At 67.5% G+C, this 83,671-nt stretch carries 83 protein-coding genes and 2 pseudogenes; 38 read left to right on the top strand and 47 right to left on the bottom strand.

The features are described 5' to 3' along the window. Positions 1 to 115 precede the first annotated feature (115 nt). From AC5Y4S_RS27200 to AC5Y4S_RS27180, 5 genes are all read left to right on the top strand, one after another. Positions 116 to 925: an IclR family transcriptional regulator gene (locus tag AC5Y4S_RS27200; protein ID WP_500035662.1), complete on the top strand. Its 810-nt coding sequence runs from the start codon at positions 116 to 118 to the stop codon at positions 923 to 925. After that, a complete protein-coding gene (lipP1, locus tag AC5Y4S_RS27195) occupies positions 922 to 1,848 on the top strand; it encodes a LipP1 family hormone-sensitive lipase (RefSeq protein ID WP_500035661.1) in 927 nt (308 codons plus the stop codon). The genes AC5Y4S_RS27200 and lipP1 overlap by 4 nt, the downstream gene beginning before the upstream one ends. A gap of 68 nt (positions 1,849 to 1,916) precedes the next feature. Beyond that, positions 1,917 to 2,264 carry a hypothetical protein gene (locus tag AC5Y4S_RS27190; protein ID WP_500035660.1) on the top strand — a complete coding sequence of 116 codons (348 nt, stop codon included), beginning with the start codon at positions 1,917 to 1,919 and terminating at the stop codon, positions 2,262 to 2,264. Further along, positions 2,257 to 2,898: a Dabb family protein gene (locus AC5Y4S_RS27185; RefSeq protein WP_500035659.1), complete on the top strand. Its 642-nt coding sequence runs from the start codon at positions 2,257 to 2,259 to the stop codon at positions 2,896 to 2,898. Before AC5Y4S_RS27190 ends, AC5Y4S_RS27185 begins: the two co-directional genes overlap by 8 nt. Before the next feature lie 8 nt (positions 2,899 to 2,906). Further along, positions 2,907 to 3,344 (top strand): SRPBCC family protein, encoded by a 438-nt coding sequence (locus AC5Y4S_RS27180; protein ID WP_500035658.1) that lies wholly within the window; start codon positions 2,907 to 2,909, stop codon positions 3,342 to 3,344. A gap of 31 nt (positions 3,345 to 3,375) precedes the next feature. Here AC5Y4S_RS27180 and AC5Y4S_RS27175 read toward each other — a convergent pair whose 3' ends face one another. Both AC5Y4S_RS27175 and AC5Y4S_RS27170 read right to left on the bottom strand, forming a co-directional pair. Then, the gene (locus AC5Y4S_RS27175) at positions 3,376 to 4,263 is read right to left on the bottom strand and encodes an SDR family NAD(P)-dependent oxidoreductase (RefSeq protein WP_500035657.1); all 888 of its coding nucleotides are present in this window, start codon (positions 4,261 to 4,263) and stop codon (positions 3,376 to 3,378) included. Then, positions 4,260 to 6,191: a flavin-containing monooxygenase gene (locus AC5Y4S_RS27170; protein WP_500035656.1), complete on the bottom strand. Its 1,932-nt coding sequence runs from the start codon at positions 6,189 to 6,191 to the stop codon at positions 4,260 to 4,262. The genes AC5Y4S_RS27175 and AC5Y4S_RS27170 overlap by 4 nt, the downstream gene beginning before the upstream one ends. A 102-nt stretch (positions 6,192 to 6,293) precedes the next feature. Between AC5Y4S_RS27170 and AC5Y4S_RS27165 the strand changes: the two genes are divergently transcribed. The 7 genes from AC5Y4S_RS27165 (at position 6,294) to AC5Y4S_RS27135 (ending at position 13,357) form a co-directional block, all read left to right on the top strand. Next, the gene (locus AC5Y4S_RS27165) at positions 6,294 to 7,886 is read left to right on the top strand and encodes an acyl-CoA synthetase (protein ID WP_500035655.1); all 1,593 of its coding nucleotides are present in this window, start codon (positions 6,294 to 6,296) and stop codon (positions 7,884 to 7,886) included. Between the two features lie 100 nt (positions 7,887 to 7,986). After that, complete coding sequence (locus AC5Y4S_RS27160; protein WP_500035654.1) at positions 7,987 to 8,466, top strand: nuclear transport factor 2 family protein; 480 nt, start codon at positions 7,987 to 7,989, stop codon at positions 8,464 to 8,466. Continuing rightward, entirely contained in the window at positions 8,463 to 9,329 is an 867-nt protein-coding gene (locus tag AC5Y4S_RS27155) for an SDR family NAD(P)-dependent oxidoreductase (protein ID WP_500035653.1), read from the top strand. Before AC5Y4S_RS27160 ends, AC5Y4S_RS27155 begins: the two co-directional genes overlap by 4 nt. A gap of 1 nt (position 9,330) precedes the next feature. Further along, the gene (locus AC5Y4S_RS27150) at positions 9,331 to 10,314 is read left to right on the top strand and encodes an alpha/beta hydrolase (protein WP_500035652.1); all 984 of its coding nucleotides are present in this window, start codon (positions 9,331 to 9,333) and stop codon (positions 10,312 to 10,314) included. Positions 10,315 to 10,359: 45 nt separating this feature from the next. Continuing rightward, a complete protein-coding gene (locus AC5Y4S_RS27145) occupies positions 10,360 to 11,436 on the top strand; it encodes a hypothetical protein (protein ID WP_500035651.1) in 1,077 nt (358 codons plus the stop codon). 17 nt (positions 11,437 to 11,453) lie between these two features. Continuing rightward, positions 11,454 to 12,236 carry an SDR family NAD(P)-dependent oxidoreductase gene (locus tag AC5Y4S_RS27140; protein WP_500035650.1) on the top strand — a complete coding sequence of 261 codons (783 nt, stop codon included), beginning with the start codon at positions 11,454 to 11,456 and terminating at the stop codon, positions 12,234 to 12,236. Positions 12,237 to 12,481: 245 nt separating this feature from the next. Next, positions 12,482 to 13,357, top strand: a complete 876-nt coding sequence (locus AC5Y4S_RS27135) for a cyclopropane mycolic acid synthase family methyltransferase (protein ID WP_500035669.1) — start codon at positions 12,482 to 12,484, stop codon at positions 13,355 to 13,357. 8 nt (positions 13,358 to 13,365) lie between these two features. Here AC5Y4S_RS27135 and AC5Y4S_RS27130 read toward each other — a convergent pair whose 3' ends face one another. Both AC5Y4S_RS27130 and AC5Y4S_RS27125 read right to left on the bottom strand, forming a co-directional pair. Beyond that, positions 13,366 to 13,671, bottom strand: a complete 306-nt coding sequence (locus AC5Y4S_RS27130) for a ferredoxin (protein ID WP_500035668.1) — start codon at positions 13,669 to 13,671, stop codon at positions 13,366 to 13,368. Further along, the gene (locus AC5Y4S_RS27125) at positions 13,671 to 14,795 is read right to left on the bottom strand and encodes a 3-ketosteroid-9-alpha-monooxygenase, oxygenase component (protein WP_500035649.1); all 1,125 of its coding nucleotides are present in this window, start codon (positions 14,793 to 14,795) and stop codon (positions 13,671 to 13,673) included. Before AC5Y4S_RS27125 ends, AC5Y4S_RS27130 begins: the two co-directional genes overlap by 1 nt. 100 nt (positions 14,796 to 14,895) lie before the next feature. Between AC5Y4S_RS27125 and AC5Y4S_RS27120 the strand changes: the two genes are divergently transcribed. After that, on the top strand, positions 14,896 to 16,599 hold the full coding sequence (locus AC5Y4S_RS27120) for a 3-ketosteroid-delta-1-dehydrogenase (protein WP_500035667.1): 1,704 nt from the start codon (positions 14,896 to 14,898) through the stop codon (positions 16,597 to 16,599). Here the strand turns inward: AC5Y4S_RS27120 and AC5Y4S_RS27115 are convergent. The 7 genes from AC5Y4S_RS27115 to AC5Y4S_RS27085 form a co-directional block, all read right to left on the bottom strand. After that, positions 16,596 to 17,270: a PadR family transcriptional regulator gene (locus AC5Y4S_RS27115; RefSeq protein ID WP_500035648.1), complete on the bottom strand. Its 675-nt coding sequence runs from the start codon at positions 17,268 to 17,270 to the stop codon at positions 16,596 to 16,598. The genes AC5Y4S_RS27120 and AC5Y4S_RS27115 overlap by 4 nt on opposite strands. A gap of 79 nt (positions 17,271 to 17,349) precedes the next feature. Further along, a complete protein-coding gene (locus tag AC5Y4S_RS27110; RefSeq protein WP_500035647.1) occupies positions 17,350 to 18,219 on the bottom strand; it encodes a DUF2510 domain-containing protein in 870 nt (289 codons plus the stop codon). A gap of 82 nt (positions 18,220 to 18,301) precedes the next feature. Continuing rightward, on the bottom strand, positions 18,302 to 18,682 hold the full coding sequence (locus AC5Y4S_RS27105; protein ID WP_082973249.1) for an NINE protein: 381 nt from the start codon (positions 18,680 to 18,682) through the stop codon (positions 18,302 to 18,304). 96 nt (positions 18,683 to 18,778) lie between these two features. After that, a complete protein-coding gene (locus tag AC5Y4S_RS27100) occupies positions 18,779 to 19,147 on the bottom strand; it encodes an alpha/beta hydrolase fold domain-containing protein (RefSeq protein ID WP_500035646.1) in 369 nt (122 codons plus the stop codon). Next, positions 19,141 to 19,668 carry an alpha/beta hydrolase gene (locus tag AC5Y4S_RS27095; protein WP_500035645.1) on the bottom strand — a complete coding sequence of 176 codons (528 nt, stop codon included), beginning with the start codon at positions 19,666 to 19,668 and terminating at the stop codon, positions 19,141 to 19,143. Before AC5Y4S_RS27095 ends, AC5Y4S_RS27100 begins: the two co-directional genes overlap by 7 nt. Next, complete coding sequence (locus AC5Y4S_RS27090) at positions 19,665 to 20,519, bottom strand: hypothetical protein (RefSeq protein ID WP_500035644.1); 855 nt, start codon at positions 20,517 to 20,519, stop codon at positions 19,665 to 19,667. Before AC5Y4S_RS27090 ends, AC5Y4S_RS27095 begins: the two co-directional genes overlap by 4 nt. 78 nt (positions 20,520 to 20,597) lie before the next feature. Beyond that, a complete protein-coding gene (locus AC5Y4S_RS27085; protein WP_500035643.1) occupies positions 20,598 to 21,044 on the bottom strand; it encodes a DUF1003 domain-containing protein in 447 nt (148 codons plus the stop codon). Positions 21,045 to 21,258: 214 nt separating this feature from the next. On the opposite strand from AC5Y4S_RS27085, the gene AC5Y4S_RS27080 reads away from it, so the two are divergent. Beyond that, complete coding sequence (locus AC5Y4S_RS27080) at positions 21,259 to 22,395, top strand: NAD(P)/FAD-dependent oxidoreductase (protein ID WP_500035642.1); 1,137 nt, start codon at positions 21,259 to 21,261, stop codon at positions 22,393 to 22,395. On the opposite strand, the gene AC5Y4S_RS27075 is transcribed toward AC5Y4S_RS27080, so the two are convergent. The 5 genes from AC5Y4S_RS27075 to AC5Y4S_RS27055 form a co-directional block, all read right to left on the bottom strand. Continuing rightward, positions 22,385 to 23,143: a DUF4190 domain-containing protein gene (locus tag AC5Y4S_RS27075; protein ID WP_500035641.1), complete on the bottom strand. Its 759-nt coding sequence runs from the start codon at positions 23,141 to 23,143 to the stop codon at positions 22,385 to 22,387. The two genes, AC5Y4S_RS27080 and AC5Y4S_RS27075, sit on opposite strands and share 11 nt — an antisense overlap. 120 nt (positions 23,144 to 23,263) lie before the next feature. Further along, positions 23,264 to 25,156 carry a serine/threonine-protein kinase gene (locus AC5Y4S_RS27070; protein ID WP_500035640.1) on the bottom strand — a complete coding sequence of 631 codons (1,893 nt, stop codon included), beginning with the start codon at positions 25,154 to 25,156 and terminating at the stop codon, positions 23,264 to 23,266. An 87-nt stretch (positions 25,157 to 25,243) separates the two neighbouring features. Next, positions 25,244 to 27,079 carry a serine/threonine-protein kinase gene (locus AC5Y4S_RS27065; RefSeq protein ID WP_500035639.1) on the bottom strand — a complete coding sequence of 612 codons (1,836 nt, stop codon included), beginning with the start codon at positions 27,077 to 27,079 and terminating at the stop codon, positions 25,244 to 25,246. Between the two features lie 29 nt (positions 27,080 to 27,108). Beyond that, positions 27,109 to 28,584 carry a multicopper oxidase family protein gene (locus AC5Y4S_RS27060; protein WP_500035638.1) on the bottom strand — a complete coding sequence of 492 codons (1,476 nt, stop codon included), beginning with the start codon at positions 28,582 to 28,584 and terminating at the stop codon, positions 27,109 to 27,111. Continuing rightward, entirely contained in the window at positions 28,581 to 29,327 is a 747-nt protein-coding gene (locus AC5Y4S_RS27055) for an arsenate reductase/protein-tyrosine-phosphatase family protein (protein WP_500035637.1), read from the bottom strand. The genes AC5Y4S_RS27060 and AC5Y4S_RS27055 overlap by 4 nt, the downstream gene beginning before the upstream one ends. Positions 29,328 to 29,368: 41 nt before the next feature. Between AC5Y4S_RS27055 and AC5Y4S_RS27050 the strand changes: the two genes are divergently transcribed. From AC5Y4S_RS27050 to AC5Y4S_RS27040, 3 genes are read left to right on the top strand one after another with little or no spacing between them, the layout of a single operon-like run. Then, on the top strand, positions 29,369 to 30,607 hold the full coding sequence (locus tag AC5Y4S_RS27050) for an APC family permease (protein ID WP_500035636.1): 1,239 nt from the start codon (positions 29,369 to 29,371) through the stop codon (positions 30,605 to 30,607). Between the two features lie 4 nt (positions 30,608 to 30,611). Next, positions 30,612 to 31,109 (top strand): flavin reductase family protein, encoded by a 498-nt coding sequence (locus tag AC5Y4S_RS27045; protein ID WP_500035635.1) that lies wholly within the window; start codon positions 30,612 to 30,614, stop codon positions 31,107 to 31,109. Position 31,110: 1 nt separating this feature from the next. Next, positions 31,111 to 31,782 carry a pyrimidine reductase family protein gene (locus tag AC5Y4S_RS27040; protein ID WP_500035634.1) on the top strand — a complete coding sequence of 224 codons (672 nt, stop codon included), beginning with the start codon at positions 31,111 to 31,113 and terminating at the stop codon, positions 31,780 to 31,782. Between the two features lie 7 nt (positions 31,783 to 31,789). On the opposite strand, the gene AC5Y4S_RS27035 is transcribed toward AC5Y4S_RS27040, so the two are convergent. Continuing rightward, entirely contained in the window at positions 31,790 to 32,278 is a 489-nt protein-coding gene (locus AC5Y4S_RS27035; protein WP_500035633.1) for an SRPBCC family protein, read from the bottom strand. 282 nt (positions 32,279 to 32,560) lie between these two features. On the opposite strand from AC5Y4S_RS27035, the gene AC5Y4S_RS27030 reads away from it, so the two are divergent. Together AC5Y4S_RS27030 and AC5Y4S_RS27025 are read left to right on the top strand one after the other, a co-directional pair. Then, positions 32,561 to 32,857, top strand: coding sequence for a hypothetical protein (locus tag AC5Y4S_RS27030; protein WP_500035666.1), 297 nt, complete (start codon positions 32,561 to 32,563; stop codon positions 32,855 to 32,857). A gap of 161 nt (positions 32,858 to 33,018) precedes the next feature. Further along, positions 33,019 to 34,836, top strand: a complete 1,818-nt coding sequence (locus AC5Y4S_RS27025; RefSeq protein ID WP_500035632.1) for a serine/threonine protein kinase PknE — start codon at positions 33,019 to 33,021, stop codon at positions 34,834 to 34,836. A 6-nt stretch (positions 34,837 to 34,842) separates the two neighbouring features. Here AC5Y4S_RS27025 and AC5Y4S_RS27020 read toward each other — a convergent pair whose 3' ends face one another. The 7 genes from AC5Y4S_RS27020 to AC5Y4S_RS26990 form a co-directional block, all read right to left on the bottom strand. Beyond that, positions 34,843 to 35,166 (bottom strand): hypothetical protein, encoded by a 324-nt coding sequence (locus tag AC5Y4S_RS27020; protein WP_500035631.1) that lies wholly within the window; start codon positions 35,164 to 35,166, stop codon positions 34,843 to 34,845. 141 nt (positions 35,167 to 35,307) lie between these two features. Beyond that, positions 35,308 to 37,236 carry a serine/threonine-protein kinase gene (locus tag AC5Y4S_RS27015; RefSeq protein WP_500035630.1) on the bottom strand — a complete coding sequence of 643 codons (1,929 nt, stop codon included), beginning with the start codon at positions 37,234 to 37,236 and terminating at the stop codon, positions 35,308 to 35,310. A 216-nt stretch (positions 37,237 to 37,452) separates the two neighbouring features. After that, positions 37,453 to 39,630: a glutamine synthetase III family protein gene (locus AC5Y4S_RS27010; RefSeq protein WP_500035629.1), complete on the bottom strand. Its 2,178-nt coding sequence runs from the start codon at positions 39,628 to 39,630 to the stop codon at positions 37,453 to 37,455. Positions 39,631 to 39,781: 151 nt separating this feature from the next. Then, the gene (locus tag AC5Y4S_RS27005; protein ID WP_500035665.1) at positions 39,782 to 40,222 is read right to left on the bottom strand and encodes a hypothetical protein; all 441 of its coding nucleotides are present in this window, start codon (positions 40,220 to 40,222) and stop codon (positions 39,782 to 39,784) included. Positions 40,223 to 40,416: 194 nt separating this feature from the next. Next, a complete protein-coding gene (locus tag AC5Y4S_RS27000) occupies positions 40,417 to 41,901 on the bottom strand; it encodes an MFS transporter (protein WP_500035628.1) in 1,485 nt (494 codons plus the stop codon). Between the two features lie 53 nt (positions 41,902 to 41,954). After that, positions 41,955 to 43,772, bottom strand: coding sequence for an N-acetylglutaminylglutamine synthetase (ngg, locus tag AC5Y4S_RS26995; RefSeq protein WP_500035627.1), 1,818 nt, complete (start codon positions 43,770 to 43,772; stop codon positions 41,955 to 41,957). Further along, positions 43,769 to 45,574 carry an N-acetylglutaminylglutamine amidotransferase gene (locus AC5Y4S_RS26990; RefSeq protein WP_500035626.1) on the bottom strand — a complete coding sequence of 602 codons (1,806 nt, stop codon included), beginning with the start codon at positions 45,572 to 45,574 and terminating at the stop codon, positions 43,769 to 43,771. The genes ngg and AC5Y4S_RS26990 overlap by 4 nt, the downstream gene beginning before the upstream one ends. Before the next feature lie 165 nt (positions 45,575 to 45,739). Between AC5Y4S_RS26990 and AC5Y4S_RS26985 the strand changes: the two genes are divergently transcribed. Beyond that, positions 45,740 to 46,645, top strand: coding sequence for a phosphatidate cytidylyltransferase (locus tag AC5Y4S_RS26985; protein ID WP_500035625.1), 906 nt, complete (start codon positions 45,740 to 45,742; stop codon positions 46,643 to 46,645). A 6-nt stretch (positions 46,646 to 46,651) separates the two neighbouring features. On the opposite strand, the gene AC5Y4S_RS26980 is transcribed toward AC5Y4S_RS26985, so the two are convergent. Further along, positions 46,652 to 47,290 (bottom strand): lysophospholipid acyltransferase family protein, encoded by a 639-nt coding sequence (locus tag AC5Y4S_RS26980; protein WP_500035624.1) that lies wholly within the window; start codon positions 47,288 to 47,290, stop codon positions 46,652 to 46,654. Beyond that, the gene (locus AC5Y4S_RS26975) at positions 47,287 to 48,153 is read right to left on the bottom strand and encodes a CDP-alcohol phosphatidyltransferase family protein (RefSeq protein ID WP_500035623.1); all 867 of its coding nucleotides are present in this window, start codon (positions 48,151 to 48,153) and stop codon (positions 47,287 to 47,289) included. Before AC5Y4S_RS26975 ends, AC5Y4S_RS26980 begins: the two co-directional genes overlap by 4 nt. A gap of 339 nt (positions 48,154 to 48,492) precedes the next feature. Here AC5Y4S_RS26975 and AC5Y4S_RS26970 point away from each other — a divergent pair, with 339 nt between their 5' ends. Further along, on the top strand, positions 48,493 to 48,867 hold the full coding sequence (locus tag AC5Y4S_RS26970) for a DUF732 domain-containing protein (RefSeq protein WP_068183702.1): 375 nt from the start codon (positions 48,493 to 48,495) through the stop codon (positions 48,865 to 48,867). A gap of 79 nt (positions 48,868 to 48,946) precedes the next feature. Continuing rightward, positions 48,947 to 49,267 carry a DUF732 domain-containing protein gene (locus AC5Y4S_RS26965; RefSeq protein WP_500035622.1) on the top strand — a complete coding sequence of 107 codons (321 nt, stop codon included), beginning with the start codon at positions 48,947 to 48,949 and terminating at the stop codon, positions 49,265 to 49,267. A gap of 13 nt (positions 49,268 to 49,280) precedes the next feature. Here AC5Y4S_RS26965 and AC5Y4S_RS26960 read toward each other — a convergent pair whose 3' ends face one another. The 5 genes from AC5Y4S_RS26960 to AC5Y4S_RS26940 form a co-directional block, all read right to left on the bottom strand. Beyond that, entirely contained in the window at positions 49,281 to 50,342 is a 1,062-nt protein-coding gene (locus AC5Y4S_RS26960; RefSeq protein WP_500035621.1) for a sulfate/molybdate ABC transporter ATP-binding protein, read from the bottom strand. Between the two features lie 16 nt (positions 50,343 to 50,358). Continuing rightward, positions 50,359 to 51,168, bottom strand: coding sequence for a sulfate ABC transporter permease subunit CysW (gene cysW / locus AC5Y4S_RS26955; RefSeq protein ID WP_500035620.1), 810 nt, complete (start codon positions 51,166 to 51,168; stop codon positions 50,359 to 50,361). Next, positions 51,165 to 52,055 carry a sulfate ABC transporter permease subunit CysT gene (gene cysT / locus AC5Y4S_RS26950; protein ID WP_500035619.1) on the bottom strand — a complete coding sequence of 297 codons (891 nt, stop codon included), beginning with the start codon at positions 52,053 to 52,055 and terminating at the stop codon, positions 51,165 to 51,167. The genes cysW and cysT overlap by 4 nt, the downstream gene beginning before the upstream one ends. Next, positions 52,052 to 53,098: a sulfate ABC transporter substrate-binding protein gene (locus AC5Y4S_RS26945; protein WP_500035618.1), complete on the bottom strand. Its 1,047-nt coding sequence runs from the start codon at positions 53,096 to 53,098 to the stop codon at positions 52,052 to 52,054. The genes cysT and AC5Y4S_RS26945 overlap by 4 nt, the downstream gene beginning before the upstream one ends. Before the next feature lie 578 nt (positions 53,099 to 53,676). Next, complete coding sequence (locus AC5Y4S_RS26940; RefSeq protein WP_500035617.1) at positions 53,677 to 54,708, bottom strand: epoxyqueuosine reductase; 1,032 nt, start codon at positions 54,706 to 54,708, stop codon at positions 53,677 to 53,679. A gap of 102 nt (positions 54,709 to 54,810) precedes the next feature. Here AC5Y4S_RS26940 and AC5Y4S_RS26935 point away from each other — a divergent pair, with 102 nt between their 5' ends. Further along, positions 54,811 to 55,062: a three-helix bundle dimerization domain-containing protein gene (locus tag AC5Y4S_RS26935; RefSeq protein WP_500035616.1), complete on the top strand. Its 252-nt coding sequence runs from the start codon at positions 54,811 to 54,813 to the stop codon at positions 55,060 to 55,062. Here AC5Y4S_RS26935 and AC5Y4S_RS26930 read toward each other — a convergent pair. Next, positions 55,063 to 55,287: pseudogene (locus AC5Y4S_RS26930) on the bottom strand (hypothetical protein); the annotation flags it as partial. 423 nt (positions 55,288 to 55,710) lie between these two features. Here AC5Y4S_RS26930 and AC5Y4S_RS26925 point away from each other — a divergent pair. The 8 genes from AC5Y4S_RS26925 to AC5Y4S_RS26890 all read left to right on the top strand — a co-directional run bounded on the left by AC5Y4S_RS26925 (position 55,711) and on the right by AC5Y4S_RS26890 (position 62,633). Continuing rightward, positions 55,711 to 56,634, top strand: coding sequence for an NmrA family NAD(P)-binding protein (locus tag AC5Y4S_RS26925; RefSeq protein WP_500035615.1), 924 nt, complete (start codon positions 55,711 to 55,713; stop codon positions 56,632 to 56,634). Next, a complete protein-coding gene (locus AC5Y4S_RS26920; RefSeq protein ID WP_500035614.1) occupies positions 56,627 to 57,496 on the top strand; it encodes an NmrA family NAD(P)-binding protein in 870 nt (289 codons plus the stop codon). Before AC5Y4S_RS26925 ends, AC5Y4S_RS26920 begins: the two co-directional genes overlap by 8 nt. A gap of 5 nt (positions 57,497 to 57,501) precedes the next feature. Continuing rightward, complete coding sequence (locus AC5Y4S_RS26915) at positions 57,502 to 57,807, top strand: hypothetical protein (protein ID WP_500035613.1); 306 nt, start codon at positions 57,502 to 57,504, stop codon at positions 57,805 to 57,807. A 49-nt stretch (positions 57,808 to 57,856) separates the two neighbouring features. Next, positions 57,857 to 58,597: a DUF899 domain-containing protein gene (locus AC5Y4S_RS26910; protein ID WP_500035612.1), complete on the top strand. Its 741-nt coding sequence runs from the start codon at positions 57,857 to 57,859 to the stop codon at positions 58,595 to 58,597. Beyond that, a complete protein-coding gene (locus tag AC5Y4S_RS26905; protein WP_500035611.1) occupies positions 58,581 to 59,549 on the top strand; it encodes an RNA polymerase subunit sigma-70 in 969 nt (322 codons plus the stop codon). Before AC5Y4S_RS26910 ends, AC5Y4S_RS26905 begins: the two co-directional genes overlap by 17 nt. An 11-nt stretch (positions 59,550 to 59,560) precedes the next feature. Further along, on the top strand, positions 59,561 to 59,980 hold the full coding sequence (locus AC5Y4S_RS26900; protein ID WP_500035610.1) for a DUF6632 domain-containing protein: 420 nt from the start codon (positions 59,561 to 59,563) through the stop codon (positions 59,978 to 59,980). Positions 59,981 to 60,208: 228 nt separating this feature from the next. After that, positions 60,209 to 61,846 carry an L-lactate permease gene (locus AC5Y4S_RS26895; RefSeq protein ID WP_500035609.1) on the top strand — a complete coding sequence of 546 codons (1,638 nt, stop codon included), beginning with the start codon at positions 60,209 to 60,211 and terminating at the stop codon, positions 61,844 to 61,846. Between the two features lie 52 nt (positions 61,847 to 61,898). Next, the gene (locus tag AC5Y4S_RS26890; RefSeq protein ID WP_500035608.1) at positions 61,899 to 62,633 is read left to right on the top strand and encodes a VldE C-terminal domain-containing protein; all 735 of its coding nucleotides are present in this window, start codon (positions 61,899 to 61,901) and stop codon (positions 62,631 to 62,633) included. A 57-nt stretch (positions 62,634 to 62,690) separates the two neighbouring features. Here the strand turns inward: AC5Y4S_RS26890 and AC5Y4S_RS26885 are convergent, their stop codons facing one another. The 8 genes and pseudogenes from AC5Y4S_RS26885 to AC5Y4S_RS26850 all read right to left on the bottom strand — a co-directional run bounded on the left by AC5Y4S_RS26885 (position 62,691) and on the right by AC5Y4S_RS26850 (position 70,862). Next, complete coding sequence (locus tag AC5Y4S_RS26885; protein ID WP_500035607.1) at positions 62,691 to 63,716, bottom strand: PE family protein; 1,026 nt, start codon at positions 63,714 to 63,716, stop codon at positions 62,691 to 62,693. A 214-nt stretch (positions 63,717 to 63,930) separates the two neighbouring features. Next, positions 63,931 to 64,712 (bottom strand): annotated as a pseudogene (locus tag AC5Y4S_RS26880) (3-hydroxybutyrate dehydrogenase). 4 nt (positions 64,713 to 64,716) lie between these two features. Further along, on the bottom strand, positions 64,717 to 65,043 hold the full coding sequence (locus AC5Y4S_RS26875) for an STAS domain-containing protein (RefSeq protein ID WP_500035664.1): 327 nt from the start codon (positions 65,041 to 65,043) through the stop codon (positions 64,717 to 64,719). After that, entirely contained in the window at positions 65,043 to 67,574 is a 2,532-nt protein-coding gene (locus tag AC5Y4S_RS26870; RefSeq protein ID WP_500035606.1) for a SpoIIE family protein phosphatase, read from the bottom strand. The genes AC5Y4S_RS26875 and AC5Y4S_RS26870 overlap by 1 nt, the downstream gene beginning before the upstream one ends. Positions 67,575 to 67,584: 10 nt before the next feature. Beyond that, on the bottom strand, positions 67,585 to 68,511 hold the full coding sequence (locus AC5Y4S_RS26865; protein ID WP_500035605.1) for a pyridoxamine 5'-phosphate oxidase family protein: 927 nt from the start codon (positions 68,509 to 68,511) through the stop codon (positions 67,585 to 67,587). Then, positions 68,508 to 69,449 carry an aldo/keto reductase gene (locus tag AC5Y4S_RS26860; protein WP_500035604.1) on the bottom strand — a complete coding sequence of 314 codons (942 nt, stop codon included), beginning with the start codon at positions 69,447 to 69,449 and terminating at the stop codon, positions 68,508 to 68,510. The genes AC5Y4S_RS26865 and AC5Y4S_RS26860 overlap by 4 nt, the downstream gene beginning before the upstream one ends. Further along, positions 69,446 to 70,186 carry a cysteine hydrolase family protein gene (locus AC5Y4S_RS26855; protein ID WP_500035603.1) on the bottom strand — a complete coding sequence of 247 codons (741 nt, stop codon included), beginning with the start codon at positions 70,184 to 70,186 and terminating at the stop codon, positions 69,446 to 69,448. Before AC5Y4S_RS26855 ends, AC5Y4S_RS26860 begins: the two co-directional genes overlap by 4 nt. Before the next feature lie 103 nt (positions 70,187 to 70,289). Beyond that, positions 70,290 to 70,862, bottom strand: a complete 573-nt coding sequence (locus AC5Y4S_RS26850; RefSeq protein WP_500035602.1) for a TetR/AcrR family transcriptional regulator — start codon at positions 70,860 to 70,862, stop codon at positions 70,290 to 70,292. A gap of 114 nt (positions 70,863 to 70,976) precedes the next feature. Between AC5Y4S_RS26850 and AC5Y4S_RS26845 the strand changes: the two genes are divergently transcribed. From AC5Y4S_RS26845 to AC5Y4S_RS26835, 3 genes are all read left to right on the top strand, one after another. Next, positions 70,977 to 71,405 carry a hypothetical protein gene (locus tag AC5Y4S_RS26845; RefSeq protein WP_500035601.1) on the top strand — a complete coding sequence of 143 codons (429 nt, stop codon included), beginning with the start codon at positions 70,977 to 70,979 and terminating at the stop codon, positions 71,403 to 71,405. Positions 71,406 to 71,594: 189 nt separating this feature from the next. Then, positions 71,595 to 72,038, top strand: a complete 444-nt coding sequence (locus AC5Y4S_RS26840; protein WP_085191326.1) for an MmpS family transport accessory protein — start codon at positions 71,595 to 71,597, stop codon at positions 72,036 to 72,038. Next, positions 72,035 to 74,878 carry an MMPL/RND family transporter gene (locus AC5Y4S_RS26835; RefSeq protein WP_500035600.1) on the top strand — a complete coding sequence of 948 codons (2,844 nt, stop codon included), beginning with the start codon at positions 72,035 to 72,037 and terminating at the stop codon, positions 74,876 to 74,878. The genes AC5Y4S_RS26840 and AC5Y4S_RS26835 overlap by 4 nt, the downstream gene beginning before the upstream one ends. An 87-nt stretch (positions 74,879 to 74,965) precedes the next feature. Here AC5Y4S_RS26835 and AC5Y4S_RS26830 read toward each other — a convergent pair whose 3' ends face one another. Next, a complete protein-coding gene (locus AC5Y4S_RS26830; protein ID WP_500035599.1) occupies positions 74,966 to 75,127 on the bottom strand; it encodes a helix-turn-helix transcriptional regulator in 162 nt (53 codons plus the stop codon). A gap of 156 nt (positions 75,128 to 75,283) precedes the next feature. Then, positions 75,284 to 76,717 carry an FAD-binding oxidoreductase gene (locus AC5Y4S_RS26825; RefSeq protein ID WP_500035598.1) on the bottom strand — a complete coding sequence of 478 codons (1,434 nt, stop codon included), beginning with the start codon at positions 76,715 to 76,717 and terminating at the stop codon, positions 75,284 to 75,286. A 167-nt stretch (positions 76,718 to 76,884) separates the two neighbouring features. On the opposite strand from AC5Y4S_RS26825, the gene AC5Y4S_RS26820 reads away from it, so the two are divergent. From AC5Y4S_RS26820 to AC5Y4S_RS26810, 3 genes are all read left to right on the top strand, one after another. Then, positions 76,885 to 78,441 (top strand): succinic semialdehyde dehydrogenase, encoded by a 1,557-nt coding sequence (locus tag AC5Y4S_RS26820; RefSeq protein ID WP_500035597.1) that lies wholly within the window; start codon positions 76,885 to 76,887, stop codon positions 78,439 to 78,441. Between the two features lie 115 nt (positions 78,442 to 78,556). Further along, a complete protein-coding gene (locus tag AC5Y4S_RS26815; RefSeq protein ID WP_500035596.1) occupies positions 78,557 to 78,991 on the top strand; it encodes a DUF4383 domain-containing protein in 435 nt (144 codons plus the stop codon). A gap of 82 nt (positions 78,992 to 79,073) precedes the next feature. Then, complete coding sequence (locus AC5Y4S_RS26810; RefSeq protein WP_500035595.1) at positions 79,074 to 79,454, top strand: DUF4189 domain-containing protein; 381 nt, start codon at positions 79,074 to 79,076, stop codon at positions 79,452 to 79,454. Here AC5Y4S_RS26810 and AC5Y4S_RS26805 read toward each other — a convergent pair. The 5 genes from AC5Y4S_RS26805 to AC5Y4S_RS26785 all read right to left on the bottom strand — a co-directional run bounded on the left by AC5Y4S_RS26805 (position 79,439) and on the right by AC5Y4S_RS26785 (position 83,050). After that, positions 79,439 to 80,221: a Stf0 family sulfotransferase gene (locus tag AC5Y4S_RS26805; protein ID WP_500035594.1), complete on the bottom strand. Its 783-nt coding sequence runs from the start codon at positions 80,219 to 80,221 to the stop codon at positions 79,439 to 79,441. The genes AC5Y4S_RS26810 and AC5Y4S_RS26805 overlap by 16 nt on opposite strands. 37 nt (positions 80,222 to 80,258) lie before the next feature. Next, a complete protein-coding gene (locus tag AC5Y4S_RS26800; protein WP_500035593.1) occupies positions 80,259 to 80,999 on the bottom strand; it encodes an SDR family NAD(P)-dependent oxidoreductase in 741 nt (246 codons plus the stop codon). A gap of 49 nt (positions 81,000 to 81,048) precedes the next feature. Beyond that, the gene (locus tag AC5Y4S_RS26795; RefSeq protein WP_500035663.1) at positions 81,049 to 81,285 is read right to left on the bottom strand and encodes a hypothetical protein; all 237 of its coding nucleotides are present in this window, start codon (positions 81,283 to 81,285) and stop codon (positions 81,049 to 81,051) included. 78 nt (positions 81,286 to 81,363) lie between these two features. Then, positions 81,364 to 82,215, bottom strand: a complete 852-nt coding sequence (locus AC5Y4S_RS26790) for a DUF1707 SHOCT-like domain-containing protein (RefSeq protein ID WP_500035592.1) — start codon at positions 82,213 to 82,215, stop codon at positions 81,364 to 81,366. 19 nt (positions 82,216 to 82,234) lie between these two features. Beyond that, on the bottom strand, positions 82,235 to 83,050 hold the full coding sequence (locus AC5Y4S_RS26785; RefSeq protein WP_500035591.1) for a DUF1707 SHOCT-like domain-containing protein: 816 nt from the start codon (positions 83,048 to 83,050) through the stop codon (positions 82,235 to 82,237). 103 nt (positions 83,051 to 83,153) lie between these two features. Here AC5Y4S_RS26785 and AC5Y4S_RS26780 point away from each other — a divergent pair. Next, positions 83,154 to 83,671 (top strand): aldose epimerase family protein (locus AC5Y4S_RS26780; protein WP_500035590.1); only part of this gene is annotated, 518 nt, incomplete at its 3' end.

Raw genomic sequence — 83,671 nt, 5'->3', positions numbered from 1 at the left:
GTGGGTAATTCCGCCGTCCCGTCACGTACGGGGCCGGGTGCGTGACAGCGGCCACATCCATGTGCTAGAACTATATGCCTATTAGTAATATACCTGCCAGATACATGGAGGACCGATGACATCAGCCGTCAAGAGTGTCGAGACCCCGACGGCCGTCATCGACCGCATCTCACTAGTTCTCGATGCATTCGATGGACCGGGCCGGCTGACGCTGGCACAGATCGTGCGCCGAACCGGCCTGCCGCGGTCGTCGGCGCACCGCATGCTGGAGCGCCTGGTGCAGCTGCGGTGGCTTCGCCGCAGCGGCCGCGACTACGAGCTGGGCATGCGTCTGGTGGAACTGGGGTCGCTCGCCGTGCATCAGGATCGTCTGGTGCGGGCGGCCGGCCCCTTGCTCGGCGAATTACACCGCGCCACAGGGCTTGTCGTGCACTTGGCGGTCCTGGACGGCGCGGACGTCGTCTACCTGGACAAGATCGGCGATCAGCGGATACCCACCCGTGTGGGCGGTCGCCAGCCAGCGCACTGTACCGCCGTCGGGAAGGCGATCCTCGCCTACCGGAACGACGATGCCGAGCTCGATCTGCGGGTTCGCAAGACGAAATACTCGATCTCCAGCGGCGCGCAGCTCGCCGTCGAACTGGCCAAGGTACGCGCCCACGGAGTCGCCTTCGAACGGGAGGAGTCGCTGCTCGGATTCGGTTGCGTCGCAGCGCCGATCGGCGGGGCCGGTGAAGCGGTTGCGGCCGTCTCGGTGTGTGGTCCGATGAACCGCATGATGTTCGACCAGCGACTGGCCGCCCCCGTGCGCATGACCGCGATGGGCATCTGGCGGAACGTCGAGGACGGCCCCCAGCGCGTCGCGCCGACGCTGCAGCCGCTGAGGCCGTTGCGCCCGGTTCGTCCGGCGCTCCAGTACGCGTGACGCTCGATCCGCAGATCGCGCCGCTGATCGACATGCTCGACGCCGGCTTCCCGCCGGTGCACACCATGACCGGAGCGGAGGCCCGGGCGCTGATCCGATCCAGGTTCGTCCCACCCGCCAAGCCTCAGCCCGTCGCCGAGGTTCGCGACTGCACGATCGACGGGCCCGGCCGCGACATTCCGGTCCGCGTCTACCGGCCCGAAAGTGGGGACACGAGCCTGCCGATTCTTGTGTACGCCCACGGCGGGGGTTTCGTGTTCTGCGACCTGGACAGCCACGACGCGCTTTGCCGCGACATCGCGAATCGCGTTCCCGCCGTGGTGATCTCGGTAGACTACCGGTTGGCGCCGGAGCACCGCTGGCCGGCAGCGGCCGACGACGTGTACACCGTCGCCCAATGGGCGGCGCGCAACGCGTCCGACCTCGGTGGCGAAGCCGACCGCCTGGCGGTGGGCGGCGATAGCGCCGGTGGCAACCTGGCCGCCGTCACCGCGATGATGGCACGCGACCGAGGCAATCCCCCGCTGGCTGCCCAGTTCCTGATCTACCCGGTTCTGGCGGCAAACTTCCAGAACGAGTCCTATCGGTTATTCGGCCACGGTTTCTACAATCCGAGGCCAGCGCTGCAGTGGTATTGGGATCAGTACGTGCCGTCGCTGGCCGCCCGAGAGCACCCGTATGCAACACCCATGAACGCCGAACTGCGTGGGCTGCCACCCGCCGTGATGGTCATCGCCGGACACGATCCGCTACGCGACGAGGGACTGATGTTCGGCGAGGCGTTACAGGCGGCCGGCGTGCCGACCGTCCAATTGCGTTATGACGGTGGCATTCACGGCTTCATGACGATGCCGATGCTCGATCTCGCACACCGGGCCCGGGAGGAGGCCGCCGCCGCGCTCGCTGACATGTTGCGGCGATAGGTGCCTAACGCATCCCGATGGTCGGGATCCGAACGCGCGCCGTTCGCTGCATGCCATACGGTCGGGTAATGGCAGACGGCCAAATCTTCGTGATCGACCGTGTGATCACCAAGCCGGGCTGTGCGCGCCGGTTCGTCGACACCTACCTCTCGGAGTATGCGCCCGGCGCACGCGATCGCGGAATGACGCTGCGGGACGTCTTGGTCAGCCCGCCCATCTGGTTCGACGACCAAACGAACACGGTGACCGTCACCTGGACGCTGCCGACCGTGCAGGCGTGGTGGGAGATGACCTGGCAGGGTAGACCGGACCCGGCGCTGGGCGAATGGTGGTCGCGCATCGCCGAATTGGTGCAGGATCGATCACGAACATTCGCGGCGGCCGCGGACGACGTGGATGGACTGTGCGATGTATAGCGTGACGAGGCTTCTCGACGTCACCGAGGGAGATCGCGACCGCGTGCTGGCGACACTTCGCGGCGCGGCCGCGCAGGTACGCGCCGAGCGCATTCTGGTGGAACCGACGCTCCAGGGTGCGCGCAACGGCGGCGATATCCTCATGCACCTGCGGTTCACTGATGCGACCGAATGGGAGTCTGTTGCAGCGCTCTTCGACGACGCCCTCGGCGACCCCGCGGTCCGTCGCGTCAACGGGGCCACCTACTCCGGTTGCCCGGCCAGCACGGGTCGGTCGGCGAAACCCGGGACCGTCTATCGCACCTTGCTGCTGGCCGTGATGCCCGGTACCGACGCGGCAACCGTCGCGCGGTTCGAGGCGGACCTGCGACTCATGCCTCGATACGTACCCTCGATAACCGACTGGCAGCTCAGCCGCGTGGAAGCAGCAATCGGGGCGTCGGTCTGGACCCATGTGTTCGAACAGCACTTCACCGACGCGAACGGGCTGACCGGCCCGTACCTCATGCATCCGATTCACTGGGCCTACGTGGACCGATGGTTCGATCCCGAATGTCCCGACGTCATCGTGCGCGATCGCGTCTGCCACAGTTTCTGCCAGAACGACGCCGCTGTTCTGCGGATGAGCGGTTAACCTGCATAATGCACTACTCCATTCGGTTCGAGCGGGCGTGCGCTGCATCGCCCGAGGCGGTCTATGACCTTCTCATCGACGTCGAACGGTGGCCGGATTGGTTGCCCCGTGCGCGCAGCGCCGTTTGGGAGGAGGCGGGAATTGCCGGCACCCGCGAGGGAGCCATCCGCCGAATCGTCGTCAGCGGCCTGACCATGCGCGAGAAGGTCTTGATTGACGACGGACCGCACCACCACGCGTATCGCATCGTGTCCGGAATCCCGGTGGCCGATCACCGCGCCGATGTTTACATTCATGACGAAGCTGGAGGATCGCTCATCGTCTGGAGTGCGACGTTCCGTTCGCGGATTCGCATTGCCGGGCCGATGATTTGGGTGATGCTGCGGGCGACCATGCCGAGCATGGCGGCCGCGTTGGCGAGAGGAGCCGAGCACCGCGCGACCTGATCGGCCGACTCGCGGCGCGTCGAGGGGCGCGTCAGATCCCTGCCGCGGAGATATTCGGATTGGCCGTCTGCGGCGGTTCGAGCGGTGGGAGCAACTCACTGCCGTCGAGGCTGTGCACCTGCAGCTGCTGTGACCACGGATAGTGCAGGCTGAACGCCACCAGGCCGGTGCGCTCCGCGGCGGGCAGGTGGCACATCGCCAGGACCGTCTCGGCCAGGTACTCCACCGGCTCGGTGGGGAAAGCGTCCGGGATCAATTGCGCCGCACCGGGTGTACGCACGGCCGTGGACGGACCCACGCAGTTGACCGCGATGTTCGCGTCGAGCAGCTCGGCGGCGACCCCCTGCGTAAACCGGTGCAGGGCGGCCTTCATGGACGCGTAGATCACGTCGCCCGAGGTCTTGTTGTATTCCCGATATGGTCGCACCGGAGCCACGCCGGTGACGGAGCCGATGTTGACGATCCAGCCCGCGCCTTGCTTGCGCATTTGCGGCACAGCGGATTTCGTCAGGACGAACGGCACGCGAAGGTAGTGCTCCACGGTGCGGTCGAACGTTTCCAGGCTCATGTCCTCGACCAGCGCGTAGTCGGCGAAACCGGCGTTGTTGACCAGGATGTCGATGCGCCCGGTGCGGTCGAGCACCGCGTCGACCAATCCGTCGCGCTGCTCGGCGTCCTCCAGGTCGGCGGCGACGCCGAACGCCTGGCCACCGGCGGCCCCGATCAGATCAACCGTCTCGGCGATGGTGCCCGGGAACGCGGAGGTCGCTCCGGCACGCACCGACAAGGACGGCGTGTGCGACCGCGCGGTGACCGCCACCGTGGCGCCTTCGGCGGCCAGCCGCTGGGCGATTGCGCGGCCGATTCCCCGGCTGCTGCCGGTCACCAAAGCCGTTTTCCCGCCGAGTAACCGGCTCATCGCAGCGTGAGATCCGCTTCGAGCGGAGCACGATGGTCGCGCCAGAAGTCGAGTAGCCGGTATGGGAAAGCGGTCACGATCCGCCCTCCGCCCGAGCGGTAGTACGTGTGGGCGGAGGGGGTGTGGCACCAGACGGTACCGGCCATGGTCGCATCGATGTCGCCGACATAGCGCTCGTAGGCACTCCGCGTCACCTCGATGGTGGCGGCTTTTCGCAGCGCCATCAACTGCAGGCATTCCATCACGTAGTGCACCATCACCTCGACACCGAAGTTGTGGCCGGCCCCATGCCCTGGGCTGTAGTTGGGCGCCGAGGAAATGAACAAGTTCGGGAAGCCGGGCACCATCCCGCCGCGGTAGGCGCGCGGGATGTCGCCCCACTCTTCAGTGAGTGTCCTACCGTCACGACCCCGGATATCCACGGTGGAAAGGAAATCCAGATAGTAACCGGTCGCGTAGATGATGACGTCGAGGTCGATCTGCCGGCCATCGGGCGTCACGATTCCGGCTTCGTTGACCCGGGCAGGCTCGGTGGCCTCAACGTCCACGTGCTCACGTGCCAGCGCCGCGTAGTAACCGCCGGGATCGCGGATGATCCGCTTGCCGTAAGGCGCGAAGTCGGGAGTCACCTTGCGGGCGAGGTCGCTGCCGGCGCCGAATACCCGATCGATGTAGTCGAGGCACATCTGCAACAACGCGTCGTTGGCCGGCGAGATCGACAGGTGCTCGGCCGCCCATTCCGGGTCATGCAGGATCACCGGGTAGTTGTTGTCCGATGTGCCCCAATACGATTTGAGCCGCACCCAATTCGCGTAATACGGCAGCCGGGTGCCCAGCCAGCGCTGGTATTCGGGCACGTCGTCGGTCGCTCGCCTTCGCGGCGCCACCCAATGGGGCTGACGCTGGAACACCGTCAGGTGCGCGACCTGGTCCACACAGGCATCGACGATCTGCACCGCAGTGCAACCGGCGCCGATGACGGCGACCCTCTTACCCGTCAAATCCAGGTCGGGATCCCACTGCGCGGAGTGGATCGAAACTCCCGAGAACGTCTCGCGGCCAGGCAAATCCGGCCACCGCGGCCGGTTGAGATAACCGGCGGCCGGGATCACCACGTTGGCGTAAGTCACATCCCGGGCACCGTCCGGGCCCACCGAATGGACCTGCCACTGCAGGCGCGTTTCGTCCCACCACAGTGCTTCGACCTCGGTACCGAACCGGGTGCGCTGCCGCAGATTATTCTTGTCGGCCACCGAAACCAGGTAGGACTGATACTCCGCGCCCATCGGATAGTAACTGGACCATTCGCCGTTGATGTCCCGCGATAGCGAGTAGTACGCCGACGGCGTGTCCACGCCGATACCCGGATAGGTGGTGGTGTACCACGTGCCCCCGACTTCGTCGTTTCGGTCGAAGATCTCATAGTCGATGCCGGCATCCGCCAACTCGAGCGCCGCGGTCAGCCCGGCGATGCCCGCGCCGACAATCGCGACCCGAAAGCCATCGGGGAGGTTGGCGGTGCGCGGTAGCACCGGCTGTGACGGCTGGAACCCGCCCTGCTCCAACAGCAGCGGGATGTAATCGGAGCCGACCGCTCCCCCGAGCGCCACCGGTGCGATGCGCGCGAACAGGTGGGGGTCATCTGCGGGTACGGCGGTGTTCGCGCGGGATGACTGCAGCGCCGCGATCACCGCCTCGACGAGCGCTGCGGCCGTCTCGGGATCGGTGACACCGGCCTGCTCCGGCGGGTCGGGCACATGAGAGATCTTCGGTGCGTACCGGTCAACCACAGCCGGGTCGCCGGTCAGTTGCGCCAGCACGGCGACCAGCACGCCAGGGTCCGCCTGGCAAAGGTTGGCCCGCAGTTCGTCCAAATCCAGATCCGCCCGTCCGGCGCATTCGGTCGTGACGGGGACACCAGCGCTCATGTCGACGAGTATCGAGGCCGTCCGCGCAGATGTGCGGGTCCCTGTCTACTCAGCGGGACGCCGACGGCCTGCGACTCTATGTTGGCGCCTACCGTGGCGGGAATGCAGTCCCACGACCTGGACGCGACGATCGCGCGGGCGCGCAGCCACGGGCTCGGAGATATCCCCCGCCGCTCGGCTCGCCGACACCCGGACAAGACCGCGGTCATCGACGGCGAGGTTGTGCTGAGTTTCGCCGAGTTCGACGACATGGTCGAGCGAACCGCGGCGGCGTTGCACGACAACGGCTTTGGGCCCGGCGATCGCGTCGCGCTTTTGTCACACAACTGCTGGCAATACGCCGTGCTGGCGTTCGCCACGGCCCGGGCCGGGGTGGTCCTCGTCCCGGTCAACTTCATGCTGACCGCGGAGGAGATCGGCTACATCCTCGACCACAGTCGGGTCGGCGGATTCATTGTCGAAGCGGATTTGGTGGCGACGGCCGAAGAGGCGATGCGGCGGGGCGGTGTCGTCAGGACCCGGGTGGCTCTAGCGCCCGCCGGGCACGACAGCCCGCCCGGCTGGGACGATTTCACGTCCTGGCTGACCACCAATACCGAAGCGCCCAACCCGCACGTCGACGACGACCAGCTGGTGCGGCTGATGTACACGAGCGGCACCGAGTCCCATCCGAAGGCCGCCATGCACACCAGCCGCAGCCTGATGTGGCAATACGTCAGCACCATCCTCGCCGGCGAGATGGCCCATGACGACATCGAGATCCATTCGCTGCCCCTGTATCACTGCGCGCAGTTGGACAACTTCCTGGCCACCGACATCTACCTCGGCGCCACCAGCATCATCCTGCCGCGACCGGACCCGGAAACGGTGCTGCGCACGATCGAGCGCTACCGGGTCACCAACTACTTCGCGCCTCCCACGGTGTGGATCTCGCTGCTGCGATCGCCGGTGTTTGACGAGGTGGACCTGTCGAGCTTGCGCAAGGGCTACTACGGCGCCTCGGCGATGCCGGTCGAGGTGCTGGCCGAGCTGCGGCGACGCCTGCCCAATCTGAGGCTGTGGAACTTCTACGGCCAGACCGAAATGGCACCGCTGGCCTCCGCGCTGGGACCCGATGAGCAGGAAGCGCATGCCGGTTCGGCCGGCCGCCCCGTCGCCAACGTCGAGACGACGATCCTCGACGAGGACAACGTCCCGGTCGCTACCGGCGTCGTCGGCGAAATCGCGCACCGCAGTCCACATCTGATGCTGGGCTATCTGGACGACCCGGAACGCACCGCCGAGGCGTTCAGGGGCGGCTGGTTCCACTCGGGCGATTTGGGTTTCTACGACGAGCACGGGCTGTTGCACGTCGTCGACCGCAAAAAAGACATGATCAAGACCGGCGGTGAGAACGTCGCCAGCCGCGAGGTCGAGGAGGTCCTCTACCGGCACAGCGGCATTCAAGAGGCTGCGGTATTCGCCCTGGCGCACCCGGTCTGGGTTGAGGCCGTGGTCGCCGCGATCGTGCCCCGCGACGGCGTGACACTGACGGAGGAGGACGTCGTCGTCCACTGTCGAGAGCACCTGGCCGGATTCAAAACACCCAAACGAGTCTTCTTCGTCGACTCGTTGCCGAAAAACCCGAGCGGCAAGCTGCTCAAACGCCTGTTGCGCGAACGCTTCAGCGTCACGCAACATGCTTTCACTTCGTGAGTTCGCAGCGGCCCCGCGGCGCACCGGGCCAGCAGGACGATGTCCCACTGACCGGGCATCGGGCCTGTTACCCGGCGCACAAGCCGAGTTGACTCAAGCTATGGCCAATGACATCACGCTGCCCGAATTACAGGAGTTCGTCGCCGGCTTCTGGTACCACTACGACGAGGCTCACTACGACGAGATGGCGGCCAGTTACGCCGAGAACGTGCGCTATCTGACCCGAAGCGATTCCGGTGCAAGCCCTTTCGAGGAATTGATGTCACCCGAGCTCGATGGCCGCGACGCGGTGATGGAATGGCTGTCGCACCACCGCAAGCAGAGCCCGTACCCATTGCGCCACCACGCCACCAACGTGCACCGCACCAGCACCGACGGCGACGTCACCCGGGCGCGCTTCTACATCTTCGTCAACCAAATCGCCAACTTCGTGCCGTTCGCGGTGTCCAGCGGGGTCGTCAACGTCGGCGTCCGGCGCGGCGCCAACGGCCTTCAGTTCACCGAGATGGACGTCGTCCTCGACGCCACCAACTCGGTACCGCTCTCGGAGCTGGCCGCCGACAGCGCCGCGGGTTCGTGAGCGCCGAGGAAGCATTTTCCGGCGGGGTCGCCGTCATCACCGGGGCCGGCTCCGGCCTCGGCGCAGGCCTGGCGCGCCACGCGAGCCGGCTCGGCATGACCGTGGTGCTGGCCGACATTGACCGCGCGGCGGCCGCGTCGGTCGCCCACGAACTGCGCGCCGCGGGTGGGGCGGCCGTCGACGTCGTCTGCGACGTGCGCGACCCCGACACCGTGCAGGACCTTGCCGAGCGGGTCTACGGAGACGTCGGCCCGGCGCGGTTGCTGGTCAACAACGCCGGCGTCGAACAGTTCGGCTACCTGTGGGACACACCGGTGGCCAATTGGCGGCGCGCCATCGACATCAACGTCAGCGGCGTCTTTTACGGCGTGCGCGCTTTCCTGCCGAAGATGATGGCCACAAACGAGCGGGCATGGGTGTGGAACATCGCGTCCGTGGGCGCGGTGGTGGCGATTCCGTTGCAAGCGCCGTACATCGTCAGCAAGCATGCGGTGCTGGCATTGACCGAGTGCCTGTACTTGGAAGTCGAGTCGACCGGACACGCCAATCACATTCACGTGCAAGCCGTGCTCCCCGGTCCCGTGTCGTCCAACATCTTCGAGTCGGCCGGCGGAATCGACGCCAACGGTGATGTGGTCGCCGCCGAGGCGCAACGCGCGACAATGCTGGATCTCAAGGGCACGGCCATGGACCCGATGGACGCCGCCGAGGCGTTGTTCCGGCAGGCCACAGACGGACGCTTCTACCTACACACCCACCCCGACACGGTGGGCGCCGCGATGGCCGAGCGAGCCGATGTGCTCGCCTCACAGCGGCCCCCGGCGCTGCGCACCGAAAGCCGCTTCGACACGACAAAGCGATGAGATGGTAACGCCCGCACTGGATCCCGACGCCGCGGCGCGCGTCGCATCGTTCGGCCCCGTCGCACCGATGCGACAACGCGGGCTGGCTGCGGTGCGCGCCGGGCTCGAATCCGCCCCGCTGCCCGAAGCGATGCCAGAAATGGCCGACGTCACCGATACCGCGATTCCCGGTCCGGCGGGCGACATCCCGGCCCGGATCTACCGCCCCACCGCCGACGCCGGCGGCCCCGTGCTGGTTTACCTCCACGGGGGCGGGCTGGTGATGGGTTCCAACCACTCGTTCGAACCGCTGGCGCGCGAGCTGGCCGCGGCGTCGGTGGCCACCGTCGTGGCCGTCGATTACCGGTTGGCCCCGGAGTTTCCACCGCCGGCGCAGTTCGACGACGCCTACGCGGCAACCGCATGGGTCTCCCGAAATGCCGCCGAACTGGGTGTCGACGGGGAGCGGCTCGCAGTGGTCGGGGACAGCGCCGGCGGGTCGCTCGCGGCCGGGGTCGCGCTGGCCGCCCGGGACCGCGGCGGACCCGCGATCTGCGCACAGGTGCTGCTCTATCCGGGGCTGGATCGCGACATGTCCGCGCCCTCCGTTGGCGCGCTGGCCGATGCGCCGCTACTCGCGCGCGACGACATCGATTACATGCACGCGCTCGTCGACGGCGACGCAGGTCCGCCCACCGATCCCTATCTGGTCCCGGCGTACGCCGCCGATCTGTCCGGCCTACCGCCTGCGATCGTGGTGACTGGCGGCTGTGATCCCATCCGGGACTGGGGCGAGCGGTACGCGGCCCGGCTACGCGACGCAGACGTGCAGACCACCAGCACCCGCTATCCCGGCGTGTACCACGGCTTTTTGATGCGCTCCGATGCGACCGCGCGGGGCCGGCTGGCGATCGCCGAGGTCGGCGCGCTGCTGCGGGCACAGTTCAGCCACCCCCTTCGTTTCGACGTCCCGATGACCGGACAACGGTCGGCCGCATCGCGCTGACGCTGCGCACAATCGGTCGATCCAGAACTGCAAAGGAGACAGCTGATGCTCACCGAGGAGCGGCGGATGGAGCTTTCCGACGTGCTGCGGCCGGCCAACCCGCCCCGCGAAATCGACAACGTCTACACGGACGACCAGCATGATCGTCTGCTCGACGTGGTCCGCACCGAAGGCCCGTGGAAGCTGATCATCGCCCAGCACTTCGCGTCGGCCGACGAGCTGATGGCGACGATGAGCGGCATGTTTCCCGAAGGATTCACCCCGTCGCTGGATTTGTTTCTGACGCCGACCTTCCGCGGCTACCTAGCGAATTACGGTGCGGTGCTCTACCCGCAACTGCACGACTGCTTCTACAACGAGCGTTTCCTGGATCTGGCCAAGGCCTATTGGAAAGCCGAATACGCCAAGCCACAGCTGATGTTGTTCAACATCAACGGACCGTGCGCCAACCGCGACCCGGGGCATCTGGATTCGCCGAGCTTTCGCGGGGTCCGGCACGAGAATGCGCCCACCTGGCTGACCAGCGTGATGGGCAAGTCCGGCCTTTTCCAGGACTACCTGATCAAGATGGCGCAGGTGATCACCTGGTTCTCGCTCGATGCCGGCAGCGGCTTCACCTACTGGCCCGAAGGGCCGCTCAAGGAACCCAAGCGCATCCTGCCGCCAATCAACAACCGCGGCATCGTGGTCCAGAACGAGATGATGGTGCACCGCGGCGAGGCCAATGGCCCACTGGCCCAACAAGTTCCGGCCGGCCTGGCATTCGACACCATGTTCACCGGCGACCCGAGCGACCGCGACTATTGGTTGCTGAAGAACGGTGACGACGTGATCGCCCGCCACCACACCGACGAACTGCGCTTCCTGGTGCACTGGTCGGCCGAAGTGTTCGCCGACTACGACGAGCTGAAGAAGAACATGGAAGGCTCCGACGACCTTACGGTCGAGAAGGCAATCGACATGATGGTCGACGATCTCATGGGCAGGGGCATCAAGCTGGCCATCCCCAGCGAACCGCTGCACGATCCGGCGTTCGTCGGCGCCCTCAACGCCGCATACGACCTTGGCGGCCCGGCGGTCTATCCCGAAGAAGCCCCGCTCAGCGCCTTCCAGCTCGCATGACCGAAAGGGCTTGGCTGATGGATCGTTTCGCAGACAGACGGGTCATCGTGACTGGAGCGGGCTCCGGAATCGGACAGGCCACCGTGGCCCGGTTGCTCCATGAGGGCGCCACCGTCGTGGCCTACGACATCTCGGCTGACGGGCTGTCGAGCACCGCGGCCACCGCCGACGAGGCGGGCAGCGGTAAGCGACTGACCACCGCGGTCCTCGACGTTTCCGACGAGGGCGCCGTAACAGCCGCGGTGGATGCGGCGGTGAACGAACTCGGTGGGCTCGAAGTGCTCGTCAATGCGGCCGCCATCCAGCGCTGCGCCAACACCCACCAGCACACGCTCGACGACTGGAACGCCACCCTGGCGGTTAACCTGACAGGGACCTTCCTGATGACCCGCCAGGCGCTTCCGGCGCTGTTGGACTCCGGTCGCGGCGTGGTCGTCAACTTCACGTCCACCGCGGCGTCGTTCGCACACCCCTACATGGCGGCCTATGCCGCCAGCAAAGGCGGAGTGCTGTCATTCACGCACTCGTTGGCGCTCGAATATTCCAAGCAGGGCTTGCGCGCAGTCAACATTCAACCCGGCGGAGTCTCCACGGCCCTCGCACTCAGCACCTTGGACAAGATGCCCGAGGGTTACGACCTCGGCCTCTGGGCCAAGCAGACACCGCTGCTGCACGGGAAAGACAACGCCATCCTGGGCGACCCGAGCGCCGTGGCGTCGGTGATCGCCATGGTCGCCTCCGACGACGGCGCATTCATCACCGGCACGGAAATCCGGGTCGACGGCGGCGCGCACGCCTGAACTCGTGCCTTCGGGTCGATTCGGACCTGATCCGGCTGGTCTAATGGCAACAGTCTCGATAATCATGGGCCCAAGAATCAGAAACCAACGCAAACGATCGCGTCGAAATCGCCTGGTTTCGCTACGTCGCAATAACGCCGAATTCGTGTAGCCTCCCTTACCGAATGGTGCGGATTAGTCGCGGGAACCGCGCGCAGGCGTGAAGCCGGCAGGGAGTGCCCGCCCGAGCCGTTGCGAGAGGACGCATGCGAGAAAGCGCTCAGAGCCTGCGGCCCCACTTCGAGGACGTGCAGGCGCATTACGACCTGTCGGATGACTTCTTCGCGCTGTTCTTGGACCCGACCCGGACGTACACCTGCGCCTACTTCGAGCGCGACGACATGACGCTGGAAGAGGCCCAGATCGCCAAGATCGATCTCGCGCTCGGCAAACTCGGGCTGCAGCCGGGCATGACGCTCCTCGATGTGGGCTGCGGTTGGGGTTCGGCGATGCTTCGTGCGCTGGAGAAGTACGACGTCAACGTGGTCGGCCTGACCCTGAGCAGGAATCAGGTGGCCTATGTCGAGAAGTTGTTCGCTGCATCGGGCAGCCCCCGTTCCAAGCGGGTGCTGTTGCAGGGCTGGGAGCAGTTTCACGAGCCGGTGGACCGAATCGTCGCGATCGGTCCGCTCGAGCATTTCGGCTACGACCGCCACGCCCCCTTCTTCAGGTGGGCCTATAACCTGCTGCCGGCCGACGGCACGATGCTGCTCCATACGATCGTGGTGTTAAGCCGCGAGCAGATCCGGCAGCGAAACCTTCCGTTGACGATGTGGCATATCCGCTTCGTGAAATTCCTTCTGGAAGAGATCTTCCCCGGCGGCCGGCTGCCGACGGTGGAAATGGTAGAGGAGAATTCCGCGGCGGTTGGGTTCAGCGTCAGCCGGATCCATCGGCTGCGGCCGCACTACAAGAGGACGCTCGACATGTGGGCGGCGGCCCTGGAGGCCCACAAGAGCGAGGCGATCGCCATCCAGTCGGAAGAGGTCTACGAGCGGTACATGAGGTACCTGACCGGTTGCGCCGAATTGTTTCGCGACGGCTACACCGATTTGTGCCAGTTCACGCTGGAAAAGGAATAGTTTCCGAATTACGGTGTGGCGCGCGCTGTTTCGTCGACGATCGACAACGTCCCGCATCGCACCGCATCGATTATCGACTCGCTCAGCGCCGAGCACGCGAGGAACACCCCGCGGCTACCGGGCGCCGAGATCCGCTCCGCGTCAAGGCGTTCGGCACACCGGGCGGTCGCGTCGGCGGTCCACTGCACACTGGTCTGGTTCCAACTGCTCTTGCGCGCCAGCACCTGTGCGCCGCAGGCGCGGCAGGCCACCGGAATCATCGGCATCTCAGCCAGGCGATTGTCGTCGTCGCTGACGGGCGAATCGAGCGTCATCATGACTGGGCGGCCATGTTCGCCTCGACCTGTTTCATCCACGCTTCGTAGGGCCGGGTGGTGTCGAGCTCGAACTCGAAGCGGTCCACCATGTCCGGCCGCACGTCGGCCACGTCGACATAAAACTGTTCGTACCAACGACGCAGCTGATAGACCGGGCCGTCCTCCTCGACCAGGAGTGGGTTATCGATACGCGCCTTGTGGCGCCAGATCTGCACGTCCTGCTCGAAACCCAGCTTGACGAAGTCACCAAGGCTGATCGCGGTCTGCATCGCGAGGTCTTCCGGCAACGCTTCGGATTTCTTGACGATGATGCCATATTGCAGGACAAAGGAATTCGCATCGATCGGATAGTGACAATTGATGAGCACCGTGTGGTGGTCGGCGTCCGCATAGTGATAGGTCAGGTCGTCGATCATGAAGGACGGGCCCCAGTAGGAGGCCACCGAGGTAGTACCGAGCATTCGCGCACCTTCGGTTCCACCCAGGTCCGGGCGGCCCGCACTGTTCATGTACTGCGTCGCCACGTGTCCTTCGAAGATGTTCTTGAAATGCGTGGGCAACGAGCCGTGGATGTAGAAGAAGTGCGCCATGTCCACGACGTTGTCAATGATTTCGCGGCAATTGGCGTTCACGACGGTGGTGTACCAGTGCCAGTCGGTCCAGTCGTCACTGGTCGCACCCTCGATACGGGGAATGCTGACCTCGGGTGGGGGCGGGTTGCGCTCCGGGTCGTTCCACACGAACAACATGCCGTCCTGCACCAGCGTGTTCCACGCCTGCGTACGGGCCAACCGGGGGGTGCGCCTGCTGTACGGGACCAGCTTGCATCGCCCGTCGCCGCCCCAGCGCCAGTCATGGAACGGGCACGCTATCTCGTTGCCCTTGACCTCGCCCTGAGACAGGTCACCGCCCATGTGCCGGCAGAAGCCGTCGAGGACGTTGATGTCGCCGTCGCCGCTGCGGAACACAACAAGCTTCTGCCCGAAGGCGTTGACCGCGTGCGGCTTGCCGTCACCGAAGTTTCTGGCCAGGCCGAGGCAGTGCCAGCCGCGGGCGAACCGCGCCGGCGTGGCCTGCGCTTCTATGAGCCGGATTTCGTCGGCATCAGACTGCAGAGTCATGTGCGCTATTCAACTCGTGGGCCGCGCGATGGGGCCGGCTTGTTCCACTCATCAGGAGGGCTCTTCCTTCGGCGCGTCAGCCCGGCATACCGTTCTCAACGTGACTCAGCGCAGCACGACGATTCCCGCCGGACTTGCGGTCGCCGATACCGTGGTCGACCTGCTGGTGATCGGCTCGGGCACCGGCATGTCGGCTGCGCTGGCTGCGCATGAGCTGGGACTGTCGGTGCTCATCGTCGAGAAGTCGTCCTATGTGGGCGGCTCGACCGCCAGGTCCGGGGGCGCCCTGTGGCTGCCCGCCGGACCGGTGCTGGCCGATGCCGGCGCCAACGACACCGCCGAGCGTGCCGCGACCTATCTGGGCGCGGTGGTCGCTGGGTCGGCACCAGCGGAGCGTTCCGCCGGCTTTCTGGCTCATGTGTCCGCGACGGTTGAAATGTTGCGCCGCACGACGCCGCTGCGGCTCTTCTGGGCACGCGACTATTCCGACTACCACCCGGAGGAGCCCGGCGGCAGCGCGGCCGGACGGACCTGCGAGTGCCGGCCACTGGACACGTCGATTCTCGGCGAATACCGCACCCGACTCAGACCAGGTGTGCTGGAGGCCGGCGTCTCGATCCCGACGACGGGTGCTGACTACCGCTGGATGAACCTCGTGGTTCGGGTGCCCCGCAAGGGCATTCCGACGTTCGCCAAGCGAGTGGCACAGGGCGTGGGCGGCCGTCTGCTGGGCAGACGCTACGCGGCGGGTGGCCAGGGCCTGACGGCCGGGCTGTTCGCGGGTGTGCTGCGCGCCGGCATCCCGGTGTGGACCAACACCACGCTGCTGCGCCTCGACGGCGACGGCAGCCGCGTGAGCGGCGCGATCGTGGGCCACGACGGACGCGAGGTGAGAATCACGGCACGGCGGGGGGTGGTGCTGGCCACCGGGGGTTTCGATCACAGCATGGAGATGCGGTGGAAATTCCAGTCGGAGTCGCTGGGCGCCGACTTCAGCCTGGGCGCCGAATCCAACACCGGTGACGGCATCCGCGCGGCGCAGGAACTCGGCGCGGACATCGATTTGATGGATCAGGCTTGGTGGTTCCCCGCTGTCGCGCCGTTGCCCGGCAAGGCGCCCGTGGTCATGCTCGCCGAGCGGTCACTTCCCGGCTGCCTGATCGTGGACCAACACGGCCACCGTTTTTGCAACGAGTCGACCGATTACATGACGTTCGGTCAACGGTTGCTCGAACTGGAGCGGTCGGGCAGCCCGATCGAAACGATGTGGATCGTCTTCGATCAGCAGTACCGCAACAGCTATGTGTTTGGCGCGGAACTGTTTCCGCGGATGCCCATTCCGCAGGCGTGGTACGACGCGGGCGTCGCGGCGCGGGCCGACAGCCTCGCCGGCCTGGCCGCGCACATCGGCGTTCCTGTGACGGAGTTCGCCCAGACGATGGCCCGCTTCAACGAAAGCGCCTGCGCCGGAGAGGATCCCGATTTCGGTCGGGGTCGCAGCGCCTATGACCGCTACTACGGCGACCCGACGATAACCCCGAACCCCAACCTGCGTCCGCTGGCCAAGGGCCCGTTCTATGCCGTGAAAATGGTGCTCAGCGATCTGGGCACCTGCGGGGGCCTGAAGGCGGACGAACGGGCGCGGGTGCTGCGCGAGGACGGGCGCGCGATCGCCGGGTTGTACGCGATCGGCAATACCGCTGCCAACGCGTTTGGCACGACGTATCCGGGGGCCGGCGCGACGATCGCGCAGGGGCTGGTCTACGGCTACATCGCGGCGCTCGACGCAGCGAGCACCGGCTAGTCAGCCGCGCGCTTGGCCTCGACCTGCTTCTCGATCTCACGCCAGTACCCCGGCGTGGGCCGTGGTTTACCGTAACCGCTCTTCGCGGCCTTCTGGATGATGGTGTCGGCCTCGTCGATGTCCTTCATCAGTTCGAGCGCGAACTCACGCTCCGCGGCGTAGTACTTGGCCGCCCAGCGCAGCGCAATCACCGAATACGCCCAGGCCGGTTCCGCCTCGGCACCCTCGGCGTCTTCCATCGCCTTCTGGTGCCTGGCTTCCGCGTACGCGACATGCTCCTGCAGCAGTTCCTTCAGCCGAGCCGGATTGCTGAGGTGGCCGAACGTGACTCGCAGCAGCACGCTGTGCTTGAGCACCGGCGGATCTACCGGCGCCTCGTTGGTCCACTCGGTGACGGCCGCCATCCCGGCCGGGGTGATTTTATAGAGCCGCCGGCTGCGGGCGCCCTCGTCGTGCTCGACGCGCGAGGTCACCAGCCCCAGGCCCTCGAGCTTCTTCAGCTCGGTGTAGATCTGGCTGAACGACGGGCTCCAGTAGTAGAGGTCGACGCTCCAGTCGATCCACTTTTTGAGGTCGTATCCCGAGACTTCCTCTTCGTAGGACATCATTCCCAGCAGCGCCCAACTGGTGGCGGCAAGTGCCGACTTCACCCGCTTGTCGCTGTCGTCCATTGCGCCAGATTAACAACACGGGTCACATCGTCGCGGCACGAAGGACCGCTGGCCGGGACACCGAACCGCTTCGTTCTTTCTAGGCCCGGTCGGCCTTCGATCGTTCCATCCACAGCAGGACGACGCCCACGGCGGTGACGATGACCGCCGCCGCGTACACCATCATCCCGAACGCCGGCGTGACGTTGACGAAGCCTTCACCCTCGTTGTTCTTCGTGGCCACGGTGTGGAACCAGACGAATGTCAGGGCGCCCAGCAGGGCGACCGCCACGCTGAGCCCGATGAGCCGCGCGGTCGGCGCTCGGGATCCCGACACGGCAGGCAACGCCAGAAACGCCGCCACGACGGCCAACAGGATGACCACGAACTTCGCCGTTCCGTCGGCGGCGACCCCGTGCGAACTCAGGGTCCGGCCGAACAGCTTCAGGCTGACGGTCGCGAACGGCAGGAAGATCGAGATCACGGTGACGAGAAGTCCCCCCAGCACGATCCACGCGGGGACCGACATCCTGGCCGCCACGCCCTGCACCGCCGCGAGGCCGTCGGAGCGCGCGGTCGGGCCGGGCTGCGCGGGAAAATCGGGCCTCGGGCGCGCGCCGGGTGATGAATAGCCCTGCGGGGGCGGCCGATTGGGCGCCTGAGACGGCGGGAGGGGCGGGCGCGGGGGCGCCGTCGGCGCGGACGCGCGCGCAGGCGGCGGCGGGGGTAGCGGCGCCGCTCGGGTCTGCGCCGCCGAGGGGAGATTGGACCCGGGCGGCCGGGGCGGTAGCGGTGTGACCTGGGTCGGCGCGGCGGAGGGCGCGGGCGGGGGTTGCTGCGGCGGCATGACCGGCGGGCGCGCGGCGGGTTTTCGCTGTTGGTGCGGTGTCCAGGTCCGACCGTCCCAGTAACGCTGGGCGTTGGGGTCGCGTGGGTCGTCGTACCAGCCGGGCTGGTTGGGCGTCGTCATCGGCGGATCCTCCCCTGTGGACTGAACTGCCCCCGCAAACGCGAGAATACGCGCGGCCACGCTTGGGGCCCGGCCGTGCGCATCAGTCGCGCAGCGTGCGTCCCTCCGCGTCGGGCACCTTGCCGACGAGAATCATGATTCCGTCGATCAGCGGCCAGATGGCGCCGATCCCGCAGGTCAGCCAGGACACCGCGATTTGGGCGATGCCGACGTTGGTGTAGCCGAGATAGAAACGGCCGACGCCGAAACTGCCGACGAAGATCTGCAGCAGCCCCGCGAGGAGCTTGCTCTTGTCCGACAGCGGACGCCCGTAGGCGTCGACGCCATACGGCGCGCCACCGTATGGAGCGACGCCCGCGCCCGCGGCGGGCGCGTTGGCGTGCCATTGCTGGCCGTCCCAATACATTTGGCCGGGCTGGCCGCTCGGGTCCGGGTACCACCCGGCGGATGGCTGTTCGGTCATTGTGTTTCCCTCTCTTCTGAAGGCGATGAATGCACCTGCGGCTCAGCCGATCAGGCCCATCATTGCACCGGCGACCCGAATTTGTCCGGTATGGGCTTAGTTCGCCCGCAACCGTTCGATGATGAGCGCTCGCGCGGCGCGGCCTTCAGGCGTCGGGGTGAGCGGGTAGACGTGCACCAGGCCGGGTTGTTCGTGGTAGTCGATCTGAACACCGGCCGCCGCGGCCTTTTCGGCCAGTAGCCGCGCGTCGGGGTTGAGGATGTCGCGGGTGCCGCTGAACACGGTCAGCGGTCCCAGGCCGGACAGATCAGCGTTGAGCGGGCTCACCATCGGGTCGGTCATCGGCAGGTCACCGCACCAGCGCTTGGCGAACTCCAGCAGGCCCGCCCGCGTCAGCCACGGGTCGTCGACCACGTCGATCAACGGGTTGGTCAGCGACACGTCGAGAACGGGCGAGATCAGCACGGTTTCGGGAGCACCAGGCGGTGCTGGTCGCGCAGTAGCAGCGCCGCCGACAGGGCCAGCTGGCCCCCGGCGGAATCCCCGGCCAAGCACACGCTGTGGTCGGGTGTCGCCCTCTTGGCAACCAGCTCGGCGATCCTTGGGACCACCTCGGCCCCGGTCGCGAATGGCGCCAACGGATAGATCGGCACCACCACTCGGACGCACGCGTCGGCGGCGATTTGTACCGCCAATTTCCAATGCTGCGAAGCGATTTCGTTGACCCAGGCGCCGCCGTGCAGGTACACGACCGTGCGCTGCGGCTCGTGCAGCGGCTGCGCTGTCAAGGTGTAGATCGGCCAAGCCGATTCCCGGTCCAAGTGCAGGTTGACGTCCTTGCGCAACCCCGGCGGGGGTCCGTAGAACTGCGGGTGTGCCGCGCGCTGATCGATGTGATCGCGGGCGCTTTGCGCGCTGCGGTATGCGCGGGCCCGCGTCAGATGGATGACGGCGGGCAGGGCCCGACTCCGCCAGCTCAGGCTCATCTGATCTGGACCCCCCGCTTGCGCACCCACACCAGGGCGCCGACGGTTCCCGCGATCCAGACCGCCACGGCGATGGCCAGATGCACGAAGCTTTTCGTGTCGCGCCCGAACACCGGCCAGATCAAGGCGGGAACTTTCGTCCACAGCAGGCGGTGCTCGACGCCGTTCATCGGGTCGGCGACGTAGTACAGGGCGTAGGGCAGCGTCAGCGCCAAGATCCAGGCGCCCGTGCGGCGGCGATCGCCACGCTGTCGCCAGCGCCGGAGCAGCGGCTCGACGCTCACCGGGTGCAGCACCGAGAAGAAGTTTCCGACGCCCAGCCAGGACACGATGGGCACCGCGACGGTGGGGATGGTTACCGCCAGGCGTCCCGGCGTTTGGAACCACAGGGTGAGGACCATCGCCGTCACCAACGTCGGCAGCCCGACGATCGTCAGCAGTGCCAGGTTCTTGACCAAGAGCACTCGCCAGAAGGGCACCCCGTTGGACAACGCCTGTTGGACGCGGTAGTGGTCGGCGCCGAGCAGGTTGGTGGTGGTGACGTCCGCGAGGACCCACGAGGAAAAGTACGTGCCGACCAAAACCGCCCAGTCGTGATGATGGCGGCCCGGCGTCAGCGGCTGCACCAGCAGCCACGCCGCGGCGAAGACGACGTTGGCCATCACCCCCATCAGCCAGTTACGCGGCGGCGTGAACGCCCAGCGGATCTCGGCCGCGACCGCCGGCCCGAGCTTTTGCTGCAAGTCCCTGGCGGCCCGCCTGGCCGCGGCGGGCCGAGGTGCGGTTGCACGCGCCGCGGCGCGCAGCGCGGCGTCAACACGCGGACGCATCGTCGCCTGCAATTCCAACATTTGCTCCCCCACATTAGAGCGGTTGTCCGTGCCGCCACCCGCTCTGGCAAGGCTTTTCGCCGCGTGTCGGAGCCGTTGTCAACTCGGCGGTCCGATATAGCGCCGGTGCAGTTCCTGGGTGAGGAGGTGAATCTCGCGGGTGAGCTCGGTGTTGGTCTTCAGCTCCAAGTCCTCCATCTGGTAGTCATGGTCGGCCCGGGCTTGCTGGAACGCCGCCTGACGGTTCTGACCGATCATCACGAAGGTCGACAGGAAGATCGCTTCGAGCGACACCGCCAGGGTCAGGGTGGGCCATGGACTGCGTTCCAGTACCAGCATCCACACGCCGAACAGGGCCGCGTGCAGCCAGACGAAGTTCATCGACCCGGCAAACGCGGTTATCCGGTCGGCCAGGCGCAGCTGGAGGTCCTGGCCCCGCCTGCGGGCCTCCTCGAGGACGGCCGGGTGGTGCACCTGGCCGCCCCGCAGCAACCGGCGCGGAATCAGTTGCGGACTGTGGTGATGCGCATCGGCCTGTGTCGTCATGTGAGCGGTTCCTTTCGGTGCCGTGGCGGTACCCCGCCGCTGGCTAATGCTAATGGGCCGCGCCCCCCGGGGCCGACGCCAATGGTGCATCGGTAGAACGTGTTACAGTTTGCCCACCACACGCGTTAGGAGGCCCGCATGGACGCCGTCGCACCGGCCTGGCCGACCGAAACCCGCTGCGGCACAAGCGAATCGCGCCGCGCGTGATCCGGACATGAGTCGCAAGCGTGTCGTGGTCGCCGGACTGGGAGATGTCGGTGTCCTGACCGCCATCCGCCTGGCCCGGCACGCCGACGTCGTCGGGATCTCCGCCAAACCCGCGCTGGTGAGCGGCCAGGAACTCGGGGTCCGGCTGTCCCGCCCCGAGGACTGGGCCCGCGACTACTGGATCCCGTTCGACAAGTTCCGCCGCCTGGACGGCGTGCGCACGGTGCAAGCGACGCTGACCGGGCTCGACCTGGCGGCCCGAACGGTGTTGGGCCGGCGCGACGACGGCACTCCCCTGGCCGAGGAGTTCGACGCGCTGGTCATCTCGACGGGCGTCAGCAACGGGTTCTGGCGGCGCCCGAACCTGCAGTCGCCCACCGAGATCGGCGCCGACCTGCGCGCCGCCCATGACCGGCTGGCCGCCGCGGATTCGGTGATCATCGTGGGTGGCGGAGCGGCCGCGGTCAGCAGCGCGGTCAACATCGCGACCACCTGGCCGGGCAAGCGGGTCGACCTCTACTTCCCCGGCGAGCGGGCGCTGGGCGAGTATCACCCGGCGACGTGGCGGCGCATCCGGGACCGATTGGTCGACCTGGGTGTGGGCGTGCACCCAGGCCACCGCGCCCAGATCTCCGACGGCTTCTCGGGTGAGGAGATCACCGGGGAACCGGTTCACTGGAGCACCGGGCAATTTCCGGCTTCCGCCGACGCGGTGCTGTGGGCGATCGGCCGGGTACGCCCCAACACCGATTGGCTGCCACCGGAACTCCTTGACGAGCGCGGCTTCGTTCGCGTGACGCCGCAGTTGCGGGTGCCCGGCCATCGGGGCGTGTTCGCGGTCGGGGACGTCGCGGCCACCGACCCCCTCCGCAGCTCCGCCCGCAATCGTGGGGATGCGTTGGTAGCGAACAACATTCGCGCCGAGTTCGCGGGCCGGGAGCTGCGCTCCTTCCGGACGCCGGGCCGGCGGTGGGGTTCGTTGGTGGGCATCCAGCCCAACGGGCTCGAGGTCTTCTTCCCCACCGGCCATTCGTTGCGATTCCCGTCCTGGTCGGTCGAGCGGGTGGTGATGCCGTGGGTCGTCCGATGGGGCATGTACCGCGGGATCCGCGAAAACCAGCCGCTTCGGCCGCTCAGCTCTTGATGGACCCGGTTCGCTTGGTGGTGAACGTCGCGACGCACACCATGGCGCGGTCGCCACGCTGCCACGATTCGCGGGTGGGCGGCATGATCGCCAGGTCGATGTCGGGATCTAATAACGCGGACGGCGAGTACGACGCCAGGTCGTCCTTGCAGTCCTTGCCGTAGGCACCGAATCCGGACTCGCCGGGGAACGGCCCGTCGGGGATGGTCACGATCCCCGCCACCTCGCCGGCGTGGGGCCGGTCGCAGCTGGTGGTGTCCACCGAGGAGATGCGGTTGCCCCTGGGCAACTCGGCGAAGCAGTCCCCGACCTTGATGTCGCGTGCGCTGACCGTGTGAGTCGGCGACAGGGCGACCACCGCGATGACGACGGCGATGCCGACGGCCCAAGCGCCGGAGAGGACGAGCCCGCCAATGGCCATTCCCCGGCCGCGCTGCCCGCCGGGTTTCGTCTTGCCCAGCGCGATGATGCCGAAGATGACGCTGAGCAGGATTCCCCCGACCGCACCGAAAATCAGTGAGGCGACGGCGAATCCGCTGGTTGTCTGGGCCTGCGGCGGCAGCGCGTAGCCCGGTGGCGGGTACGGGCCGGGCGGGTAGGGCGCGGGATAGGGGCTCGGGGGGTACGACCCCGGATAAGAAGGCGGATAGGGCCCCGGCGGGTACGGACCGGGGTAAGGCGGCGGATATCCACCCTGGGGAGGGGGCGCTTGGTAGGGGGGCTGGCCCGGGTCCATCGGATGCGACATGCCTAACTGTACGACCGGCGGTCACAGCACCGCTTCGCGACCGTAACCTGGCCGCGAATTTTTGACGGAATTTTTCGCAGTGTGGTTACGCTCGCGGATGCCTGCGGGAATCGGGCCCCGCTAATCGCCTGTCCGCGTGTATGTTTCGTCGAAGTCCACGCTCCATTGGCAGTCGGCACGGCCCGAGGACTCGTCCAGATGGTCGTGGCCGATCAGCTGCGCGATCGGATCCTGTGGCGGTTGGGGCAGCGCATACTGGCCGGTGGCTCGCGCGTAGACGGCCCCGCCGCAGCCCGGATCGTTGTCGTCGTGCTCGACGTGCAGTGTCCAGGTGCCGCCCTCGAACACCAGCGGTGTGTCAATCGTTTTGGAGTGGAAATAGCTCATGCACCGGTCCCCAGTGCGCAGGCAGTCGGTGACGACCGCCTGGTCCGTCTGCTGTGGCGCGATCCTCGCCTTGAACTTTCGGACGAGGTGGTAGCGGCCATGCAAGGCTTGGGCCGGCGAGCCCACCCGCGGCGGAAGCGCGTTCGGGTCGGGGAGCTTGTTGATGTCGACGTCCCCGGAGCGGGTGAAGGTCACCGTCCGCTTTTCGTTGCAGGCGTTGGCCGATGCCCCGCGATATTCACCGGTGAAGGTGCCGTCCGGTTGCGGCTGCAGCGTCAACACCTGCCACACCTCGGCCGGGGCGTCTCGGCACTTGTCCGAGCCGATGGTCACGGCCACCCAGCGCCCGTCCACCTCGTCGAAAACCGCGTTCGACGCGAGCCGTAGCTCGCCACTGACGCGTTGCGCCGTCGCCCGGCAACCGCTCGGCCCGCACGCCGAGCGGACGGCGTACGTGTCCGTTTCCGGAGCCGCGCCCTGCCCCGGGACACCCTCCAGCGTGGTGCCCTGGCTGAAGCGCACCCGGTAGACACCGGTGAAGGGGCCGGTGTTCGGGGTCGCGGTGTTCCCCGGCGCGGTGGCGGGATTGGCCGCGGTGTGGCCCGATTCGGGGTGCCGCAACAGCTTCACGGCCGCGAAGACGCCGCCCGTGACGACGAGCAACGCAACGCCCAGCAGGGCGCCGATGAGGGCCCGGGGGCGCCGGCGAGGTCGGATGGCGGGCATCGTCGCGTCGATCCGGGGCTGGGTGTCGGGGAACGGAATGTCGCCCGGCTGGGTCGCGCCCGAGCCCAGCTGCCGGGCCAGCTGGTCGGCGAATTCGCGGCAGCCGGCAAACCGGTGCGATGGCTCCTTGGCCATCGCGGTGGCGAACACGGGATCCAGCGCGGCGAGCTCCGGGCGGCGGGCACCGATCGAGGGCGGGGCGGCGTTGATGTGCTGGCTGATCACCACGGCCGGATTGGAATCGACGTACGGCGCCGACCCGGTCAGCAGGTGAAACGCGGTGCACGCCAACGCATATTGATCGGCGCGCCCGTCGACCCGCTCCCCCTTCAACTGCTCGGGCGCGACATAGGCCACCGTCCCGACCGTCATGTTCGTTGCGGTCAGCCCGGTCGCGTCGTCGATGTGGCGCGCGAGCCCGAAGTCGGCGAGATAAACCCGGCGCGCCTGACCGTCGGGGTCGGTCAACAAGATGTTGGCCGGCTTGACATCCCGGTGCAGCAATCCACGGCCGTGCGCGTAGTCCAACGCCGAGCCGACCGCGGTGATGATCGCCACGACGTCTTCGAGCGGCATCCCGCCCGGGTGGTGTTCGGGCAGCAGCCGGCCGGCATCGGTGCCGGCCACATAATCCATCGAGATCCAGAACTGACCGTCCTCCTCACCGCGGTCGTGGATCGTCACGATGTGCGGATGCGACAACCCGGCCGCCAGCTCCGCCTCCCGCATGAAGCGGCCCCGGAACTCCGGGTCGCCGGTGAGCTCCGCGGGCAGCACCTTCAACGCGTCCTGGCGCGGCAACCGGGGATGCGCCGCCAGGTACACCTGGCCCATCCCGCCCGCGCCCAACACCCGCACGATCGTGTACCCGGCAAACACCTGACCCGCCTCGAGCGACATGGGAAAATCGTAAATGCTCAAGCCGCAGTGGCACCTAAATTCGCGCCGAATGCGAAGCCGCGCCTTCCGGGCAAACCGCGCACCCCGTTAATCGCCGGTGCGGGTGAACGTTTCGTCGAAGTCCGTGTTGAGCTCGCACGGGGCGCTCTGTTCCTGGTGAGCGCGGCCGGTAAGCGTGGCGATCGGATCCTTTGGCGGTTGCGGCAGCGGATACTGTCCGCTGGACTTCATGCGCGCGGTGCCCCCGGAGTGCGGGCAGGTGACGTCGGCGTCGACGTTCCAGGTCCAGCGTCCGTCTCCGAAGACCAGCGGTTGGTCGGCCGACGCCTCGTGGAAGTAGCTCATGCACCGATCGACGGTGCGCAGGCAGTAGGTCGCGACCGCGGTGTTGAGCTGTTGTTGCGGCAAGCCGTTCGCGAAAATCCGGGTCAGGCGGTAACGGCCGCGCAGGCCCTGGGCCGGCGACGCCGCCCGCGGGGGCTGGGCGTCCGGATCGGGAATGGTTTTCACGTCGACGTCGCCGGTGCGGGTGAAGGACACGGTTCGCTTGTTGGCGCAGGCGTTGGCGGCGGTCGCCGTGTATTCGCCGTCGAGGCCGCCGTCCGGACGGGGCCGCAGTACGAAGACCTGCCAGAACTCCGCGGTCGCCTCGCGGCACGCGTCCGGTGCGACGGCGACCGCGACCCAGGCCACGCCGATCTGATCGAACACCATCGTCGGTTGCGCCACGGTCTCCCCACCGAGGCGGGACGCGGTCATCACGCAGCCGGCGGGGCGGCACACCGAGCGCAGGCCGTACGTGCTCGTCAGCGCCGGCGGGGAACCGGGCTCCGGGACGTCATCGAGAGCCATGTTCGGCCCGAAATCGGCCCGATAGGTGCCCGTGAAGGGGCTCGCGGGCGCGGCCGGGCGGTGCGAACCGGTGAGCGTCAGCGTCGCGACGACGCCGCCCGCGACCAGCAACACGACGCCGGCCAGCACCGCGGCGAGGACGCCGGGGCGACGGCCCACCCGCTTCCAGGCGGAGGGTTTCTTCCACTGCGGCGCAAGCAAAGTCGGGTCCGACGAGGGATACGCGTCGGCCCCGTCGAGATGCCGCCCCAATTCGTGGGCGAACTCCCCGCAGCTGTTGAACCTGCCAGAGGGATCCTTGGCCAGCGCGGTGGCGAAGACGGGATCCAGGCCGGTCAGCTCGGGACGGTGGGTGCCGATCGACGGCGGCGGGGCGCTGACGTGTTGACCGATGACCACCGCCATGTTGGGCCCGCCGAACGGGGGCACCCCGGCGAGCAGATGAAAAGCGGTGCACGCCAGGGCGTATTGATCGGCGCGACCGTCGACCGACCCTGCCATCAACTGCTCGGGCGCCGCGTAGGCCACCGTGCCGACCGCCATCTTCGTCGAGGTCAACCCGGCCACGTCGTCGACGCGACGGGCGATGCCGAAGTCGGCCAAAAAGATTCGCCGCGGCTGTCCGTCCGACTCGGTCACCAGGATGTTGGCCGGCTTCACGTCGCGGTGCAGCAGCCCTCGGTGATGCGCGTAATCGAGCGCCGAGGCGACCGCGTCAACGATCGCCATCGCGTCCTCGACGGCCATGCCGCCGCTAAATTGCTCCCGCAACAGCCGGGCCACGTCGGTGCCGGCCACGTATTCCATCGAGATCCAAAACTGGCCCTCGTATTCACCGCGGTCGTGGATCCCCACGATGTGCGGGTGCGAAAGCCCGGCGGCCAGCTCCGCCTCCCGCTCGAATCGCTCGCGGTATTGCGGATCGGCGGTGACTTCGGTCGGCAGCACCTTTAACGCGTCCTGGCGCGGCAACCGCGGGTGCGACGCCAGATACACCTGCCCCATGCCGCCCGAGCCCAGCAGCCGCAGGATCGTGTATCCCGCGAACACCTGACCGATCTCGAGCGCCATGGCCGAATCGTAGATGCCCCGGTGGCGGATCAGCGGCTGTTGAGCAGCAGCATGAGGCCGTAGTCCATGTGGATCTGCTGGTGGCAGTGCAGCAGCGAGAGGCCGGGCTGATCGGCGACGAAGTCGATCTCCATGCTTTGGAATCCGCCCAGCATCGCGACATCCTTGCGCACGCCGGCGGTCGGCGTCCCGGCGATGCGGGTGATTTCGAAGGTGTGGCGGTGCAGGTGCATCGGGTGCAGGTCGTCGGTCGCGTTACGGAAGCGAAGCCGATAGCGTTTGTCGCGCTGCAGATCCAGCACGGGCTGATTGGTCTCCATCGAAAACGCCGTGCCGTTGAACATCCAGATGTTGAAGCCGTTGTCGGCGGCGTTGCGCTTTTCGATCAGCATCTCGATGGTGCGTTCCGGCGGCGGCACCGGGGCGGGGTTGGGCGGCGCGAACAGCCGGTAGTCCCACTTGAACGGCGGGGGCGCCGCCCACTGCGGATCACCGCCGCGCCCGTATTCCACCACCATGCCCATGCCGTGTCCGCGGTCGTCGTCCGACAGGTCCCCCAGCACCCACACGCCGGGATTCGTCATGTTGACGAACGCCGAAATGCGTTCGGCCGCACCGAGCCACAGCACCGGCACCGGCGCCGGATTGGGCACCGGGTTCCCGTCCAGCGCGACGACGTTGAAGGTGTGCCCGGGCAAGGCCAGACTGCGGCTCTCGGTGGCGCTGCCGTTGAGGACGTGCAACACTACCCGCTGCCCGGGTTGGACGCGGATGGGATCGCCGTGGCCGAGCATGCGCCCGTTGATCGCGAATGCCCCGTAGCTGACCTCGTAGCCATGCGGGTCGCCTTTGGCGAGCGACGCCTTCATCGCCGACTCCCCTTTGTCCTTGAGGTCGGCGTCCGGTTCGCCGGCCAGGAATTCGCTGGCCATGTCGCCCCCACGGGTGAAACTGGGCTCGAATTCCTTGAGCGTCAAAAAGATCTCTTGGTCGTAGGCGCCCGGGTTCTGTTCGGGCTCGATGTAGACCGGCCCGACCAGGCCGCTGTACTGACCGCGGGACAGGTCCGCGCGCGGCACGACGTGGGTGTGATAGAAGCGGTAGCCGGCCGGCCCGGGCACGAACGAAATGCGCCGCATGCCGTGCGCCGGGATGTCGGGGGTGCCCTCCTCGGCCGAGCCGTCGACGTCGACGCCGACGTGTTGGCCGTGCCAGTGCAACTGCTCCGGGGCATCGGTGTCGTTGAAGATGTCGACCCACGTCCGTTGCCCCTCCTTGAACCGCAGCAACGGTCCCGGGAATTGACCGTTGTAGGTCAGGGTCGACACGGTGTGGCCCGGCGCCAGCTCCACGGGTCCGGTGCCGATGCGCAGCGTGTAATCGGGCTTGCCGTTGGGCGGGCCGGGCGGCGCGGTCCGTGAGCACGCCGCCGCGACGCCGGCGCCGCCGCCCGCGGTGATCAACGCCAGGCCGCTGAGGAATCGACGGCGGTCGAAGGGCTTCATCGCCGCTCCCGGGGCTGGGCCAGGACGGGCAGGAGAAAATCGATTCGGTCGTTCAGTTCGCTTGCCACGCGCCGGAATTCGGGGTAACTCGCCCTGCCCTCAGCGGCCGAGGGATCCGGCAGGCTCCAATGCATCGCGGTGACAACGCCGTGCTCCCGGGCGTATTCGCGGACCTTGTCACACAGCGTGATCACGCAATCGAAGCGCCCCCGGGCGACCGCGGCCAACGGCTGCGGTCGGCCGCCACCAAGGTCGATGCCGTAGAGGTCGCGCATGACCCGCACTGCGTTCGGGTGCATCTGCGGTTTGGGATGGCTGCCGGCGCTCGCGGCACGGATGCGGCCGCCGCCCTTCTTCCGCAGCAGCGCCTCGGCCATCGGCGAGCGCGCGCTGTTGCCGGAGCACAGGAACAGCACCGACCCGGCCGGCCGGGTCGTGGCAGCGGGCGCGAGCGCCGGATGCAATGCGCTTGCCGCCCCGGCAAATTCGGCCGCGCACCGCGCCAAGTTCAGGTGGTAGTAGGTGTCGCGGGCGTCGAAATTGCTGCGCCGCGCGTCGATGAGCCCCGCCGAGCGCAACAGCCGCAGGTGGTACGACACCAGGTTCTGTGGCTCGTCGACGGCGTCGGCCAGCTCCCTTACCCGGTGGTCGCCTCCGGCGAGCTCGGCCAGTAACGCCCACCGCACCGGGTGCGACGCCATCTGCATCAGCGGTGGAACTTCCGCGCGCTTGGTTGCCGCCACCCTTCGGACAATACATCAAATCAGTTTGATAGGTTTGGCGCGTGAATGAGCTCCGCCGCACCCTGGGGGTGTTCGACGCGGTGGTGATCGGGCTGGGCTCGATGATCGGTGCCGGCATCTTCGCGGCCCTCGGCCCCGCGGCGCGCGCCGCCGGCTCGGGGCTGCTGCTGGGCCTGGCCGTGGCCGCAGTGGTCGCCTACTGCAACGCCACCTCCTCCGCGCGGCTGGCCGCCCGCTACCCCGCCTCCGGCGGCACCTATCTGTACGGCCGCGAGCGGCTGGGCCATTTCTGGGGCTACCTGGCGGGTTGGGGCTTCGTCGTCGGCAAGACCGCCTCGTGCGCGGCGATGGCGCTGACGGTCGGCTCGTATGCGTGGCCGTCGCAGGCGCACGCGGTGGCCGTCGCCGCGGTGGTCGCGCTGACGGCGGTGAACTATGTCGGGGTGCAGAAGTCGGCGTGGCTGACCCGGATCATCGTCGCGGTCGTCCTTGCGGTGCTGGCCGCGGTGGTCGTCGCCGTATTCACCTCTCGCAGCATCGCCGCCGACCACCTGCATCTGTCGGGTGTCACCGCCGGCGGCGTGATCCAGGCGGCGGGCCTGTTGTTTTTCGCCTTCGCCGGGTACGCGCGCATCGCCACGCTGGGCGAGGAGGTGCGCGATCCGGCGCGCACCATCCCCCGGGCCATCCCGCTGGCCCTGGCGATCGCCCTGGCCGTCTACGCGCTGGTGGCCGTCGCGGCGCTTGCCGCGCTGGGGCCGCGACGCCTGGCCGAGGCGTCCGCGCCGCTGTCCGAGGCGGTGCGGGCGGCGGGGATGGGCTGGCTGGCGCCCGTCGTGCAGGTGGGCGCGACGGTCGCGGCGCTGGGCTCGCTGCTGGCCCTGATCCTGGGGGTTTCGCGCACCGCCCTGGCGATGGCGCGCGACCATCACCTCCCGCACGCGCTCGCCGCCGTGCACCCGCGGTTCGGCGTGCCCCACCGCGCCGAGCTGCTGATCGGCGTCGTCGTGGCGGTGTTGGCCGCGACGGCGGACCTACGGGGGGCGATAGGTTTTTCCTCGTTCGCGGTGCTCATCTACTACGCGGTCGCCAACGCCTCGGCGTTGACCCTTCGGCCCGACGAGGGACGGCCGCGCCGCGCCATCCCGGTGATCGGGCTGGTCGGGTGCCTGGTGCTGGCGTGCGCGCTGCCGCTGTCCTCGGTGCTGTCCGGTGCGGCGGTGCTGGGCCTCGGTGTCGCGGCGTACGCGATTCCCCGGCGGCCCGAACGGGAAGACTGAGCGGGTGGCCGAGCCCGAAACAGATGCATTCGAAGAGTTGGTGTCGCTGCTGAACTACCCGATGTTCGTGGTCACCACCCAGGCCGACGGCGTCGACGCCGGCTGCCTGGTCGGTTTCGCCAGCCAAACCAGCATCCACCCACCGCGTTTCCTGGTCGGTTTGTCCACGAAGAACCACACGTTCCGGGTCGCCGCCGGGGCCAGCCACCTCGCCGTGCATGTGTTCGACCACGAACACCTCGGCGTCGCGGAGCTGTTCGGCAGCCAGACCGGCGACGAGATCAACAAGTTCGACCGCTGCTCGTGGCATCGCGGCCCGGCGCAGCTACCCATCCTCGACGACGCGGCCGCCTGGTTCGCCGGCAAGATCCTGGATCGTTTCCCGCTCGGTGACCACGTCGGGCACCTGCTCGAGCCGGTGGACGGCCGCCCGCCGCAAGAGCTCGAGCAGTGGGTGTCGTTCGGCGACGTCCGCCACCTGGAACCGGGTCACGAGGCCTGATGTGACTCCCCGGGTGGGCGCCGTCGGCGGCATCGCCGAACTCGCGTCGTTCTACGCCGATCCCCCGGCGGGCGTGCGGGCCAACATGATCTTCAGCGCCGACGGCGCCGCGGCGTTCGCCGGTCGCGCGGGTCCGCTGTCCTGTCCCACCGACCAGCAGCTGTTGAGGCTGCTGCGGGGCTTCGCGGACGTGGTGCTGGTCGGCGCGGGCACGGCGCGCGCCGAGAACTACGGCCCGGTGCGGCTCGCCGACGCGCAACGGGCCGCGCCGCCCATCGCCGTCATCACGCGCACCGGCGAACTGCCGGCCAGGCTATTCAGCGACCCCGCACAGCCGCCGATCGTGGTGACCTGCGCGCGCTCGGCGGCGCGGCAGGACCCGCGCCGGCAGATCCTGGTGGCCGGCGAGGATTCGGTCGACGTGACGCGCGCCGTCACGCAGCTACGCGGCCAGGGCATGGGCCGCATCCTGTGCGAGGGCGGGCCGACCCTGCTGGACGAGCTGGTCGACGCCGACGCCGTTGTCGAAATCTGCGTGACACTGGCGCCCAAGCTCGCGGGGAGCCAGCCCGTCGGCAGCAGGCGGCCGTCCCGGCTGTCGGTGCCGGTCGGGATGCGCCTCGAGCACGCCCTGGCTTACGACGATTACCTGTTCCTGAAGTACCGCCGCTGAGCCACGGTCAGGCGCGGGGATATCCTCGGCGGACCGTGCGATCGAGGATGCCCAGGGTCGCCCGTAGCGCGCCCTCCGAGAGCACCGGAAAAATCCCGGCGTCGCGCCACTTCGGGTCGATGTTCGACCAGTCGTAGAACGACGTGACCACGGTCGACGCGCCGTCGTCGGCCGGCTCCAGCAGGTATCCGTAGACGTGGCCGATTTGCGGGCGGATCTGGCCGAGAATCGTCCACGAAATTAGCCGGTCCTGCTCGAACTCGTTGATGCTGACGGTGACGTCGTATTTGCCCAGTTGCGGGAAGTCGTTGAGCGCCTCGCGGTCCATGTGGACCACGAAGCTGTCTCCGACGCCCGTTACCGGTTCGCCCTCGGCGTCCTGGAGCATGCCCGAGGAATCGATGGCGACGTGGCCCTGCGGGTCGCAGAGCACCGCGAAGACATCGGCGGCCGGGGCCGGGATGGTGCGACGGATCTCGATGCGTTCTTCGGTCATGGGTCCTCGCAGCCGCCGCAGAAAACCTGATTTGCCTCGCCGGTCACTCTACGTCGCCGCGGCCGGTCGACGTCAGTGCCGTCGCGATTGCTGAACGCCCGCTCGGCATGCAGCGGCGCACCGGGCTTCCTATGATGAAGGCTTGGGGAAAATTTCATCGAATTGCCTGCGCGACACAATCTTCAGTCCAACGTCGTCCGACTTCTTCTCGCGGGCACACAGAGGAGGATTACCGGCGACGTGAGCGATTCGAACGGCGAGGACGAATACCGCAATCTGGCGGTGAACCGCCTGCGGCCCAGCGAGGTTCAGTGGGCGTTGAACAACGATTCCGTGCACGGGATTGCCTACGCGTTCCGCAACCCCGTCGCCGTCGCCGAGTCCATCGACGATCCGCAGGACGACCGCAAGACCTACCTGATCCGGGTCAGGCGTGACGATTTGGCCTCGGCGCTGGGAAAGATCAACGATTGGATCGTCCGGAATCCCGGCCCGGCGGGCATGCAGGCCTACGGCTTCGTCCGGGCGCTGTCGCGGGAGGGGCTCAGCGAAAAGACCGGCGACGAGGAATGCCGGTAATCCTCACCCACCCCGGGAGTTCGTAGCCAGCCGACCGGGAATTAGCTGGCTTTCTGGCAATTCAGCGTGCCCCGCGGTTGCCCAAACCATTAGCCTTATGCCTGGCACGCCGCGCTTCGGTGTGGGTTTTGCGGCGCGCGGCGGCGGGTGAGGAGTCGGCGATGGGTGACACGACCGCGGATTCGCGGGAGGGCTCGCAGTTCGGGCCGTATCGGTTGCGGCGGCTGGTCGGCCGCGGCGGCATGGGCGACGTCTACGAGGCCGAGGACACGGTGCGCGAGCGCATCGTGGCGCTCAAGCTGATGTCGCAGACGCTGTCCAGCGATCCGGTCTTCCGCTCGCGCATGCAACGCGAGGCCCGCACCGCGGGGCGCCTACAAGAACCGCACGTCGTGCCGATCCACGACTTCGGCGAGATCGACGGTCAACTCTACGTGGACATGCGCCTGATCGACGGCAAGAACCTGGCCGCGACGCTGAGCCGGTTCGGGCCGCTGTCCCCGCCGCGGGCGGTGGCGATCGTGCGCCAGATCGGCTCGGCGCTCGACGCCGCGCACGCCGCCGGGGTGATGCATCGCGACGTGAAACCGGAGAACATCCTCGTTAGCGCAGACGATTTCGCGTACCTCGTGGATTTCGGCATCGCCAGCGCCACGTCCGACGAGAAGTTGACGACGTTCGGCACCACGGTGGGCACGGTCAAATACATGGCCCCGGAGCGGTTCAGCGATGGCGAGGTCACCTATCGGGCCGACATCTACGCGCTGGCCTGCGTCTTGTATGAGTGCCTGACGGGCACCCCGCCGTACACGGGCGACACGATCGGGGTGATGGGCGCGCACCTCAACCAGCCGATCCCGCGCCCCAGCGCCGCGCGCCCGAGCATCCCAGTGGCCTTCGACGCCGTGATCGCCCGCGGCATGGCCAAGGATCCCGCGGCGCGCTACGCCACGTGTGGCGACCTGTCGGCGGCCGCGTATGCCGCGCTGGCCACGCCCGATCAGGATCGGGCCACCGACATTTTGGAGCGCAGCCAGGTGGCGAAGCTGCCCGCCGCGTTCGCCGGCCAGCAGCCCAGCGGTTTTGCCGCCATGCCGCCGCCCGTGATGGCGAACCAGGCGCCCCCTCAGGCGCCCCGGTGGACCACCGGATCGGCTCCCGGGGCACCGATGCCGCAGCCGACGGGGTGGCCCGGCACTCCCACGTGGGGCACCGGCGACATGGGCAGCGTCGGCGCGCCGCTCTGGGGGCAGCCGCCCCAGAGCAGCCGCAGGCCGTGGCTGTGGATCGGCGCTGTCGTGGCGGTCGTGGTGGCGGTGGTGGTCGGGTTGGCCATCGTGGCCGCCCATCCGTGGCAGTCGTCGTCCCCGTCGGCCCGGTCCTCCACGCCGACGTCGCCGGCGCCTCCGCCGGACGCGGTTGAGCTCAAGGTGCTCGATGACGGTGTCTCCGTCGGCAGCTCGGCCGCACCGACGACGATCGACATCTTCAACGAGCCGATCTGCCCGCCGTGCGGCAGCTTCATCCGGTCGAACGCCGGTGATATCGACAGCGCGGTGAACAACAAGAAGCTGGCGGTGCGCTACCACCTGCTGAACTTCCTCGACGACAAGTCGCACAGCAAGAATTACTCGTCGCGCGCGGTGGCGGCGACGTATTGTGTTGCGGCGCAGAATGACCCGAAGCTATACATGAACTTCTACTCCGGCCTGTTCGCCAGCAACTTTCAGCCGGCGGAGGACGCCCCCGAGGACCGCACCGACGGCGAACTGGCCCAGCTGGCCAAGACCGTCGGCGTCGACGCCAGCGTGATCGATTGCATCAAGGGCGGCGACGACGTCGGCACCGGCAAGGCCAAGGCCGCCGCCGGGGACGCGACGCTCACCGGACTCAACGCGACCGGCACACCGTTCGTGTGGGACGGCACCAAGTCGGTGAACTATCAGGACCCGACCTGGCTCACCAAGCTGCTCGGCTAGTTCGCGCTAGGGATGCGGCGTGGGCGTTTGTGACGGGCCCATCATGCCGCCGGGGCCCATCATGCCGCCCATTCCGCCCTGGCCCATCATCGGGCAGCTGCCCTCACGGCCGATGTAGTAGCCGCGGTGCCAACCGGCATGGGCGCCGGAGGACCAGCCGAGGAACAACCCCCAGAAGAAGATCGATCCGACGACGAACACCACACCGGCGACGATGACGACCCACGCCGCGGCTTGGCCCAGGCGGCTGGGGCCGCCGAATCGGTTGTCGTAGCGCGGTTGCTCACTCACGGTGGGCGGTTCGACCGTGGATTCAGGTGTGTCTGTCATGCCTCGAAGGATTCCACACATATACCCCTCGGGGGTAGGGACTATTGGCCCTAGGTGGTGGGCGGGCGCCGCGAGCCTAACCTGACTGCGAAAAATCAAGGCGGATTTCGCAGTGTGGTTAGGCTCGCGATTGGGCGGCCGCTAATCGCCAGTGCGCGCGAACTTTGCGTCGACGTCCGTGCTGCCGCAATTGGTCCCGCCGGAATTCGTCACGTCCTCGTGACCGTGCCCGGTGAGCAACGCGATCGGGTCCTGTGCGGGCTGCGGCATCGGGAAATGCGCGACGATCCTGACGTGCGCCGTCCCGCCCTTCGAGCAGCGGCCGTCGAACTCGCGGTCGTAGATCCACTCCCCGCCGCCGAAGACCAACGCCATAGCGGAAGCCGGGGGTGCGTGGAAAAAGCTCATGCACCGGTCGCCGGCGCGCAGGCAGTCGGTGCGGACAACGTAGTCCTGCTGACCTTTGAAACCGGTCGGTGTGACGTCCGATTCGTGGTAGTGGCCGCGCAGCGCCTCGGCCGGCGAAACCACCCGCGGCGGCAGCGTATTCGGGTCGGCCACGCTGCCGAGGTCGACGTCTCCCGTGCGGGTGAACGTCACGCTGCGTTTGTTGGCGCAGCCCTTGCCCATGATCTCGGTCGCCTCCCCCGCGAGCGTGCCGTCGGGACGCGGTTGCAGCGTGAAGGTTTCCCAGACCTCGCCTTCGGCGTTGGCGCATGTGCTCGAGCCGGCGGTCACCGCCCGCCAGCTTCCGTCGACCTGATCGAATACGGTCGTCGGCACCTGCATGGTCTCGCCGGTAAGGCGCGTCGCGGTCGCCACGCAACCGGTGGGACGGCACGCCGAACTGACAGCCCAGGTTTCGCTTGACGGCGCGGCGCCGGGGGGCGGCATGCCTTCGATGCTGGTGATCCGGGCGAAGTCGGCCCGGTAGACGCCCGTGAAGGGACCCGTGTTCGGCGGCGGTGCCTTGGGCCCGGGGCTGGCCGTGGGCGCCGCGGTGTGCGCCGGCTTGCCGGACTGGGTGAGCTTCCCGGAGGCGAAGACACCGCCGGCGATCAGCAGCGCGACGCCCGCCAGGGCGGGGATCAGTACCACCGGGCGCCGGCTCAACCGTTTCCAGCCGGCCGGTTTCGGCCGCAGCGGGACGGTGGGCGCAGCGACGCCGAAAGAAGGCTGGGTGATTTCGTTGTCGGGGCGGGTCGGGACCTCGCCGGCGTACGCGAAGCTCGGCAGCGGCCGGCCGCCGAGGTGGGCGGCGAACTCCCCGCAGCTGGCGAACCGGCCGGACGGCTCCTTGGCCATCGCGGTGGCGAACACCGGATCCAGCTGGGCCAGCTCCGGTCGCTGCGCACCGACCGACGGCGGCGGGGCATTGACGTGCTGGCTGATCACCACGGCAGGATTGGAGTCGACATACGGTTGCGCCCCGGTCAGCAGGTGAAATGCGGTGCAGGCCAAGGCGTATTGGTCGGCACGCCCGTCGATCGACTCGCCCTTGAGCTGTTCGGGCGCTGCGTAGGCCGCGGTGCCGACCGTCATGTTGGTCGCGGTCAGCCCGGTCGCGTCATCGATGCGGCGGGCGATGCCGAAATCGGCCAGGAACACCCGCCGTGCCTGCCCGTCGGGTTCGGCCAACAGGATGTTGGCCGGCTTGACGTCGCGGTGCAGCAAGCCCCGGTGGTGTGCGTAATCCAGTGCCTCGGCGACGGCGGTGATGATCGGCACCACCTCGTCGAGCGGCATTCCGCCGGGGTAGGTTTCGCGCAACAGGCGGCCCGCATCCGTGCCGGGCACGTAGGCCATCGAGATCCAGAAATGGCCGTCCTCCTCGCCGCGGTCGTGAACCCTCACGATGTGCGGATGCGACAGCCCCGCCGCCAGATCCGCCTCGCGCACAAATCGGGCCCGAAACTCCGCGTCGGCGGTCAAATCGGGCGGCAGCACCTTGAGTGCGTCCTCGCGCGGCAGGCGCGGGTGCGCCGCCAAATACACCTGGCCCATGCCGCCCGAACCCAGCAGCCGCAGGATGGTATATCCGGCGAATACCTGGCCGGCTTCGAGCGACATGGCCGAATCGTAAGTCTTGTCTTCGCGGCTGTGCGGCACTTTTCGTCCCTTTCCGGTCTGTTACGGGGCAAGGCCCGTCAGCGGAAAGGTTGCGGCACAGCACTTGGCAGAAGTTGGCGAGTTTCTTGCGAAATTCTTGCGCACGCGGATCGTCGGGCGTGGGGGCCGCGGATCACCGCCGCTGGCGCGGCCGGCCCCCACACCCGACGATGTCTATCACAGGATGTACAGCATCTCCTGGTAGGTGGGAAGCGGCCACAGGTCGTCGGCGACAACGCTTTCCAGCGTGTCGGCGGCCGCGCGGACCGCCGCCATGGCAGGCAGCAGCTCCTTCTGCGCGTGCGTAGCCTCGGCCAGCGCCGTCTCCGCCGAGTGGTCGGACAGCGCCGACTTCAGCGTCGCCAGGCCCTTTTGCAGCTCGGCGATCGGGGTCGAAACCGCTTCCAGCGCAACCGTGCTCGCTTCGACGCCGGCCTTCTTCAGCGTCGCGACGTTCTGGGCGAGCTCGGTCTGGTACCGGATGGCGGCCGGCAGGATCACGGTCGTACCGAGTTCCAGCGCCAGTTTCGCCTCGACCGCGATGGTCAGGGCGTACTGCTCCAACCGGACCTCATAGCGGCTGTGCAGCTCGCGCTCGTTGAACACCCCGTACTTCTCGAAGAGTTCAACCGACTCCGGCTTGATCAGCTCCGGAATGGCGTCGAGCGACGTCTTGAGATTCGGCAGACCGCGCGCGGCCGCCTCGATCTGCCATTTCTCCGAATACCCGTCGCCGTTGTACACGACCGCACCGTGCTCGGTGATGATATCGGTGAGCAGCCGCTGAACGGCATGGTCGAAGTCCTCGCCGTCGGCGACGGCCTTCTCCAGCACCGTCGCCATGTAGTCGAGCGAGTCCGCCATGATCGTGTTGAGGACGATCAGCGGTACGGCCACGGTCTGCCCGGAGCCTGGCGCACGGAACTCGAACCGGTTGCCGGTGAACGCGAACGGGCTGGTCCGGTTGCGGTCGCCCGGATCGGTCGGCAGTGGTGGGAGCGTGTCGACGCCGATGTGCATGACGCCCTTGCCCTTTGACGACGTGGCCGCGCCCTTGGCGATCTGCTCGAACACGTCGGCGAGCTGCTCGCCGAGGAAGATCGAGATGATCGCGGGCGGCGCCTCGTTGGCGCCCAGGCGGTGGTCATTGGTGGCAGATGCCACCGACACCCGCAGCAGCCCGGAGAACTTGTGCACGGCACGGATCACCGCGGCGCAGAACACCAGGAACTGTGCGTTCTCGTGCGGGGTGTCGCCCGGAACCAGCAGCGAGCCCAGCTCGGAGTTGCCCATCGAGAAGTTGACGTGCTTGCCCGACCCGTTGACACCGGCGAACGGCTTCTCGTGGAACAGACACTCCATGCCGTGCTTCTTCGCGATCGTCTTGAAGATCGTCATCAGCAGCTGCTGGTGGTCGGAGGCGATGTTGGCCCGCTCGAACATCGGCGCGATCTCGAACTGGCCGGGGGCCACCTCGTTGTGCCGGGTCTTGGCCGGGATGCCGAGCTTGAACAGCTCCCGCTCGGTGTCCATCATGAAGCCCAACACCCGCTCGGGCACCGCGCCGAAGTAGTGGTCGTCGAACTCCTGGCCCTTGGGCGGCTTGGCGCCGAACAGGGTGCGCCCGGCGTTGACGAGGTCCGGGCGCGCCAGGAAGAAGTGCCGGTCGACCAGGAAGTACTCCTGCTCCGGGCCGCAGAACGAGACGACGTGGTTGAGGTCCTTGTGGCCGAACAGCTTCAGGACACGCTCGGCGTGTTTGCCCATCGCCTGCTGACTGCGCAGCAGCGGCGTCTTGTAGTCCAGGGCTTCGCCGGTCATCGAGACGAACACCGTCGGGATGCACAGCGTGTTGCCGTTCGGGTTCTCCAGGATGTAGGCGGGGCTGGTCACGTCCCAGCCGGTGTAGCCGCGCGCCTCGAACGTGCTGCGCAGGCCGCCCGACGGGAAGCTCGACGCGTCCGGCTCGCCCTGGATCAGGGTCTTGCCGGCGAACTCGGCCAGCGTCTGGCCGTCGGAGATGGGCTCCAGGAAGCTGTCATGCTTCTCGGCGGTGAGCCCGGTCATCGGGTAGAAGACGTGCGCGTAGTGGGTGGCACCTTTTTCCAGCGCCCAGTCCTTCATCGCCACGGCGACCGTATCCGCCACCGCGGGGTCGAGCTTGGTGCCCTTCTCGATGGTCGCGACGATGGACTTGAACACCGACTTGGGCAGGCGGGCCTGCATCTCGGCCTTGGTGAAGACGTTCGAGCCGAAGACCGCGCCGGGCTCTTCGCCAGGTACGAAACTGATGGCTGGGGGGACATACGCCTCGACGTTGTTGATCGCCTGCAGGCGGACCGCGTTTCCGCTCAATTGAGTTCCTATCGCTGAGGGGGGCCCACGATTTCCTGTGCCGGACAGTGGACCGCCCCACAGTAGGAACGTTCGATGGCAAACTTGTTACGCCGATGTCAACGGCGGGTCCGCAATGGTTTCGATCATGAGACGCGGACGGCAGCGCGGGTTAGCGCCGCAGGCGCATCCGAAATGGCCTGCGCGCGCGGCTGAACGGCGGGCCCTGCAGGCGCGCGATCCGCAAGGTGCCGATGATCAGCACCGCCGCCAGCGGCAATTCCACCACCCCGGCGATGAGCGCCGACAGAAAAAGGTCGCCGGCTTCGGCGGTCAACACGTCGAACCAGGCGTCGCACACGAGCAGCACTCCCGTTGCGAACGCGAATAACGTCAGCAGTTGGTGTTGCAGGAAACCGAGCACCGCGGTGGCGACCATGAACGCCAGCAACAAGATGTCGAAGCCGACCCAGGTGGCCTGCCAATGCTGAGCTGTGTAGTCCTGCGGCAAGGTCAGGGCGAGGTAGACGGTCCACGGGATCAGCGTGATCGCCGCGCACAACGCCAGCCATGCGCGGATCCGGCGGATCTGGAGCACGCGCCGCGACCGCATCACCCGGGAATCATCCCGTGGACCGTACCTACGTCGCCATGTGGCGAAAATCTCTGCGCTGAGTGTCGTAGTGAAGTCGGGGTTTTCAGCGTGAAGCTAGGGCGGCATCTTGGCGATTTTCCCGCCGTGGGCTCCCGCGAAGAGCCAACGATTCACACCCAACGCCCGAAGCGTCCGAACGCCAGAAGGCCCGGCTAATGCTGAGGCGCTTCGCCCTCTTCCTCGCGCTCGGCGTCGGCCACCGTCAAGGGCAACGCCAGCTCTTCGAGCGGGCGCCGTTCGGCCGCGACGCCAAGCCACAGCTCGATCAGGCCCGCGATCGCCATCACCGCCGCGCCGATGAGGAACGACCAGACGACCTGCCCGCGCTCTCCCGAGTTGATCAGCTGCCCGAACAGCAGCGGGCCGGTGATGCCGCCGATCGCCGTTCCCACCGCGTAGAAGAACGCGATCGCCAGCGCCCGGGTCTCCATCGGGAAGATCTCGCTCACCGTCAAATACGCGGCGCTCGCGCCCGCCGATGCCAGGAAGAACGCCACCGCCAGGACGGCGATGAATGTCCAGGCGCCGCCCGTCTGCGTGACGAACAAAATCGCGAGGACGACGGCCACCACGGCGGACCCGATGTAGGTCGCCGCGATCATCGGCTTACGGCCGACGGTGTCGAACAGGTGGCCCAACGCAAGCGGTCCGACGAAATTGCTTAGCGCCCATAGGATGAAGAACACCGGCACCTTGCCGGACGGCACCCCGTAGAACCCGCTCAACAGCGTGCCCAAGTTGAACGTGACCCCGTTGTAGAGGAACGCCTGCCCGATGAACAGCGCCAGCCCGAGCACCGCACGACGCGGATACAGCGTGAACGCCACCCTCGCGATCTCCCGGAACGGGATCGCCTCGCGCTGACGAACTTTGAGGGGCCGGCCCGCCGGTTCGGGCAGCGCTTTGTCGCTCCCCCGCCGCACCTCTTCCTCGATTTCGCCGACCACCCGCTCGGCCTCCTGCGCACGCCCGTGGATGAACAACCACCGCGGGCTCTCCGGGACGTTGCGCCGGACCAGCAGGACGAAGATGCCGAAGATGGCACCGAGGCCGAAGGCGAGCCGCCAGCCGATGTTCGGTGCGAAGTTCGACGTGTCGAGCAGGACCAGCGCCCCGGCCGCCCCGGCGGCCGAGCCCAGCCAGTAGGTCCCGTTGATCACCAGGTCCACCCGACCGCGCACCCGAGCGGGGATCAATTCGTCGATCGCGGAATTGATCGCGGCGTATTCGCCGCCGATGCCCGAGCCGGTGAAGAAGCGGGCGATGAAGAAATACCAAGGCGCAAAGGCGAATGCGGTCGCGACGGTGGCGGTCAAATACACCACCAGCGTGAGGATGAACAGGTTCCGCCGGCCGAACCGGTCGGTCAGGTGACCGAAGACCAGTGCGCCCAGGCAGGCCCCGGCGATGTAGAACGCGGCCGCCACGCCGATCTGCGCGGGGGTGAGGCCGATGCCGCTGCCCTTCTCCGTGAGGCGAGACGACACGTTGCCGACCATGGTGACCTCGAGCCCGTCGAGAACCCAGACGCCGCCGAGCCCGATGACGACGCGCCAGTGGAACCGCGACCAGGGCAGCCGGTCCAGCCGGGCCGGGATGTGGGTGGTGATGGTTCCGGTTTGCACGCCCGCGCTCATGTGACTCCTATCTGCGTGAGCAGAGCATTACCCAAACAAGGCCGGTCGCAAGCTCAATCCCGGTCGGCGCGTGACTCCTCGGGAGTCCAGGCCGGCGGCTGACCCGGTTGACCGGGAAACAGGAAGTCGATGAACGCCGCGGCAGTGGGCTGGGGTTCGTGGTTGGCGAGCCCCGGCCGCTCGTTGGCTTCGATGAACGCGTAGTCGGCCCCGGTGACGTCGGGCACCAGCAGGTCGATGCCCGTCACCGGGATCCCGATCGCCTCCGCCGCCGCCACCGCGACGCGACACAGTTCCGGGTTCACCCGGGCGGTGACGTCGTGGATCGTCCCGCCCTGATGCAGGTTGGCGGTGCGGCGGACGCGCAGCCGATTCCCCTGCGGCAGCACGTCGTCCAACTTCCAGCCGGCCTCGGCCACGGTCGCCTCAGTGATGTCGTCGATCGGGATCTTCGACTCGCCCCCGGTGGCCGCGGAACGCCTTCGGCTCTCGGCCGCGATCAGGTCCCGCACGGTGTGGTCGCCGGTGCCGATGATCTCCGGCGGCTTGCGCAGCGCCGCGGCCACGACGCGGCCGTTGATCACCACCAGGCGGAGATCGTCGCCCTCAATGCGCTCCTCGATGAGCACCTCCGGGTAGTGCTGGCGCGCCCGGGCCACCGCCGCGGCGAGCTCGTCGGGCCCCTTCTCGGCCACCACCCCCACGGTGATGCCCTTGCCTTGCTCTCCGCGGGTGGGTTTGACGACGACCTCGCCGACCTCCTGCAGGAACGCGAAGTCACCGTCGTCGAAGGTGGCCAGACGCGCACGCGGGACGGTGATGCCCGCCTCGGAGACCAGACGTCGCGTTAATCGCTTGTCGTCGCAACGGCACATCGCGACCGCCGAGGTGAACTCGGACAGCGATTCCCGGGTGATCACGCTGCGACCGCCGTGCGTGAGCCGCATCTCGCCAGTCTCGGCGTCCAGGACCTCGACCCAGATTCCGCGGCGCATCGCCTCGTCGGCGATGATCCGCGCGTAGGGGTTGAGGTCCTCGACCGTCTCCGGGGGTGGGGTGAACAGCGGCTCGTTGATCGCGTTCTTCCGCTTGATCGCCAACACGGGAACGCGGACAAAGCCGAGCTTCTCGTAAAGGCCGATGGCCGCGGCATTGTCGTGCGCGACCGACAGATCCATGTAGGCCCGGCCCGCGCGCCGGAAGTGGTCGGCCACCGCGCGGGTCAGCGCCTCGCCCACCCCGGGAAGCGCCGCGGCGGGATCGACGGCCAGCGTCCACAGGCTCGACCCCTCCTCGGGATCGGAGAAAAGCAACTGGTGGTCGACGCCGGTCACAGTGCCTACCACCGCGTCGTCGTCGTCACGCACGGCGAGCAGGTACGTCACCGCCTCTTGGTGCAAGTGGTTGTCCCAGATCGTCTCGACCGGCGCCGGCACCATGCCGCAGCGCACGAACACGCGGTTCATGGCGTCGGCGTCGTCGGGGTCGATCAGGGTGCGCACCGTCATGCCGACCGGCGACGGCGCCAGTTTCTCCTCGTCCGGGTGCCCGGTGAAGCGCAGCCGATAGGTGTGGCTGGGGTCGATGAAGAGTTCGGTCGGCGCCCCGGCGACCACGACGTGGGACTCGCGCGCGTAGATGCAGATGTCGCGCCGCCCGGCGACCTCGCGGCGCAGCGTCTCGGCCAAGGTCTCAGCGTCGGCGAAAGTCTGACCGAAAATCAGCCGGCCCCAACCCATTTCGAGCTCGACGTCCTTGGCCATCGCGTCGACGAGCTCGGGCGGGGAGGCGTCGTGCAGGCCCATGGTGATGGCCTCGGTGTGATCCTCGTGCTCGTGCGAGTGATCCTCGGAGGGGTCGACGGCGGTCATGCGGCCGGGCCCGTCACGCCGTGCCGCTGCAACCACAGCTCCAGGAGGGCGATCTGCCAAAGCTCATTGCCGCGCAACGGGGTGAGCTTGCCGTTCGGGTTGGCCAGCAGGGCGTCGACCGCTTCGGAGTTGAACAGCCCGCGCTCCTTGGCCACCGGCGCGTAGAGGGCGTCGCGAACCATGTCCAGGTAGGGCCCTTCGAGGTGGGTCAACGCGGGAACCGGGAAGTACCCCTTGGGCCGGTCGATGACCTCCGATGGGATCACCCGCCGCGCAGCCTGTTTGAGGACGCCCTTGCCGTCGTGGGCGATCTTCAGCTCCGGCGGGCAGGTCGCCGCCAGCTCGACCAGCTCGTGGTCGAGGAACGGAACCCGACCCTCCAACCCCCAGGCCATCGTCATGTTGTCCACCCGCTTCACCGGGTCGTCCACCAGCATCACGGTCGTGTCCAGCCGCAGGGCACGGTCGATGCCGGTTTCGGCGCCCGCCCGCGCGAAGTGCTCGGACACGAAGCGCTGGCTGGGATCGCCCGGCGCGAGATTGCCCGCCCCCAGCAGACCCGCCAGCTCGGCCGAATCGCGATCGAAGAAGGCGCCGCGGTATTCGGCGACCGCCCCCTGTAGCGTCGCCGCCGCCGGGGAACCCATCGGCGGGTACCAGTGGTAGCCGGCGAACACCTCGTCGGCGCCCTGACCCGACTGCACGACCTTCACGTGGCGCGCGACTTCTTGGCTCAGCAGGTAGAACGCGACGCAGTCGTGGCTGACCATCGGCTCGCTCATCGCGCCGATCGCCCCGTCGAGCGCGGGGAGCATCCGGTCGGTCCCGATGCGGATCTGGTGGTGGTCGGTGTCGAAGCGCCGGGCGATGATGTCCGACCACCGGAACTCGTCGCCCTCGACGCCGCCCGCCGATTCGAAGCCGATCGAGAACGTAGACAGCCCGTGCTGGCCCGCCTCGGCGAGCAGACCCACGATCAGGCTGGAGTCCACACCGCCGGACAGCAGGCAGCCGACGGGGACGTCGGCGACCAGCCGGCGCTCGACCGCGACCCGCAGCGTGGACAGCACCGCATCCTCCCAGTCGCGTTCCGACCAATCGGAGCGATCGGCGCGCCTGGTGAAGTCCGGCGTCCAGTAGGTGGTGGTGCTGCGCCGGCCGTCGGGCTCGATGGCGACTACCGACGCGGGAGGGATTTTGCGCACGCCGCGCAGAATCGTCAGCGGCGGCGGCACCACGGAGTGGAACGTCATGTAGTGGTGCAGCGCAACGGGATCGATCCGGGTGTCCACGCCGCCGCCGGCGAGCAGCGCGGGCAGCGTCGACGCGAACCGGACGCGGTGACCGTCTTCGGTGAGGTACAGCGGTTTGATGCCGAGCCGGTCCCGGCCGAGCAACACCCGACCGCTGTCGCGCTCGACGATGACGAAGGCGAACATCCCGTACAGGTGGCTGACGAAATCGTCGCCCCAGCGGTGGTACGCCTTGAGCAGCACCTCGGTGTCGCTGTGCGAGAAAAACCGGTAGCCGTGGTCGCTCAGCTCGCGCCGGAGCTCCTTGTAGTTGTAGATGCAGCCGTTCCAGGCGACCGCCAGGCCCAGCTCCGAATCGACCATCGGCTGGGCGCCCGCTTCGGTCAGATCGATGATCTTGAGGCGCCGATGCCCGAGCGCAACCCGGCCTTGTGACCAGGCTCCCGCCGCGTCCGGCCCCCTGGGCGCCAGGACGGCAGCCATTGCTGACACCGCCGCTACGTCGGGAACCCGGCCATCGAGTCGAACCTCACCGGTGAGTCCACACACTCGTTTCACCCTACCGCGAGCCGATCCGAGGGGGCCAGCGCGGCCGTGTGACAGGTAGCCGACGCCGGTCCCGATGACGCGATTTCATTTCCCGGATCGGCCAGGACCGCTTATCGTTTCCTGGACCACAGTTTGCTGGGAGGCTGATGTGGACGGGCCACGCTGATGCTGGTCGACTACTACCTGCGGATCCTGCATCTGGATCGGCGATTGCCGCTGAACTTCGACGTGGGTCCGCTGCACGTGCACCTGTACGCGCGGTCGGTGTTCTTCCTGTGGGTCACCGTCGTGATCCTGGTGGTCGCCGGCGTCGTGGTGCTCGCGTCGCGCCGGCGTGAGCTGATCCGGCGGTGGACCACGTGGGTGATGATCGCGCCGGTGGTCGGCATCCCCATCTGGATAGGTCGGGGCACCACCGCGACGCTGGCGGCCGCGCTCGCCGTGGTCGCGGTGTTCGAGTACGCGCGCCTGGTGAAACTTGGCAAGGCCGACACGTATCTGCTGCTGGCGCTTGCCGTGCTGTATCCGCTTGCGGCGTGGCTGCATCCGCCGCTGCTGCGCCTCGCGCCGATCATCGTGCTGGCGTGCGCGCTGCCCTCGGTGTTCAGCGGCGACGTCGAAAACGGCGGCAGGCGAACCACTTTCACCGCGTTCGGTTCGGTGTGGATCTGCTGGTCCCTGGCGCACCTGGTGACGTTATGGTCCGACGCGTACCTGGTGTGCTTCGCGGCCGCGGCCACCGACGTCGCGGCCTGGTGCGGCGGAAAGGGGCTGCGCTTCTTCGGGTGGGCGCGAAAGCCGTTGTCCCCGTTGAGCCCCAACAAGACGGTCGGCGGGCTGGTCGGTGCGTTAATCGGGGCGTTTCTGGTGCTGACGTTGCTGGGCACGATGACCCTCGGCCTGCTGGTGGCGGTGGCCTTCGGCGGCGTGCTCGGCGATCTCGTCGAATCGATGGTGAAGCGGCAGGCCCAGGTCAAGGACGCGGGCACCTGGCTGCCGGGCTTCGGCGGCCTGCTCGACCGGATCGACTCGCTGTTGCTGGTCCTCCCGCTGGCCTATCTGCTCGGTTGAGCAGCGTCAGGCGGCGTGCGTGAGCTCGACGAGCTGCGGCTCCGGGGCGTCTCCCCGCAAGGCCATGACCTGCTCACGCAGCTGCGGCGCGGACGTGCCGGCCGGGTCGACGGGTTCGCCGATGCGCACCTGCATCGGTGCGTGGGAGATGAAGCTCGCGCCCTTGGGCAGCACCTCGGCGGTGCCCAGCACCGCGACCGGGACGATCGGCACGCCGCAGTCACGCGCCAACCGGACCGCGCCGGAACGGAATTCGGCAACGTCGCCGTCCGTCGATCGGGTGCCCTCGGGGTAGATGACGACGGTGCGTCCAGCCTCGAGTGCCGGGCGGGCCGCGGCCAGCAGCTGGGCGTAGGTGTCCTTGCCGGACCGCCGCACCGGCAGGATCCCGATCAACGAGGACGCCACGAAGCGGCGCACCGGCACGTCGAACCAGTAGTCGGCCGCCGCGGCGAACACCGGCTGGGCGCCGGCGGGCAGCGCCGCCAGCAGCACCGCGGTGTCGGCGTGCGAGGAGTGGTTGGCCACCACCACGCAGCCACCCCGCACCGGGAAGCGGCCGGTCACGGTCAGCCCGCCGGACACGGCGCACACCGCCCGCCACAGCCGGTGCCGCAGCACGCTGCTGATCCTGGTCGCGGTCATGACGCCAGCACCGCCAATTCCTGCGTGCCCTGCGCGGCCGGGCTGTCCTGACGCTTCGCCGCCAGCTCGCGGTGAGCGGCCCGCAGCCGCAGCACCGTGGTGATCAGCGAGCCGTTCACCAGCTGGGTCGCCACCACCGGCAGGATGACCGGGAAGGCGGTGGCCAAGAAAACGAAGAGGCAGCGCTCGGTCTTGCCGAGCGGGCCCCCGTTGCGCCGGGGCGCGCCGGCGGCGGCTCCGGCCAACGAGGCGAAGGTGGGCAGCGTCGCGGCCAGCGCGGCGACCAGCACCATGATCACCGGCCAGGACAGCCAGTGCAGCCCGGGGCCGCGCTGTCGCGCCGCCCACACCGCGAGCCCCGCGAAGGTCAACAGGTCCGAGGCGCGGTCGCCGATCTCGTTGACGACGAATCCCCACGGCCGGCTGACGCCGCGGGCGCGGGCGACCGCACCGTCGAGGTTGGCTCCGGCCAGCCGCAGCGCCAGGAAGAGCGCCGTCAGGGGCCACCAGCCCAGCGCGACCGTCGCTCCGGCCACGCCCGCCGCCAGCACCCCGGCGACGGTGAAGACGTCGGGCGAGATGTTCCGTCGCAGCGCGACGTTCACGATCGGCGTCAGCCGGCGCGTGTACCACGGCTTGAGCGCGTAGAGGCCCTGCCATTTCCGCGCCGCCTTGGCGGGCAACGGGGTCACGGCGGGGGCGACGGCCTTGATCCGGGGGAGCGTGGACGTCTCAGTCACCGCGAGGGCGCGCGATCCCGACGCGTAGCAGCCGCGGTGGGCGATGCGGGGTTCGCTCACCGGGGTCAGCGTGCTGATGCCGCGCATGCGCTGTGTCGGCGCGTTGTCGAGGTCGGTGCTCACCGGGGTTTCCTCTCTGGTAGGTGGTCTGTAGTTGTGTGCAAGTTGACCCGTCTCGCGCCGCTACCGGTCCCAAGATCGAGGCCGCAGCGACCGTTCGGACGCTCGCATTTCTAAGAGCCACCGCTCCCCCGCGGTCGGACACTTTTCTTGCGAAGTTTCCTTGCGGGCCGGTCGCCGTGACCGGCAACGCATACGTTGCTGGACGGCGCTTGCCGCTTCGTCGCGAAGTTCTTGCGGAATTCTTGCGGCCGCTCGACGAGAGGAATGCCTAGATTTCGGTTACCGTTCAACCAAGTCGTTCTTGACGCGAAGCCGATTCACCCGTTGAGGGGGCAGGCCATGACCCGGACGAATGCGGGTGCAGCGAAGTGGTCGATCGCCTGCGGGGTCCTGTTGTCCGCGGCGGCGCTGCTGGGTGCGGCGCCGGCATCGGCGGAGCCGATTGACGATGCGTTCGTCGCGGCCCTCGCGAAAAACGGGATATCGATGTCCGACCGCGGCACCGCGGTCTCGATGGGACATACGGTGTGCGCCGGATTCGACAAGGGCGAGGCGTCAACCGCGGTGGCGATGGGGATCGTGAAGGACACCCCGCTTTCGCCGAAGCAGGCCGGCTATTTCGTCGGCCTTTCGGTGGCCGCCTACTGCCCGCAGTACCGGGGCAAGACCGACAACTCGATGAACTGGATGGTGCCGTTCCCGCCGATGATGTGAGCGTTGTTCTTGCCTTACCGGTTATTTTTGAACCGAAGCACATTCGCCCGCACTAAGAGGAACAGTGGCCCATAGAAACATGGGTTCTGGAAAGTGGTCGACGTTAGTGGCGGTCCTGCTTTCCGCCGCGGCGCCGTTCTTCGCCGCGCCGGCATCGGCCGACCAAAACGATGACGCGTTCATCGCCGCCCTTGCGAGCCAGGGGATCCCGATTTCCGATAGCAACGTCGCCATCGGGATGGGCAGGAACATGTGTGCGCTACTCGACCAGGGAACGACACGGCCGCTGCTGGTGATGAAGCTGATGAAGGACGCGAATCTCTCGGCCAGGCAGGCCGGCTTCTTCCTGGGGCTGTCGTCGTCCGCGTACTGCCCGCAGTACCGGACGACCACCGGGTAACGAGGCGTGCTCGTCAGGCCGAGCCGACTCCCGCCTGATCCTCCGTCACCTCGCTGGCGATGGGCGGCACGCGGGTGGCGCGCACGTAGACGGTGTCGCCGTCGCGCAGGGCCAGTGCCTCGGCGTCGCCGCGGGTGATCTGCGCGGTGAACGGGCCGCCGGTGGCCTCGGCGGTCAGTTCCACGCGGACCTCGAAGCCGAGTGCGACCACCCGATCGACGGTGGCGCGCACCACCCCGATCGACTCCGCCGTGCCGTCGCCGCCGGCCACCGCCATCTCGGGGTTGCGGCCCACCCGAATGTCGTGCGGGCGCACCAACGCGCCGTTGAGCACGGACACCGCGCCCAGAAACGACATCACGAATGTGTTCGCCGGGGAGTCGTAGACCTCGAGCGGTGACCCGACCTGCTCGATGCGGCCCTTGTTGAGCACCGCGATCCGATCGGCCACGTCCAGCGCCTCCTGCTGATCGTGGGTCACCAACACCGTGGTGACGTGCACCTCGTCGTGCAGGCGGCGCAACCACGCCCGCAAATCCTCACGCACCTTGGCATCCAGCGCCCCGAACGGCTCATCGAGCAACAACACCTGCGGATCGACCGCCAACGCCCGCGCCAACGCCATGCGCTGGCGCTGACCACCGGAGAGCTGATTGGGATAGCGGGTCTGAAAACCGCTGAGCCCCACCACCTCCAGCAGGTTGTCCACCTTCTTTTTGATCTCGGCCTTCGGCCGCTTGCGGATTTTCAGCCCATAGGCCACGTTGTCGCGCACCGTCAGGTGCTTGAACGCCGCGTAATGCTGAAACACAAACCCGATCCCGCGCCGCTGCGGCGGCACCCCCGTGACATCACGGCCGTCGATCGTCACCGTGCCGGAGTCGGGGTGATCCAGCCCGGCAATGGCGCGCAACAGCGTCGACTTGCCCGAACCACTGGTCCCCAACAACGCCGTCAACGACCCCTTCGGCACGACGAAGTCCACATGATCCAACGCCACGAAATCGCCGTAGCGCTTATAGGCGTCGCGCACCGTGATCGCGTAGGCGGTCGGGTCACCCCAGGTTTCGGTCATCGTTGTTGTCTCCTTGTCATGCCTGGGCCCGGGCTCGCGCCCGGCGAATGAGCAGAATGGCCTTGACGATCAGAAACGCGACGGCGACGCCCATCATCAGCGTCGACAGCGCGTAGGCGCCGTATTCGGCCCCGCGGTTGTAGCGATCGTTCACGAGCAGCGTGAGCGTTTGCGATTCCCCCGGCAGGTTGGACGACACCATAATGACCCCGCCGAACTCGCCGAGGGTGCGCGCGGTGGTCAACAGGATGCCGTAGGTCAATCCCCACCGGATGGACGGAAGCGTGATCCGCCAAAACGTCTGCCACCAACCCGAACCCAGCGTCGCGGCCGCCTGCTCCTGCTCGGTCCCCACTTCCTGGAGCACCGGTTGGACCTCGCGCACCACGAACGGCAGGGTGACGAAGATGCTGGCCAGCACGATTCCGGGGGTACTGAATATCACCGGGATGCCGAGGTCCTTTTCGACGAAACCCAGCGCGCCGGCCGAGCCCCAGAGCACGATCAACGCGACCCCCACGATGATCGGCGAGACCGCGAACGGCAGGTCCACGACCGTCTGCAGCACTCCCCGGCCGCGGAATCTGCTGCGCGCCAACAGGAGTGAGACCAAGACGCCGAATACGACGTTGAGCGGCACCACGATGGCCACCACCAGCAGCGACAGGTGCAGAGCCGAGATGGCCGCCGGCGTGCTGATCCACGTGTAGAACTGCGCGAGGCCGGGCCGGAAGGTGCGCCACAAGATGATGGTCACCGGGGCTACCAGCACCACACCGAGGTAGGCCAGCACCACCGAGCGCAGGGCGTAGCGCCCCGAGCTCATGCGGCCTTCTCCTCGCGTTTGGCCCTCCGGCCGCCAACGATGCGCAAGAGCAGCAGTACGGTGAACGAGATCGACAGCAAGACAATGGATATCGCGGCGGCGCCGGTGCGGTCGTCGTTCTCGATCAGGGCGCGGATCCACTGCGACGACACCTCGGTCTTGCCCGGCACCTGCCCGCCGATCGTCACCACCGAGCCGAACTCGCCGATGCAACGCGAAAACGCAAGGCCGGCACCGGATAACAGGGCCGGCGTCAGCGACGGCAACACGACCGAGGTGAAAACCTTGGGACCGGTCGCTCCCAGGGACGCCGCCGCCTCCTCGGCTTCCCGGTCGATTTCCAGCAGTACGGGCTGGATGGCCCGCACCACCATCGGCAGCGTCACGAAGATCAACGCCACCGCCACGCCCGGCGGGGTGTGCTGCAAGTGAATGCCTATCGGGCTGTTCTTGCCGTAGAGGGCGAGCATCACCAGGCTGGTGACGATGGTCGGCAGCGCGAACGGCAGGTCGATGATGGCGTCGAGCACTCCCTTGCCGACGAAGTCGTCGCGCACCAGCACCCAGGCGGTCGCCAGCCCGAACACCAGGTTGATGATGGTGACCACCACCGAAACCGTCAGCGTCACCTTGAACGACTCCAGCGCGGCGTGCGACGTGACCGCCAACCAGAACGCCTGCCAGCCCCCACCCACGGCCTGCCAGGCGATGGCGGCCAGCGGCAGCAGCACGATCAGCGAGAGCCACAGCGTCGCCACCCCGACCTGAAGCGATAAACCGCCCGGCGCGCCGGGCGCACGCGCCGGGCGGGGCTCCGGCCGCTCACCGGCGGGTGGTTCGAGTTCCGGCCGGACCGCTTCCGGGTCGGGGAGAACGGCCGCGGTCATCCGGTCGCCTGCAGGTAGACCTTGGTGATGCTGCCGCCGCTCCTGTCGAACAGCTGCGCGTCCACCTTGCTCCAGCCGCCGAGGTCGGCGATCGTCCACAACTTCACCGGCACCGGGTACTGATCGCGGAACTTGTCGGCCACGGCGGGGTCGACCGGCCGGAAACCGGACTGCGCCCATAACCTCTGCGCCTCGGCGGTGTACTGGAAATTCTTGAACGCGGTCGCGGCATCCAGGTGCGCACTGGTGCTCACCACCGCCAGCGGATTCTCGATCTTGAAGGTCTGCGTGGGGTTGACGTGTTCCACCGATTTTCCTTGCCGCTCAATGGCGATGGCTTCGTTCTCGTAGCTGATCAACACGTCACCGCTGCCCTCGATGAAGACACCCGTGGCCAGACGACCCGAACTCGGACGCAATTTGACGTGCTCGTGCACCAACTTGCTGATGAAATCGACGCCGGCACTGGTGTCCCGGCCGCCGCCGCTCTTGACCGCATAGGGCGCGAGGAGGTTCCACTTGGCCGACCCCGAACTCAGCGGGCTGGGCGTGACGACCTCGATGCCCGGGCGCAGCAGGTCGTCCCAATCGCGGATGTTCTTCGGATTGCCTTTGCGGACAACCAGTGTCACCACCGACCCGAAGGGGATACCGCTGGCGACGCCCTTGTCCCAGTCCGCGGAGACCTTGCCGGCCTTGACCAGTCGGGTGATGTCCGGCTCGACCGAGAAGTTCACGATGTCTGCCGGTTTGCCTTCGACGACGCCCCGGGACTGATCGGCGGAGGCCCCGTAGGACGTGATCACCTGCACGCCCCGCCCCTCCTGCGAGGCGTTGAACGCCGGAATCACTTTGCTCCAGCCCGGTTCCGGGACCGAATAGGCGACCAGGGTGATCTTCGTGTTCGCGTTGGCCGGGCCGGTGCCGCCCGCGATGTCGCTGGCGCCGCCGCCGCATGCCGCGACCACGCCGACCAGAAGGGTCAGCACCGCGATGTGGCGGGCGCGCCGCCCGCGTGGTGCGCTACGGATGTCGCTCGGCAATTGGTGGCCTTCCAGGGTGGGACTTCGGCGTGTCGGTCCCGTGGCTGCGGAAGGCGCTAGAACATCAACCGGTCTTTACCAACTCCCAATCCGCGCACGGGCTTACGAGTCAGCGACAACAAGGCACGAATGGGGAGCAAACAAGGGCTGCCGCGTGCATGGCGGGAAGCCTAACAGCGCACGCCCCTATCTGCGCGCGGACAGCAACGCGGCCCCATCCGCACCGCCGCAGTACGTCACACGCAAAGGCCGCGGTGTAACCCGAAGTTAACGCCGGGATCGCGCGTGATCGGTTTACGCGGTCCCGTTGTCGATCGACATGCCCAGCAACGAATCGGCGCTATGGACCGCAAACGCACAGGTGGATGGGCGCTTCGCCGATTCCGGGATGCGGGCGCCATCCGGCGACAGCCCTGCGGCAGGGGCGCCATTGTCTGCCGCGCCTCCAGGGCTCACCGCCTCTCATAGCGGGGCCCGCGGATAAAAGTCACGGTGAGAGAAACGTCCGGCCCCCGTTGGCGCGGGGCCCGCGAAACATGGTGTGGCCGAGCGCCTTGCGGTTCACCCGGGGGCGATCCCTAGCGCCCCCGGATACCGCTGTCGACGACCTTCACCGGCTTGTGCGGATAGCGGCGTTCGGCGTGCGCCTTCGCCCGCGAATTCGGCAGCACGTACAAGGTCTCCTTCTTGTCCTGAAGCGGCTTCAGCACCAAGTCCATGAAGCCCTTGCGGTTCTCCAGGTAGGGCTCGATGACCTCCTCCCCCGCCGGGCACACTGCCAGGCAGTAGGCGGCCTTGTAGTTCGGCTTGAACGACAGGCTCTGCCACATCGACGCGTTCTCCGAATCGCTGACCCGCGAACGGAAGTCGGCCGCGTCGGCGCTGTCCGCGACCGTCTGCACCCAGTCGGTGAACCCACCCATGAACTCCCGGTAGTTGTGCACCGAGCAGGAGACGAAGTCGAAATCGCCGTCTTTGCCGATCGCGCCGACCGGGCACGCCGCCACGCACAGCTTGCACTCGAGGCACGGGCTGTAATCCAGCGGCTCACCGTAGCTGCTGATCGGGGCGTCCACCAGGATCGTGCCCAGCAGGATGAAATTGCCGAACCGCGGGTGAATCACGTTGCGGTGGATGCCCATAACGCCTAGGCCCGCGGCCACCGCGACGGGCTTGTGCGCCACCACCCAGATGCGGCCGGGGAAGTTGTCCATCTCCATCGGGAACGTCGCCGACGGATTCAGGGCCCGATAACCGGCGTCCTGCAACCGGCGCACGATCCGGTGGGCCGCTTCGTTGAGCACTTCGCCGCTGCGGTGGAACTCCTGGTTCGCGACGCTGCGCGCCGTCGAGCGCACGTTGTCGCGGTTCATCTTGACCACCAGCGAGATGAAGCTCCTGGCTCCCGGCAGCGCCGCCTGGACGTGCTCGACCTCCGAGGCCAGGTCGGGGTTGTCCACGGCGGCGAACGCGACGTCGTCGGCGCCGGCGGCCAGGCACAGCTCGCGCAGCCAGTCGGCGTCCAGCACGCCGGGGCGCCGTTTCTGGCGGGCGCTCACCTTCTTCACGGTGGGGTGTTCCGCCAGCTTCGCCGGGAGTTTTTCCGCCATGCTCGGTATAGTACACAATACTCAGCTAGCCGCACGGCGGGGCTCCCGACACCCCGTTAACGGAGTTTGACTTCGGTGTGAAACGCATGCGAACCTGGCGCGGTGATCGAGTTGAGTGAACAGACGATCATCGCCCGGGTGGCCGATCGGTTGACCAGCAAGTATTCGACCATTCCCGCGCAAACCGTGGCCGCCGTCGTGCAGGGTGTTCATGCCCGGTTCGAGGGCCGCCCGGTGCGTGAGTACGTCCCGCTTCTCGTCGAGCGTTTCGCGGGCCAGGAACTGGCGCTGCTCCTGTTGACCGGCCGCCGCCCGCTCTCCGAGCCCGCGGTCGACGAAGCTATCGCCGTCTGATCAGACCGGCCGGCTCTGCACGCCGAACAGCACCCGGCGACCGATCACCCGCCAGTCGGGTTTCTCGGTGTCCGCCCCACGCTCCCCGCTCTCGCTGAACCCGACCCGGTCATGCAGCCGGGCCAACCATCCGGGCGCCCACCAGTTGGCCCGGCCGAGCACGTGCATGACCGCCGGCACCAGCAGCATCCGGACCAGCGTCGCGTCGACCAGCACCGCGACCGGGATGCCGAAGATCGCGGTGCAGACCATGACGAAAACGGCCACCGCCATGACGCGGCGCGGCGCCGCGATGGCCAGGCGGGCGATTCCGTTCAGCACGACGCTCCTCTTCAGATCAGGTCACATGCGCCACATCAGTACCGACCGGCGGTCATACGATGATCCACGAGTCCGATATCGCATGCGATAGCGCATCCGAGAGTCGCCTACGGGTCGGGCCATGCTGTATCGGCGTTCGCGCCGCTGACGTTCGCTGACCAACAGCGCATAGCTTGCGGCGCAGCGCTTGCCGGATGTCCGCGAAGTTCTTGCGGAATCCTTGCGCCCGTCAGAGATGGCCGCCTCCTTTCCAGCGCCCGATGAGTTTGGGCGGCACGCCGCCTCTGTATAGGCGTTCGGAGCGTTTTCCCACGAAAGGAAACGAAGATGACCCAGGACACACCCACTCGCTACCTGATTGCGGGCGCGGGTGGAAGCCATGGAGCCACGGGCAATTACGCGGCGCGACAGCTGCTCGCGCGCGGGCTGGGAGTTCGCGCGTTCGTTCGCCGGGCCGATGAACGGGCCGACCAACTCAGGGAGCTGGGCGCGGAGATCGCGGTCGGCGATCTCCGCGACTACCGCGACGTGCGCGCGGCGCTGGACGGGATCCAGGGCGCCTACTTCACGTATCCGCTGGCCGAAGGCCTGTTAGAGGCCACCGCGACCTTCGCCGTGGCCGGCGCGGAGGCGGGCCTGCAATCGGTGGTGAACATGTCCCAGATCACGGCGGCCCCGGATCATCGCAGCCCGGCAGCCCGCGCACACTGGTTGGCCGAGCGAGTGCTGGACTGGTCCGGAATCGGTGTCACGCACCTGCGGCCGCCGTTCTTTCTGGAGAATCTCTTCAACGTCGCGGCCCCGACCGTTCGCGCCGAGGGCAAGATCTACCTTCCTTACGGCGACGGGGCCCACGCCCCGATCGGGGGCGAAGACATCGCGCGCGTGGTCGTCGGCATCCTGACCGATCCGGCCGCGCACCGCGGCAAGACGTACGTGCCCACCGGGCCGGCGTCGTTGACGATGACGGAACAGGCCCACGTCTTCAGCCGGGTGTTGGGCCGTCCCGTCGAATACGTCAACATTCCGGGCGAAGCCTGGAGGCAGGCCCTCGCACAGGTCGACGTCATGACGCCGTATTTGATCGAGCACCTGTCGCAGGTGGCCGAGAGCCACCAACGCGGTGTTTTCGACGCCGTGACCGACGTCGTCGAAGCAATTGGCGGCGTGGCGCCCCAGTCGCTGGAAGCCTTCATTCGCCAACACACGACCCCGTTCGGCGCGCCCCAGGAGGCCCACCGAAATGCCTAGCGGAGCCGCGACGGTATTCGACGGCCCGGTCGCCGTCATCGGTGCGACCGGCCAGCAAGGCGGCGCCGTCGTCGACGCTCTTGTCAACCAGGCGGTCCCGGTTAGGGCGGCGACGCGAAACCCGAACGGCGGCAAGGCACTCGCGCTCGCCCAGCGCGGAATCGAGGTGGTGTACGCCGACCCCGAGGACGAGCGGTCGATGAGGGCCGCGTTCGCCGGTGCCGCGGCGGCGTTCGCGATGACCACCCACGACGGGCCCGACGGCCCGGCTCGTGAAGTCGCACAGCGGCGGGTGATCGCGGCGGCGGCCGCGGCCGCGCGGTTGCCGTTTCTGCTCTACAGCTCGGTCGGCGGTGTTGACCGTGGCAGCGGTGTGCCCCATTTCGAGAGCAAGCACCTCATAGAGGGGCTGCTGCGGCAGGCCGTTCCGGTCACCTTCGTTCGGCCGACCTTTTTCATGGAGACGCTGCGACTGATGATCCGACGCGACGGCGACCGCATCGAGCTGGCCATGCCGATGCCCAACGATGTTGCGGTGCAGCTGATTTCGGTGCGCGACGTCGGGCGGGCAACGGCCGCCTTGCTGCTGAACGGGGATGCTTCGGCGGCACCGGCCGAGATCGCCGGTGACGAGCTGACCGGCGAGCAGATCGCGCAGCGAATCTCGCACGCGTCGGGATCGCCCACCAGCTACGTTTCACTGCCGCCGGATGCCCTCGGCGACGACGAGGACCTCAAAGCGATGTTCCGATGGCTGGCCCAATCACCCGCCTATCAAGCCGATTTCGCGCGCACCCGCGAACTCGTCCCCGACGTCGAGGACCTGCCGCGCTGGCTGGCGCGGACGGACGGACGGGGGTGACGGGAATGCACCGGGCCGCCGTGGTGCAGTACCACACCAGCGCCGACTCGGCCGAGCACAATCGGGCATTGATCGAGAACGTGCTGGACGAGCTCACGGCCCGCGATCCCGGTGGGCTGGACTACCAGGTGTTCCAGTTCGAGGACGGAACGGGCTTCCTGCACGTCGCGGTGTTCGACGGCACCAGCGACGCGTTCGCGGACTGCGAAGCCGACCGGAAGTTTCACCGTGAGCTCGAACAGCGGCTGGCAACGCCGCCGATAGTCAGCCGCGCCAGGCTCATTGGCGCCTACTTCGGCCGGAATCGATGAATTTCTGCGTGCCGGGTCCTCAGTATGTGTTGAAAGGACGGAAACCCGAATGAAGATCTCACACATCGCGGACCGGCACGAGTGGCTCGCCGCGCGGCTCGATCTGCTCGCCAAGGAGAAGGCCGCCAGCCGGCAGCTGGCCGCCCTGGCCGAGCAGCGCCGCGCGTTGCCGGCGGTGCCGGTCGACAGGGACTACACCTTCGAGGGCCCGGACGGCAGCGCGCGGCTGATCGACTTGTTCGACGGGCGCAGCCAGCTGATCGTCTACCACTTCATGTGGCTACACGGCATCGACGAGGGATGTCCCAGCTGCTCCTTCGCCGCCGACAACATGCCCAACCCGATCCACCTCAACGAAGGCGCTGACACCACCCTGGCGCTGGTGTCGCGGGCGCCCTATCCGCGGCTGAGCCAATTCAAAGCGCGGATGGGCTGGCACCTGCCCTTCTACTCGTCCTACGGCAGCGACTTCAACTACGACTTCCACGTCACCAGCGACGAGTCGATCGCTCCAATCGAATACAACTACAAGGACAAGGCCACGCTGCTGCGCGATGGGCTGGATTACGTCGCCGCCGACGGCGCCGACGGGCAGGGCATCAGCGTCTTCGTCCAGGACGACGGCAAGGTCTTCCACACCTACTCCGCCTACGGGGTGGGCGCCGACGTCATGCTGAGCACCTACCGGTTCCTGGACCTGACCCCGCTGGGCCGCCAGCGCTACATCAACGAGTGGCCCTGGCACGACACCTACGGAGCAACGGACGGCGGCCATGCCCACCACCACTGACACCAACGAGGACTTCGGGCGGCTCGCCGAGCCGTTCCGGCGGGAGCTGATCGCCTACGGCTACCGAATGCTCGGGTCACTCGACGACGCCGAAGAAATCGTGCAGGACGTCTACCTCGAAGCGTGGCGCGCCTACGACGGCTTCGAGGGACGCTCGTCCCTGCGCACATGGCTGTATCGAATCGCCACCCGTGCCTTCATCAAGGGGATCAAGAGACGCAATCGTCGCCCGCTGCCGTCGGACCTCACCGACCCGGCGATGGATGCCTTTGCCGCGGTGGAGGCCGGCTCGGCGGAGCTGACGTGGTTGCAACCCGCGCCCGATTCCGTGCTGACCGGCGCCCTGGCGGATCCCGCCGCGGTGGTCACCGCCCGGCACACGGCGCGGTTGGCGTTCCTTGCGGCGCTGCAGGTGCTTACGCCCCGCCAGCGGGCAGTGCTGATCCTGCGCGACGTGCTGAGCCTGAATGCGGCCGAGGTCGCCGCGGTGCTGGATCTGAGCGTCGCGGCGGTCAACAGCGCACTGCAGCGGGCCCGTTCGCGTCTGCCGGCCGACCATGACGCTGTTGTGGAACCGCCGGAGACCCGAGAACGCGAGTTGCTGGACCGCTATGTGGCCGCATTCGAAAACGCCGACGTGACCGGCCTGATGGCGGTGTTGACCGAGGACGCGACGTTCGAAATGCCGCCCCTTGTCACCTGGTTTCGGGGCGCGGACGACGTCGGCGGGTTCCTCGGCGCGAAGATGCGCGAGTTGGGCAAGGCATCGGTCCTGCGGACTTCGGCCAATGGGCAGCCGGCGCTGGCCCTCTACACCGGTTCCGAGGACGGGAAGCGGCGGCTGCATTCGCTGCACGTGCTTACCGTTGCGCCAGATGGGATCTCACACATCGTGTCGTTCATGGACGTCGCCGCACTGGGACCGTTCGAGCTGCCGGCGGCCCTGTCATGAGGGCGTTCCAGGTGTTCCTACGCATCTACGGCGTGCTGACGTTGGCGATCTTCGTCTCCCTCTTCGTGGGCTTTCTAACCCAGTCGCCGTTGTTGGCCGAGCATGGCGGCGCGCTGAACTGGACGATATGGAACGACGTGCGCTGCGGCAGCGAGCATCTGCACGTTCCGCCGATGCTGATGGTGATCTACATCGTGTGGGGAGTCTTCCTGCTGCGCGCCGCGGCGGACCCTCCTGGCTACGCCTCGTTCCTGGACTTCACCATGTGGGCCAATCTGGTCCATGGGGCATTGATGGCCGTGCAGGCGGCTACCGAGATCGATCATTATTGGAGCAAGTTCCTCACCGACATACCGTTCGTGGTGATCCTCGCGCTCGGCATATACCTGTGGCGCCGCAAAGAGCAAGCCCGCCACGTTAATTCGAGATGAACGCCGAGGGTCTCAACGGCTAACGGTGCCGCGACAAGCGCGCCGCGCGAAATCAGTACGCCGCGACCGATGTCCGCGGATATAGAGTGCTGCGTAGAGCACTGATACGACAACCACGACGGTCGCCATGGTGGCGTGCCGGAGGCCTGCCACCGACTCTCGTTGCAGCGCAATGAGATTAGCGGCCAGAAACGCCCTCCACACCCATCCGTCCGGAAGGTGCGCAACATGTATCGCCAGATCCTCGATCCCGTCGTCCACTCGCTGGCGTGGAGTTCACTCGTGGCTGCGCTGCCGCTGGCGTCGCTGTTCGTGATGCTCGGTGTGTTGCGGGTCCGGGCCTGGATGGCGTCGGTTGCGTCGCTGGCCGTCGCGCTCGTGATCGCGGTCGCGGTCTACGGGATGCCGATCGGCCAGGCGACGCTGGCGGGCGCGGAGGGCGCCGTCTTCGGGTTCTTCCCGATCCTGTGGATCGTGATCAACGCGATCTGGGTTTACCAGATGACGGTGGAGACAGGCCATTTCGACGTGCTGCGCCGCAGCTTTGCGACGGTCAGCGACGATCACCGGATCCAGGCGATCATCATCGCGTTTTCGTTCGGCGCGTTGCTCGAAGCGCTGGCCGGGTTCGGCACGCCGGTGGCGGTCACCTCGGTGATGCTGCTGGCGCTGGGCTTCAAACCGATCAAGGCGGCGGTGCTGGCACTGGTCGCCAACACCGCGCCGGTGGCATTCGGCGCGATGGCCACGCCCATCATCACGCTCGCCAAGACGTCCGGGTTGCCGACCGACACGCTCGGCGCGATGGTCGGGCGCCAAACCCCGATCCTGGCGGTCTTCGTCCCCCTCGCGCTGGTCGCCATCGTCGACGGCCGGCGCGGCGTGCGCGAAACATGGATCCCCGCGCTTGCGGGCGGCGTGGTTTTCGGCCTGGGCCAGTACGCGACCTCGAACTTCGTGTCGGTGCCACTGGCCGACGTGATCGCGTCGCTGTTGTCCGCGGGTGCCGTGGTCTCGGTGGTTCGCATCAGGCCGTCGCGCCCCGAACACGTCGGCGCCCCGGTCATCGCCGGCGGGGCCGCGGAGGCGCCGGCTCCCGACTTCGCCGAGCAAGTCGCGGATCCCGACCCGCGCGGGCAGGTGCTGCGCGCGTACGCGCCCTACGCGATCGTCATCGCCGTCTTCGTGATTTGCCAGATCTCGTGGGTGAAGAAGCTTCTCGACAAGGCGACCATCGTCGTGCATTGGCCGGGGCTGCACCTCTATACGGCCAAGGGCGCCCCGTCGTCGCTGCCAAACTTCACCTTGAACCTGCTGACCACGCCGGGCACGCAGATGCTGGTGGCCGGGGTCCTCACCATGGTGGCGCTGCGCCTGTCGGTGGGCGGCGCGCTCAGGGCCTACGGGGCGACGCTGCACCAGCTGCGATGGGCCATCGTCACCGTAATGGCAGTGCTGGCACTGGCATTCGTGATGAACGCATCCGGGCAGACCATCACCCTGGGCACGTGGATGGCCGGGGCCGGAGGCGCGTTCGCGCTGCTCTCCCCCATCCTGGGGTGGCTCGGGGTGGCGGTGACAGGGTCCGACACCTCCTCGAACTCGCTCTTCGGCGCGCTGCAGGTGACCGCGGCGACCAAGGCGGGACTGTCCCCGGTGTTGATGGCCGCCGGCAACAGCTCCGGCGGAGTGCTCGGCAAGATGATCTCGCCGCAGAACCTCGCCATCGGGGCGGCGGCGGTCGGCGTGCACGGCAAGGAAGGCGACATCTTCCGCCGAGTGTTCATCTGGAGCCTGGTGTTCCTCGCGTTCATCTGCGCCCTGTCCGGCCTGCAGGCGTCGGTGCTGTCCTGGATGGTGCCCTAATTCTTCGCAAAAGATTGCCACGGCCGTCCCGGACGGCGCTAAGCTGCTGTTCGTGCGCAAAGGCGTATTAGCCATCGGGCGAAGCCGCTGGTTGGCGTTGGCTGCCTCGCTGGTGGTTTCGGCCGCCATCATCTACGCCCAAGGCACCAAGCCAATCAACGCCCAAGGCACACAGCCGTGCTGCTCCGACAAGCCGGCCGCGGGCCAGGTGGCCGGGCCGTCCGTACCGCCGACCGCCGCGGCGGCGCCCGGTCCGACCGCCGCGCCGCCGGCGGGTCCGGCGCCGCAGATCGCCAGTCCCGCGGAGGTGGAGAAGCTGGCGGCGGGTGCTCCCGCGGCCGCCCAGCAATTCCTGTTCCCCTTGTCTCCGGGCGTCGCGAACGAACAGCGGTTGCAGGTCAAGACCATCTGGGCGGCCCGCGCCATCAGCGTGCTGTTCCCGGAGATCACCACCATCGGGGGGTATCGCGAGGATCCCTTGCCTTGGCATCCCAACGGATTGGCGATCGACGTGATGATCCCCAACCACGCCAGCCCGGAAGGCATCCAGCTCGGTAACGAAATCGCCGGGTACGCCCTGGCGAACGCGAAACGGTGGGGAATCAACCACGTGATCTGGCGCCAGAAGATCTATCCGGGCGTCGGCGCGCCGAGCTGGATGTCAAACCTGGGCAACGAAACGCTCAACCACTACGACCACGTTCACATCGCCACCAACGGCGGCGGCTACCCAACCGGTCACGAGACGTACTACATCGGGTCGATGACGCCCGCGCCGCCCGAGTGATCAAAGCCCGAATCCCGTTGCAGCCGGCCGCATTCCGCTCGCCCTTCGGGGTTGCGGTCAGCCGCCGAGGAGGCCGAGCAAGTCGCCGGTGATCGGGGGCACCGTCAATTGCCCGCCGCCGAGGCTTTGAGGCAGCGTCAGGATGCCGCCGGTGACGACCGAGGGGATCCCGACGTCCCCGCCGCCGAGGCTCGAGGGCAGGCTCAGCACGCCGCCGGTGAGGATCGACGGGATGCTCACGTCGCCGCCGCCGGCGATCGGAGGCAGGCTCAGCACCCCACCGGTGAGGACCGACGGGATGCTCAACTGCCCGCCGCCCAGGCTCGGCGGCAGGGTCACCGCGCCACCGTCCAGGATCGGGGTCAGGATGGTGCTGATCGGGGGCACCGTAAACACGCCACCGCCGAGGCTGGAGGGCAGCGTCAGCAGGCCGCCGGTGATGATGGAAGGCAACCCCAGCACGCCACCGCCGAGGCTTGCGGGCAGGTCGAGCACGCCGCCGGTCAGGATCGACGGCACGGTCAAGTCCCCGCCGCCCAGGAACGACGGCAGGGTCACCACGCCGCCGTTGATGATCGGGCTCGCGGCGGTGACGATCGCGGACCCGACGCTCGAGATCGGCGGCACGATCAATTGCGCACCGCCCAAGATCGGTGGCAGATCCAGCACACCCCCGGTGATGAACGACGGCACGCTCAGCACGCCACCGCCCAGGATCGGCGGCAGGGTCACCAGTCCACCGTTCAGGTTCAGGCTCGCGCTGCCGCCCAGGAACGACGACAGGTTCAAGTCCGCGGCGGCCGCGGCCCCGGCGTTGGCCAGTTCGGTGCCGAGATAGGCGCCCGCGCCCGCGTTGATCAGGCCGACGAACTCCTCGTGAAACACGTTGGCCTGGGCGTTGATGGCTTGAAATTCCTGGCCGAAATCGCTGAATAGCGTTGCGACCAAAGCCGATACCTCGTCCTCAGCGGCGGCGGCCACGGCCGTCGTGGGCGCCGCGGCCGACGCGGCGGACCCGGACAGCAATTCGCGGATGCCGGCCAAACCTTCGGCCGCAGACTGCAGCTGCTCTGGAGCCGTCACGAGATATGACAAAACGCGCCTCCCGCCGATCCGCCGCGACAGTCGCCCGATGACTCAGCAATAAGAGCGTACTGGGATATCGCCGAAATGCCTACGAAAACCCCGTTTTTCAGTAATGACACCGGCCAAATGAGCCTCAACTGCGGGCGGCGGCCGGCAACGGAGGTTGATTGCGCTCGCCGCCCAAACTCTCAGGGCCGTCGGGTATTTCGCCTCACTGGGCCGTCCACCCGCCGTCGATCGAATAACTGGCGCCGGTGATGGTGGCCGCGGCATCTCCGGCCAAAAAGACCGCGAGCGCGCCGATGTCCTCCGGCTGGGTGTAGCGGGCCATCGGCTGCTTTTCGGCGACGAATTCCGGCTTGGCCTCATCGAACGACTTGCCTGCCGCATCGGCGCGCGTTTGGATCTGCTGGGCGATCAGCGGCGTCATCACCCAACCGGGGCAGATCGCGTTGCACGTTATGCCGTGGTTGGCGGTTTCGATGGCCACCACCTTTGTCAGTCCGACAACGCCGTGCTTGGCCGCTACATATGCCGCTTTTTCGGCGCTGGCAACGAGGCCGTGCGCCGAGGCGATGTTGATGATCCGGCCCCAGCCACGGCGTTTCATCCCGGGTAGCGCGCAGCGCACGTGTGGAAAACGGCCGACAGATTCGTCGCGATCACGGCGTCCCACTTCTCGACCGGGAACTCCTCCAGCTTCGCCACGTACTGGATGCCGGCGTTGTTCACGAGGACATCGATTGCGCCAAAGGACTTTTCGGCGCCGGCGATCATGTCCGCGACCTCGCCCGGCTTGGTCACGTCGGCGCCCGAATAGGCCGCGCTCACCCCGAACGTCTGCTCGATGTCGTGACGCAGTCCCTCGACGGTCTCCGGGTCACCGAAACCGTTGAGGGTCACGTGCGCGCCCTCGGCGGCGAAGGCGCGCGCAGTGCCGAGGCCGATACCGGACGTGGAACCCGTTACCAGTACGGACTTTCCGCGAAGCATTGTGTCAGCGTTCGGCTGCCGGTTGCGCGGGTTCGACGTCGACGAGCTCCGTGATGCCGCTCACGGTGAGGACGGGCATCACCAGCGGGTGGGCGATGACGTCGATATGGGCGGCACGGGCGAACAAGGCGTTGATGGCGGAGCTGTCCAGGTACTCGACCGCGCTGAGGTCGACGGTGAACGTGCCGGCGTTGCTCGCGGCCTCGGCGATGGCGCTGCTGAGCGCTGCGTTGAACGCGTCGATGTTGCTCAGGTCGATCTCCCCCGTCGCGGTCAGCACGAGCTTCCCGTCGTCGCGGCGCGCGGTGTCAAGCGTGAGCGACGTGGCCATCAGGTGATCCTCGCGCATAGCTGAACCGTAGTTCCCTCGGCCTCTGGGTTGATGGTGACGTCCTGCATGAGCCCCCGCATCAAAGCGATGCCACGGCCGCGATTCGTCTCGGCGGCCGGTTGGGGAGGTTTCCACGAGCCGGTATCGGTGATGGTCAACCGCACCTGGTCGACCAATATGGTGGCGCCCAGGCTGATCGTGCCCCCCGGGCGGTGGCGGTGGCCGTGCTCGATGGCGTTGGCGACGGCCTCCCCGGCGGCGACGAGCACGTTCATCGTCTGGTCTGGGTCCAGCTTGGCCCGGGCCAGCCACCTCCGCAGTGCGGTGCGGGTGGGCGCGAGCTGGCTGACGTCGGCCGGGAACTCCAACTCCAGCGGGGCGGGATGGCGGTAGAGCAGCAGGACGACGTCGTCCTGATAGCCGCCGTCCGGCGCCAAACCGGACATGATCTGGTTGGCCAGATCGTCCAGTGTGGAATCGCGGCCGTCCTGGACGAGCGCGGCCGCGCGCGAAATGCCCTGGCTCAGCAGGCGACGGCGACGTTCGACGAGTCCGTCGGTGTAGAGCAGCAACGTGGCCCGCGGCGGAATGGTCACCCGTGCTTCGGGGCGCGGCCAGTCGGGTCGTACTCCGAGCGCGATGGTGTGGCCGTCGTCGAGCATTCGGGTGGTGCCGTCGGCCTCGACCAGGACGGGCGGCGGGTGTCCGGCGCTCGAGTAGACCAGTTCACCCGTCTCGGGGTCGAGCACCGCGCAGACGGCGGTGGTGCATTGCGCGCCCGGCAGCCGCGCGGCGAAGCGGTCGATGCCCGCCAGGGCGGCGCTGGGGCTGGGGTTCTCGAACAGCAGCGCGCGGCAGGCGCTGCGCACCTGCCCCATCACGGTGGCGGCGGCCAGGCCATGGCCGACGCAATCCCCGACGATCAACGCGATGCGCCCGTCGTCTAGGTCGACGACGTCGTACCAGTCGCCGCCCACCTGCAGGGGCCGGCTGGCTGCCTGGTAGCGCACGGCGAACCCGTGTGGCAGGTCGGCGGGGCCGAGGATCGCGTGCTGCAGCGCGAGGGCCGTTTCGCGCTGCTGGTCGACCTGGTGAACTCGCTGCAGGCCCTGACCGAGACGGCCCGCGAGCACCGTCAGCAGCGTCTGGTCCTCCAGGGTGAACGGCCGCCGCTCGGTCAGGTCGATCCGCACGACCAGCACGCCCTCGGGATGCTGCAGCGCGATTCCCGCGGTGCCGGGCTCGGATGCGTTGGGGGTGAGCAGGTCGCCGTCGCGCAACGAGCTCAGCATCTGCCGGGTTTCGGCGGGCAGGTCGGCCCACTGTACCGCCTCGCCGACCGACTCCACCGACGGGTCACGAGCGGCGGTTTCCGCGACGGAATCGTGGGTCGGGAAGGTGACCGCCAGGACGCGGCGGGCCCGCCACAGCCGGCGCAGTTCCTCGGCCGCGGCCTGCACGGCGTCTTCGACGCTGTCCGCTTCGGCGAGTTCCTGGTTGAGCGCGTGTTCGCGGCCCGCGGCCAGGGCCAACGCGATGGCCGCGTGCCGGGCGAAGTCGCTGACCAGCTCGAGGTAGTCGTTGCCGAACGCCGGCCGCCCCGGGTGGCGCGCGACGGCAATCACCCCGAGCACCCGGCCGTCGGCGATCAGCGGCATCACGATCGCCGAGCGTTCACCGACGTCGGTGAACCCCTCGATCGGGTACTGGAAGGAATCGGTGATCAGCGGCAGGCCGCGACGCGCCACGCCGCCGGTGGTGGAGCCGTCCATCGGCACCTGCCGGCCGATCACCTCCGAGGCGTACCGGCCCGCCGTCGCGGCCACCACCAGGGTGTCGACCTGATCGGAGGGCAGATCGGGCTCCCGCGGCACCAGCAAGATCGCCTGTTCGGCGTCGGCCAACTCCAGTGCCCGGTTCACGATGAGCTGCAACGGGCCCGTCTGTGGGTCACCGGAGAGCAGCGCGGTCGTGATTTCCCGGCTGGCCTTCGTCCATTTCGACGATTCGCGTTCCCGTTCGAACAATCGCGCGTTATCGATGGCGGCCGCGGCCGCCGTGGCTAGCGCCCGCACCGCGGATTCGTGGGAGTCGGTGAACACCCGGCCCGGACGATCGTCGGCGAGGTAGAGGCTGCCGAAGTCGGCCGCGCGCACGCTGATCGGTATGCCGAGCAGCGCCCGCAGCTGCGGGTCGCCCCCCTGCAACGCGGCGGCCGCCGGGTGGGCGCTCACATCGTCGACGCGCAGGCCGTCGGCCACCGGCAGGTCGCCGAGTCGCCGAGCCGTGTCGGCGTCGATGCCCGCCTGAACGAACGAGGCCAGGGTGCCGTCGGGCGCCCGGATGCCCAGCGCCGCGTACCGGGAGTCGGTCAGCTCCATCGCCGCGTTGACGATTCGATGCAACGTCGAATCCAGATCCAGGTCGGCGTTGATCTCGACGATGACCCGGACCAGATGTTCCAACTGGTCGCGAGCAGCCGCCAGCTCGTCCAGCTGGGAACTCACGTCGTCCCGGTCGTTTTGCCCCATAGCTCCAAATCTAATTGTCAAATTCCGGCTCTCCGTTTCGGCCTCGGTGGTTGGCCGGGTAAGGGGCGTGGTCGGTGTCACCGAGGACGGGTATCGCGGTGGAGATTACCCACTCGGGACTGAATTGCACACGGCGTCCGGTGCCGGCGTCGTCCGGGTCGTCCCAGCGGACGCTCGCGCGGCCGGAGAGCTGGAGGGTGATGCCGGCGCCGAAGTCGACGAAAAGCAGCGCCGCGGAGGGGTCGGCGGCGAGGTTTCCGAAGCTGTTGAACATGTTGTTGCCGGGGTAGTCCGGCCACCACAGGCGCCCCTCGGCAACCCGGACGAACCCCGGGGGGCCGCCGCGGTGGGAGGCGTCGCTGCCGGCGGTGGGGTGGGTGGTGCCCAGAAAGAAGGTGTCGGCCGCCTCGATGAGACGAATATCCTCGGCTCGCAACGCTTTTCCGGAGTACAACAGCTTCCGGTCGTCGGCGGGCGTCCCATGGACGTCGACGCGGTGCGGGTGGATGTATTGCGGGCAGTTGCCATAGGTCTGGTCCACGTCGACGGTCAGGGCGCCGCGCTCGGTAGAGCTGAGGAGACCGTTGATGCGGACGCGCCTCCGGGTGAGGAAGTTGATGGCGATGACGCCCACCGGTTGCCCTGACGGCAGGTCGTGGAGCGGGTCCGCCCTCGGCAGCTCCGTTCCGATCTCCAGTGCGGTCGGCGAGGCCGCTCGCAGGAACCCATGTGGGCCCAACAGCGGCGAGGTCCAAAGCCGTCCGGACCGGCCTCGCGCGGCCATGGCCGCGAATGGCGCCTCGGAAAGGAAGGCGGCCATGCCAGCGCGGAGTTGTCCGCGACCAACCATCGCGGCGAGCCGCGCGGCCTCGGCCTCGACACCGGCTTGTCGTTGGACAGCCAACTCACCGGTGTGGAAACCCACGCTAGATGTCATCGCGGCACCTCGGCAAAGCCCGGTTGTCCGGCGTCGACGACGGAATTGAACCGGTATCGAGTTTCCAGACTTTCATTGATCTCTTGGATAGCGCTCTCGGGAAGCGCGGTCACGTCGAAGTTTTCGCCGATGCGTGCGGGTTTAATCGACGAGGTGAGGACGGCCGAACCACGCTGGATGCCCCACGCCAAAAGCACTTGCGCCGGCGTCTTTCCCACGCGCCGAGCGATCGAGACGATGAGCGGGTCGTCGAGCAATCGCGGTTCGAGCGCATGGCCCAGCGAGGCGAAGGCCAACAGGATGATCCCGTGCTCCTTGCACAGTTCGTGGAGTTCCCATTGCGGGTGATACGGGTGCGACTCGACCTCGACGACGGACGGTTTGATTCGGGCGGTTTCGACGATCTTGCGGGCGCCCGCGGCGTCGATGTCGGACAGGCCTATCGCCCGCGAAAGACCTTCGTCCACAAGGGCTTCCATCGCGGCCCAGGTTTCCTCGAGGGTGACCCCGTCGTCGTAGACGACGGCTCCGTGCCGGTCGCGGGGGTCTTGGTCGTCGCCGGGCCGGAACGCGAACGGCGTGTGCACCAGGTACAGATCGACGGCCTCGAGGCCGAGCCTGTCCAGGCTGGCCTGCAGCGCGGGCTTCACCCGTTCGGGCCGATGGTTGTTGTTCCACAGCTTGGTGGTGACGAACAGTTCGTCACGGCGCACGGTCCCGGCGGCGAACAACTCTTTGAGCGCCGCGCCGACGTCCGCTTCGTTGCGGTACCGCTCGGCCGCGTCGAGGTGGCGGAAACCGATCTCGACCGCGGTCCTGACCGCGTTTCGCGTCTCGGTGCGATCGGACAGCGACGTGCCGAAGCCGAGCGCCGGAATCGCGCCGCTGCCGTCGTTCAAGGCGAATCTGTGCTGGTTTAGTTTCTCGTTCGGCGTCATGGCTTTTCGGCCTCCTTGTTGTTGGTGACGACGTGCTTGGTAAGCAGGGCGACGGCCTCGGCCGCGGTCCACACCACGCTGGCGAGGAATCGGAAATTGACCAGGGCGGCGAGGTAGCCATCGCCTTCGGGGAGGCGCGGGCCGGCCGTGGCGTCCTTGACGACCGCGACCTCGAAGCCTTGCTCGATGAGTTCGCGCAGATGGCCCTCGACACACAGGTTGGCGGCCATGCCCGCCAGGATCACTTGGTTGACGCCGCGCTTGCGCAACTGGAGCACCAGGTCGTTCGATTCGGGGCCGACGATCTTATGCGGGGAGGCGATAACGGTTCGCCCGTCGTGGATGTGGTCCCGGTAGGCAGGCAGGAAGTCGGCACCGGATCCGGCGAATCCCTCAGTCGTGTAGGCACCTCGGCGACCGAACATGCCGGCGGCGCCCATGAATTTCTCGAGCGGATCACCGAACAGCCATTGGTTGTCGGTCGGGTAGAAGTAGTGCGGTGACACCGCGACGGTGATGCCCGCCAGCTTGGCGGCGTGCAGCAGCTCGCCGATGTGAGCGACGACGTTGTTGTCACGGATGCTGTCACCGAACACCGGCCATGCGACGCCTTCCGGACTGAGGAAATCGATCTGCGGATCGGTGAGAACAAGTGCGGCGTGCTCGAGATCGAGCGTGAAGCCGGAATACGGCAGGGCGGGATTCTGGGGTTCAGCGTAGTCGCTCAGGTCTGTCATCGAGCCTTCCCTGCGTAAGCCGTTCATCTAGGGTCCTCTAGTATAGATGACCAGTCGTCTATTTAACGAGGCACTCAGTCCCGGCATTCCCGAAAGCGACAGATCAGTGCAGAAGCGCCGGGACGGTGACCGCTTCGAACCGGTCGTACGGGGCGCGGCTGCGGGTGACCTTCCCACGAAGGGCCGCGCCTTCCCACGCCTCGATCAGTCGAAAGGCGAGGTCCCCCGCTTCGAGGTCGCCGCGAACCTCCGAACGCAGGCACTCGCCCAGGGCCGCACCCCAGCGGTCCAGGATGCTCACGAGCTCCTTGCGTACCGGCTCGCTCGTCCCACTGAGTTCGAGCGACAGGTTGCCGACCAGGCAGCCGAGCAGGAAATCGCCGGCCTCGTGTTCGTCGGCCAGCGCGTGGAAGAAGCGCGTGATCCGCTCCTGCGCCGGCCCGTCCGCCTCCAGGAGCGGCAGCAACCGCGCCTCGACGTCTGTCCAGTGATGCTCGAGGATCGCCGCGGCAAAGGCCTCCTTGCTGGGGAAATACGCGTAGAACGAACCCTTCGGGACCCCCGCCGCGTCGGTGATGTCCTTGACCCCGCTGGCGGCGAATCCGCGCTTGTGCACGAGTTCCTGGCCCGCCGCGAGCAGGCGGGACCGCACCTCGGGGTTCGGTGGGCGGGGCATGACACCAATGTTAGCCGACCGGTCACCTATCTTCGGTCGTCCGCCGCGCGCAAGGAGTGTGGCGTAGCGTCTGGAACGGCGTCGGATTGCTCACCGGTGAGCGAAGGAGCGGAAATGGTGACTTCGGGTTTGTTCGGTTTCCTGACGCTGCTCGCCCTGATGTTCGCGCTGTTGTTCGCCGCCGTTGCCGCCGTGCACGTCAAACGGCTGGAGGGCCGGCCGCCTCCCCCGATCAGCGACGAAATCGGCAGCGCCAAAGCGGTGACGCGCAAAGTGCGCAAGCGCGAACCCATGTCGCAAGACGAGCTCGATTATGCGAGGCACCTCCTCGGCGCTCGTAGCTCGGTGTTGACGCTATGCATCCCGGCTGCGTTGTTCTCGCTGGGCTGCTTCTACGTGTTCGGCAGCCTCTACCACTTGCATGGGGCGACGCCCTCCGAGCGGACGTTTCTCGGGCTCTTCCCGATCTTGGCGTCCATCAATCTCACGACTCAAATCATCCGCAGCGCACGACTGAAACGGCGTCTGCAAAAGATGTCCTGAAGCCGCGCTGCCGTGAGCGACCGAAGCGTGCTCCCGCAGGTCGTTGCGGTCGCGTTCCGGCCGCAAGGTAGCTACTCTTGCACGATCATCTGTCCATTGGGTACATGACCGTCTACTATCTGCAGTTGGCCTAGGGGTGGGGCCGGGGGGAGAAGACGGTGGCCCGAGCGAGTTACGAGAGGTGATCGAATGAGCCCTCGTCCGGTGGGCAGGCGGGTCTTGGCGCGAGTCTGGCTGCCGCTGGTTGCCGTCATCGCGCTCGCTGTCGGCGGGGTGGCCATGTACAAGGTGCACCAGTTCTCGGAGCCCCCGCCCGTCATCACCGTCAATCAGCCGGCGGCACCGCCGGAGTTCAGCATCAAGCGGCTCACATACGAATTGTTCGGTTCCGTCGGGGAAGGCGGGATGCTCGTCTGGGTGGATATCAACGGGCATCCGCATCGGGTCGATCTCACGACCTTGCCGTGGTCGCACACGGAGGCGACGACGCTCACCGTGGTGTCCGGCAGCCTCTCGGCCCAGGTTCATGGCGGTCAAGTCGGCTGCCGCTTGCGGGTGAATGGCGTCATCCGCGCTGAACAGTCCGATACCAATCAGGATGCCCACGTCTATTGCCTGGTGAAATCCGCATGAGCGAGCCGCAGGCTGAGCACCGGACGAAGCGCCCGCTCGTCCCCAGAATGGTTCGCGCCCTTGCGATCCCGATCATCGCCTTCTGGGGTCTGCTCGCCGTGTCGACCAACACCTTCATGCCCCAGGTCGAGCGGGTCGCGGAGGAGCTCGCGGGCCCGCTGGTCCCGCATTACGCGCCGTCGCAGCGGGCGCTGCTGTCCATCGGCGCGAAGTTCCGCGAGTCCAATTCCACCAGCTTGGCCATGATCGTGCTGGAGGCCAACCGGCCGCTGGGCGACGCGGATCATCAGTACTACGACGATTTGATGCGCCGGTTCAAGGGCGACCCCAAGCACGTGCAGTACGCCATGGATCTGTGGGGGAAGCCGATCACCGCGGCCGGCGCGCAGAGCCTCGACGGCAAGTGCGCATACGTGCTGTTGCGCCTCGCGGGCGATATCGGCCAGATGCAAGCGAATGAATCCGTTGCGGCCGTTCGGGACATCGTCGCGAAGGACACTCCGCCGGCCGGGCTCAAGGTCTACGTCAGCGGCGCGGCCCCGCTCGCCTCGGACACGGTGGCGATCGCGAATTCGAGCCTGAACGACATCACGATCGTGACGATCTTCCTCATCATCGGAATGTTGTTGCTGGTGTACCGCTCCATCGTCACCCTGTTCGTGCCGCTGGCCGGGGTGCTGTTCGAAATGCTGGTCGCCAAGGGGGTTATCGCGACCCTCGGGCATCTCGGGTACATCGAACTTTCCTCGTTCGCCGTGAACATCGTCGTCGCGCTGACTCTGGGAGCCGGGACGGACTACGGCATCTTCCTGATGGGCCGCTATCACGAGGCGCGACACGACGGCGAGAGCCGGGAGGAGGCGTTCTACACCGCGTACAAGAGCGTCACGCCGGTCATCCTCGGCTCGGGGCTGACGATCGCGGGGGCGTGTTACTGCTTGACGTTCGCGCGACTCAACTACTTCCACACCATGGGCCCGGCGGTTGCGATCAGCATGCTGTTCACCATCGCGGCGGCGCTGACGCTCGGCCCCGCCTTCTTGACGCTGGGTAGCCTGTTCGGGCTCTTCGACCCGAGGAGCAAGGCCAAGGCGCACCTGTATCGGCGGATCGGGGCGAGCGTGGTCCGGTGGCCGGTGCCGATCCTGTTCGCCAGTGCCGCCGCGGTTTTGCTCGGGGCGATCTTCGTGCCGACGTACCGGCAGAACTACGACGACCGCCAGTACCAGCCGCACAACGCGCCCGCGAATTTGGGCTTCCAGGCGGCCGATCGGCACTTTCCAAAGAGCAAGCTGTTCTCCGAGATGCTGATGATCGAGTCGGATCACGACATGCGGAACTCGGGCGACTTCATCTCATTGGACCGCGCGGCCAAGGCTCTCGAGCGGCTTCCGGGCGTCGCGATGGTGCAAAGCATCACCAGGCCGATGGGCCGGGCTTTGGAACACGCCACGATTCCCTATCTGTTCACCACGCAGGGCAGCGGGAGCGGCCAGCAGCTCCCGTTCAATCAGCAGCAGAACGCGAATACCAATCAGCAGGCGCAGATCACGCAGCACACCGTCGAGGTCACGCGGAAAGAGATCGACTATTTCCAGAACCTGTCGGACGAGCTGCACAAGACGGTTCTCACGGTCGAAGATCTGCAACGGGTCACCGACGAGATGAACCAGGAAATCTCGAACTTCGACGACTTCTTCCGACCGATCAAGAGCTACTTCTATTGGGAGCGGCACTGTTTCGACATCCCCATGTGCTGGGCGTTCAGGTCGTTGTTCGACACGCTCGACAACATCGACCATCTGGCGGCTGACATCAACCAAGCCAAGCTCTCCCTCGAGGAGATGGACAAGATCGTGCCGCAAATCATCGTGCAGCTGAAGCTCACGGCTGACGACTCGGAGGCCTTGGCCAGCCTTCTGGTCAGCACCTACGGCCAGTCGGCTCTGCAGACGACACAGACCAACCAGACGTTCGACGACCAGATCGATGTCGGGCTCGACTTCGACCAGGCCCGCAGCGACGACTTCTTTTACATCCCGCACGAGGGCTTCGACAACGAGGACGTCAAGACCGGTATGCAGCTGCTGATGTCACCGGACGGCCAGGCCGCTCGCATCATCGTCACCCACGAGGGCGACGCCAACGGTCCGGAAGGCGTGCAGCACGTCGAACAGTTCCCCAACGCCATAACCGTTGCGCTCAAAGAGACTTCGCTGGCCGGCTCGAAGGTCTACATCGGCGGTTCCGGATCCACCAACAAGGACATCAAGCAATACGCCGCGTCCGACCTGCTCATCGTGGCGATCGCCGCCTTCGTGCTGATCTTCTTGATCATGCTGTTCCTCACGAAGAGTCTGATGGCGGCGATCGTCATCCCCGGCACGGTGGCCTTCTCCTACGCCGGGGCGTTCGGGCTTTCCATACTCGTCTGGCAGCACCTCATCGGACTGCCGCTGCACTGGTTGGTCTTGCCCCTGACGTTCATCATCCTGGTGGCGGTGGGTTCGGACTACAACCTGCTGTTGATCCTTCGGGTCAAAGAGGAGCTGCATGCCGGAATCCACACCGGACTGATCCGCGCGCTCGGCAGCACCGGTGGTGTAGTGACTTCTGCCGGTTTGGTTTTCGCGTTCACCATGCTGGCGATGCTGAGCAGCGATCTGCGCACCGTCGGCCAGGTCGGTTCGACCGTTTGCATCGGCCTGCTGCTCGACACGCTGATCGTGCGCTCGTTCGTCGTGCCGTGCATCCTGCGCATCCTCGGGCCGTGGTTCTGGTGGCCGACGCTGGTGCGTAGCCGTCCGTTGCCGGTTCGCGCGGCCACGCCGGCCACGTGAGCACCGTCAGCCGGCCATGCGGTGATTCCCATTTGTGATATCACCGGCGCTATCACAAATGAGACTCACCTACCGGCCGCTCGCGGACTACGCGATGCGATCAATGGTGGCCAGTCGTCCCGCTAGCTGCTCGCGTGCGATTTCGGCGTCGTAGTGGGCCTGCATGTTGATGAAGAACATGTCGCTCAGACCGAGCGCACGGGATAGCCGGAGGGCGGCGTCTGCGCTGATGCCGCGCTTGCCGTGCACGATTCGTTGATCCGGCGGGGCGGCACGTCGATCGCCTTGGCGATCCGATACTGCGAGATACCCAGCGGGTCAAGGAATTCCGCCTTTAAGATCTCGAGCGAATCCTCGACCGAAGATAACGCCAACCGTTGTTCAACGTTAAGCCTTGTCAGTCGGCTAGAAGTTGAGCCCCGAGAACATGACCCGGCCGGGATCGTACTTCTGGCGCACCGCGGTGAGCCGCGAGAGGTTGGGCCCGAAGTAACGCGACGCGGGCTGGTTCGCCTCGATGTAGTTCACGTAGCCGCCCACCGAATACGGTTGCACCGCTTGGTGTGCCGTGGCGAGCCAGCTCGTCGCCGCCGACGGGTCGCCCGTCTCGACGTACCACTGCACCAGCGAGGCCTGCCGCCGCCACGGGAAGGCCGTCGCGCCCGGCGCCACGGTGGCCAGCGCGCCGTCGAGGGCGTGCATGATCGCCAGCATGCGGCCCGCGCCACGCGGAAACGCCTCGACCGCCGACGCGATCCCCTGGGCGGCGGCCGGGGTCATCGTCGTGAAGACATCGGAGCCGCCCACGTATCCCAGCGGCGACGGGTTGAGGTTGCCGACGGCCAAGTAGCGCACCAGGTCCATGTAGTTGAACGTGTGGTTATCGGTCCCGCTCGGTTGCACCCCAACGGCTTTGGTGATGGCGGCCGCGACGCTGTTCCCCGCTCCGGCCGGGCAGGTCGCCATTATCCGGGGATGCGTGCCGAACCCGTCGACGGTGTTGTCCGCCAGCGCCCACATGCTGTCGTCGGCGGTGCGTAGCCAGTTCTGCCAGCCGAGCAGGACCTGCGCGAACGCCTGCGGCGGGAAGTTGAGGTTTACGACGTCGACGTCGCGGGTGGGAAACGTGGCGAACGTCAGCGAGGTGGTCACCCCGAAGTTGCCGCCACCGCCGCCGCGCAGCGCCCAGAACAGGTCCGGGTTGTTGGCGGCGGACGCGGTGACGGCCTGGCCGCCGGGCAGCACGACCGACGCCGCCGTCAGCTGGTCGCAGAGCAGGCCCGCGTGCCGCGACTGGGCGCCCAGTCCCCCGCCCAGCGCGTGCCCCGCGGCGCCGACCGACGGGCAGGTACCCGTCGGGATGCCCCGCCCGGCCGCGGCCAGGGCCTCGTGGATCGCGTACAGGCTGGTCGCGGGCGTCACGGTGACCTGCCCGGTGGACGCGTCGTAGTTGATTCCGCCGGGCAGCTGGCGCAGGTCGAACACCACGGCGCCGTTCGCGGTGGACGCGCCGATGTAGGAGTGCCCGCCGCTGCGCGGGGCGACCTTGAGGTTGTTGGCGGCGGCGAAGGCCATCGCCTTCTGCACGTCCGCAGCCGATGTCGGGGTGACGATCGCCGCCGGCGTGAATCCGTTGTAGTTGGTGTTGAAAACCTGCTTCGCGCCGGCGAATTGGGGATCTCGAGGCAGTACCACGCGCCCGCCGATGGCGGTGGTGAGGCCGTCCCAGCCGGAGGGGTTCGGGGCCGCGGTCGCCCGCACCGAGCCGAAGACCGCGCCGGCGGCCAACGCACCGGCGGCCCCGCGCAGGAACGCCTGGCGGGAGATCTCGCGCGCCATCGTCACGGCTCCCGCGATTGCGTCATGTTCCGCATTGTCATTCGCGCCGCCCGGGGAGCGGTGTGGCGTGCCGCGGGGCAACCGGACCGTGCCCCAACCGTTACCGGCCTGGGTCCGCCGGGCCTAGGCTGGTGTTTTGCACGCCTGCGCTTTCGAGAGGTAACGCCATGTCAGCACCGTCAGCCGAGGTCTTCGACCGCCTGCGTCAACTGGTCGCGATCAAGGACATCACCGCCCGCGAGACCAAGACGATCGACGAGGTTTTCACCGGTAGACCGCTGACCACGATCCCCATCGGCACGGCCGCCGACGTCGAGGCCGCTTTCGCCGAGGCTCGCGCGGCGCAGATCGACTGGGCGAAGCGCCCGGTCGCCGAGCGGGTGGAGGTCATCCGCCGCTATCGCGACCTGGTCATCGAGAACCGCCAGTTCCTGATGGACCTCCTTCAGGCCGAGGCGGGCAAGGCCCGCTGGGCGGCGCAGGAGGAAATCGTCGACCTGATGGCCAACGCCAACTATTACGTGAACGTGGCCGCCGACCTGCTGAAGCCGCGCAAGGTGCAGGCGCTGCTGCCGGCGGTCGGCAAGACCACGGTCATCTACCAGCCTAAGGGCGTGGTCGGGGTGATTTCGCCGTGGAACTACCCCATGACGCTGACCGCGTCCGACTCGGTGCCCGCGCTGGTGGCGGGCAACGCGGTGGCGCTCAAGCCCGACAGCCAGACGCCCTACTGCGCGCTGGCCTGCGCCGAGCTGTTGTACCGGGCTGGGCTGCCGCGGGCGCTGTACGCGATCGTGCCCGGCCCGGGCTCGGTGGTCGGCACCGCGATCATCGAGAACTGCGACTACTTGATGTTCACCGGCTCGACGGCCACCGGCAGGCAGCTCGCCGAGCACGCGGGCCGTCGGCTCATCGGCTTCTCGGCCGAGCTCGGCGGCAAGAACGCGATGATCGTCACGCGCGGCGCCAACTTGGACAAGGCCGCCAAGGCGGCCACCCGCGCGTGCTTCTCCAACGCGGGTCAGCTGTGCATCTCCATCGAGCGCATCTACGTCGAAAAGGATGTCGCGGACGAGTTCACCAACAAGTTCGGCGCGGCGGTGCGAAACATGAAACTCGGCACCGCGTATGACTTCTCGGTCGACATGGGCAGCTTGATCTCGGCGAGTCAGCTCGACACCGTGACCGACCATGTCGACGACGCGAAGGCCAAGGGCGCCAAGGTGATTGCGGGCGGCAAAGCGCGACCCGACATCGGGCCGCTGTTCTACGAGCCGACGGTGCTCACCGACGTCACGCCCGAGATGGAATGCGCGGCCAACGAGACGTTCGGGCCGCTGGTGTCGATCTACCCGGTCGCCGACGTAGACGAGGCCGTCGAGAAGGCCAACGACACCGAATACGGGCTCAACGCCAGCGTGTGGGCCGGGTCCACCGCGGAGGGCCAGGAGATCGCCGCACGGCTGCGCTCCGGGACGGTGAACGTCGACGAGGGTTACGCCTTCGCGTGGGGCAGCCTCGGCGCACCGATGGGCGGGATGGGCCAGTCGGGCGTCGGCCGCCGACACGGCGCCGAGGGGCTGCTGAAGTACACCGAATCGCAGACGATCGCTGCGGCGCGCGTGTTCAATCTCGATCCGCCCCGCGGCATTCCGCCGACCCTCTGGCAGAAGTCGCTGGTGCCCGTCGTGCGCACGATGATGAGGCTTCCCGGGCGGAAGTGACGGGTCCGGCCTTCGGCGCGCTCTGACAGGCAGTCTCGACGCGCGGTCGTCATTGCCAGGGTCTACTACAGCGCGTAGTATCTGGGGCATCCCGCCGTGCACAAGGAGGTGCAACGTGAGGTGGAGCTTCGCACAGATCGGGCTGCTGATCATCTGTGTCCTGCACGTCATCCAGGCGGTGGTCGGGTTCATCATGGAGCCCAGCTTCGCGACGGGCCCCAATGCGCCGACCGTCCAGCTGCTCGGCATGGACTACAACGGTTGGCACGCCGTCGCCGGCCTGGCCCTCTTCGGCCCGGGTCTGGTGTTCGCGCTGCGCAAGTCGTGGGCGGTGCTGTATCTGATCGCGGCGGCGATTGCCGGTGCGCTGCCGGGCATTTGGGCGTTCTTCTCGCATCAGGTTGCGTTCGTCTTCACCTTCCCCAACAACACCACCGACGCGGTGGTGCACCTGGTGACCGCGGCGGTGATGCTCGCGGTGGCGGCCATCCAGATCCGGTTGGACGGTGGGTTGCGCAACTCGCTGGCCGATCTGCGAAAGGCGCGCTAGCGCCAAGGATTTCTTGAGGATCCGCCAAGCGGCGCGGCGGATGGTGAGTTCGTCCACTGGAAACGACTCACGAGGTTCCGCTATGACCCGCCACCGCATCTACGCCCTGATCGTCTTGACCGCCCTCGCTTTCCTCGGCGCTGCGTTCATGGCGTCGCCCGCCGCGCAGGCCGCGGCCGTCGATCGCTTCGCCGTGATCGCCTACTCCCCCGTCACCGGCTGGGCGGGCTGGGCCAACAACGCCAGCACCATGGAGGAGGCCACCCACATCGCGCTGGGCAACTGCCAGCGGCACGGCGCCGGCTGCACCGTCGCGTCATGGGCCCGAAACGGTTGCACCGCTTTGGCTCTCGGGCCTCGCGGTTGGGGCGCCGACTGGGGGTCGACCCCGGTAGCCGCTCAGCGGGGCGCGCTGGCCAAGGTCACGTCCGGCAGCGTCGTCGAGGTTCACTGCACCGGGTAGCGGCGTTCTTCGTCGTCGATCCGTCGCCGCCAGTGTTCGTTGATGTGGTCGGACTGACGCTCGAGCGGGGGCTTGGGCACACCGGTCGCATGTGCAGGGTCGACGCCGAGGAATTGCAGGACGCGCGCGATCTCGTCGGGATAGTTCTCATCGAGCTCTTCGTAGTGGACCGTGAGCACTTCGGGACGCCGGGTGGTGAAGTAGTCGGTCCACGCCGCCTGTTCGGCGCCGAGGCTGCGTTCCATCTCGGTGATCTGCTCGCGCGTCGGCGCGACAGCCGCGAGGTCGACCGCGGGCGGCTGCGGCGTGGGCCGGCCCAGATACAGCCCCCAGGGACGTTCCGTCGTCGGCGGTCCCGGAGAACGGAACCACTCGCCCGTCGTCTCGGCGCGAAACAGCGATATGGCCTGGGCGCGCCGATCGACGCGGACGATGTTGACGAAAACCGCTGTCGGAAAAAGCGTCTCGAGAACCGCGGCCGGATCTGCACGAAACCCTAAGGCCTGCGCCAGCGAGACGACGTCCCGCCAGTGGATCTTGAAGCCCCACACGCCGTTCTGCGTCGCCGCGAACGCTCTGACCCTTGTCAGGTATTCGGTCCAGGAGCAGTCCAACGGCAGCCCCAGGTCTTCCTTATAGGCCGCAATGTGGTCTGCCGCGAAATACTCCTCGGGCCGCCCGGCAACTCCCGTCGCCACGAGCCCGGCGGCCAAAAACGAACTACCCGAACGGGGGGTGGAGGCGATGACATAGCTCGCGTGTCGCATAGGCCTCCTCGGACGTGTCCATTGAAGCGTAGGCGCTTTACCCGGCGCCCTTGCCATTGTCGACGCGATAGACCGCCCCATGGACGGCGGCCGCGGCATCGCTGGCGAGGAACGCGATCACGTTGGCGACGTCGAGGGGCTGCATCATGCCGCGCGGCGAGGCCGTGCGCAGGATCAGGTCGTAGTTCGGGTTCTCCGGCGCGCTGAAGTGTTCGATCTGCGGTGTGAGCATGCCGCCCGGGCATACCGCGTTGACGCGCAAGCGATCCGCGGTGTACTCGACCGCCAGTGCGCGGGTGAGCCCGATCAGGCCGTGCTTGGCGGCGCAGTAGCCGGCCGAGTACGCCTGGCCTTCGACGCTGGCGATGGAGCCGACGTTGACGATGTTGCCGCCCCGCTCCAGCAGATGCGGCAGCGCGGCCCGGCACAGGTAGAACGGTCCGTTCAGGTTGACCGCGAGGTCTTCTACCCAGTCGTCGTCGGTCATCGACTCGGTTCGGCGCATCTGGTGCTTGCCGGCGACGTTGACCAGGATGTCGAGTCCGTCGAACTCTTGGACGCACTGCTCGACCGCGTCCCGGCAGGCCTGCGGCGAAGCGACGTCCGCCGAGGCGTAGGAGCCGCGTTCCACGTCTTCGAATACCGAGGCCAGGCGTTCGGTGTCGCGGCCGATGCCGAAAACCGTTGCGCCCTGCCGGGAAAACAGGCGGGCGGTTTCGGCGCCCAGGCCCGACGACGCGCCGGTGACCAACGCGACCTTGCCTTGCAGTGCTGACATATCGGCCCTTCTTGGTGCGGTGACGGGCTTCAAAGGCTACATCGCGCCCTCAGTACGAGAGGATCCGCGCTACGCCGGCGCGCAGGACATCAACGTGCCCAACGGTTCTCAGCCTCAGGATGCGACGCGCGGTCACCGCCACGAGCAGGCTGATCGCGAGCTTGCCCAGCGCCACCCGACTGGTGCGCTGCTTCCAGGTCGGCGGCCGCGAGCCGGCTCGCCGACCCAGGTAGTAGCCGATGCATGTCGCGGTTGCGAGTGCGCACAGTAGCGCCAATACCGCCATGACGATCAGCGTCCTTCGTCGCAGTCGCGGGAAGGTCACGCGCGAGAAACACCTTGGGCAATTAGTGCGATGGCCCGATCAGAAGTCCGGTCGGATGCTGCCGTCGGCGTTGACCATGAGGTAGCGCTCGGTGTGACCATCGGAGACGTAGAGCTCGATGCGCAGGGTCCCGTCTTGGGCCGCTTCAATGATGATGTTCTCGGGGTTGCCGCCGTCGATGTGCAGAGTCTGGGGCGCCGCACGAAGGGCGCTAATGACGGCCTGGACGTCGAATTTGCCGAGGTCACCAATAGCCGTGTCCATCGGGATGGTGGTGCTGCTGCCCGTGCCCCAACCGCGACCTCCGTACGTGTAGCGCACGGTTTTGTGTGCGTTGACCGTGTCGGGGCGAGTGATGCTGGCGTGATCGGCATAGACCACCAGTTCGTAGCCCATCGTGTCCCCGAACGTCGTCCGAACTTGCGCAATCAGGCTCGACAGCCCGCCCAGGGTCAGCAGTTGCGTCGGCGCCTGCGGTTGGGTCGATGCCGGCGGCGGTGCGACGGTCGGCGCCTCTGTTGGCGGCTGTGGGGCGACTACGACTGGGCTGACGACGGTCGGCTGGGGCGTTGCGTCGCGCGACGAAGCGGTGTTGCTGTACAAAGCCCAGGCGATGCCGACGCCCACAAGGGCCAGCGCCACGAGCACGGCGATCCGTATCCCCCGGCGGCCGGCCAGCGATTTCAGGCTCGGGGATTGGGCTGGGGCGCGGCGGATCTGCAGGTCCGCCACCAGCGACTGCAGCTCGCCAAGGGTGGTGGCGTTGGTCGCGGCGCTCACCCGCTGGCGGTGCTCCTCCATCGACAGCTGGCCGTCGCTCAGCGCCAAATCCAGCAGCTGGCAGGTGTCGACGCGGTTGCTGTCGGTAGCCCGAGTGTTTGCGGTGGCCACGGGAAGATCCTAGAAGGTCTCAGCGGCGCGCCGGCTCGATCGCCAAGACGGCGCCGTCCGCGCTCAGTTCCATATGCCCGCCGTCGCGGTCTCTGAATGCATAGACCGACAACGCCAGGCTGCCGTCCCGCGCGGATTCGACCATCAGGTAGGTGTTGTTCGCGCCGGGGACCTGAAGGGTCTGCGGGGCCCCGCGCAAGACGCTGGCCACCTCCTGCACGTTGAACTTGCTCAAGTCCCCCGCGGTCGAGGTGGACGGAATGGCGCTGGCGCCCCACTGCGACCAGCCACGGCCGGCGTAGTGGTAGGTCACCGAGTTGCGAGGGTCTTGGGGGTCGGGACGGTCGAGGTCGGCGTGATCGGCGTAGACCACCAGCCGGTAGCCCGTGGTGTCACCGATCTCTTTTCGCATTTGCGCCAATAGCCCCGTCAGCCCGTCGACGGTCTGCAGTTGCAGTGGCGGCGGTGGTGGCGGCGTCGTCGGGGTGATCGCCGCGGTGCTGGTGGCGCTCGGAGGTGAGGCGGTTTGCGGCTGAGAAGGGCTGTTGCCGAGCAGTTTCCAACCGATGCCGAGGCCCGCGAGCGCCAACACCGCGACGCCGGCTAACAGGGTGCCCCGTCGACTGGTCGGCGTCGGGGGTTGGGCAGGGGCGCTGTAGATCTGCAGGTCTTCCACGAGCGACTCGAGCTCGCCGACAGTGGCGGCACGGCGCGCGGCGCTTACCCGTTGGCGGTATTCCTCCATCGAGAGCTGGCCGTCGCTCAGCGCCGCGTCCAGCACCCGTCCGGTCTCGTCGCGGTCACTGTCGGTAGCCCTGATGTATCCGGCGGACACGAGGGTGAGCGTAACCGAGGATGCACGAGGTCGACGCCGCCCTAGCGCTATCCTCGGTCCGCGAGACGCACGGGTGGGTTCGGTACGAGTGCGAGGAGAGCCGATGCGCGGCAGACGATTATTTCGGCCGATCGCCATCGCCGGTGTAGCGGGCTTGGCGGCGTGTAGCCACTCCACTACGGGCAGTGGCAGCGCCTCGATCCCCGCCGGACCGCCGTCGATCACCAGCGAGCCGTTCGGTCAGGTGGATGGCAACCCGGTGACCCGCTACGAGCTCACCAGCGGGCGCGGCATGCGTGTGCGAATCCTGAACTACGGCGGCATCATTCAGTCCATCGAGGTCCCCGATCGCGCCGGAAACGTCGGTAATGTGGTGCTGGGCTTTCCAACCCTGGCCGGCTACGTGAACAACACGGGATCCGCCAAGACCTATTTCGGCGCCATCGTCGGCCGCTATGGCAACCGGATCGCCAAGGGCGCGTTCACGTTGAACGGCAACGCGTATCACGTGCCGACCAACAACAACGGCAACAGCCTGCACGGCGGCACCGCGGGCTTCGATACGAAGGTGTGGCAGGCCAGTCCGCAGAACAGTAACAACAGCGTGGGCCTGAAGCTCCA

It is taken from the genome of Mycobacterium sp. NGS64 (assembly GCF_059812245.1).
The sequence above is the reverse complement of the archived record's forward strand: the minus strand, read 5'-3'. Positions and strand labels throughout refer to the sequence as shown.

Excerpts from the sequence above, each read along its gene's own strand:
- AC5Y4S_RS27170 (WP_500035656.1), bottom strand. The coding sequence starts at position 6,191 with ATGAGCGCTGGTGTCCCCGTCACGACCGAATGCGCCGGACGGGCGGAT.
- AC5Y4S_RS27185 (WP_500035659.1), top strand. The coding sequence starts at position 2,257 with ATGTATAGCGTGACGAGGCTTCTCGACGTCACCGAGGGAGATCGCGAC.
- AC5Y4S_RS26925 (WP_500035615.1), top strand. The coding sequence starts at position 55,711 with ATGACCCAGGACACACCCACTCGCTACCTGATTGCGGGCGCGGGTGGA.
- AC5Y4S_RS26965 (WP_500035622.1), top strand. The coding sequence starts at position 48,947 with ATGGGTTCTGGAAAGTGGTCGACGTTAGTGGCGGTCCTGCTTTCCGCC.
- AC5Y4S_RS27090 (WP_500035644.1), bottom strand. The coding sequence starts at position 20,519 with ATGTTGGAATTGCAGGCGACGATGCGTCCGCGTGTTGACGCCGCGCTG.
- AC5Y4S_RS27190 (WP_500035660.1), top strand. The coding sequence starts at position 1,917 with ATGGCAGACGGCCAAATCTTCGTGATCGACCGTGTGATCACCAAGCCG.
- AC5Y4S_RS27060 (WP_500035638.1), bottom strand. The coding sequence starts at position 28,584 with ATGAAGCCCTTCGACCGCCGTCGATTCCTCAGCGGCCTGGCGTTGATC.
- cysW (WP_500035620.1), bottom strand. The coding sequence starts at position 51,168 with ATGAGCTCGGGGCGCTACGCCCTGCGCTCGGTGGTGCTGGCCTACCTC.
- AC5Y4S_RS26825 (WP_500035598.1), bottom strand. The coding sequence starts at position 76,717 with ATGGCGCGCGAGATCTCCCGCCAGGCGTTCCTGCGCGGGGCCGCCGGT.
- AC5Y4S_RS27070 (WP_500035640.1), bottom strand. The coding sequence starts at position 25,156 with ATGTCGCTCGAGGCGGGTCAGGTGTTTGCCGGGTACACGATCGTGCGG.
- AC5Y4S_RS26850 (WP_500035602.1), bottom strand. The coding sequence starts at position 70,862 with ATGCCCCGCCCACCGAACCCCGAGGTGCGGTCCCGCCTGCTCGCGGCG.
- AC5Y4S_RS26805 (WP_500035594.1), bottom strand. The coding sequence starts at position 80,221 with ATGCGACACGCGAGCTATGTCATCGCCTCCACCCCCCGTTCGGGTAGT.
- AC5Y4S_RS26855 (WP_500035603.1), bottom strand. The coding sequence starts at position 70,186 with ATGACAGACCTGAGCGACTACGCTGAACCCCAGAATCCCGCCCTGCCG.
- AC5Y4S_RS26800 (WP_500035593.1), bottom strand. The coding sequence starts at position 80,999 with ATGTCAGCACTGCAAGGCAAGGTCGCGTTGGTCACCGGCGCGTCGTCG.
- AC5Y4S_RS26985 (WP_500035625.1), top strand. The coding sequence starts at position 45,740 with ATGCTGGTCGACTACTACCTGCGGATCCTGCATCTGGATCGGCGATTG.
- AC5Y4S_RS26865 (WP_500035605.1), bottom strand. The coding sequence starts at position 68,511 with ATGACATCTAGCGTGGGTTTCCACACCGGTGAGTTGGCTGTCCAACGA.
- AC5Y4S_RS27005 (WP_500035665.1), bottom strand. The coding sequence starts at position 40,222 with ATGCGGTCGCGGCGCGTGCTCCAGATCCGCCGGATCCGCGCATGGCTG.
- AC5Y4S_RS27165 (WP_500035655.1), top strand. The coding sequence starts at position 6,294 with ATGCAGTCCCACGACCTGGACGCGACGATCGCGCGGGCGCGCAGCCAC.
- AC5Y4S_RS27020 (WP_500035631.1), bottom strand. The coding sequence starts at position 35,166 with ATGACAGACACACCTGAATCCACGGTCGAACCGCCCACCGTGAGTGAG.
- AC5Y4S_RS26915 (WP_500035613.1), top strand. The coding sequence starts at position 57,502 with ATGCACCGGGCCGCCGTGGTGCAGTACCACACCAGCGCCGACTCGGCC.
- AC5Y4S_RS26795 (WP_500035663.1), bottom strand. The coding sequence starts at position 81,285 with ATGGCGGTATTGGCGCTACTGTGCGCACTCGCAACCGCGACATGCATC.
- AC5Y4S_RS27080 (WP_500035642.1), top strand. The coding sequence starts at position 21,259 with ATGAGTCGCAAGCGTGTCGTGGTCGCCGGACTGGGAGATGTCGGTGTC.
- AC5Y4S_RS26960 (WP_500035621.1), bottom strand. The coding sequence starts at position 50,342 with ATGACCGAAACCTGGGGTGACCCGACCGCCTACGCGATCACGGTGCGC.
- AC5Y4S_RS27130 (WP_500035668.1), bottom strand. The coding sequence starts at position 13,671 with ATGACGCTCGATTCGCCCGTCAGCGACGACGACAATCGCCTGGCTGAG.
- AC5Y4S_RS26910 (WP_500035612.1), top strand. The coding sequence starts at position 57,857 with ATGAAGATCTCACACATCGCGGACCGGCACGAGTGGCTCGCCGCGCGG.
- cysT (WP_500035619.1), bottom strand. The coding sequence starts at position 52,055 with ATGACCGCGGCCGTTCTCCCCGACCCGGAAGCGGTCCGGCCGGAACTC.
- AC5Y4S_RS27075 (WP_500035641.1), bottom strand. The coding sequence starts at position 23,143 with ATGTCGCATCCGATGGACCCGGGCCAGCCCCCCTACCAAGCGCCCCCT.
- AC5Y4S_RS27150 (WP_500035652.1), top strand. The coding sequence starts at position 9,331 with ATGGTAACGCCCGCACTGGATCCCGACGCCGCGGCGCGCGTCGCATCG.
- AC5Y4S_RS27085 (WP_500035643.1), bottom strand. The coding sequence starts at position 21,044 with ATGACGACACAGGCCGATGCGCATCACCACAGTCCGCAACTGATTCCG.
- AC5Y4S_RS27180 (WP_500035658.1), top strand. The coding sequence starts at position 2,907 with ATGCACTACTCCATTCGGTTCGAGCGGGCGTGCGCTGCATCGCCCGAG.
- AC5Y4S_RS26940 (WP_500035617.1), bottom strand. The coding sequence starts at position 54,708 with ATGGCGGAAAAACTCCCGGCGAAGCTGGCGGAACACCCCACCGTGAAG.
- AC5Y4S_RS26860 (WP_500035604.1), bottom strand. The coding sequence starts at position 69,449 with ATGACGCCGAACGAGAAACTAAACCAGCACAGATTCGCCTTGAACGAC.
- AC5Y4S_RS26905 (WP_500035611.1), top strand. The coding sequence starts at position 58,581 with ATGCCCACCACCACTGACACCAACGAGGACTTCGGGCGGCTCGCCGAG.
- AC5Y4S_RS26970 (WP_068183702.1), top strand. The coding sequence starts at position 48,493 with ATGACCCGGACGAATGCGGGTGCAGCGAAGTGGTCGATCGCCTGCGGG.
- AC5Y4S_RS27025 (WP_500035632.1), top strand. The coding sequence starts at position 33,019 with ATGGGTGACACGACCGCGGATTCGCGGGAGGGCTCGCAGTTCGGGCCG.
- AC5Y4S_RS27065 (WP_500035639.1), bottom strand. The coding sequence starts at position 27,079 with ATGGCGCTCGAGATCGGTCAGGTGTTCGCGGGATACACGATCCTGCGG.
- AC5Y4S_RS26835 (WP_500035600.1), top strand. The coding sequence starts at position 72,035 with ATGAGCGAGCCGCAGGCTGAGCACCGGACGAAGCGCCCGCTCGTCCCC.
- AC5Y4S_RS27140 (WP_500035650.1), top strand. The coding sequence starts at position 11,454 with ATGGATCGTTTCGCAGACAGACGGGTCATCGTGACTGGAGCGGGCTCC.
- AC5Y4S_RS27000 (WP_500035628.1), bottom strand. The coding sequence starts at position 41,901 with ATGAGCGCGGGCGTGCAAACCGGAACCATCACCACCCACATCCCGGCC.
- AC5Y4S_RS26895 (WP_500035609.1), top strand. The coding sequence starts at position 60,209 with ATGTATCGCCAGATCCTCGATCCCGTCGTCCACTCGCTGGCGTGGAGT.
- AC5Y4S_RS27110 (WP_500035647.1), bottom strand. The coding sequence starts at position 18,219 with ATGACGACGCCCAACCAGCCCGGCTGGTACGACGACCCACGCGACCCC.
- ngg (WP_500035627.1), bottom strand. The coding sequence starts at position 43,772 with ATGACCGCCGTCGACCCCTCCGAGGATCACTCGCACGAGCACGAGGAT.
- AC5Y4S_RS27035 (WP_500035633.1), bottom strand. The coding sequence starts at position 32,278 with ATGACCGAAGAACGCATCGAGATCCGTCGCACCATCCCGGCCCCGGCC.
- AC5Y4S_RS27125 (WP_500035649.1), bottom strand. The coding sequence starts at position 14,795 with ATGACTCTGCAGTCTGATGCCGACGAAATCCGGCTCATAGAAGCGCAG.
- AC5Y4S_RS27160 (WP_500035654.1), top strand. The coding sequence starts at position 7,987 with ATGGCCAATGACATCACGCTGCCCGAATTACAGGAGTTCGTCGCCGGC.
- AC5Y4S_RS26840 (WP_085191326.1), top strand. The coding sequence starts at position 71,595 with ATGAGCCCTCGTCCGGTGGGCAGGCGGGTCTTGGCGCGAGTCTGGCTG.
- AC5Y4S_RS26845 (WP_500035601.1), top strand. The coding sequence starts at position 70,977 with ATGGTGACTTCGGGTTTGTTCGGTTTCCTGACGCTGCTCGCCCTGATG.
- AC5Y4S_RS26870 (WP_500035606.1), bottom strand. The coding sequence starts at position 67,574 with ATGGGGCAAAACGACCGGGACGACGTGAGTTCCCAGCTGGACGAGCTG.
- AC5Y4S_RS27135 (WP_500035669.1), top strand. The coding sequence starts at position 12,482 with ATGCGAGAAAGCGCTCAGAGCCTGCGGCCCCACTTCGAGGACGTGCAG.
- AC5Y4S_RS27145 (WP_500035651.1), top strand. The coding sequence starts at position 10,360 with ATGCTCACCGAGGAGCGGCGGATGGAGCTTTCCGACGTGCTGCGGCCG.
- AC5Y4S_RS26810 (WP_500035595.1), top strand. The coding sequence starts at position 79,074 with ATGACCCGCCACCGCATCTACGCCCTGATCGTCTTGACCGCCCTCGCT.
- AC5Y4S_RS26980 (WP_500035624.1), bottom strand. The coding sequence starts at position 47,290 with ATGACCGCGACCAGGATCAGCAGCGTGCTGCGGCACCGGCTGTGGCGG.
- AC5Y4S_RS27115 (WP_500035648.1), bottom strand. The coding sequence starts at position 17,270 with ATGGACGACAGCGACAAGCGGGTGAAGTCGGCACTTGCCGCCACCAGT.
- AC5Y4S_RS27175 (WP_500035657.1), bottom strand. The coding sequence starts at position 4,263 with ATGAGCCGGTTACTCGGCGGGAAAACGGCTTTGGTGACCGGCAGCAGC.
- AC5Y4S_RS27200 (WP_500035662.1), top strand. The coding sequence starts at position 116 with ATGACATCAGCCGTCAAGAGTGTCGAGACCCCGACGGCCGTCATCGAC.
- AC5Y4S_RS27105 (WP_082973249.1), bottom strand. The coding sequence starts at position 18,682 with ATGACCGAACAGCCATCCGCCGGGTGGTACCCGGACCCGAGCGGCCAG.
- AC5Y4S_RS27095 (WP_500035645.1), bottom strand. The coding sequence starts at position 19,668 with ATGAGCCTGAGCTGGCGGAGTCGGGCCCTGCCCGCCGTCATCCATCTG.
- AC5Y4S_RS26820 (WP_500035597.1), top strand. The coding sequence starts at position 76,885 with ATGTCAGCACCGTCAGCCGAGGTCTTCGACCGCCTGCGTCAACTGGTC.
- AC5Y4S_RS26875 (WP_500035664.1), bottom strand. The coding sequence starts at position 65,043 with ATGGCCACGTCGCTCACGCTTGACACCGCGCGCCGCGACGACGGGAAG.
- AC5Y4S_RS26920 (WP_500035614.1), top strand. The coding sequence starts at position 56,627 with ATGCCTAGCGGAGCCGCGACGGTATTCGACGGCCCGGTCGCCGTCATC.
- AC5Y4S_RS27015 (WP_500035630.1), bottom strand. The coding sequence starts at position 37,236 with ATGTCGCTCGAAGCCGGCCAGGTATTCGCCGGATATACCATCCTGCGG.